General features: G+C 72.5%; 86 protein-coding genes, 5 tRNA genes and 2 pseudogenes. 16 read left to right on the top strand and 77 right to left on the bottom strand.

Going from position 1 to position 101,031, the window contains the following annotated elements:
* Positions 1-513: 513 nt before the first annotated feature.
* The 9 genes from PUR61_RS31565 to PUR61_RS31525 form a co-directional block, all read right to left on the bottom strand.
* Positions 514-2,037, bottom strand: coding sequence for a CoA-acylating methylmalonate-semialdehyde dehydrogenase (locus tag PUR61_RS31565; RefSeq protein WP_329882914.1), 1,524 nt, complete (start codon positions 2,035-2,037; stop codon positions 514-516).
* 275 nt (positions 2,038-2,312) lie between these two features.
* The gene (locus tag PUR61_RS31560; protein WP_329882913.1) at positions 2,313-3,074 is read right to left on the bottom strand and encodes a nucleotidyl transferase AbiEii/AbiGii toxin family protein; all 762 of its coding nucleotides are present in this window, start codon (positions 3,072-3,074) and stop codon (positions 2,313-2,315) included.
* 142 nt (positions 3,075-3,216) lie between these two features.
* Positions 3,217-3,648 carry a hypothetical protein gene (locus tag PUR61_RS31555; RefSeq protein ID WP_329882912.1) on the bottom strand — a complete coding sequence of 144 codons (432 nt, stop codon included), beginning with the start codon at positions 3,646-3,648 and terminating at the stop codon, positions 3,217-3,219.
* A 171-nt stretch (positions 3,649-3,819) separates the two neighbouring features.
* Positions 3,820-5,214, bottom strand: coding sequence for an NAD(P)/FAD-dependent oxidoreductase (locus PUR61_RS31550; RefSeq protein WP_329882911.1), 1,395 nt, complete (start codon positions 5,212-5,214; stop codon positions 3,820-3,822).
* Between the two features lie 45 nt (positions 5,215-5,259).
* Positions 5,260-6,063, bottom strand: coding sequence for an ABC transporter permease (locus PUR61_RS31545; protein ID WP_329882910.1), 804 nt, complete (start codon positions 6,061-6,063; stop codon positions 5,260-5,262).
* The gene (locus PUR61_RS31540; protein ID WP_329882909.1) at positions 6,063-7,007 is read right to left on the bottom strand and encodes an ABC transporter permease; all 945 of its coding nucleotides are present in this window, start codon (positions 7,005-7,007) and stop codon (positions 6,063-6,065) included. Before PUR61_RS31540 ends, PUR61_RS31545 begins: the two co-directional genes overlap by 1 nt.
* Complete coding sequence (locus PUR61_RS31535) at positions 7,004-8,143, bottom strand: ABC transporter ATP-binding protein (RefSeq protein ID WP_329882908.1); 1,140 nt, start codon at positions 8,141-8,143, stop codon at positions 7,004-7,006. The genes PUR61_RS31540 and PUR61_RS31535 overlap by 4 nt, the downstream gene beginning before the upstream one ends.
* A 30-nt stretch (positions 8,144-8,173) precedes the next feature.
* Complete coding sequence (locus tag PUR61_RS31530) at positions 8,174-9,427, bottom strand: polyamine ABC transporter substrate-binding protein (RefSeq protein ID WP_329882907.1); 1,254 nt, start codon at positions 9,425-9,427, stop codon at positions 8,174-8,176.
* Positions 9,428-9,470: 43 nt separating this feature from the next.
* A complete protein-coding gene (locus PUR61_RS31525) occupies positions 9,471-10,985 on the bottom strand; it encodes a gamma-aminobutyraldehyde dehydrogenase (protein WP_329882906.1) in 1,515 nt (504 codons plus the stop codon).
* Positions 10,986-11,409: 424 nt separating this feature from the next.
* Between PUR61_RS31525 and PUR61_RS31520 the strand changes: the two genes are divergently transcribed.
* Positions 11,410-13,059 carry a PucR family transcriptional regulator gene (locus PUR61_RS31520; protein WP_329882905.1) on the top strand — a complete coding sequence of 550 codons (1,650 nt, stop codon included), beginning with the start codon at positions 11,410-11,412 and terminating at the stop codon, positions 13,057-13,059.
* A 124-nt stretch (positions 13,060-13,183) separates the two neighbouring features.
* On the opposite strand, the gene PUR61_RS31515 is transcribed toward PUR61_RS31520, so the two are convergent.
* From PUR61_RS31515 to PUR61_RS31505, 3 genes are all read right to left on the bottom strand, one after another.
* Positions 13,184-14,368, bottom strand: a complete 1,185-nt coding sequence (locus PUR61_RS31515) for a polyamine ABC transporter substrate-binding protein (protein ID WP_329882904.1) — start codon at positions 14,366-14,368, stop codon at positions 13,184-13,186.
* A gap of 130 nt (positions 14,369-14,498) precedes the next feature.
* Positions 14,499-15,857: an aspartate aminotransferase family protein gene (locus PUR61_RS31510; protein ID WP_329882903.1), complete on the bottom strand. Its 1,359-nt coding sequence runs from the start codon at positions 15,855-15,857 to the stop codon at positions 14,499-14,501.
* Between the two features lie 249 nt (positions 15,858-16,106).
* The gene (locus PUR61_RS31505) at positions 16,107-17,552 is read right to left on the bottom strand and encodes a gamma-aminobutyraldehyde dehydrogenase (protein ID WP_329882902.1); all 1,446 of its coding nucleotides are present in this window, start codon (positions 17,550-17,552) and stop codon (positions 16,107-16,109) included.
* Positions 17,553-17,849: 297 nt separating this feature from the next.
* Here PUR61_RS31505 and PUR61_RS31500 point away from each other — a divergent pair, with 297 nt between their 5' ends.
* From PUR61_RS31500 to PUR61_RS31485, 4 genes are all read left to right on the top strand, one after another.
* Entirely contained in the window at positions 17,850-18,323 is a 474-nt protein-coding gene (locus tag PUR61_RS31500) for an Lrp/AsnC family transcriptional regulator (RefSeq protein ID WP_030243538.1), read from the top strand.
* Positions 18,320-19,714 carry an aspartate aminotransferase family protein gene (locus tag PUR61_RS31495; protein ID WP_329882901.1) on the top strand — a complete coding sequence of 465 codons (1,395 nt, stop codon included), beginning with the start codon at positions 18,320-18,322 and terminating at the stop codon, positions 19,712-19,714. Before PUR61_RS31500 ends, PUR61_RS31495 begins: the two co-directional genes overlap by 4 nt.
* Before the next feature lie 288 nt (positions 19,715-20,002).
* On the top strand, positions 20,003-20,770 hold the full coding sequence (locus PUR61_RS31490) for an ABC transporter ATP-binding protein (RefSeq protein WP_329882900.1): 768 nt from the start codon (positions 20,003-20,005) through the stop codon (positions 20,768-20,770).
* Between the two features lie 47 nt (positions 20,771-20,817).
* Positions 20,818-21,969: a hypothetical protein gene (locus tag PUR61_RS31485; RefSeq protein ID WP_329882899.1), complete on the top strand. Its 1,152-nt coding sequence runs from the start codon at positions 20,818-20,820 to the stop codon at positions 21,967-21,969.
* 24 nt (positions 21,970-21,993) lie between these two features.
* On the opposite strand, the gene rlmN is transcribed toward PUR61_RS31485, so the two are convergent.
* The 6 genes from rlmN to rpsB all read right to left on the bottom strand — a co-directional run bounded on the left by rlmN (position 21,994) and on the right by rpsB (position 28,451).
* A complete protein-coding gene (rlmN, locus tag PUR61_RS31480; protein ID WP_329882898.1) occupies positions 21,994-23,094 on the bottom strand; it encodes a 23S rRNA (adenine(2503)-C(2))-methyltransferase RlmN in 1,101 nt (366 codons plus the stop codon).
* Positions 23,095-23,247: 153 nt separating this feature from the next.
* Positions 23,248-24,414: a phosphatidate cytidylyltransferase gene (locus tag PUR61_RS31475; RefSeq protein WP_329882897.1), complete on the bottom strand. Its 1,167-nt coding sequence runs from the start codon at positions 24,412-24,414 to the stop codon at positions 23,248-23,250.
* 440 nt (positions 24,415-24,854) lie between these two features.
* Positions 24,855-25,412 (bottom strand): ribosome recycling factor, encoded by a 558-nt coding sequence (gene frr, locus PUR61_RS31470; RefSeq protein ID WP_329882896.1) that lies wholly within the window; start codon positions 25,410-25,412, stop codon positions 24,855-24,857.
* A 118-nt stretch (positions 25,413-25,530) separates the two neighbouring features.
* Positions 25,531-26,295: a UMP kinase gene (gene pyrH, locus PUR61_RS31465; protein ID WP_329882895.1), complete on the bottom strand. Its 765-nt coding sequence runs from the start codon at positions 26,293-26,295 to the stop codon at positions 25,531-25,533.
* Positions 26,296-26,555: 260 nt separating this feature from the next.
* Positions 26,556-27,395, bottom strand: a complete 840-nt coding sequence (gene tsf, locus PUR61_RS31460; protein WP_329882894.1) for a translation elongation factor Ts — start codon at positions 27,393-27,395, stop codon at positions 26,556-26,558.
* A 129-nt stretch (positions 27,396-27,524) separates the two neighbouring features.
* Complete coding sequence (gene rpsB / locus PUR61_RS31455) at positions 27,525-28,451, bottom strand: 30S ribosomal protein S2 (RefSeq protein ID WP_329882893.1); 927 nt, start codon at positions 28,449-28,451, stop codon at positions 27,525-27,527.
* Between the two features lie 541 nt (positions 28,452-28,992).
* Here rpsB and PUR61_RS31450 point away from each other — a divergent pair.
* Positions 28,993-29,721: pseudogene (locus PUR61_RS31450) on the top strand (peptidoglycan DD-metalloendopeptidase family protein); the annotation flags it as partial.
* A gap of 163 nt (positions 29,722-29,884) precedes the next feature.
* Here the strand turns inward: PUR61_RS31450 and PUR61_RS31445 are convergent.
* The 18 genes from PUR61_RS31445 to proS all read right to left on the bottom strand — a co-directional run bounded on the left by PUR61_RS31445 (position 29,885) and on the right by proS (position 46,387).
* A complete protein-coding gene (locus tag PUR61_RS31445; protein ID WP_329882919.1) occupies positions 29,885-30,457 on the bottom strand; it encodes a TetR/AcrR family transcriptional regulator in 573 nt (190 codons plus the stop codon).
* A 145-nt stretch (positions 30,458-30,602) separates the two neighbouring features.
* Positions 30,603-31,520 carry an RNA polymerase sigma factor WhiG gene (whiG, locus tag PUR61_RS31440; protein WP_380361208.1) on the bottom strand — a complete coding sequence of 306 codons (918 nt, stop codon included), beginning with the start codon at positions 31,518-31,520 and terminating at the stop codon, positions 30,603-30,605.
* Between the two features lie 308 nt (positions 31,521-31,828).
* A complete protein-coding gene (gene dprA, locus PUR61_RS31435) occupies positions 31,829-33,034 on the bottom strand; it encodes a DNA-processing protein DprA (protein ID WP_329882892.1) in 1,206 nt (401 codons plus the stop codon).
* Positions 33,031-34,773, bottom strand: coding sequence for a YifB family Mg chelatase-like AAA ATPase (locus PUR61_RS31430; RefSeq protein WP_329882891.1), 1,743 nt, complete (start codon positions 34,771-34,773; stop codon positions 33,031-33,033). Before PUR61_RS31430 ends, dprA begins: the two co-directional genes overlap by 4 nt.
* 1 nt (position 34,774) lies before the next feature.
* On the bottom strand, positions 34,775-35,341 hold the full coding sequence (locus PUR61_RS31425) for a YraN family protein (protein WP_329882890.1): 567 nt from the start codon (positions 35,339-35,341) through the stop codon (positions 34,775-34,777).
* A gap of 168 nt (positions 35,342-35,509) precedes the next feature.
* On the bottom strand, positions 35,510-35,836 hold the full coding sequence (locus PUR61_RS31420) for a DUF2469 domain-containing protein (RefSeq protein WP_030306725.1): 327 nt from the start codon (positions 35,834-35,836) through the stop codon (positions 35,510-35,512).
* Positions 35,837-35,891: 55 nt separating this feature from the next.
* Positions 35,892-36,365, bottom strand: coding sequence for an NUDIX domain-containing protein (locus tag PUR61_RS31415; RefSeq protein WP_329882889.1), 474 nt, complete (start codon positions 36,363-36,365; stop codon positions 35,892-35,894).
* A gap of 118 nt (positions 36,366-36,483) precedes the next feature.
* Entirely contained in the window at positions 36,484-37,239 is a 756-nt protein-coding gene (lepB, locus tag PUR61_RS31410; RefSeq protein ID WP_329882888.1) for a signal peptidase I, read from the bottom strand.
* Between the two features lie 145 nt (positions 37,240-37,384).
* Positions 37,385-38,389, bottom strand: a complete 1,005-nt coding sequence (lepB, locus tag PUR61_RS31405) for a signal peptidase I (RefSeq protein ID WP_329882887.1) — start codon at positions 38,387-38,389, stop codon at positions 37,385-37,387.
* Positions 38,390-38,636: 247 nt separating this feature from the next.
* Entirely contained in the window at positions 38,637-39,488 is an 852-nt protein-coding gene (gene lepB, locus PUR61_RS31400; protein ID WP_329882886.1) for a signal peptidase I, read from the bottom strand.
* Between the two features lie 187 nt (positions 39,489-39,675).
* Complete coding sequence (lepB, locus tag PUR61_RS31395) at positions 39,676-40,557, bottom strand: signal peptidase I (protein WP_329882885.1); 882 nt, start codon at positions 40,555-40,557, stop codon at positions 39,676-39,678.
* A gap of 77 nt (positions 40,558-40,634) precedes the next feature.
* Positions 40,635-40,985 carry a 50S ribosomal protein L19 gene (gene rplS / locus PUR61_RS31390; RefSeq protein WP_063347674.1) on the bottom strand — a complete coding sequence of 117 codons (351 nt, stop codon included), beginning with the start codon at positions 40,983-40,985 and terminating at the stop codon, positions 40,635-40,637.
* Between the two features lie 154 nt (positions 40,986-41,139).
* A complete protein-coding gene (trmD, locus tag PUR61_RS31385) occupies positions 41,140-41,958 on the bottom strand; it encodes a tRNA (guanosine(37)-N1)-methyltransferase TrmD (RefSeq protein ID WP_329882918.1) in 819 nt (272 codons plus the stop codon).
* Positions 41,959-42,113: 155 nt separating this feature from the next.
* Complete coding sequence (rimM, locus tag PUR61_RS31380) at positions 42,114-42,707, bottom strand: ribosome maturation factor RimM (RefSeq protein ID WP_329882884.1); 594 nt, start codon at positions 42,705-42,707, stop codon at positions 42,114-42,116.
* A gap of 137 nt (positions 42,708-42,844) precedes the next feature.
* Entirely contained in the window at positions 42,845-43,084 is a 240-nt protein-coding gene (locus PUR61_RS31375; protein WP_030306741.1) for an RNA-binding protein, read from the bottom strand.
* Between the two features lie 2 nt (positions 43,085-43,086).
* The gene (rpsP, locus tag PUR61_RS31370) at positions 43,087-43,515 is read right to left on the bottom strand and encodes a 30S ribosomal protein S16 (protein WP_329882883.1); all 429 of its coding nucleotides are present in this window, start codon (positions 43,513-43,515) and stop codon (positions 43,087-43,089) included.
* A gap of 372 nt (positions 43,516-43,887) precedes the next feature.
* Positions 43,888-44,466 (bottom strand): hypothetical protein, encoded by a 579-nt coding sequence (locus PUR61_RS31365; RefSeq protein WP_327681034.1) that lies wholly within the window; start codon positions 44,464-44,466, stop codon positions 43,888-43,890.
* 508 nt (positions 44,467-44,974) lie between these two features.
* Positions 44,975-46,387 (bottom strand): proline--tRNA ligase, encoded by a 1,413-nt coding sequence (gene proS / locus PUR61_RS31360; RefSeq protein WP_329882882.1) that lies wholly within the window; start codon positions 46,385-46,387, stop codon positions 44,975-44,977.
* A gap of 195 nt (positions 46,388-46,582) precedes the next feature.
* Between proS and PUR61_RS31355 the strand changes: the two genes are divergently transcribed.
* Positions 46,583-47,410 carry a class I SAM-dependent methyltransferase gene (locus tag PUR61_RS31355; RefSeq protein ID WP_329882880.1) on the top strand — a complete coding sequence of 276 codons (828 nt, stop codon included), beginning with the start codon at positions 46,583-46,585 and terminating at the stop codon, positions 47,408-47,410.
* A 135-nt stretch (positions 47,411-47,545) separates the two neighbouring features.
* On the opposite strand, the gene ftsH is transcribed toward PUR61_RS31355, so the two are convergent.
* The 7 genes from ftsH to nsdA form a co-directional block, all read right to left on the bottom strand.
* A complete protein-coding gene (gene ftsH / locus PUR61_RS31350; RefSeq protein WP_329882879.1) occupies positions 47,546-49,459 on the bottom strand; it encodes an ATP-dependent zinc metalloprotease FtsH in 1,914 nt (637 codons plus the stop codon).
* A gap of 162 nt (positions 49,460-49,621) precedes the next feature.
* Positions 49,622-50,152, bottom strand: coding sequence for a GNAT family N-acetyltransferase (locus tag PUR61_RS31345; protein ID WP_329882878.1), 531 nt, complete (start codon positions 50,150-50,152; stop codon positions 49,622-49,624).
* 78 nt (positions 50,153-50,230) lie between these two features.
* Positions 50,231-51,796, bottom strand: a complete 1,566-nt coding sequence (ffh, locus tag PUR61_RS31340; protein WP_329882917.1) for a signal recognition particle protein — start codon at positions 51,794-51,796, stop codon at positions 50,231-50,233.
* A 176-nt stretch (positions 51,797-51,972) separates the two neighbouring features.
* Positions 51,973-54,486 carry a [protein-PII] uridylyltransferase gene (locus tag PUR61_RS31335; protein ID WP_329882877.1) on the bottom strand — a complete coding sequence of 838 codons (2,514 nt, stop codon included), beginning with the start codon at positions 54,484-54,486 and terminating at the stop codon, positions 51,973-51,975.
* 120 nt (positions 54,487-54,606) lie between these two features.
* A complete protein-coding gene (locus PUR61_RS31330) occupies positions 54,607-54,945 on the bottom strand; it encodes a P-II family nitrogen regulator (RefSeq protein ID WP_327681022.1) in 339 nt (112 codons plus the stop codon).
* A complete protein-coding gene (locus PUR61_RS31325) occupies positions 54,945-56,327 on the bottom strand; it encodes an ammonium transporter (protein ID WP_329882876.1) in 1,383 nt (460 codons plus the stop codon). Before PUR61_RS31325 ends, PUR61_RS31330 begins: the two co-directional genes overlap by 1 nt.
* A 288-nt stretch (positions 56,328-56,615) precedes the next feature.
* Positions 56,616-58,070 carry a transcriptional repressor NsdA gene (gene nsdA / locus PUR61_RS31320; RefSeq protein ID WP_329882875.1) on the bottom strand — a complete coding sequence of 485 codons (1,455 nt, stop codon included), beginning with the start codon at positions 58,068-58,070 and terminating at the stop codon, positions 56,616-56,618.
* Between the two features lie 579 nt (positions 58,071-58,649).
* Here nsdA and PUR61_RS31315 point away from each other — a divergent pair.
* The gene (locus PUR61_RS31315; protein WP_329882874.1) at positions 58,650-59,324 is read left to right on the top strand and encodes a bifunctional DNA primase/polymerase; all 675 of its coding nucleotides are present in this window, start codon (positions 58,650-58,652) and stop codon (positions 59,322-59,324) included.
* Positions 59,325-59,459: 135 nt separating this feature from the next.
* On the opposite strand, the gene ftsY is transcribed toward PUR61_RS31315, so the two are convergent.
* The 6 genes from ftsY to PUR61_RS31285 all read right to left on the bottom strand — a co-directional run bounded on the left by ftsY (position 59,460) and on the right by PUR61_RS31285 (position 67,664).
* Complete coding sequence (gene ftsY / locus PUR61_RS31310; protein ID WP_329882873.1) at positions 59,460-60,665, bottom strand: signal recognition particle-docking protein FtsY; 1,206 nt, start codon at positions 60,663-60,665, stop codon at positions 59,460-59,462.
* 46 nt (positions 60,666-60,711) lie between these two features.
* Positions 60,712-64,326, bottom strand: coding sequence for a chromosome segregation protein SMC (gene smc / locus PUR61_RS31305; protein WP_329882872.1), 3,615 nt, complete (start codon positions 64,324-64,326; stop codon positions 60,712-60,714).
* Positions 64,327-64,624: 298 nt separating this feature from the next.
* On the bottom strand, positions 64,625-64,828 hold the full coding sequence (locus tag PUR61_RS31300) for a hypothetical protein (protein WP_327681011.1): 204 nt from the start codon (positions 64,826-64,828) through the stop codon (positions 64,625-64,627).
* Between the two features lie 422 nt (positions 64,829-65,250).
* Positions 65,251-65,550: an acylphosphatase gene (locus PUR61_RS31295; RefSeq protein WP_329882871.1), complete on the bottom strand. Its 300-nt coding sequence runs from the start codon at positions 65,548-65,550 to the stop codon at positions 65,251-65,253.
* A gap of 35 nt (positions 65,551-65,585) precedes the next feature.
* Positions 65,586-66,092 (bottom strand): winged helix-turn-helix transcriptional regulator, encoded by a 507-nt coding sequence (locus PUR61_RS31290; protein ID WP_329882870.1) that lies wholly within the window; start codon positions 66,090-66,092, stop codon positions 65,586-65,588.
* Positions 66,093-66,284: 192 nt separating this feature from the next.
* A complete protein-coding gene (locus PUR61_RS31285) occupies positions 66,285-67,664 on the bottom strand; it encodes a hypothetical protein (RefSeq protein ID WP_329882869.1) in 1,380 nt (459 codons plus the stop codon).
* A 348-nt stretch (positions 67,665-68,012) separates the two neighbouring features.
* Between PUR61_RS31285 and PUR61_RS31280 the strand changes: the two genes are divergently transcribed.
* Positions 68,013-68,933 (top strand): hypothetical protein, encoded by a 921-nt coding sequence (locus PUR61_RS31280; protein ID WP_329882868.1) that lies wholly within the window; start codon positions 68,013-68,015, stop codon positions 68,931-68,933.
* Between the two features lie 6 nt (positions 68,934-68,939).
* On the opposite strand, the gene mutM is transcribed toward PUR61_RS31280, so the two are convergent.
* The 10 genes from mutM to PUR61_RS31230 all read right to left on the bottom strand — a co-directional run bounded on the left by mutM (position 68,940) and on the right by PUR61_RS31230 (position 78,994).
* Complete coding sequence (gene mutM / locus PUR61_RS31275; RefSeq protein ID WP_329882867.1) at positions 68,940-69,818, bottom strand: bifunctional DNA-formamidopyrimidine glycosylase/DNA-(apurinic or apyrimidinic site) lyase; 879 nt, start codon at positions 69,816-69,818, stop codon at positions 68,940-68,942.
* Between the two features lie 57 nt (positions 69,819-69,875).
* Positions 69,876-70,664, bottom strand: a complete 789-nt coding sequence (rnc, locus tag PUR61_RS31270) for a ribonuclease III (protein WP_329882866.1) — start codon at positions 70,662-70,664, stop codon at positions 69,876-69,878.
* Between the two features lie 20 nt (positions 70,665-70,684).
* Complete coding sequence (gene rpmF / locus PUR61_RS31265; protein WP_030056747.1) at positions 70,685-70,858, bottom strand: 50S ribosomal protein L32; 174 nt, start codon at positions 70,856-70,858, stop codon at positions 70,685-70,687.
* Between the two features lie 2 nt (positions 70,859-70,860).
* Positions 70,861-71,505: a YceD family protein gene (locus tag PUR61_RS31260; RefSeq protein ID WP_329882865.1), complete on the bottom strand. Its 645-nt coding sequence runs from the start codon at positions 71,503-71,505 to the stop codon at positions 70,861-70,863.
* A gap of 141 nt (positions 71,506-71,646) precedes the next feature.
* Positions 71,647-72,885, bottom strand: a complete 1,239-nt coding sequence (locus PUR61_RS31255) for a cell division initiation protein (protein ID WP_329882864.1) — start codon at positions 72,883-72,885, stop codon at positions 71,647-71,649.
* 227 nt (positions 72,886-73,112) lie between these two features.
* Positions 73,113-73,604 carry a pantetheine-phosphate adenylyltransferase gene (coaD, locus tag PUR61_RS31250; protein ID WP_329882863.1) on the bottom strand — a complete coding sequence of 164 codons (492 nt, stop codon included), beginning with the start codon at positions 73,602-73,604 and terminating at the stop codon, positions 73,113-73,115.
* A gap of 51 nt (positions 73,605-73,655) precedes the next feature.
* Positions 73,656-74,240, bottom strand: a complete 585-nt coding sequence (rsmD, locus tag PUR61_RS31245) for a 16S rRNA (guanine(966)-N(2))-methyltransferase RsmD (protein WP_329882862.1) — start codon at positions 74,238-74,240, stop codon at positions 73,656-73,658.
* A gap of 144 nt (positions 74,241-74,384) precedes the next feature.
* Positions 74,385-74,909, bottom strand: coding sequence for a hypothetical protein (locus tag PUR61_RS31240; protein ID WP_329882861.1), 525 nt, complete (start codon positions 74,907-74,909; stop codon positions 74,385-74,387).
* Positions 74,910-75,013: 104 nt separating this feature from the next.
* Positions 75,014-77,254, bottom strand: a complete 2,241-nt coding sequence (gene recG / locus PUR61_RS31235) for an ATP-dependent DNA helicase RecG (RefSeq protein ID WP_329882860.1) — start codon at positions 77,252-77,254, stop codon at positions 75,014-75,016.
* A 108-nt stretch (positions 77,255-77,362) separates the two neighbouring features.
* Positions 77,363-78,994, bottom strand: coding sequence for a DAK2 domain-containing protein (locus PUR61_RS31230; RefSeq protein WP_329882859.1), 1,632 nt, complete (start codon positions 78,992-78,994; stop codon positions 77,363-77,365).
* Positions 78,995-79,277: 283 nt separating this feature from the next.
* Between PUR61_RS31230 and rpmB the strand changes: the two genes are divergently transcribed.
* Positions 79,278-79,463 carry a 50S ribosomal protein L28 gene (rpmB, locus tag PUR61_RS31225; protein ID WP_014138233.1) on the top strand — a complete coding sequence of 62 codons (186 nt, stop codon included), beginning with the start codon at positions 79,278-79,280 and terminating at the stop codon, positions 79,461-79,463.
* A gap of 139 nt (positions 79,464-79,602) precedes the next feature.
* Here rpmB and thiD read toward each other — a convergent pair whose 3' ends face one another.
* The 3 genes from thiD to PUR61_RS31210 form a co-directional block, all read right to left on the bottom strand.
* The gene (gene thiD, locus PUR61_RS31220) at positions 79,603-80,451 is read right to left on the bottom strand and encodes a bifunctional hydroxymethylpyrimidine kinase/phosphomethylpyrimidine kinase (RefSeq protein ID WP_329882858.1); all 849 of its coding nucleotides are present in this window, start codon (positions 80,449-80,451) and stop codon (positions 79,603-79,605) included.
* Between the two features lie 24 nt (positions 80,452-80,475).
* Positions 80,476-81,501: a 6-phosphofructokinase gene (locus PUR61_RS31215; RefSeq protein ID WP_329882857.1), complete on the bottom strand. Its 1,026-nt coding sequence runs from the start codon at positions 81,499-81,501 to the stop codon at positions 80,476-80,478.
* Between the two features lie 332 nt (positions 81,502-81,833).
* Positions 81,834-82,799: a thiamine-phosphate kinase gene (locus PUR61_RS31210; protein ID WP_329882856.1), complete on the bottom strand. Its 966-nt coding sequence runs from the start codon at positions 82,797-82,799 to the stop codon at positions 81,834-81,836.
* Between the two features lie 219 nt (positions 82,800-83,018).
* Between PUR61_RS31210 and PUR61_RS31205 the strand changes: the two genes are divergently transcribed.
* On the top strand, positions 83,019-83,252 hold the full coding sequence (locus PUR61_RS31205) for an Lrp/AsnC family transcriptional regulator (protein WP_329882855.1): 234 nt from the start codon (positions 83,019-83,021) through the stop codon (positions 83,250-83,252).
* Positions 83,253-83,272: 20 nt separating this feature from the next.
* A complete protein-coding gene (locus PUR61_RS31200; RefSeq protein ID WP_329882854.1) occupies positions 83,273-83,785 on the top strand; it encodes a DUF3515 family protein in 513 nt (170 codons plus the stop codon).
* Between the two features lie 74 nt (positions 83,786-83,859).
* Here PUR61_RS31200 and PUR61_RS31195 read toward each other — a convergent pair whose 3' ends face one another.
* From PUR61_RS31195 to PUR61_RS31185, 3 genes are all read right to left on the bottom strand, one after another.
* Positions 83,860-85,002, bottom strand: a complete 1,143-nt coding sequence (locus PUR61_RS31195; protein WP_329882853.1) for a D-alanine--D-alanine ligase family protein — start codon at positions 85,000-85,002, stop codon at positions 83,860-83,862.
* A 61-nt stretch (positions 85,003-85,063) separates the two neighbouring features.
* Positions 85,064-86,065: an NAD(P)H-dependent glycerol-3-phosphate dehydrogenase gene (locus tag PUR61_RS31190; protein WP_329882852.1), complete on the bottom strand. Its 1,002-nt coding sequence runs from the start codon at positions 86,063-86,065 to the stop codon at positions 85,064-85,066.
* On the bottom strand, positions 86,062-86,892 hold the full coding sequence (locus PUR61_RS31185) for a lysophospholipid acyltransferase family protein (RefSeq protein ID WP_329882851.1): 831 nt from the start codon (positions 86,890-86,892) through the stop codon (positions 86,062-86,064). The genes PUR61_RS31190 and PUR61_RS31185 overlap by 4 nt, the downstream gene beginning before the upstream one ends.
* 214 nt (positions 86,893-87,106) lie before the next feature.
* Here PUR61_RS31185 and cofC point away from each other — a divergent pair.
* Positions 87,107-87,778, top strand: a pseudogene (gene cofC, locus PUR61_RS31180) (2-phospho-L-lactate guanylyltransferase); the annotation flags it as partial.
* Positions 87,779-88,236: 458 nt separating this feature from the next.
* Here the strand turns inward: cofC and PUR61_RS31175 are convergent.
* The 4 genes from PUR61_RS31175 to leuC all read right to left on the bottom strand — a co-directional run bounded on the left by PUR61_RS31175 (position 88,237) and on the right by leuC (position 91,665).
* Positions 88,237-88,959, bottom strand: a complete 723-nt coding sequence (locus PUR61_RS31175) for an HU family DNA-binding protein (RefSeq protein ID WP_329882850.1) — start codon at positions 88,957-88,959, stop codon at positions 88,237-88,239.
* A gap of 133 nt (positions 88,960-89,092) precedes the next feature.
* The gene (locus PUR61_RS45575; RefSeq protein WP_380356926.1) at positions 89,093-89,440 is read right to left on the bottom strand and encodes a hypothetical protein; all 348 of its coding nucleotides are present in this window, start codon (positions 89,438-89,440) and stop codon (positions 89,093-89,095) included.
* Between the two features lie 183 nt (positions 89,441-89,623).
* On the bottom strand, positions 89,624-90,220 hold the full coding sequence (gene leuD / locus PUR61_RS31165; RefSeq protein ID WP_329882849.1) for a 3-isopropylmalate dehydratase small subunit: 597 nt from the start codon (positions 90,218-90,220) through the stop codon (positions 89,624-89,626).
* 5 nt (positions 90,221-90,225) lie between these two features.
* A complete protein-coding gene (leuC, locus tag PUR61_RS31160) occupies positions 90,226-91,665 on the bottom strand; it encodes a 3-isopropylmalate dehydratase large subunit (protein WP_329882848.1) in 1,440 nt (479 codons plus the stop codon).
* A gap of 231 nt (positions 91,666-91,896) precedes the next feature.
* Between leuC and PUR61_RS31155 the strand changes: the two genes are divergently transcribed.
* A complete protein-coding gene (locus PUR61_RS31155) occupies positions 91,897-92,610 on the top strand; it encodes an IclR family transcriptional regulator (RefSeq protein ID WP_329882847.1) in 714 nt (237 codons plus the stop codon).
* Positions 92,611-92,798: 188 nt separating this feature from the next.
* Here the strand turns inward: PUR61_RS31155 and PUR61_RS31150 are convergent.
* The 8 genes from PUR61_RS31150 to PUR61_RS31115 all read right to left on the bottom strand — a co-directional run bounded on the left by PUR61_RS31150 (position 92,799) and on the right by PUR61_RS31115 (position 96,334).
* Positions 92,799-92,873: transfer RNA gene (locus PUR61_RS31150), tRNA-Gln, on the bottom strand.
* A gap of 45 nt (positions 92,874-92,918) precedes the next feature.
* Positions 92,919-92,994, bottom strand: a tRNA-Glu gene (locus PUR61_RS31145).
* Positions 92,995-93,020: 26 nt separating this feature from the next.
* A tRNA-Glu gene (locus PUR61_RS31140) sits at positions 93,021-93,093 on the bottom strand.
* A 27-nt stretch (positions 93,094-93,120) separates the two neighbouring features.
* Positions 93,121-93,193: transfer RNA gene (locus PUR61_RS31135), tRNA-Glu, on the bottom strand.
* A 42-nt stretch (positions 93,194-93,235) separates the two neighbouring features.
* A tRNA-Gln gene (locus PUR61_RS31130) sits at positions 93,236-93,307 on the bottom strand.
* Between the two features lie 269 nt (positions 93,308-93,576).
* Positions 93,577-95,076: a glutamate--tRNA ligase gene (gene gltX, locus PUR61_RS31125; protein ID WP_329882846.1), complete on the bottom strand. Its 1,500-nt coding sequence runs from the start codon at positions 95,074-95,076 to the stop codon at positions 93,577-93,579.
* Positions 95,069-95,869, bottom strand: coding sequence for a fumarylacetoacetate hydrolase family protein (locus PUR61_RS31120; protein ID WP_329882845.1), 801 nt, complete (start codon positions 95,867-95,869; stop codon positions 95,069-95,071). Before PUR61_RS31120 ends, gltX begins: the two co-directional genes overlap by 8 nt.
* Positions 95,870-96,112: 243 nt before the next feature.
* Positions 96,113-96,334 (bottom strand): hypothetical protein, encoded by a 222-nt coding sequence (locus tag PUR61_RS31115; protein WP_329882844.1) that lies wholly within the window; start codon positions 96,332-96,334, stop codon positions 96,113-96,115.
* Between the two features lie 686 nt (positions 96,335-97,020).
* Here PUR61_RS31115 and PUR61_RS31110 point away from each other — a divergent pair.
* Both PUR61_RS31110 and PUR61_RS31105 read left to right on the top strand, forming a co-directional pair.
* Positions 97,021-100,884, top strand: a complete 3,864-nt coding sequence (locus PUR61_RS31110) for a nitrate- and nitrite sensing domain-containing protein (RefSeq protein ID WP_329882843.1) — start codon at positions 97,021-97,023, stop codon at positions 100,882-100,884.
* A 10-nt stretch (positions 100,885-100,894) separates the two neighbouring features.
* Positions 100,895-101,031, top strand: a 137-nt coding sequence (locus PUR61_RS31105; RefSeq protein WP_329882915.1) for a roadblock/LC7 domain-containing protein, incomplete at its 3' end; no start/stop codon positions are given.

The raw sequence follows: 101,031 nt of genomic DNA, 5'->3' as shown, positions 1-101,031 counted from the left end.
TTCGTTCTTTCGTGTTTCCAGCTTACCAGACGTTTTCCGCTCCGTTTTCCGGAGCTTCACTCACCTGACTCGCTTTCGTACTTTCAGCTTATCAGACGCTTTCCGCTCCGCTTCCGGCGCTTCCTTCGTCCAACTCGCTGGTGTCTTCTGCGGCTTGACGCCCCGTCCGACGTTTCAAACTCTAGCCGACCCCCGCTCCGAAAAGCGAATCCGGCCGCAATCCCCTGAAATGAGCACACCGAATAAGACCTGCGCCGTGAAAGCCGAAAGGCATGACGCGACACGATCCGCACGGGAAGTGGTGTTTCAGAGGATTGGCCGCCCCGGGACCGTCCGCGCTGATGCGTGTCCGGTGCTCCCTGCCGAGCGACTAGAGAACACTACGCCCGATGGGGTGGAGGTGCAAACCCTCCCGGGCGGCGCCGGCCGCGGAAAGCCCGCAGGCCGGTCCGCTGGGGAGCGGACCGGCCTGCGGGGCCCGGCGACGGACGGGGGAACCCGCCGTCGGGAGGCTCAGCTGTTGGTCGGGAAGCCGAGGTTGATGCCGCCGTGCGAGGGGTCGAGCCAGCGCTGGGTGACGGCCTTGCCGCGGGTGAAGAAGTGAACGCCGTCCGCGCCGTAGGCGTGGGCGTCACCGAACAGCGACGCCTTCCAGCCGCCGAAGGAGTAGTAGGCGACCGGGACCGGGATCGGCACATTGATACCGACCATGCCGACCTCCACCTCGTACTGGAAGCGCCGGGCGGCGCCACCGTCGTTGGTGAAGATGGCGGTGCCGTTGCCGTAGGGGTTGTCGTTGATGAGCGCCAGACCCTCCTCATAGGAGGCGACCCGCACCACCGAGAGCACCGGGCCGAAGATCTCGTCGGTGTAGACGGACATGCCGGGCTTCACGTGGTCGAACAGCGTCGGGCCCAGCCAGAAGCCGTCCGCCGTGGGCGTGCCGTGAAGGTCCTCGACCGTGACCGGGTGCTTGCGGCCGTCGACCGCGAGCTCGGCGCCGTCCGCGAGACCGGACTCGACGTAGGACGTGACCTTGTCCCGGTGCTGGCCGGTGACCAGCGGGCCCATCTCGGACTCGCCGTTGCAGCCCGGGCCGACCGTGAGGGTGGCGATCCGCTGCTTGATCTTCTCGACCAGCTCGTCGCCGACCGGGTCGACCGCGACCAGGACGGAGACCGCCATGCAGCGCTCGCCGGCCGCACCGAAGCCGGCGTTGACGGCGGCGTCGGCGCTCAGGTCGAGGTCGGCGTCGGGCAGGACCAGCATGTGGTTCTTGGCGCCGCCGAGCGCCTGGACGCGCTTGCCGTAGCGGGTGCCGGTCTCGTACACGTACCGGGCGATGGGGGTGGAGCCCACGAAGCTGACCGACTTGATGTCCGGGTGCTCCAGCAGGCGGTCGACGGCCACCTTGTCACCGTGCACGACGTTGAAGACGCCGTCCGGCAGGCCGGCCTCCTTCCACAGCCCGGCCAGGAAGTTGGCGGCGGACGGGTCCTTCTCGGAGGGCTTGAGGACGACGGTGTTACCCGCGGCCACCGCGATCGGGAAGAACCACATCGGCACCATGGCCGGGAAGTTGAACGGCGAGATGATCGCGACGGGGCCGAGGGGCTGGCGGATCGAGTAGACGTCGATACCGGTGGAGGCCTGCTCGGTGAAGCCGCCCTTGAGCAGCTGCGGGATGCCGCAGGCGTACTCGACGACGTCCAGACCGCGGGCGATCTCGCCGAGCGCGTCGGAGTGCACCTTGCCGTGCTCGGCGACGATGATCGACGCCAGCTCGTCCCGGCGGGCGTTGAGCAGCTCGCGGAAGGCGAAGAGCACGGAGGTGCGCTTGGCGATCGACGCGGTGCGCCACTCGGTGAACGCCGAGGCGGCGGCGGCCACCGCCTGGTCGACCTCGGCGGTCTCCGCGAAGTCGACGTGGCCCGTGACCTGGCCGGTGGCCGGGTCGAAGATGTCACCGCGACGGGGCGCGGCACCGGCGGTGGCGACCGGCCGGCCGCCGATCCAGTGGGTGATGTGCTTGCTCAAGGTCCGTCTGCCTCCGAAGTCCCGGGCGGCATCAAGCCACCGGTCCCTTGTGTGACGCCGCCCGCGCGGTGGCCGGGCGACGGGGTCACGGGGCTACCGCGCTCGGCACCCAGTCTGGTCGCCCTCGCCGACGGGCTCAACGAACAGGCTGACGGGTATCGGCGGTTCAGCCTTACAGGTCGTCGGGCGGGGGCCCGGAGAGGAGACGGAGCGGCTCCCGAGGGCCGAGTGGAGGGGGCTCGGGGCGGACGACGGAGGGCGCAGGGCGCGAGAGGTCACGCCTCCTCCTCGTCCTCCAGGTACGGGTCGTGCAGGCCGTCGGCCGCCTCCTGGGTCTCCAGCAGGTCGAGCCTCAGGTCCTGTGCCCACGCGAGCGCCCACCGCTTCAGCGCGTCGACCTCCTCCGCGGGACAGCCCCGGGCCCGGAACCGGCCGTCGGCGGCCTCGACCAGGGTCTCCAGCCGGTCGGCGAGCACCGCGGGCTGGAAGTCGGCATCGAGCGCGGTGGCCAGCGCGAGGAGCTCGCCCTCCCGGTACCAGGCGGTCAGCGCGTGCACGTCGATGAGGTCACGGGGCAGGGCCCGGTCGGCGAGCAGCGCCGTGGTGAGCGCCGCAGCGTCCTCCAGCGCGACGGCCGTCACCGCCAGCGGGGCCTCGGGCCCGCCCAGGCCGACCCGGACCGGCCGGTGGCCGAGCGGTTCCTTCCGCAGTTCGACGGCGTGCGACCTCCCACCGAGGGTGAGCCGGACGGAGAGCTGTTCCATGCGCGGCGTGCCCGGCCGCTCGGCGACCCCGCCGCCGGCCGCCCGGTAGGCGGCGGCCAGTTCGGCGGCGGCCTGCGGCAGGTCGGTGGTGCCGTCGGCCACCAGGGTGAGCCCGTCCTGGGGGCAGGCCGGGACGCCGTGGGCACGCAGGGCGTGCCCACCGGCGAGGGCGAGTCCGGTCCGGTCGCAGACGGGCCTGGCCAGTTCGGCGAGACGCAGCTGGGCCGGGTCCGGGCGGAGGGACGGGTCGACGGCGTCCGGGGCAGTGGTCACCCCTCCAGTCTGGCGCGCCGCGCCATCCCGTGCGCCGCTCCCCCGCACCGTTCCGGGCGGGTGGCTGCCGGGCCGCCGAGCCCGTCCGGCAGGGGGACGGCCCAGGGACGGCCCGGAGACGGCCCGGGGACGGCCCGGCGGTTCACCCGTCGCTGAGCCCCGCGGCGGCCTCGTGGAGGACGAGCTCCAGGACGACCGGGTCGTTGAGCCGTCCGGTGCCGTCGGGCGGGACCAGCCAGCGGACGCCCCGGCTGCGCCGGCCGGGGTGCGGCACGACGATCCAGGTCCCCTCGCCCGCGCAGCGCACGCCGGTGCCGACCCACCGGGCGGCTGTGCCGACGGGGACCAGGAACCCGATGTGCTCGTCCCCGAAGTCGGCCAGGACCGGTCCGCAGGACCGGGCGCCGAGCAGGTCCACGGCGGGCCGGCCGAGCCTGCCGGGCACCGAGAGAAGGTCCCAGCGACGCCCGGCGGGGAGCAGCATCAGGCCGAAGCCGGTGCGTTCCCACTGCTCCCGGAAGGCCTCCGGGTCCGGTGCCGCCTGGGCCAGCCAGTGCAGTCCGGTGTGTTCCATGTGTGGTCCCCGCTTCTTCGCGTCGGTGCTGTCCGAGACACGGCGGGGGACAGTGAGACCCGCCGTCACCAACGAGAGGCGGACGGCGGGTCTCTCTTACACAGGTCCAAGGGTCGCCCGGGTCACACCTGGGCGACCCGACGGCCGCGGCCGTCGGCTACCGACTACCGGTCAGCTGTCGAAGCCGAGCCCCATCCGGTCGAGGGCGCGCAGCCAGAGGTTGCGCCGGCCGCCGAGGCGGTCCGCGCGCTCCAGCGACCGCGTGGTGATCTCGATGCCCGCCCAGCGGACCGGCTCGGGCGGGAAGGGCAGCGGCTTGCGGCGGACCATCTCCAGGTCGGTGCGTTCGGTGCGCTCCCCCGACAGCAGGTCGAGCATCACCTCGGCGCCGAAGCGGGTGGCGCCGACGCCGAGGCCGGTGTACCCGGCGGCGTACGCGACCCGGCCGCGGTGGGCGGTGTCGTAGAACGCCGAGAACCGGCTGCAGGTGTCGATGGCACCGCCCCAGGCGTTGGTGAAGCGGACGCCGTCCAGCTGGGGGAAGCAGCGGGCGAAGTTCTGCGCCAGGGTGTCGAAGGTCTGCGGTCGCTGGTCGTACTCCCGGCGCAGGTGTCCGCCGAAGTGGTAGACGGCGTCGTAGCCGCCCCAGAGGATCCGGTTGTCGGCGCTGAGCCGGAAGTAGTGGAACTTGTTCGCGCTGTCGCTGAGGCCCTGCCGGCCGCGCCAGCCGATGGCGGCGAGCTGCTCGTCGGTGAGCGGCTCGGTCATCAGGGCGTAGTCGTACACGGGGACGATGTACGGACGGACGCGCCGGAGCAGGGACGGGAAGGCGTTGGTGCCGAGGGCGACCTTGCCCGCGAACACCCGGCCGTGCGGGGTCCGGACGCTCATACCGGCGCCGTCGTCGTTCAGGTCGAGCGCGGGAGTGTGCTCGAAGATCCGTACCCCCTGGGCGAGGCACGCGGCCCGGAGGCCCCAGGCCAGCTTGGAGGGATGGACCATGGCCACGCCGTCCCGGTCCCAGACGCCGCCGAGGAAGGTCGGCGAGTCGACCTCGGCCCGCAGCGCGTCGGCGTCGAGCACGGTGAGGTCGAGGCCGTACTCGGCGACGGCCTCGGCGAGCTCGTGGAGTTCGTCGAGCTGGTGGGGCTGGGTGGCGATGTCGATCTCGCCGGTCCGCTCCCACTCGGCGTCGATGCCGTACCGCTCCAGGGTCGCCTCGATGCCGTCCAGGTTGGCGGCGCCGAGGCGTTCCAGCCGCCCGAGTTCGGCGGGCCAGCGCTGCAGGCCGTTGCCGAAGCCGTGGGTGAGGCTGGCGGCGCAGAACCCGCCGTTGCGTCCGGACGCGGCCCACCCGATCTCCTGCCCCTCCACCAGGACGACGTCCAGCGAGGGGTCGCGTTCCTTGGCGATCAGGGCCGTCCACAGGCCGGAGTAGCCTCCGCCGACGACCAGGAGGTCGCAGGTGGTGGGACCGGCCAGGGCCGGCAGGGCCGGGGGGCGGCCGGGGTCCTCCAGCCAGAAGGGGGTGGGCCTGGCGTCAGCGAGCGCGCGGGCGGAGTCCATGCATTATCAGCCACTTTCTGCACGTAGAACGGTACGGAGGGTTGGTCAGGCGGCGGCCTTGCGACGGTTGCCGAGCCACTGGCCGGCCACCGTGAGCACGACCGCGGCGGCGAACATCGCGGTGCCGATGACGTTCACCTGGACCGGGATGCCGCGCTGCGAGGCGCCCCAGACGAACATCGGGAAGGTGACCGTGGTCGGTCCCGAGTTGAACTGGGTGATGATGAAGTCGTCGAAGGAGAGCGCGAAGCTGAGCAGCGCGCCCGCCGCGATGCCGGGGGCGGCGAGCGGCAGGGTGACCCTCAGGAAGGTCTGGGCGGGGGTCGCGTAGAGGTCCTGGGCGGCCTGTTCGAGCCGCGGGTCCATGCTCATCACACGGGCCTTGACCGCCGTCACCACGAAGCTGAGGCAGAACATGATGTGCGCGATGAGGATGGTGGTGAAGCCGAACGGGATGCGCATGTTGAGGAAGAGCGTGCCGAGCGAGGCGGCCATCACCACCTCCGGCATGGCCATCGGCAGGAAGATCATGGCGCTGGTGGCGCCCTTGCCGCGGAACCGGTAGCGGGCCAGCGCGAAGGCGACCATGGTGCCGAGCACGGTGGCGCCGACGGTGGCGGCCACCGCGACCTGGAGGCTGAGCGACAGCGAACTGCACATCTCGGCCACGCCGCAGGGGTCGGTCCAGGCGTCGGTGGAGAACTCGTTCCACTCGTAGTTGAACTTGCCGACCGGCTTGTTGAACGAGAAGGCGAGCACGACCAGGTTGGGGAGCACCAGGTAGGCGAGGGCCAGCAGGCCGGCGAGCACCACCAGGTTGCGGCGGATCCATGTGATCACTCTGGACATCAGACCAGTTCCTCCGTCCCGGCTTTGCGCATGTAGACCGTCACCACGCCCAGGATCAGGGCCATCAGGATGAAGCTCAACGCGGCTGCCGTGGGGTAGTCGAGCACGTTCAGGAACTGCTTCTGGATGCCGTTGCCGACCATCTGCTCGCTCGGCGAGCCCAGCAGCTGCGCGTTGATGTAGTCGCCGGACGCCGGGATGAAGGTGAGCAGGGTGCCCGCGACGACGCCGGGCAGCGAGATCGGGAAGGTCACCTTGCGGAAGGTCGTGAACGGGCGGGCGTAGAGGTCGCCGGCGGCCTCGTGCAGGCGCGGGTCGATCCGCTCCAGCGAGGTGTACAGCGGCAGGATCATGAACGGCAGGAAGTTGTAGGTGAGGCCGCAGACCACGGCGAGCGGGGTGGCGAGCACCCGGTCGCCGGAGGTGAGGCCGAGCGCGCCGGTGACGTCGAGGACGTGCAGCGCGTCGAGCGCGCCGACCACCGGGCCGCTGTCCGAGAGGATGGTCTTCCAGGCCAGCGTGCGGATCAGGAAGCTGGTGAAGAACGGCGCGATCACCAGGATCAGGATGACGTTGCGCCAGCGCCGGCCCGCCTTGAACGCGATGGTGTAGGCGAGCGGGTAGCCGATGGCCAGGCAGAGCACGGTCGCGGTGGCGGCGTAGCCGAACGACCGGACGAAGTGCCACCGGTACTCGACCAGGGCGTCCCAGTACGTCGCGACGTGCCAGGTGACCCGGAAGCCGTCCTCCAGCGAGCCGGTCTGGAGCGAGGTGGACGCCTGGTACACCATCGGCACCGCGAAGAAGACGACCAGCCAGGCGATGCCGGGCAGCAGCAGCCAGTACGGGGTGAGCCGTCGCCGGGGGCGCGGTCCGGGACCAGGGGGGCGGGCGCCGTCGGGGGGTATGGCCTCCGCGGGGGCCGCCGGGATGGTGGTGGTCATGCCGCCGCCTCCCCGGTGCCCGCGTCGATCGCCTGGGCGGCGTCCAGGGCGAAGGAGTGCGCCGGGTTCCAGTGCAGGACGACCGGGGCCCCGGGGACGATCCGGGTGTCGCGCTCCATGTTCTGCTCGAAGACGGTGACCTCCTGGCCGCCGTCCGTGCGCACCAGGTACTGGGTGGAGACGCCGATGAAGCTGGAGTCGACGACGGTGCCGACCAGGCGGTTGCGCCCTTCGGCGACCTCGGCGGAACCGTGCTCGATGGTGATCTTCTCCGGCCGTACCCCGAGGTGGACCCGCTTGGCCTCGGCGGCACAACGGGCCCGGGGCACGGTGAGCCGGGTACCGGCGGCGGTGAGCAGCAGGTCCTCGCCGGCGCTGCCGGTGACGTCGGCGGGCAGCAGGTTGGACTGGCCGAGGAAGTTGGCCACGAAGGTGGTGGCGGGGTTCTCGTAGAGCTCGGCGGGTGCGCCGAGCTGTTCGACCCGGCCGCCGTTCATCACCGCGATGGTGTCGGCCATGGTCATGGCCTCCTCCTGGTCGTGGGTGACGTGGACGAAGGTGATGCCGACCTCGGTCTGGATCCGCTTGAGCTCCAGCTGCATCTGGCGGCGGAGCTTGAGGTCGAGGGCGCCGAGCGGCTCGTCGAGGAGCAGCACCTGCGGGTGGTTGATCAGGGCGCGGGCGACGGCGACGCGCTGCTGCTGGCCGCCGGAGAGCTGGTGCGGCTTGCGCCGGGCGTACGCGCCGAGCTCGACCAGTTCGAGCATGTCCTCGACCTGCTTCCTGACGTCCTTCTTGCCGCGCCGGCGCAGGCCGAAGGCGACGTTCTCGAAGATGTCGAGGTGCGGGAAGAGCGCGTAGCTCTGGAAGACCGTGTTGACCGGGCGCTTGTACGGGGGCAGCGCGGTGACGTCCTGGCCGCCGATCAGGACGGTGCCGGAGGTGGGCTCCTCCAGACCGGCGATCATGCGCAGGGTGGTGGTCTTGCCGCAGCCGGAGGCGCCGAGCAGGGCGAAGAAGGAGCCCTGCGGGACGGTCAGGTCGAGCGGCTGGACGGCGGTGAAGGCGCCGTAGGTCTTGCCGATGCCGGTGAGGCGGACGTCGCCGCCGGCCGGGGTGCGCAGCTGGTCTGTCATGGGGGTCTCTCTGGTCGCGGCCGTCGGGGGTCAGGCGCCGATGAGCTTGGAGAACTTCTCCTCGAAGGAGCTCTCCTCGGCCTCGGTGAGGGTGCGGAAGACGTGCGCCCTGGCCGCCATCTCGGGGGTGGGGACGACCAGGGGGTTGGCCGCGGTGTCGGGGGAGAGTGCGGCGAGCTCGTCCTTCATGCCGGTGACGGCGGAGACGAAGCCGATGCCGGCGACCAGCTGCGCCGCGATCTTCGGCTGGTAGTAGAAGTCGATCAGCTTCTCGGCGTTGGTCTTGTGCTGGGCCTTGGCCGGGACCAGCAGGTTGTCGGTCGAGGAGACGAAGCCCTTCTCCGGTATGACGAACTCGATGTCCGGGTTGTCGGCGCGCAGCTGGATCAGGTCGCCGCCCCAGGCGACGCAGGCGGCGATGTCGCCGGAGGACAGCTCCTGGCCGTAGTCGTTGCCGGTGAAGCGGCGGATCTGCTTGCTGTCGACGGCCTTCTGCAGCCGGGCGATCGCGGCGTCGTAGTCGTCGGCGGTGAATTTCGTCGGGTCCTTGCCCAGGTCGAGCAGGGTCATGCCCACGCTGTCGCGCATCTCGGAGAGGAAGGTGACCCGGCCCTTGAGGTCGGGGTCGTCGAGCAGCTGGGAGATGCTGCCGACCTCCTTGCCCCTGGTGGCCTTCCGGTTGTAGGCGATGACCGTCTGGATGCCGGCCCAGGGGTACGAGTAGAACCGGCCCGGGTCCCAGTCGGGGGCGCGGAAGCGGGACTCGACGGTGGTGATGGCGGTGGTGACGTTGGCCGGGTTGAGCTTCTGCGCCCAGCCGAGGCGGATCAGCCGGGCGGCCATCCAGTCGGTGAGCACCACCAGGTCGCGGCCGGTGTCCTGACCGGCCGCGAGCTGCGGTTTGACCTTGCCGAAGAACTCGACGTTGTCGTTGACGTCCTCGGTGTACCTGACCTTGATGCCGGTGGCGGCGGTGAAGGCCTCCAGGGTGCCGTGCTTCTCCTTGTCGTTCTCGTCGGCGTCGACGTAGAGCGGCCAGTTGGAGAAGTTGACCTCCTTCTCGCCTTCCGAGAGGTCCTCGGCGGCGTTGGCGGTGGAGTCACCGGTGCCGGCGGTCCTGGCCGGCGGGATACCGCAGGCGGCCAGGGTCCCGGCGCCGGCGGCCAGGGCGGCGGCGCGCAGTACGGTGCGGCGGCCGACCGCGGCCCGGCCGCTGGTGAGGCTGCGTTCCCAGGCCTTGCGGACCGGATCGGGCAGACCGTCGGTGAGCTCGTTGAACGCCATGGAACGGGCCTCCTGGGGCAGGGGGGTGGGGGTCCCCCGGGGGTTATCTGTCTCCGAAGACGGTGCGGTGCCAGTCCTTGCGCGCCAGAGCGGTGGTGTCGAACATGACGTGCTTGACCTGGGTGTACTCGTCCATCGAGTACTGGGACATGTCCTTGCCGTAGCCGGAGGACTTGTAGCCCCCGTGCGGCATCTCGCTGATGATCGGGATGTGGTCGTTCACCCAGACGCAGCCGGCCGCGAGCTCGCGGGTGGCGCGCAGCGAGCGGTGGACGTTGCCGGTCCAGGCGGAGGCGGCCAGGCCGAAGGGGGTGTCGTTGGCCAGCCGCAGGCCCTCGTCGTCGGTGTCGAAGGGCAGCACCACCAGCACCGGGCCGAAGATCTCGCCCTGGACGACCTCGCTGTCCTGCGCGGCACCGGTGATCAGGGTCGGCAGGTAGTAGGCGCCGGGGGTGAGGTCGGTGCCGTCGTGGCCCTCGCTGCCGGTCGCGCCGCCGGTGACCACGGTGGCGCCGGCCGCACGGGCGCGCTCGACGAAGCCGGCCACCCGGTCCCGGTGGGTGTGGGAGACCAGCGGGCCGAGGTCGGTCCGCGGGTTCAGCGGGTCGCCCACCCGGACGGCCCGGTACAGCTCGGCGACGCCGGTCACGAAGGCGTCGTAGAGCGGCCGCTGGACGTAGGCGCGGGTGGCGGCGGTGCAGTCCTGGCCGCTGTTGATCAGCGAGGCGGCGACCGCGCCGTGCACGGCGGCGTCCAGGTCGGCGTCGTCGAAGACCACGAAGGGGGCCTTGCCGCCGAGCTCCAGGTGGGTCCGCTTGACGGTCGCGGCGGCCAGCTCGGCGACCCGGCGGCCCACCGGGGTGGAGCCCGTGAAGGAGACCATCGCGACGTCCGGGTGGGCGACCAGGTGCTCCCCGGCGGTCCGCCCGGCGCCGGTGACCACGTTGACCACGCCGTCCGGGATGCCGGCCAGGGTGCAGGCCCGGGCGAACATCAGCGAGGTCAGCGGGGTCAGCTCGGCCGGCTTCAGGACGACGGTGTTGCCCGCCGCGATCGCCGGGAGGACCTTCCAGGCGGCCATCTGCAGCGGGTAGTTCCACGGCGAGATCGAGCCGATCACGCCGATCGGCTCGCGCCGCACGTACGAGGTGTGGTCACCGGAGTACTCGCCGGCCGCCCGGCCCTCCAGGTTGCGGGCGGCGCCGGCGAAGAAGGCGGTGTTGTCGATCGTCCCGGGGACGTCGAACTCGGTGGAGAGCTTGATCGGCTTGCCGGTCTGCGCGGTCTCCACCCGGGCCAGGTCGCCGGCGGCGCCGGTGAGGACGGCGGCCAGCCGGGTGAGTGCCTCGGAGCGTGCGCCGGGGGTGGCACCCGCCCACTCCGGCAGCGCGGCCCGGGCGGCGGCGACGGCCTCGTCGACCTGCCCGGTGGAGGCGAGGGTGACCTGCTCGACCACGCTGCCGTCGGCGGGGTTGACGACCTGGAAGGGCTCGCCCCTCCCCCGGTCCGACCGGCCCGCGATGTACTGCGCGCCCGCGCCGAAATCGGTCAGGTCCATCTGGTTCCTCCAAGTTCCCGGTGGTTCGACCGCCCGTACGGCGTCCTTGATCATCCCTGCGGGGCCGCACGCGCCGGTGGACGAGGGGCCCGTTCGGCGTGGTCGGACTGGTCGAGTCGCCGCGCCCGCGGTCCAGGGGAATCCGTTCCGACAGGTCGCCGGGATCCGCGATCCTGGCAAGACCGATGGGGGTCCGGCAAGGGATTCCGCTGTTGCTTTCTGGTTACGCCACGGATTCCGGGGGTGATGCCCGTGTTTCGCCACAGCCGACCCGCTGACCATGCCCAATGCCGCAGGGGCGTGACAAGGGTCACTCCGCCAACCTCGAAGCTCAGGGCCTTACAGGGTGCAAAGGTTCGGCCGGGGCGACAGGTCGTCGCCGGGATGGATGATTTACCTGACACTCTGAACCCTGGAGGCAGCGATGCTCCCCACCGTCGCCCATGTCCTGGACCTGGAGGTGATGCGGCGCGGCCTGCCCCAGGTGGTCGCCGGCGCCGCCCATCTGGAACGCCCGGTCCGCTGGGTGCACGTCAGCGAGCTGCCCGACGTCGCCGGCGTGCTCCAGGGCGGCGAGCTGGTCCTCAGCACCGGCATCGCCCTCCCCGAGGACCGCGAGGGACTGGCCCGCTACGTCCGCGACCTCGCCGACGTCGGCGTCGCCGGGCTGGTCATCGAGTTCGGCCGGCGCTACTTCGACACGCTGCCGCGGGCCCTGGTGCACGCCGCCGAACAGCGGGGCCTGCCCCTGATCGCGCTCCGCCGCGAGCTGCGCTTCGTCGCCGTCACCGAAGCGGTGCACGCCCTGGTGGTCAACGCCCAGCTGGAGCAGCTGCGCACCTCGGAGGCGATCCACCAGGTCTTCAACGAGCTCGTCGTGGAGGGCGCCGAACCGGTCGAGGTGGTCCGCCAGGTCGCCCGGATAGCGGGTGCCCCGGTCGTCCTGGAGAACCTCGCCCACCAGGTGCTGACCCACGACCCCGCAGGCCGGCCCGAGGCCGACCTGCTGGAGGACTGGGAACGCCGCTCGCGCGGGGTCCGCCCGCCCGGCCGCACCGGCCACGACCCGCGCAGCGGCTGGCTGGTCACCACGGTCGGCGCCCGCGGCCAGGACTGGGGGCGGCTGGTCCTGGTCCAGGACCCCGGGCCGCTGCCCGACGACGGCCCGCACCCGAACACCATGCTGCTGGAACGCGGCGCCTCCGCCCTGGCCCTCAACCGGCTGGTGGTCCGCGACCGGGAGAGCCTGGAGCGGCAGACCCACCGCACCCTGCTCTCCGGCATCCTCACCCACGCCCTCACCGTCTCCGAGGTGGCCCTGCGCGCCCAGGCGCTCGGCGTCCCGCTGGAGAGCCGCCGACTGGTCGGCGTGGTGCTGCGGCAGCGCCGCGGCCCGATCCCCGCCGCGCTGGAGGCACAGGCCCGGCTGCGCGACTTCACCGAGCTGGCGGCGAGCGCGGTCCGCGCCTGCCGGCTCTCCGCCCTGGTCGGCGCGCTGGACGACGAGGGCGTCGGCGTCCTGATCGCCCTCGGCCCCCAGCAGGAGGAACACGCCTCGCTGGACGCCTTCGCGGCGGCGCTGCGAAGGCTGGCCGCCGAGGCCGCACGCGACGCGGCCGCGCCGTCCCCCGTCGTCGCGGTCGGCTCCTCGGTCGGCTCGGTCCGCGACGCCCGGCGAACCCTGCTGGAAGCCACCCAGGTCGCCGACGCCGCCCTGCACGACGCGCCCGGCGGCCGGGCGGCGGCGTACTACCGGCTGCCCGACGTCCGGCTGCGCGGCCTGCTGCACCTCCTGCGCGACGACGCCCGGCTGCAGACCTACGTGGAACGCGAGCTGGGCCCGCTGCTCGCCTACGACGCGGAGCACAACGGCCAGCTGGTCCGGATGCTGCGGATCTATCTGGAGCAGGGCCGGAACAAGTCGGCGGCGGCCGATGCCGCGCACCTGTCCCGGCCGTCCTTCTACGACCGGCTGCACAAGGTCGAACGGATCCTCGGGGTCGACCTCGACCAGGTGGAGTCCTGCCTGTCGCTGCACGTCGCCCTGCTCGCGCTGGACGCCGTCCGGCGCTGAGCGTGACCCGCCGCGAGGCGGGCCGCCCCGTACGGCCCGCCTCGGCGCCGGGTCGGCGGGCCGGGGGTCACCGGGTCGGCGGGTCGCTGGGTGTCAGGGTGTCAGGGCGCCGGGTGTCACAGTGTCAGACGCCGGTGATCCGGCCCCAGACCTTGTGAAGGACGGGCCGCTCCGCCGAGGTGACGTCGCGCATGGTGTGCAGCCGCGCGCGCATCTCCTCGGTCGGGAAGACCAGCGGGTGCTCGGCCAGCTCCGCCTTCTCCTTCTCCCCGCTGGCGGCGAGCACCTCGCGGGCGGCGGGCACCGGGCAGATGTACTGCACGGCGGCGGCCAGCTCGGCGGCCACCTCCGGCTGGTAGTAGTGGTCGATCAGCTGCTCCGCGTTGCGCTTGTGCCCGGCCCGGTTGGGGACCAGCAGGCTCTCCGCCCAGAGCTCGCCGCCCTCCTCCGGCACCACGAAGTCGAGGTCCGGGTTCTCCGCCATCAGCTGGACGGCGTCCCCCGAGTACGCCTGGCAGGCCAGCGCGGCGCCGGAGGCCAGGTCGCTGGTGTAGTCGTTGCCGGTGAAACGCCGGACGTGCCGGGTGTCGACCATCTTCTGCACCTGGTCCATGGCCCGGTGCGCGTCGTCCGCGGTGAACGCGGCGATGTCGGCGCCGTGGGCGAGCATCAGCAGTCCGAGCGCCTCGTCCAGTCCGGCGAACAGGGTGACCCGGCCCTTGAGGTCGGGCGCCCAGAGGTCGGCGGTGGAGCGCAACTCGCGGCCGAGTTCCTTGCGGTTGTAAGCGATGCCGGTGATCCCGGACTGCCACGGCACGCTCCGCCGCCGTCCGGGGTCGAAGGCCGGCGCCGCCAGCTGCGGATCCAGGTGGGCGGTGACGTGGGGCAGGTTGGCCCGGTCCAGGGTCTGCACCCAGCCGAGCGAGACGTACCGTCCGGCCATCCAGTCGCTGACCACCATGAGGTCCCGGCCGGGGTCGGTGCCCTGGGTGAGCACCGGGCCCATCTTGCCGAAGAACTCGTCGTTGTCGTTGATGTCCTCGGTGTAGGTGACGGCGATCCCGGTCCGCTCGGTGAAGGCGTCCAGAGTCGGGCGCCGTCCGTCGTCGTCGGCGTCGATGTACTGGGTCCAGTTGGAGAAGACCAGCCGCGGCTCGTCCCCGGAGCGGTCGGGGGCGGACCGGCGTTCCTCGGCGACGTACGCGGACGGGATTCCGCAGCCCGTGAGGGTGCCGGCGCCGAGCAGCCCGGCGGTGCCGAGCACGCTGCGGCGGGTCAGGGCACGGCGGGTCGGGGTGGTGGGGGACATGGGAGCCTCCGGGGCGTGGGGCGGCCCCGGGCGCGCGGGCACCCGGGGCCGCCCGGTCGGTTCTGGTGCTGCCGTGTGCCGTGGTGCCGCCCCGCCGAACGGGCTGCGGCTCGGCCGGCCGCCCTACGGGTCAGACGGTGTGCGCGTCGGTCAGCGAGAGCACCTCGTCGAGCACCGCGAGACCCGACTTGGCCTCCTCCTCGGTCACCGTGCACGGGGGGACGACGTGGAAGCGGTTCATGTTGACGAACGGCCAGAGCCCGCGCCGCTTGCACGCGGCGGCCAGCTCGGCCATCGGCGCGTTGGCCGCACCGGCCGCGTTGTACGGCACCAGCGGCTCGCGGGTGGCGCGGTCCTTCACCAGGTCGAGGGCCCAGAACACGCCGAGCCCGCGCACCTCGCCGATCGAGGGGTGGCGCTCGGCCAGCTCGCGCAGGCCGGGGCCGATCACCGTCTCGCCGATGTGCCGGGCGTTCTCGACGATGCCCTCCTCGGCCATCGCGTTGATCGTGGCGATCGCCGAGGCGCAGGCCAGCGGGTGACCGGAGTAGGTGAGCCCGCCGGGGAACGGCCGCTCGGCGAAGGTCGCGGCGATCTCCGCGCTGATCGCCACGCCGCCGAGCGGGACGTAGCCCGAGTTGACGCCCTTGGCGAAGGTGAGCAGGTCCGGGGTGACGTCCCAGTGGTCGGCGGCGAACCAGGCGCCGGTACGGCCGAAGCCGGCCATCACCTCGTCCAGGATGAAGACGATGCCGTAACGGTTGCAGATCTCCCGGACGCCGGCCAGGTAGCCGGGCGGCGGGACGAGGATGCCGGCGGTGCCGACCACCGTCTCCAGGATGATCGCCGCGACGGTGCCCGGGCCCTCGAACGCGATCACCTGCTCCAGGTGCGCCAGCGCGCGCTCGGACTCCTGCGCCTCGTTCTCGGCGTGGAAGTTGGAGCGGTAGGCGTACGGCCCCCAGAAGTGCACGATGCCGGAGACACCGGTCTCGTTGGCCCAGCGGCGCGGGTCGCCGGTGAGGGCGATCGCGTTGGCGGTGGCACCGTGGTACGAGCGGTAGGTGGCGAGCACCTTCTGACGGCCGGTGTGCAGCCGGGCCAGCCGGATGGCGTTCTCGTTGGCCTCGGCGCCGCCGTTGGTGAAGAAGATCCGGTCGAGGTCGCCCGGGGTCCGCTCGGCGATCAGCCGGGCGGCCTCGCTGCGGGACTCCACCGCGAAGCCGGGAGCGATGGTGCAGAGCTTCGCCGCCTGCTCCTGGATCGCCGCGACCACCTTCGGGTGCTGGTGACCGATGTTGGTGTTCACCAGCTGCGAGGAGAAGTCGAGGTAGCGGTTTCCGTCGTAGTCCCAGAAGTACGAGCCCTCGGCGCCGGCCACCGCGAGGGGGTCGATCAGGGCCTGGGCGGACCACGAGTGGAAGACGTGCGCGCGGTCGGCTGCCTTGACGGCCTGGCCGGCGGCTGGGTCGGCGGTGGGGATGCTCATGCGGCAAGGCTAGGGAGTCCGGCCGCCGAAGTGCAGGCGCATCCTGTCAGGCGGTCACCCGAACGGCCGACAGGGTGCAAAGACACAGGGCCCGGGTCGCAAGGACCCGGGCCCATCGTCGGATCACCCGAACATCAGATCGCAGGCATCCTGTGCCCGGCCGTCACGACCCGCTGGATCGGTCATGCAGCACCCGACCGTCAAGACCCGCTAGATCGCGGTCATACAGCACCCGACCGTCAAGACCCGCTAGATCGCGGTCATGACGTGCTTCACGCGGGTGTAGTCCTCGAAGCCGTAGGAGGAGAGGTCCTTGCCGTAGCCGGACTTCTTGAAACCACCGTGCGGCATCTCGGCGACCAGCGGGATGTGGGTGTTGATCCAGACGCAGCCGAAGTCCAGCCGGCGGGACATCCGCATCGCGCGGGCGTGGTCCTTGGTCCAGACCGAGGAGGCCAGCGCGTACTCGACGCCGTTGGCGTAGTCGACGGCCTGGTCCTCGTCGGAGAACCGCTGCACGGTGATGACCGGGCCGAAGACCTCGTTCTGGATGATCTCGTCGTCCTGGTTCAGCCCGGAGACGACGGTCGGGGCGTAGAAGTAGCCCTTGTCGCCGACCCGGTGGCCACCGGCCTCGACCTTGGCGTGCTTCGGCAGGCGCTCGATGAAGCCGGTGACCTGCGTCAGCTGGTTGGCGTTGTTCAGCGGGCCGTAGAGCACGTCCTCGTCGTCCACGCCGCCGGTCTTGGTCTCGGCCGCGGCCTTGGCCAGCGCCTCGACGAACGCGTCGTGGATCGACTCGTGCACCAGCACGCGGGTGGCGGCGGTGCAGTCCTGGCCGGCGTTGAAGAAGCCCGCCACGGAGATGCCCTCGACCGCCTCGGCGATGTCGGCGTCCTCGAAGACCACGACCGGGGCCTTGCCGCCCAGCTCCAGGTGGACGCGCTTGACGTCCTTGGAGGCGGACTCGGCGACCGAGATGCCGGCCCGCACCGAGCCGGTGATCGAGGCCATCGCCGGGGTGGGGTGCTCGACCATGGCCTTGCCGGTCTCCCGGTCGCCGCAGATCACGTTGAAGACGCCGGCCGGCAGCCCCAGGTCCCTCAGGACGCCGCCGATGATCTCGGCCAGCAGCACCGTGGAGGCGGGGGTGGTGTCGGAGGGCTTCAGCACCACGGTGTTGCCGGCGGCGATGGCCGGGGCGAACTTCCAGACGGCCATCATCATCGGGTAGTTCCACGGCGCCACCTGGGCGCAGACGCCGACCGGCTCGCGGCGGACGATCGAGGTCATGCCGTCCATGTACTCACCGGCGGCCTTGCCCTCCAGCAGACGGGCGGCACCGGCGAAGAACCGGAGCTGGTCGACCATCGGGCCGATCTCCTCGGAGAGCGTCAGCGACCGCGGCTTGCCCGTGTTGCGACACTCGACGTCGACGATCTCGTCGGCACGCGCCTCGACCGCGTCGGCGATCTTCAGCAGCAGCTTCTGCCGGGTGCTCGGAGTGGCGTCGCGCCAGAGCGGGAACGCGGCTGCGGCACTGGCCATGGCGGAGTCCACGTCGGAGGCACCGGACAGCGGGGACGTCGCGTAGACCTCGCCGGTGGTGGGGTCGACGATGTCGAGCGTGCGGCCGTCCGCCGCGTCGACGAACTCACCGTTGATGTAGTTGCGCAGCGTGCGAAGGTCGCTCACGGTCTCTCCTCGGTCTCGGCCTGCGGCGTTGCAGAATCCGGCGCCATGGTACGTCGACCGGTCCGGCCGACGAAGGGCGCCGAGTGGCCGGGCCAGCGGCGGCACGGTCCACTGGTGGGGTAGTTCGCGCGGCCCTGCGGAGCCACGCGGGTACCGGGTCAGGTTAACCGTTCGACTGCCGGTATCGACAGATCGGTCACGTGGGTGCGATGAAATCCGCATCCGATTTCCAAGATCACGACGAAATCAGCAGATCCCGAGCTTGCGAACACGATCCTGATCAGGCACAGTTGCGGCGTGGCCAACCGCGACCGGAACGCCAGCGTTCCCCTCGACGCCGCCTCCAAGGCGATCATCGAGCAGCTCCAGGAGGACGGGCGCCGCCCGTACGCCGCCATCGGCAAGGCCGTCGGCCTGTCCGAGGCGGCCGTACGACAGCGCGTCCAGAAGCTGCTCGACCAGGGCGTGATGCAGATCGTCGCCGTCACGGACCCGCTCACCGTCGGCTTCACCCGCCAGGCGATGGTCGGGATCCGGGTCGAAGGCGACATCGAACCCGTCGCCGACGCGTTGGCCGCCCTCGACGAGGTCGACTACGTCGTCTGCACCGCAGGCTCGTTCGATCTCCTGGCCGAACTGGTCTGCGAGGACGACGAGCACCTGCTCGAACTGATCAACAAGCGCATCCGCGCGCTTCCCGGCGTGCGGAGCACCGAGAGCTTCGTTTACCTGAAGCTCCGGAAACAGACCTACACCTGGGGCACCCGATGACAGCCGACCCGGCGCAGAAGGACCTTTCCAAGACCGCCTACGACCACCTGTGGATGCACTTCACCCGCATGTCGTCGTACGAGAACTCTCCCGTGCCGACGATCGTCAAGGGCGAGGGCACCTACGTCTGGGACGACAAGGGCCGCAAGTACCTCGACGGCCTCGCCGGCCTGTTCGTCGTCCAGGCCGGCCACGGCCGTGAGGAGCTCGCCGAGGCCGCCGCCAAGCAGGCCAAGGAGCTCGCCTTCTTCCCGGTGTGGAGCTACGCCCACCCGAAGGCCGTCGAGCTGGCCGAGCGCCTGGCCAACTACGCCCCGGGCGACCTCAACAAGGTCTTCTTCTCCACCGGTGGCGGCGAGGCCGTCGAGACCGCATGGAAGCTTGCCAAGCAGTACTTCAAGCTGACCGGCAAGCCGACCAAGTACAAGGTCATCTCGCGCGCCGTCGCCTACCACGGCACCCCGCAGGGCGCCCTCTCCATCACCGGCCTGCCGGGCCTGAAGGCCCCGTTCGAGCCGCTGGTGCCGGGCACCCACAAGGCCCCGAACACCAACATCTACCGCGCCCCGGCCTTCCTGGCCGGCCCCGACGGCACGGTCGACCCCGAGGCGTACGGCCGCTGGTGCGCCGACGAGATCGAGGTCGCGATCCTCAACGAGGGCGCCGACACCGTCGCCGCCGTCTTCGTCGAGCCGGTGCAGAACGCCGGCGGCTGCTTCCCGCCGCCGCCCGGGTACTTCCAGCGCCTGCGCGAGATCTGCGACCGCCACGACGTGCTGCTGGTCTCGGACGAGGTCATCTGCGCCTTCGGCCGCCTCGGCACCATGTTCGGCGCCGACAAGTTCGGCTACCAGCCCGACATGATCACCTGCGCCAAGGGCATGACCTCGGGGTACTCCCCGATCGGCGCCACGATCATCTCGGACCGCCTCGCCGAGCCGTTCTACAAGGGTGACAACACCTTCCTGCACGGCTACACCTTCGGTGGCCACCCGGTCTCCTCCGCGGTGGCGCTGGCCAACCTCGACATCTTCGAGCGCGAGGGCCTGAACCAGCACGTCCTCGACAACGAGGCGAACTTCCTCGGCACCCTGAACAAGCTGCGCGACCTGCCGATCGTCGGCGACGTCCGCGGCAACGGGTACTTCTACGGCATCGAGCTCGTGAAGGACAAGGCCACCAAGGAGTCGTTCAACGACGACGAGGTCGAGCGCGTCCTCTACGGCTTCCTGTCGAAGGCGCTCTTCGACAACGGCCTGTACTGCCGCGCCGACGACCGTGGCGACCCGGTCGTCCAGCTGGCCCCGCCGCTGATCTCCGACCAGTCGACCTTCGACGAGATCGAGCAGATCCTGCGGACCAGCCTCACCGACGCGTGGGCGAAGATCTGACGGTCCGAGCCTCCTTCCCCACCCTCCGCCGCAGGGCGGTCCCGCTTCCCGCGGGGCCGCCCTGCGGCGTTTCCCCCGGCACCCGGTCGCGGGCCACCGCCCGCCTGCTCCCCCGCCCGCCGTTCCTCCGGACCGTCCCCGACGGTTTTCACGACCGGTTCTTCGATCAAACACGCCTGATTCCGGGTGATTTGCCCCTGATGGGCCAGTGTGCCGCACCCGCGCCCAGGCCCGATCGTTCTAATCTGACGACTGTCATATCCCTGCGGCCACCCAGGATGGAACCTCATGTCAGCGTCCCCTCCTGACAACGACGTGCTGTGGGCCCGGGGGATCGTCAAGTCCCATCACGGCACTCCCGCGCTGCGCGGCGTCTCGATCGGTGTACGGGAGGGCGAGGTGCTCGCCGTCACCGGTCCGCGCGGCTCCGGCAAGAGCACTCTGCTCGGCTGTCTCTCCGCGCTCCTCCCGGTCGACGAGGGCGAGGTCTGGTTCAACAGCTCCCCCGTACACACCCTGAGCCGGGCCGGCCGGGAACGGCTCCGCCGCGACCGCTTCGGCTTCGTCGGCTCCGAACCGCACCTGGTGCCCGAACTGACCGCCCGCGAGAACGTCGCCCTGCCGCTGCTGCTCGCCGGGGCCGGCGGCAAGGCCGCCTACACCGCCGCCGACGAGTGGCTGGAGCGCCTCGACATCGGCGAGCTCGCCAAGGTCCGGCCGGATCGACTGGTGCAGGGCCAGCGGCAGCGGGTCGCCGTCGCCCGCGCGCTCGCCCCGCTGCCGCCGGTCGTCTTCGCCGACGACCCGACCGCCCCGCTGCACCGCGAGACCGCCGAACAGGTCATGCGGATACTGACCAGCGCGGCCCGCTCGCACCAGCTCACCCTCGTGCTGGCCACCCACGACCCCGAGCTCGTCCGGTACGCGGACCGTTCCGTCGCGCTCGTCGACGGCCGGCCGTCCGCCCCTGCCGCGCCCGTCACCCGCGGCGGCCCCGTCGCCGCCGGAGGCACCGGAGCCGCCGGGCCCTCCGCCGTCCCCGCCACCGGCCGCTGACGACGCCTATCGCCCGCCGCCCGCCGCCCGCCGCTGAAAGAGTCGACGTGTTCTATCTCCGTCTGGCCCGGGGCTACCGGGCCCTCGACCTCGGCCGCTGGCTGCTGACCGCCCTGGCCGGCGCGGTCGTCGCCGCCTTCCTCCTGCGCGCCCTCGGCCGCGCGATGAGCGAGCCGCTCGGTGGCACCGGCGCCCTCCCCCGGCTGCTCTGGTGCCTGCCGCCACTGGCCGCCGTCGGCTGGTTCGCCGCCGTCGCCGCCCGCGCCGTCCCGGCCCGGTGGCCCGAACGGATCACCGGCCTCACCGCCGCCGGCGCCGGATCCGCCCGGATCCGGGCCCTGATCGCCGGCGAGGTCGCGCTCGCCTGCGGCGCCGGCTCCGTCCTGACCCTGCTGGTCTTCCTGGTCCTGCGCAACGACATCGCCGGTCCGGCGCTCGCCGACGAACTCGGCATGGGCGTACCGCTCCCGGCCGCCGCGCCGGTGACCCTGCTCGCCCTCGTCCCGCTCACCGCCGGGATCGCGGCGGCCGGCGCGGTCTCGCACGCCGAGACCCTGCCCGGTCGCCCCGGGCCCGAGCCGACCGGGTTCGGCCCCTGGCGGCTCGCCCTGCCGGTCGGCCTCGCCGTGATCGGCCTCGCCCTGGAACTGATCGCCCTCCGGCCCGGCGCCGCCGCCGACGGCCGCCCGATCCACCTGCCGGCCGGGCTCGGCACCACCAGCACCGCGGCCCTCGGCGGCTGGATCGCCGGTGCCCTGGGCCTCGCCCTGCTCACGGGGCCGCTGCTCGGATGGGCCGGCCGGCTGCTCGCACTCGGCCGGCCCACCCCGCTGCGCCTGCTCGCCGGGCGCGGCCTGACCGCGCAGGCCCGCCGGCTCGGTCCGCCGCTCGCGGTACTCACCCTGGTGCTCGCGGTGGTGCTCACCACCGTCCGCTACTGGATCGGCGAGCCGGGCAGCGCGGACGTCCTGCCCGCGATCGAGGCGGCTCTCGTGCTGGGCTGCGCAGTCGCCGCGGTGGCGGCCCGGCTGGCCGAACTGCGCACCTCCCGCCGAGGGGTCGCCGAGACCTTGCTGCGGCTCGGCGTCGCACCCCGGATACTGTTCGGCGCGGTCGCACTGCGGACACTGATGGTCGGCACGGTCCTGCTGGTCACCGGCGGGGCCACCGCGGCGCTGGCCGCAGCCGGCCTGCGCTGACCCCGCCGCTCGGATCGCTCCGGCTCAGCCTGCTGCGGCGAGCTGGCCGCAGGCGCCGTCGATCTCCTGGCCACGGGTGTCCCGGACGGTGGTCGGCACTCCGTGGGACTGCAGCCTCCGGACGAACTCGCGCTCGTCCTCGGGCCGGGAGGCCGTCCACTTGGAGCCCGGGGTCGGGTTCAGCGGGATCAGGTTGACGTGCACCCGATGGTTCTTGATCAGCCGGCCGAGCAGGTCCGCCCGCCACGCCTGGTCGTTGATGTCCTTGATCAGCGCGTACTCGATGGAAATCCGGCGGCCGGACTTCTCCGCGTAGTTCCACGCCGCGTCCAACACCTCGGCGACCTTCCACCGGGTGTTGACCGGCACCAGCTCGTCGCGCAGCTCGTCGTCCGGGGCGTGCAGCGAGAGCGCCAGGCGGCAGCTGAGTCCTTCGTCCGCCAGCCGGTTCATCGCCGGGACCAGCCCGACGGTGGAGACCGTGATGCCCCGCTGGGAGAGACCGAAGCCGTCCGGCGCCGGGTCGGTCAGACGGCGGATCGAGGCCAGCACGCGGTTGTAGTTCGCGAGCGGCTCGCCCATGCCCATGAAGACCACGTTGGAGAGCCGCGCCTCACCGCCCGGGATCTCGCCGTCCTTGAGCGCGCGCATCCCGGCGGCGATCTGCTCGACGATCTCGGCGGTGGAGAGGTTCCGGGTCAGCCCGGCCTGTCCGGTCGCGCAGAACGGGCAGTTCATGCCGCATCCGGCCTGCGAGCTGATGCACATGGTGACCCGGTCCGGGTAGCGCATCAGCACCGACTCGACGAGGGTGCCGTCGAACAGCTTCCAGAGCGTCTTACGGGTGGTGTCGTCGTCGCAGGACACGTGGCGGACCACCGACATGAGCTCGGGCAGCAGGGCCTCGGTGAGCTTCTCCCGGCTGGCGGCGGGGATGTCCGTCCAGCTCGCCGGGTCGTTCGACATCCGGCCGAAGTAGTGGTTGGAGAGCTGCTTCGAGCGGAACGGCTGCTCGCCCAGCTCGGCGACGGCCTCCTTGCGCTCGGTGGGGCTCAGGTCGGCGAGGTGTCGCGGGGGCTTCGCGCCGCGCGGCGCGGCAAAGGTGAGTTCTCCGGGCTTAGGCATGGTTCATCCAGTGTCGCAGACGGCGCGGGCCCCGGACGCCTGGCGTCCGGGGCCCTGCTCACACCTCTGGTCGAAGCCCTGGTCGAAGCCCTGATCGCGGCCCTGGTCCGGCCTCCGGGGCCGGCCTGCGGGCACCGTCCTCCGGCCTGCGGCTCAGCTGCCGACGAAGGCCGCCAGCAGCAGCCAGACCACCGGGGCGGTCGGCAGCAGCGAGTCCAGCCGGTCCATGATGCCGCCGTGACCGGGCAGCAGCGTGCCCATGTCCTTGATGCCGAGGTCGCGCTTGATCATCGACTCGCCCAGGTCACCCAGGGTCGCGGTGACCGCCGCGCAACCGCCCAGGATCAGACCCTGCCACCAGCTGCCGTCGTCGATCACGAACTGCATCAGCAGCGCGCCCGCCAGCATCGACAGGCCGATACCGCCGGCCAGGCCCTCACGGGTCTTGCCCGGGCTGATCGTCGGCGCCAGCTTGGTCCTGCCGAACTTGTAGCCCACCGCGTAGGCCCCGGTGTCACTGCAGACCGTGACGATCAGGAAGAGCACGATCCGCTGCGGGCCGTCGTCGGCCGCCAGCATCATCGCCACGAAGGTGGCCAGGAAGGGGACGTAGAAGGCGGTGAAGATGCCGGCCGTTATGTCCCGCAGGTAGTTCTCCGGCGGCTCGGCCATCCGCCAGACCATCACCGCCAGTCCGGTCAGCGCGAGCGAAGCGGCCGCCCACTGGATCCCCGACCAGTAGCCGGTGGCGACCATCGCGATGCCACCCGCGACCAGCGGGACGAGCGGCGCCTTGATCTCCTTGCGCTCGGCCAGCCGGCTGGTCAGCTCCCAGATGCCGACCGACACCGCCGCGATCACCACGACGAGGAACAGGGCCTTGACGAAGAACAACGAGGCAACGATCACCGCGCCGAGGCCGACACCCACGCCTATCGCGGCCTGGAGATTGCGACCACCGCGCTGCTTGCGCTGTTGCGGCTGCGGGTCGGGCTGCGCCACGGATGTCTCCTGCCCTGGGTGGAACGACGGCACGGGGTGGGGCTGCCCCGCCGCAGGGTGAGGCGCCGCCGGGTGACCCGGGGGCACCGGGTACGCCGCGGCGCCCTGGTAGGGCCGGGCACCGGGGGCGGGGGCGGTGTCGTCGGTGATCGCGCGCAGCACGACCGTCTCCGACGAACCCGGCTCCGCCGGGCCGGGCTGCTCGTCCCGGAACAGCGGACCGCTCAGCCGGCCGGCTTCCCGGACCGGCCCCTCGGCGGGATCGGGCCCGGGCCGGGCTCCCGGCCGGGGTCCCGCGTCGGCCGCTACGGGAGGCATGACCTGAGTCTCCTCCGCGTCGGCGCCCCAGTACACCGGAGACTGCTGGGAGTGACCCGTTCGGTGGCCGGGGTCACCCGCGCCGTGCCGTCCCGGGCCGTCGTACGGCCCTCGGACGCCCTGCTGTTCCGGGGCCCCGTACTGCTCCGGGGTGCCGTACTGGTTGCCGTACTGGTCCGGGGCTCCGTACCGCTCGGAAGCCCCGAACCCGTCCGGGGCCGCGTGCTGCTCCGGTGCCCCGTGCCGTCCGTGCGGCTGCGCCGGGGCCGCGTGCTGTCCCGGGGCCTCCCGGTAGGGCGCGGGCGCCGGCGTGCCGGGCGCCGCCGCACCGGGGGCCTGCGCAGGCGCGTTCGGTGTCTGCGCAGGCCGGTGCGGCTGGTACGGCGGGTACTGCTGGTCGGATGGGCCCCAATAGCCAGGGGCGTCAGGGGCGTCGTTCATCAGACTTCGAGCAGCTCGGCTTCCTTGTGCTTCAGCAGCTCGTCGACGGCGGCCACGTACTTGGCCGTGGTGTCGTCGAGCTCCTTCTCCCCGCGGCGACCGTCGTCCTCGCCGACCTCGCCGTCCTTGACCAGCTTGTCGATGGCGTCCTTGGCCTTGCGGCGCACGGCGCGGATCGAGACCTTGGCGTCCTCGCCCTTGCCGCGGGCGACCTTGATGAACTCCCGGCGGCGCTCCTCGGTGAGCTCGGGCAGCACCACCCGGATGATGGAACCGTCGTTGGACGGGTTGACGCCCAGGTCGGAGTCGCGGATCGCCTGCTCGATGGCCTTCAGCGCGGTCTTGTCGAACGGCGAGACGACCGCCATCCGCGGCTCCGGCACGGAGAAGGAGGCCAGCTGGTTGATCGGCGTCACGGCACCGTAGTACTCGGCCACGATCTTGGCGAACATCGCCGGGTGGGCGCGGCCCGTACGGATGGCGGCGAAGTCGTCCTTGGCGACGACGACGGCCTTCTCCATCTTCTCCTCGGCCTCGAGGAGGGTCTCTTCGATCACTGTGTACTCCCTGTCCGGTTGATCTGCGGTTGTCCCGACCGGTATCGGCGTCACGGCCGGACGCGGTGATCACGCTGACCACGCCCGGTCGTCACCGACCCGTACGGCTGGTTGCTGCTCAGGCCCGGACAGAATCCTGGCTGATGAGTGTGCCGATCTTCTCACTCTTCACCGCACGCGCGATATTGCCCTCCGCCAGCAGCTCGAAGACCAGCATCGGGAGGTTGTTGTCCTTGCACAGCGTGATCGCGGTGAGGTCGGCGACCTTCAGGTCGCGGGTGATGACCTCGGAGTACTCCAGCGCGTCGAACTTGACCGCGTCCGGGTTGGTCCGCGGGTCGGAGTCGTAGACGCCGTCCACACCGTTCTTGCCCATCAGCAGCACGTCGGCGTGGATTTCCAGGGCCCGCTGGACGGCGGTGGTGTCGGTGGAGAAGTACGGCATGCCCATACCGGCGCCGAAGATCACCACACGGCCCTTCTCCAGGTGCCGGACGGCGCGCAGGGGCAGGTACGGTTCGGCGACCTGGCCCATGGTGATGGCGGTCTGGACCCGGGTCTCGATGCCCTCCTTGACCAGGAAGTCCTGGAGCGCGAGGCAGTTCATGACCGTGCCGAGCATGCCCATGTAGTCCGAGCGGGCCCGGTCCATACCGCGGACCTGCAGCTCCGCGCCGCGGAAGAAGTTACCGCCGCCGATGACCACCGCGACCTCGGTGCCGGCGCGGACGACCGTGGCGATCTCGCGGGCGATCGCGTGCACGACGTCGGGGTCGACGCCGAGTCCGCCACCACCGGCGAACGCCTCACCGGACAGCTTCAGCATCACCCGGCGACGCGAACCGGTCTGGGTGTCCTGCGCGGTCTCCTGCGTCTCCTGCATGGACTTCTCCTTCTACACCTACTGGTTCACAGGCGTGGATGTGCGGATCCCCGGCCTGCGCGTACACGCGAGGAGGCCACTGCCGCGGGAACCGGTTCGGTGTCCTGCACGGCAATGGCCTCCTCGTCGTTCATGCTGCCGACGCGGCCCGCCCACGGATGTGGCGCTGGGTGAGCCCGTTCGGCGCGTCCCGCCCGCCCTGATCAGCGGGCGGGGGCGGTTCCCAGCCTAAGCTCGCCGGGAGTCCGGTGGAACGTGGCTCAGGCGCCGACGCGGAAGCGGGCGAAGCGCTTGAGGGCGACGCCGTTCTCCTCGAGGACCTTGGCGACGGACTTCTTGTTGTCCTTCGCGAAGGCCTGCTCCAGGACGGAGTTCTCCTTCACGAAGCCCGTGACGCGACCCTCGACGATCTTCGGCAGGGCGGCCTCCGGCTTGCCCTCCTCGCGGGCGGTGGCCTCGGCGACGCGGCGCTCGTTCTCCAGGTCCTCGGCCGGGATGTCCTCGCGCGAGAGGTACTTCGGCGCGAACGCGGCGATGTGCTGCGCGACGTCCTTGGCGACCTCGGCGTTCTCCTTGTCCAGCTCGACCAGGACACCGACGGCCGGCGGGAGGTCGGGGCTGGTCTTGTGCAGGTAGACCGCGACGAAGCCGTCACCGTCGAACTGCGCGAAGCGGCGGAAGACGATCTTCTCACCCAGGGTCGCGTTGGCCTCGTCCACGAACTGCTGGACGGTCTTGCCGGCCTCGATCTCGGAGGCCAGAGCGGCGTCCAGGTCGGCCGGGGCGGTCTTGGCGACGTGGGTGGCGATCGCGTCGGCGACCTTCACGAAGTTGTCACCCTTGGCGACGAAGTCGGTCTCGCAGTTGAGCTCGACCAGAACGCCGGACTTCTTGTCGTCGGCGATCAGCGCGGCGACGGCGCCGTTGGAGGCGTCACGGCCCTCGCGCTTGGCAACGCCCTTCTGGCCCTTGATGCGCAGAAGCTCGACGGCCTTCTCGACGTTGCCCTCGGCCTCGTCCAGGGCCTTCTTGCAGTCCATCATGCCGGCGCCGGTGAGCTCACGGAGCTTCTTGACGTCCGCGGCGGTGAAGTTCGCCATGGTGTGAATCTCTTCTCGCGTCTCGCGTGTCTGCGTGGGGTTGTGCCTGGGCCGCTGGTTCGGCCCAGGCACGGGAGAGAGGGGCACCGACCGGTGTCGTACCGGTGGGTGCCCCTCACCCTTGGTACGTCAGGCCTGCTCGGCCGGAGCCTCGGTGACCTCGGCGGCCGGGGCCTCGGGGGCCTCGGTGACCTCGGCCTCGACGGCCGGAGCCTCGGTGGCCTCGACGGCGGGGGCCTCGGTGGCCTCGGCCTCGGCGGCCGGAGCCTCCTCAGCCTTCTTCTCGCCCTCCAGGATGTCCTTCTCCCAGTCGGCCAGCGGCTGGTCGGCGCCCGGCTCGGCCTTCACGTCGCCCTTGGCGACACCCGCGCGGGACTTGAGGCCCTCGGCGACGGCGTCGGCGATCACGCGGGTCAGCAGGGTGACGGAGCGGATCGCGTCGTCGTTGCCCGGGATCTTGTAGTCGACCTCGTCGGGGTCGCAGTTGGTGTCGAGGATGGCGACGACCGGGATGTTGAGCTTCCGGGCCTCGCCGACCGCGATGTGCTCCTTCTTGGTGTCCACGATCCAGACAGCGCTGGGAACGCGCTGCATGTCACGGATACCGCCGAGGGTCTTCTCCAGCTTGTCGTGCTCGCGCTGGAGGACCAGGAGCTCCTTCTTGGTGAGGCCGGAACCGGCCACGTCCGAGAAGTCCAGCTCGCCGAGCTCCTTGAGGCGCTGCAGGCGCTTGTAGACGGTCGAGAAGTTGGTCAGCATGCCGCCGAGCCAGCGCTGGTTCACGTAGGGCATGCCCACGCGGGTGGCCTGCTCGGCGATGGCCTCCTGGGCCTGCTTCTTCGTGCCGACGAAGAGGACGCTGCCGCCGTGGGCAACGGTCTCCTTGATGAACTCGAAGGCGCGGTCGATGTAGTTCAGCGACTGCAGGAGGTCGATGATGTAGATGCCGTTGCGCTCGGTGATGATGAAGCGCTTCATCTTCGGGTTCCAGCGGCGGGTCTGGTGACCGAAGTGGACGCCGCTCTCAAGCAGCTCCCGCATCGTGACGACGGCCATAGCCGTGCTCCTCAGGTGTTGCGCCCGGCTCTGGCACAGCTGCGTGGCGGTAGGCGCGGTGGCGCTCCCCGCTCGGCGTCTGCGAACGGCCGGGTCAGGCTCGGTTTTGTTCGTGGCAGCCAGGTGACAGCCACGCCTGACGCCCCGAACGTGCCGAGCCGCTTCCACCCGAGCGGTCCTGGGACCGTCCGGGCTCGGCGGACCGAGCGGCACTCGCACCTGGCGGAGGGTGGCGGCCGGGGCCGCTTCTGTCCACCGGTGGCGGGGCGTGCGAAGTCGACCCGGCGGACCGGGTCGCGTGTGAAGTGTACGGGAAGCGCCGAGCGCCGAGCGACTCCACGACAGGCGGGCGCCCCCCGGCAGGGCCGCCCGCGCCGGTACGGGCGGGAAGCGTACGAGGACACGGGGCGGGTCTCCCGGGCCCTCGTACGCCGACGGCTTGCACCCGTTGGGGGGACAGCCGCTGTCCACAGGGGCCGGTTGTCCACAGGAACCGGAACAGGGCTGGTGGGGCGGGGGCGGCACGGGGAGCCTCGACCGCATGACGGCTATGACGGGTGTTTCGGTCGGTGCACGCCGCGGTTCCGTAGGGCGCGGCTTCTCGGGGCGCGGTCCCTCAGGGCGCGGCTTCTCGGGTGCCGGCTCGGGTGCGGGCCCCCTGCTGGCGCTCCCGCCGCCCGGGCAGGGTCCCGGACACGGCCACAGGGTGCTGCTGCTCGCGCTGCTGACCTTGACGGCGCTGCTGCTGACCGTCCTGCCCGGACCGGCGGGGCATGCGGCCGAGGAGTCCGTCAGCGGGAACGGCGGTCAGGGTGACGGGGTCGGGGCCGGGGTCGGGGTCGACGGACAAGGGAGAGGGGGCGGGACCGAAAGCGGGAACCGGGGGCAGCAGCGGTCATGGCCGGTGGACGGTCCCCAGGGCTGGCCGGGCGAGATCGTCGACCGGTTCGATGCGCCGGCCGGCCCCTATGCCGCCGGCCACCGGGGCGTCGACCTGGCCGCCGCGCCCGGCGCGGACGTCCGGTCGGCGGCACCGGGCGTGGTGACGTTCGCGGGACCAGTGGCGGGCCGCCCCGTGGTCACGGTCACCCACCCGACGTCCGCCACGCCTCCGGCTCCACCACTGCGCACCACCTACCTGCCGGTGACCGGCAGCGTCCCGGTGGGCACCCCGGTGGCGGCGGGCCAGGTGATCGGGCGGCTCACCACCGGTGTCGGCCACTGCGCCGACGGGTCCTGCCTGCACTGGGGCCTGCTGCGCGGCAGGCGGTACCTCGACCCGCCGGCCCTGCTCGGCGCCGGCACTGCCCGCCTGCTACCGCTCGGCGACGATCCGGGGGGTCACCCGGGCGGCGGCGCGGACGGCGGAGCGGATGGCGCGGACGGCGGCCCGGGCTCGGCCACACCCTCACCACCCGGGGTGGGAGAAGGGGTCAGCTGGGCCCGAGCCCGTACAGGGCGAGGGCGACGGCGGCGTCCGCGATCACCTCGGGGCTCTCGGCCCGCCCGCCGGCCGCGCGCTGCTCGGACTGCCGGACGGCCGCCTCGACGATTCCCTGGAGCAGCGCTGCGGCGAGCCTCGGCCGCTCGTGTCCGAAGTCCTCCAGCGCCTGGACCACCAGTCCGGCCAGCTTCCCGTGCGCCGCCCGGATGCGTTCACGGGCCGCGTCGTCGAGTTCCAGCGCGGAGATCGCGGCGACCGCCCGGTGGCGCGGGTCCGCGGCCAGCAGCAACTGCCCGCGGACATAGGACTCGATCCGCTCGGCCGCAGTGTCGCAGCTCTCCATGCCGGCCTCGATCTCGGCCGCCCAGAGCGGGAAGTCGACCTCGCAGAGCGCTTCGACCACCGCCGCACGGGAACGGAAGTACTCGTACACCGAGGAACGCGCGAGCCCCGTACGCGCGGCGAGCGCGGGGAAGCTCAGCCCTTCCATGCCTCCTTCGGTGAGGAGACTGCGGGCAGCATCAAGAAGAGCTGCCCGCTGCAACTGACGGTGCTCGGCCACACTGGCCGCTCGGATCTTCGGCACCCTCCCACTGTACGGAGCCCTACAGCGCGCCGGTACGGTGCCGCGCGTCGCAGAGGTCGCGGAAGGGAAGCGCCAAGAGGCACAGGGGCGCGGGCCCGGCGTGCGCGACGGCCGAGCGTCCCTACCGAATGTCCGAAAGCTTGGCGCGCAACTGCAACACCGACTTCGTGTGGATCTGGCTGACCCTGCTCTCGGTCACCCCGAGGACCTGACCGATCTCCGCGAGGGTCAGCCCTTCGTAGTAGTAGAGCGTCACCACGGTCTTCTCCCGCTCGGGCAGGGTGTTCACGGCCTGCGCCAGCAGCCTGCGGAGCTCCCGGTCCTCCGCCACCTCGACCGGGTTGTCGGCGCCGTGGTCCTCCAGAGTTTCCATGAGGCTCAGCCGGTCGCCGCCCTCGCCGACGGGGTGGAGCAGTTCGTCCAGGGCGACCACGTTGGCGAGCGAGAGCTGACTGAAGATGGCGTGCAGGTCCTCGATGGCGATGCCCATCTCGGCCGCGACCTCGGGTTCGTGCGGCGTCCGCCGCAGCCGGGCCTCCAGGGTCGCGTACGTCCGCTCGACCGCCTTCGCCTTCTGTCGCACCGAGCGCGGGATCCAGTCCAGCGCCCGGAGCTCGTCGATGATCGCGCCGCGGATGCGGCTGATCGCGTAGGTCTCGAACTTGATGGCGCGGTCGATGTCGAACTTCTCGATCGCGTCGATCAGTCCGAAGACACCGGAGGAGACGAAGTCGGCCTGCTCCACGTTGGAGGGCAGGCCGACCCCCACCCGGCCCGCGACGTACTTGACGAGTGGTGAGTAGTGCAGGATCAGTTGTTCCCGCAGCCGCTGGTCACCCGTCTCCTTGTAGGAGCGCCAGAGCGCTTCGAGAGCCGTGCGGTCCTGGCCGCCCGTCGCCCGGCGGGGGGCCGGGGTCTCGACCGGTGCGGGGGCCGGCGCGATGGCCGACGCGTCGTCGGAGGCGCCGGACGCGTCCGGCCGGTCGTCGTGCGCCCCGGTGTGCGCCGGTCGGCCGCCTTGCCGCGCCAGGGACCCCATCCCGCCCGTGGCCTTGGACGGGAACTCGGTCACGGGGCGCCGCTCGGTCCGCGGCCCTCCCGAGGACCGGGCGCCACCGGTCACTCTGTGTCCCGGAATGTGTGTGGGCATGCGTTGGTCTGCGCCGTTCTGCCGAGTCATGTGCTGATAGGGAAGGCATGGCGAGCGTAGCGTGACCGACTCGCTGCAGAGTGCTACCGCCACTCGGGCGTCCCTCGATCCGGTGGCACTCGTGTCGCCGGAACCGGGTACCGGCGGCGACGAACCCCGGCCCGACCGGTCCGCCCGACGGCCTGCCCGCCTGCGCGTCACCTCCTCCTGACCAGGCGCCAGTGGGCTCCGTGGCGCTCGATGTAACCGAGCGAACCCAACTCGTAGAGCCGGTGCAGCACCTCGTCCGGCGGGAGTCCGGACTGCCGGGCCAGTCGCTCCACCGGCGCGCCCTCCGCCGTGGCCGGCACGGCCTCCAGAACCAGCGCCGCCTCCGGCTCCAACAGGTCCCTCTGCAGGACCGGCCCGCTCCGCTGCGGTGCCAGGTCGTCGCCGATCGCGCCGATCAGCTCGGCGACCTCGGCGGCGTCGGTGACCAGGGTGGCGCCGCCGCGGATCAGGGCGTGCACCCCGGCCGAGAGTTCCGAGGTCACCGGCCCGGCGACGCCCATGGTGTGCCGGTTGAGGTCGCGGGCACGTCGGGCCGTACTGAGTGCCCCGCTGCGCATCGCCGCCTCGACCACCACCGTGCCCCTGGTCAGGGCGGCGATCACCCGATTGCGCAGGACGAACCGGAACCGGGTGGGGTGCTCCCCCGGCGGGAGTTCGCTCAGCAGGAGCCCCTGGGCGGCGATCCTGCGAATCAGGTCGGTGTTGCCCCACGGGTAGGCCACGTCCACCCCGCAGGCGAGGACCCCGATGGTCATCCCGCCGACCGCCAGCACGCCGCGGTGGGCCGCCGCGTCGATCCCGTACGCCCCACCGGAAACCACCACCCATCCGCGTTCGGCGAGTTGTGCGGAGAGCTCTCCGGCGACGTGTGCGCCGTACGCCGTGCACGCCCGGGCGCCGACGACGGCGACCGAACGCAGGGCGAGCAGGCGCAGCGATCCGGGGCCTGCCGCCCACAACCCGATCGGCCGGCTCTCCCCGAGATCGTCCAGCTGGCTCGGCCATTCCGTGTCGCCCGGAATGATGAAGCGTCCACCGGCCTCTCGTACCCGTTCCAGGTCGGCGACGGGATCGAGGTCGGCCAGCCGGGCCCGGTATCCGGCCAACCGGCCGGCGTCCGGGCCCGGCTGGCCGGGCACGGTGCCGTCCCTGATCGTCCGCAGCACCTCGGGAGCCCCGAGGCGGGCCAGCCATCGGCCGATCACCGCGTCGCCCGGTTCGCTGAGGCGGCTGAGCACCACCCTGGCGAGACGCTCCGGCTCGATCCCGGGAACGCTCTCCGACCCGACCCCCGGGGCTCCCTTGGTCCCCGGCGACGAGCCGTGCCTGCGGTGGTCGGCGGTGCGGTTCATGCGACGGTCTCCTCGATCTCCGCGCGCCGGTCGGGCTTCGTGCGGGCCGTACGCGGGCGGGCCGGCCGCTTCTCCTTCTCCACCGGGTCACCGTCCCCCTCCGGGGCGGGGCCGGACGGGCCGGACCAGCCGTCGAAACGCTCCGTCAGCGGGAGCCCCTGTTCGACCCCGGTGCGCAGGACGAGCGCGGTCCTGACGTCGCGCCGGTCGGGGCGGTCCCGGCCCGCGAGGTCGGCGACCGTCCAGGCGACCCGGAGCACCCGGTCCAGGCCGCGGGCGGTCAGCAGACCGCGTTCCAGTTGGCGCGCGGCGTCGTTCAGCGCGCCCGACGCCAACTGCCAACGGGTGCGGAGCTCGTAACCGGGGACCTCGGCATTGGTGCGCCAGGGGGTCTCGGCCAGCCGGGCAGCCGCCCGCTCACGCGCGGCCATGACGCGCGCCGCGACGATCTCGGTGGTCTCCGCCGTGCTGTCCCGTTGCATCAGTTCGGCCCTGGTCACCGGGGCGACCTGGACCTGCAGGTCGACCCGGTCCAGCAACGGTCCGGAGAGCCGCCCCTGGTACCGGCTGACCATGGCCGGCGTGCATTCGCAGCCCTCTCCCCGCCGGGAGTGGCGCCCGCAGGGGCAGGGGTTCGCGGCCAGGCAGAGCAGGAAGCGCGACGGCAGCCGCATCGATCCGGCCGAACGGGCGATCACCACCTCGCCCGATTCCAGCGGCTGGCGCAGGGCGTCGAGCACCCGGACCGGGAACTCCGGTGCCTCGTCCAGGAAGAGGACGCCCCGGTGGGCCAACGAGACGGCGCCCGGTCTCGGCAGTCCGCTGCCCCCGCCGACGATCGCCGGCATGGTGGTGGAGTGGTGCGGGGCGCAGTAGGGCGCGCGGTCGATCAGCGGCCGACCGGCCGGGAGCAGCCCGGCCACGGAGTGGACCGCGGTGACCTCAAGCGCCTCCTTCTGGGTGAGCGGCGGGAGGAGCGACGGCAGCCGCTCGGCCAGCATGGTCTTGCCCGCACCCGGCGGGCCCTTCAGGTACAGGTGGTGGCCGCCGGCGGCGGCGATCTCCAGGGCCCTGCGGGCCTCGTACTGTCCGGCCACGTCGGCGAGGTCCATCCGGGCCGCCGCGTCGCCGGGCAGCCCGCGCACCCCCGCCCCGGGGAGCATCAGGCCGGCCATCAGGGGGTCCGGGCGCCCGCCCACCGGGTCGGGCGGCTCCTCCGGTTCGGGCGCTCCGGTCAGTACGGCCACCAGCTGGCGAAGGCTCCGCACGCCGATGACGGTGACACCGGGGACGAGCGAGGCCTCGGCGGCGGTCTGTTCGGCCACCACGACCCGCAGGTAGCCCGCGTCGGCGGCGGCCAGCACCGACGGAAGCACCCCGCGCACCGGGCGCACCCGCCCGTCGAGCCCGAGTTCGCCGATGACGAGCAGGTCCGCGATCGCGGAGGGGTCCAGCCGTTCGGCGGCGGCCAGCACGGCGCAGGCCACCGCGAGGTCGAAGCCGCTACCGCTCTTGGGCACCGACGCCGGGCTCAGTCCGACGGTCAGCTTCCGCTGCGGCCAGGTCTCACCGCTGTTCACGACGGCCGCGCGCACCCGGTCGCGGGCCTCGGTGAGTGCCTTGTCGGGCAGGCCGACCAGGGTGAACGCCGCCACCCCGGGCTCCAGGTCGGCCTGGACCTCGACGATCACGCCGTCGACGCCGACCAGCGCGACGGAACACGTCCGGGCGAAGGCCATCTCAGACCACCCCCCGCAGGTGGTCCACCGAAGCGGCGCCGCGGATCCGGTTGATGACGGCGACCAGGTCGATCCGGACTCCGCCCGGCGGGACGGGTACCCACGGCGGATCGGCGGGCCCCGGCCGGTAGTCGGGTCCGGCCAGTCGCTCGAAGTGGCCGGGCCAGCGCTCGGCCATCCAGCGCTCCGCCAGCCGCCTCAGCCGGGCGGCCTTCGTCCGGTCGATCGCCTCGCTGGGGTGCTGGAACCCCCGCTCGGAGCGGGTCTTCACCTCGCAGACCGCCACGGTGTCGCCGTCGAGGGCCACGATGTCGAGTTCGCCCTCGGTGCACCGCCAGTTGCGGTCCAGGATGCGCAGGCCGTCCTCGGCCAGCCGCCGGGCGGCGACCTGTTCGCCGTAGCGGCCGAGGCCGCCGTTGCCGGTCCGCGCCGGGCCGGCCGCACCGGGGGTGACCGGCGGGGACTGCCCGCCGGTCGCCCCGGGCCGCGCCGCCCTCCGGCGCGGCGGCCGACCGTCCTGCTGGGCCTTCGCCGTCTGCTTGCGCGTTGCGCGCTTGGTGTCCTGCACGGTGACCACCTCCGCCGAGGAGGTTGCCGTGCGGCCCCGGGGCGGACCAGAAGGTTGCTACTTCCTGTGGAAAACCCCGGCCTGTGGATAACTCCTGTCACCCGCAGGAGTGGTAATCCCGGAATGCGCGAAATTCCCCTGGACATCCGGGGCCGGGGCGGTCCAACGTCAGTTCCCGAAGCCGGGCTCGTCCGAGGGCAGCTCCAGATCGCTCTTCGCGAGCTCCTCGATGTTCACGTCCTTGAAGGTCAGCACCCGGACCTTGCGGACGAACCGGGCCGGCCGGTACATGTCCCAGACCCACGCATCCGCCATCGACACCTCGAAGAACACCTCGCCCTGGACCGAGTGCACCTGCAGCTCGTAGTCGTTGGTGAGGTAGAACCGTCGCTCGGTCTCGATCACGTACTTGAACAGGCCGACGACGTCCCGGTACTCCCGGTAGAGCTTGAGCTCCATCTCGGTCTCGTACTTCTCGAGATCTTCGGCACTCATCCAGGCGTCCCCTCAACTTGTCACGTCCACCCATTGTGGACCACTGCACCCACCCTCAGAGCCTTACCGGAGTGACCGGTGGCCCCTCGGTCAACAGCCGCTCCAGAAAGTCCACCAGCCCGACCGGGTAGACGGTCTCGGTGGTGGCCCTCAGTTCCCCGACCGTCCACCAGCGTGCCGCGAGGAGCTGGGCGTGTTCGTCCGCGCCCATGCCCGAGTGGTCGAGCACCATGTCCGTCGTCCGGGCGAGGTGGAACCACTGCTCCTGCTCGTAGCGCCGCCCCTGAAAGGAGAACGAAGCCGTGCCGTACGCCACCACCGGGCCCAGCTCCACGCCCCGCAGGCCGGTCTCCTCCGCGAGCTCCCGCTCGGCCGCCTCGCGTACGTCCTCGCCGGGCTCCAGGCCGCCGCCCGGCGTGAACCACCAGGTGACGCCGGGTGTCGCGGGGTCGGCGCCGTGGAAGAGGAGCAGGCGGTCCCGGCCGTCGAGCAGCAGGATCCGCGACGCCCTGCGCCGCTGTGCCGTCATGGCGGGTCTCCACGCTCCCTTCGTCCGACCCGGTCGTTCCCCCGATCCTGCCACCCGGCGCGGGCGTCCGGGGCGAGGTTCGACAGAGCGGCCCGGGCACGCGCGGTACCGGCCGGGGTCAGGACGGCCGGCGGCGCTTGCGGACCAGACCTGCCGCTCCGCCCACCGCCGAGGTCACCACGACCGTCGCCGCGCCTACAACGGTCGCGTAGAAGGCAGGCTCCAGTGGACCGGGTCCGGCCGGACCGGGTCCGCCGACCTCGTCGAAGGCGCTGGTACCGGCGAGCAGGCCGGCCCGACCGAACGGGAGCACGGTGCCCTCGACCCGGGCCTCCACGTCGGCGGCCGGGACGGTCCCGCCGTCGACCTCCAGGTGGACGCGGGAGTCGAGCGAGCCCAGCCGGTTGTCGCCGAGCAGGAACAGGCGGCCCGCCGGAACCGTCACGCTGTAGGAACCGCCCTGCGGGCCCTGCGCCGAGAGGTAGGACTCCTCCACCGGCTTGCCGTTGACGGTCAGCCGCTGCTGTCCCCCGTCGAAGGCGACCGTGTCACCGCCGACCGCCACGACGCGCTTGACCATGGGTTGTGCGCCCCAGGCCTGGTCACGGAAGATCACCACGTCACCGCGGCCGATGTCCGCGCCGTCGGTCTTCCTGGCCAGGACGGTGTCCCCGACCTGGAGCGTGGGGGCCATCGAGGCGGTCGGGATGTCGTAGGGGCGGTAGTTCACGGCGATCACCGCGAAGCCGCCGATCATCAGGACCAGCCCGAGCCCGAGCAGCACCCCTTGCAGTACGGCTGCGGGCTTGAAGCGGGACCGGGGCTGCGGGGTGGCCGGCTGACGGTCGGGCGCCCGTTCCGCGAGACTGCTCATCGATACCGTCCAACCCTGACAGACCCGGAAACGCTCACGGTGCGCCCGGTCCGCGGGCGGAAAACCCGGCGGGCCGTGGCACGTCCGAGCAGATTACTCGTCGGTACCACGGCCCGCGCAAGACCCGGGAACAAGAGGTTCGGTGTCAGGACCGCTTGTCGCGCTCCGCCCGGTTCCGCAGCCGGCGCACCAGCGGGAGCAGGGCGACGGCGCCCACGGCCCCGGCAGCGGCCGGCACCACCGGCGCAGCCGACGCAAGGCCCTTCTGGTCGAAGGTGGCCGGCACCGGAAGCGTCGACCAGTGGTCGATCGGCCACGCCACCACGAAGGCACGCCCGATCACCTCGTCGACGGGGACGGTGCCGCCGCCCGGCTGGTCCATGTGGAACCGCGAGTCGAGCGAGTCCGCGCGGTGGTCACCCATCACCCAGATGCTGTTCTCCGGGACCTTCACCGGGGCGAACGGCTTGGTGCCGCAGGGGGTGTTCCCGGGGAAGACGTACGGCTCGTCGAGCGCGATCCCGTTGACCTTCACCGGGCCTTCGCCCTCGCACTCGACGGTGTCGCCGCCGATCGCGATGACCCGCTTGATCAGGTCCTTCTCGTTGTCGGAGGGCATCAGGCCGACGAAGCTGAGCACTTCCTGGATGCCCCGGACGAAGGAGTTACTGCTCTCGTTGGTGGGCTCGTCGGCCAGCCAGCCGCCCGGGTCGTGGAACACCACGACCTCGCCGCGCTCCGGCTCGGCACCGAACCACGGGGTGAGCTTGTCCACCAGGACGCGGTCCCCGACCTGAAGCGTGTTCTGCATCGACTCCGACGGAATGGAGAACGCCTGAACGAAGAAGGTCTTGATCACGAGCGCCAGGACCAGGGCGATACCGATCAGGATCGGCAGTTCCTTCCAGAACGAGCGCTGCTTGCGCTCGGTCCGGCCCGACTGCTCCTCCGCCTCGTCGGCCGGCGTGGTCCCACCTCCGGTGTCCTCGGAGGCGTCACCCGCGCCGTCGCCGTGCTCGTCGGCGGACTGGGCCGTCGCATCCTCGGCCGAGGCCGAAGGCGCAGTCGACTCCGCGGACCGGGCCGCCCTGCCGCCGGAGCCCTCGGGCTCTCCGGCGCCTGAGCGGGCGCCGATCACCAAATCCCCCACAACGTCTCCTCCCTGCTGTGCGGACGCCCGTGCGTCCGCGCTCACAGTGCCGCACAGCGGGCACCACGCTCCACCACCGACCGTGAACGTCAGGACCACCCCGTCCGGGCGCACCTGACACCAGCACAGCCTTCGAATGCGACCAGTCAACACGGACAGGCCGCACCAGCACTCTTCTCTATCACTCCCAGGCATCCGGCTCGCGGTCCCACACGCGCGACCCGGCCGGTCATCGGCCTGCTCCGACCTACAGTCGGTCCCGCCCCACCCTGCGGCCGACGAGCGGAAGGATGCCCAACACACCCATAACGAGCGGAGGTTCCTCAGGACCCGGCCCAACATCCACGGAGTTCGGCACAGTTCCGCGGGCTCCCGGGCCCTGCGCCACCGAGGAGAGTGAAACCGGCACATCAAGTTGATGGACCCGACCCAGCGGCCAGGCGATCATGAACGCCCGCCCGACCACTCCGCTCACCGGGATGGTTCCCTGGCCCGGATTCCCCATGTGGAAACGGGAGTCGGCGGACACGTCCCGGTGGTCACCCATGACCCAGAGCCGCCCCTGCGGCACCTTCACCTTGAACGGCTGCCGGGAGGCAGGGTTGCCCGGCGCGAGGTAGGGCTCGTCCAACGCCTTGCTGTTGAGGCTGACCCTGCCCTGCTCGTCGCAGCACTCCACCGTGTCGCCACCGACTCCGATCACGCGCTTGATCAGGTCCTGTTCGCTGTCCGACGGCAGGAGTCCGACGAAGGTCAGCACCTGCTTGGCCCCGCGCAGGACGGGCCCGTCCGAGGACGGGCCGTGGTGGCCGTTCTCCAGCCAGCCGCCCGGATCCTTGAACACCACCACCTCGCCGCGCTCCGGCTCGGCGCCGAACCAGGGGGTCAGCTTGTCCACCAGCACCCGGTCGCCGATCTGGATGGTCTGCTCCATCGAACCGGAGGGGATCACGAAGACCTGGACCAGGAAGGTCTTCATCACCAGCGCCACCACCAGCGCCACCACGATGATCAGCGGGATCTCCCGCAGATGGGAACGTCTGCGGCGACGGGCCGCCCGTTGGGCGGTGCGCCGGCGCTCGGCCCGGCCCCGGACCACCGGCCCGACCTGCTCAGGACCGACCTGCTCAGGACCGGTCCGGCGAGGACCGACGGGTTCGGGCCCCGCCGACTCGGCGCCGACCGGCTCCGGCCAGGACGGCTCCGGTGTTTCCCCTGCCCCTGCCTCTTTCCCCGACCCTGGGGATCCGGTGGACCCGGGGGCCGGACGGTCGACCAGCCGGCCCCTACCTCTGGTCCCCATGACCACCCGTCCCCCCTGTCGCGGCGAACGCCGCCGGCCGGTCCAGGCTGCTCCAGTGCCCGACCGGGTAGACCACCCAGGCGGCCCGCCCGATCACCCTGCCCTCCGGAACGAACCCGCCGCCGGGCTCGCCGAGGTGGTCGCGCGAGTCCCGGGAAGCGGTTCGGTGGTCACCCATCACCCAGAGCTTGCCGGCGGGGACCACCACGTCGAAGGCCACCGCGGACGGCTCGTCCCCCGGCGCCAGGTAGGCGGACTCGTCGACCGGCACGCCGTTCACGGTGATCGGGTGCCCCGGGCCGGCACTCGTGACCCGGTCGCCGCCGACACCGATGACCCGCTTCACATAGACCGTGTCGCCGGCCGGCACCAGACCGACATCCCGGCCGAAGGAGCGAAGCCCGGTCCAGAACCCGTCCCGCTCGACCGGCTTGCGCAGAAAGGAACCCGTGCCGTCGAACACCACCACGTCGCCCCGTTCGGGGTGGCCGCCGAACGCGTAGGACAGCTTGTTCACGATCAGGCGGTCGCCGGGGCGCAGGCTGTTCTCCATCGACGCGGACGGCACCGAGAACGGACGCGCCACGAAGGCGTTGACCAGCAGCAGGACGACCAGGCAGACACCCGTGAGCAGCAGGAGGTCCCGGGACCGCGACCGGGCCGGTTCCTCCGCGTCCTCGGCGATCCCGGCGTCCCCGGCAGTGCCGGCAGCACGCTCCCCGGCGTCTGCCGCGTCCGCGGCGACCCGGTCCGCGGACCTGTCCGCAGAATCCCCCGCGGAAACGACCGCGGACCGCGTCGGCGAGTCCGCACCGGTGGGTGCGGGACAGCCGTCGCGGTCCGCGGGTGGTTCGTGCGTGCTCATCGGGGGCTGAGCCTACCGTGCGGCAGGCCGGCCCCCCAGAGCGATCCGATCCCCCGGCGGAGCCGGAGGACGGTGGATCAGCGGTCGCGCTTCTCCTTGATCTTCGCGGCCTTGCCGCGGAGGTCACGCAGGTAGTACAGCTTGGCGCGGCGAACCGCACCGCGGGTCACGACCTCGATCTTCTCGACGACCGGGGTGTGCACCGGGAAGGTGCGCTCGACACCGACGTTGAAGCTGACCTTGCGAACGGTGAAGGTCTCACCGACGCCGGCGCCGTGGCGGCGGATGACGACGCCCTGGAAGACCTGGACACGGGAGCGGTTGCCCTCGATGACCCGGACGTGCACCTTCAGGGTGTCACCGGCGCGGAAGGCCGGAATGTCGCTACGCAGCGAAGCCGCGTCGACAGCAGCGAGCTTGTTGCTCATGTTGCTCTCCATCGCAGGCGCCACGGGCCGCCCACGGAAGTTCGTCACAATGGGGTGTGCTGCGGGCCGCATCGGCGACCGGCGGTCCCCCCGTGGCGGGGGCGCCGAACCACGTGACCCCTACGGGAGGAGCCCAGCGACAGACAACAGCGGCCTATTCTTCCACATCACCGGCCGCTGACCGAAATCGGCCGAGCCCCTCGTCCCAGGCCAGGCCGAGGACGCTGAGCGCCTCCCGGTCCTTCTTGTCGAAGGCCCCGTACCGCCAGCGCTCCACGAGGTCCGACCGGTTGGCCAGGGTGCGGGCGAATGCCTGTTCGCGCCGCCAGCGGGCGATCCGGCCGTGGTTGCCGCTCAACAGCACGTCCGGCACCGCCCGTCCGCGCCACTCGGCGGGCTTGGTGTACACCGGGCCCTCCAGCAGGTCGGCCATCGCGCCGGGCGCGAAGGAGTCGTCCCGGTGGGACTCGGCGTTGCCAAGCACACCCGGCAGCAGCCGGGCGATCGCCTCGACCATGACCAGGACCGCGACCTCGCCCCCGGCGAGCACGTAGTCGCCGATCGACGCCTCGACGACCGGCATCCGGGTGGCGGCCTCGTCGATCACCCGACGGTCGATGCCCTCGTAGCGGGCGGGGGTGAACGCCAGCCACGGACGACCGGCGAGCTCCTGCGCGAGCTCCTGGGTGAACGGTCGACCGCTCGGAGTGGGCACCACCAGGGTCGGCACCTCCCCCGCCGGGCCCCGGCCGATCACCGCGTCGAGCGCCTCGCCCCACGGTTCGGGCTTCATCACCATGCCCGGGCCGCCGCCGTACGGACTGTCGTCGACGGTCCGGTGCACGTCGTGCGTCCAGTCGCGCAGGTCGTGGACGTGCACGTCGAGCTGGCCGCGAGCGCGGGCCTTGCCGACCAGCGAGATGTTCAGCGGCTCCAGGTACTCGGGGAAGATCGAGACGACGTCGATCCGCATCCCGCTCTGCACCGGCGCGACCCCGGCGACGACACCGGCGGCCTCGACCTCGACCTCGGCACCGAACCCGGCACCGGCACCGGCACCGGCACCGGAGTCGACCTCGACACCGGCATCGGCATCGGCGCCGACGGGAACGGTCGGCTCCTCGGTGGTCACTCCGACTCCTCCCGGGCCTCGGCCGACGCCTCCGGGCCGTCGGCGGGCTCCTCGGCCTCGCTCCCGGCGACCTCGGCCCCCGCCGGGTCGATGAGCCCGCCCGGAGGGTCGATCACGGCGCGCTGGTTCTCCAGGTCGATGACCGGCACGATCCGGGTGACGAAGGGCACCAGCACCTCCGTCCCGTCGGCCTTCCTGACCGTGAGCAGGTCCTGGTAGGGCAGGTGGACGACCTCGGTGAGCTCACCGACCGGGGTGCCGTCGAGCAGCACCACGTCCAGGCCGATCAGCTGGTGGTCGTAGTACTCCTCCGGGTCGTCCGGGGTCTCCTCCGGGTCGACCTCGGCGATGAGGACGGTGCCGCGCAGCGCCTCGGCGGCGTTGCGGTCCTTCACGCCGGCGAACCGCAGCAGGAGCCGGCCGCTGTGCACCTTGCCGGACTCGACGGTCAGCGGCCCGGTCGACGCGGGGTCGGTGAGCAGGACGGCACCGGGCCCGAGCCGGAGCTCCGGCTCGTCGGTGCGGACCTCGACACTGACGTCTCCCCTGATGCCGTGGGCGCGGCCGATCTTGCCGACGACGAGCTGCACGGTGATCGTTCTCCTGGGTGAGTGCTTGGGAAGGCTGCCGCGGTGGGCAGCACGAGAAAACGGCGAAGGCCGGCCGGGACGCCATGCGTCCCGGCCGGCCTCGAATCCGACGACTGTCCGAACAACGAACAGCTGCGTCAGCGAATGCTGTCCACGTCGACGAGGTCGACCCGGACGTTGCGACCGCCGAGGGCGCCGACCACGGTGCGCAGTGCGCGCGCCGTGCGGCCGCCCCGGCCGATCACCTTGCCGAGGTCATCGGGGTGCACACGCACCTCGATGGTGTTGCCCCGACGCAGGTTGCGCGAGCGCACCTGCACCTCGTCGGGGTGCTCGACGATGCCCTTCACCAAGTGGTCGAGGGCGTCCTCGATCACGCTCAGGCCTCGGCGGCGGCGTCGGCCTCAGCCTCGACCTTGTCCGACTTCTTGGCCTTCGGGGTGATGGCGACACCGGTGGTGGCGTCCTCGAAGCCGGCGACGGCCTTGGCGAACAGGTGCGAGAAGTCCTCGACCTTCGGCTCGGCGACGAGCAGCGGCGCCGGAGCCGGCAGGCCCTTGAACTTCTGCCAGTCGCCGGTCAGCTTGAGGATGGCGAGAACCGGCTCGGTCGGCTGGGCGCCGACGGACAGCCAGTACTGGGCGCGGTCGGTGTCGACCTCGATCTTCGAGGGGTTGTAGGTCGGCTGGTAGATGCCGATCTCCTCGATCGCGCGGCCGTCACGCTTGGTGCGGGCGTCCGCGACGACGATGCGGTAGTGCGGGGAGCGAATCTTGCCGAGACGCTTGAGCTTGATCTTGACTGCCACGGGAGTGGATTCTCCTGGTGTTGACGTGGGTGAGCGGCCCTGCCGTCGCGTGGGGTTGCGAAGTGGGCCGTTCAAGGGACACGCCAGCCGTAGGAGAGAGGGGTCCTGCTCGGCTGCCGAGTACTCAGCTGTCCATTGTGCCATACCGGCGCAGACCGGCTCGCACGAGCCGGGACCGGCCGCCCCTTCGGTGCCCGCCGTGAAGGGGCCCGGAAACAGGTCGACCGGGAGCCCCCGCTCCCGGTCAGCCCAACCACTTCCACATCACTGGCGAATCATTGTCGAACGCCGTCGATCGCTCCGGCCCGGCACGCTGCCCGCACAGCCACCGACCGGTTCCCCGGGTTCCCCGAGCTGTTCCAGCTCCCCGGACTACGCGATCTTGAACGGCTGCTGGCAGGCCCCGCAGACGATGGACGCCTGCGCGAGGACGGACGGAACGACCCGGACGTTGCGGCCGCAGCCGCAGACCGCCTTGACCCGGACGCCACCCCCGGAGGAGCCGTGCCGGGCGGCCGGCCCGCGGAAGGCGCGCGAGGCTCCCTCACCGGCCACCGCCTCCTGGTGCGCCCCCAGAGCGCGGTCCAGGCGTTCGATGGTCTCGGCGTACCGCTCCTGGGTCTCCTTGAGCATGGTCACCTGGGAGAAGCCGCTACTGGCGTGCGGTTCGACCGGGTGCGCCAGGCCCAGCTCGGAGGCCAGGAGGAGGAAGCGCCGATTGTGGTAGCGGCCGGCCCGCGAGGTGTCCCGGATGTCCCGGGCCGCGGCCAGACCATGGGCAGCCTCGTGGAGGAGCCGCTCGAAACCGAGCCGGGTACCACAGGCCGAGGAGGACTCGCCGATCAACGCCTCGGGAGAGGCGAGGTCGGGGAGGTCCTGATGGTAGGCCTGGATGTCACTCCAGGCGGCGGCCAGTTCGGCCGCGAGAACGAGGGGCTGTGTCGTGCTCACGCTAGACCAACGATGGAGTAGGAGCTGATGTTCCGCGTGTTCCCGTTCCCCGGGAATTCCCAGGAAACTCTCAGGAATGTGCGAGCCCGCGCGAAATGCGCGTTCCGGATCTGACGCAAGACCAACCCCCTGCTGGTTTGGGGCCGCCGAGCTCGGCGAGCCTCGTCAATTCCGTCCGGGGACGGGCTGTCGCCCCCAGGACGTACGGCCCGCGGACCTGTCGAGTTGACAGGGCCACGGGCCGTACACCGTACCGCTATTCCGTTAATACCGGCAGTTGACCGACCAGTAGCGATGCCGACATGTGAGACATGCGCGGAACAAGCCCGGTCAGCGGCCCCGCGAATTCACCGCAGCGCCGGTCAACAGCCGTCAGTCCGCGTCAGTGGATGTCGTATTACGACATCTCTCACGACACATCCCGTACGACACATCACCCACGCCGACAACGCCACCGAGGGACCGCGCCGGTTGCGCACAGTCGTCCGTGGTCGTCCGTAGTCGTCCGTCAGTAGGCGCGCGCGACAATCGCGATGTTGCCGTCCTGATCGTCCGTCTGCGGCACCGAACCGTCGGCGGCCACGATGCAGCGCACCGAGACGCCCTGCTCCGCCAGCTTGGCCTCGCCCGCCGGGCCGAGCTCGGCCCAGGAGATGCGGCCCCAGCCGGTGGCAGCGGCCTCGACGGCCTCGTCGAGGTTCTTCACGTCGACCGTGCGGGCCACGCGGCGCTCGCGCGACTCGCGAAGCAACTGCGCCTGGTCCTCGTCGAGGATGCCCGGGAGCAGCTCCACCAGGCCGTCGATCGCGACCGGCTCCTTGCCGCCCGGGATCCGGCGGGCCAGCATCGCGGTGCCGTTCTCCAGGTCGCGCGGACCGACCTCGATGCGCAGCGGCACGCCCTTGAGCTCCCAGTCCACGGCGCGGCGGCCGAACGGGGTGTCGGTGCGGTCGTCGACGACCACCCGGATGCCGGCGGCCTCCAGCCGGGCACCGATCTCGCGGACCTTGGCGAGCACCGCGTCGTCGCCCTTGATGGCGAGGACGACGGCCTGGACGGCGGCCAGCCGCGGCGGGACCCGCAGACCGTTGTCGTCACCGTGCGACATGATCAGGCCGCCGACCATGCGGGTCGAGACGCCCCAGGAGGTCTGCCAGACGTACTCGCGCTCGGCGCCCTGCAGCTGGTACGTGGTGTTGAACGCCTTGGCGAAGTTCTGGCCCAGCTCGTGGCTGGTGCCCATCTGCAGCGCCTTGCCGTCACCCATCATGCCTTCGAGGGTGAGGGTGTTGATGGCGCCGGCGAAGCGCTCCTTGGCGGTCTTGCGGCCGAGCACGACGTCGATGCCCAGCACGTTGGTCATGAAGTCGCCGTAGACCTGGGTGTGGATCATCGAGGCGTACTCGCGGGCGTCCTCGTACGTGGCGTGGGCCGTGTGGCCCTCCTGCCAGAGGAACTCGGTGGTGCGCAGGAACACGCGCGGGCGCAGCTCCCAGCGGACCACGTTGGCCCACTGGTTGATCAGCAGGGGCAGGTCGCGGTGGCTCTGCACCCACTTCGAGAAGTACTCGTTGATGATCGTCTCGGAGGTCGGACGGACGACGACCGGCTCCTCCAGCTGCTTGCCGCCGCCGTGGGTCACCACGGCGAGCTCGGGGGCGAAGCCCTCGACGTGCTCCGCCTCCTTGGTCAGGTAGGACTGCGGGATGAACATCGGGAAGTAGGCGTTCTGGGCGCCGGCCTTCTTGATCCGCGCGTCCATCTCCTGCTGCATCCGCTCCCACAGGCCGTAGCCGTACGGTCGGATGACCATGGTGCCGCGCACCGGACCGTTGTCGGCCAGCTCGGCCTTGCTGATGAGGTCCTGGTACCAGCGCGGGAAGTCTTCCGCCTGAGGGGTGAGAACGGGTGCCTTAGCCATGGGGCGAATGGTACGGCGATCCGGCCTTCGACTTCGAATCGATAGCGCGGCGTCTCACCCGGGGGCGCACCACCCCGACACGCGCGCACCACCCCGCACCCCTCTGGACGCCGCGCCCGAGCCGCTGTTCGCTGGAGTGGGGCGGGACTTTGGGGGGCCGGAGCAGCACACCGAAGGACCGGATAGGAGACCGCGATGGCTTCAGCGCGGGTGACCGGCACGACCGTACGACCCACGGGCGCACCACCGCACGACCCGCGCTCGGTGGCCGAACACGCCGCCGCCCGGGCGCGCGACTGGGCGGAGATCCAGGAACGGATGCTGGTGCCGCTCTACGAGGCCGTCCACGACCGTCTGGAGGTCGGTCCCGCCACCAGCGTGCTGGGGCTGGGCTGCCGGTCGGGACTGGCGCTGCTGCTCGCCGCGGGACGCGGTGCGCAGGTCGCCGGCCTGGAGCCGGAGAGCGAGCTGCGCGAGCTGGCCCGCGGCCGTCGGCTGCGGGTGGGGAGCGGGCCCCGGACGGCGGTGGCCGTCGCCCGCTCGGCCTATTCGCTGGTCACTGTTTTCGAGGGGCTCCCCGGATCCGCCGATCCCTACCGGACGGTGGCCGAGGCGGCCCGGCTGACACTCCCCGGCGGACACGTGGTGCTGGCCTCCTGGGGACCGCGGGAGCGTTGCGGGAGCGCGGCGGTGCTGGACGTGGCGCGCCGGATGGCCCGGCGCAGCACGGCGCGGGACCCGTTCGAGCTGAGTCCGCCCGGAGCGCTGGAGGACCTGCTGGCCGGGACCGGTCTGCGGCCGGCCGGCGGCGGCCGGGTCGGCTGCCCGTTCGCCTACCCGGACCTGGACAGCGCGGTCCGCGGGCTGCTCTCCACCGGTCTGTACGACGCGGCTGCGGAGTTCTCCGGGCTGCCGCTGGTGGCGAAGGAGCTGGAGGAGGCGCTGCACCCGTACCTGCGGCCGGACGGCACGGTGCGGATGGAGAACGTGTTCCGCTACCTCGTCGCCGAGCGGCCGCGCTGACGGGTCACCGGCGGCGGAACGGCGGCGGAACCGCGGCGGAACCGACGGAGCGGGGCGCGCACGACCCGGGGCGCGCCCCGGTCCGCGCACACCTCGCCGGCGCACACCCGCGCCGCAGCCCCCGCCCCCCACCCCTCAGTCCAGCGACTTCCGCGGCACCCCCGCCGCCCGGTACGCCTCCTCCTCGTTCAACGTCTCCGCCGCCAGCAGGGCCTCCGCCAGCGCGTCCAGCCGGGACCGCTGCTCGGTCAGCAGCAGCACCGCCTCGTCGTAGCACTCGGAGACGATCCGCCGGGCCTCCTCGTCCACCGCGTCCAGGGTGGTCGGCGCGGCGGAGAGCCCGTACGCGCCCTGCGGGTCGGACGGGACGGCGGTGAGCCGGCCGACCCGTTCGCTCATGCCCCAGCGGCCGGCCATGCCGCGGGCGATGTTGGTGACCTGCTCCAGGTCGTTCTCCGCCCCGGTGGTGATGACCCCGTAGACGACCTGCTCGGCGGCCATCCCGCCGAGCGCGCCGATGATCCGGCCGCGCAGGTAGGGCTCGGTGTAGGAGTACCGGTCCGTCTCCGGGGTCGAGAGGGTGACCCCGAGGGCCCGGCCGCGCGGCACGATGGTGATCTTGCGGACCGGGTCCGCGCCCGGCTGGAGCATGCCGAGCAGGGCGTGGCCGCTCTCGTGGTACGCCGTCCGCTCGCGCTCCGCCTGCGGCATGACCAGCGGTCGGACGGCGCCCAGCTGGACCTTCTCCAGCGCGTCCGAGAGGTCGCGCTCCCCGACCGCGTCCTGCCTGCGCTTGACTGCCAGCAGGGCGGCCTCGTTGACCAGGTTGGCCAGTTCGGCGCCGGTCATGCCCGGGGTGACCTTGGCGAGCCGGTTGAGGTCGGCGCCCTCGGCCAGCGGGACGGCCCTGGTGTGGATGCGCAGGATCGCGGCGCGGCCGTCGCGGTCCGGCGGGCTGACGGTGATCCGCCGGTCGAACCGGCCGGGGCGCAGCAGGGCCGGGTCGAGCACGTCGGCCCGGTTGGTGGCGGCGATGACGATGACGCCCTCGGAGCCGGTGAAGCCGTCCATCTCGGTGAGGATCTGGTTGAGCGTCTGCTCGCGCTCGTCGTGGCCGCCCATGCCGCCACCGCCGCCGCGCTGGCGGCCGATGGTGTCGATCTCGTCGATGAAGACGATCGCCGGGGCGACCTTGCGGGCCTCGGCGAACAGCTCGCGGACCCGGCTGGCGCCGACGCCGACGATCATCTCGATGAACTCCGAGGCGGACGCGGAGAAGAACGGCACGTCGGCCTCGCCCGCGACGGCCCGGGCGAGCAGGGTCTTGCCCGTGCCGGGCGCGCCGCTGAGCAGCACGCCGCGCGGCATCTTGGCGCCGAGCCTGCGGTACTGCTGCGGGTTCTTCAGGAAGTCGACCACCTCGGTGAGCTCGGCCTCGACCTCGTCGATACCGGCCACGTCGGCGAAGGTGGTGCGCTTGCCTGACTCCGCGGTGACCGGCTTCGGCGGGGTCTTGCGGCCGAGCGGGCCGGCGCCCAGGCCGCCGGCCATCCGCCGGGCGAGCAGCACCCAGACCAGGATGAGCAGCAGCATCGGGGCGAGCGAGAACAGCAGGTTGACGAGGAAGCTGCGCTGCTGGACGACCGGTTCGGCGGTGACCTCGACGCCCTGCTGCTGGAGGGTGGCCCAGAGGTCGTCACCGGCGAAGACCGGGCGCTGGGTGTCGAAGTCGGTGTACGTCCCCTTCTCACCGTCCGGCTTGGGCTCGGCGTTCTTGAGGGTTCCCTCGATCGAGTCGCCCTTGGAGTAGATCTTGGTGATGTTGCCCTTGTTCAACTGGTTGTTGAACTCGGTGTAGGAGATCGTGGTGGCGCCGCCGGGACCGAAGAAGGACAGCAGCAGATCGCTGATCAGGAACACCACGAGGGCGGTGAGGACGAGGCCGAACCAGCCGCCCGGCATCTTGCGGCGCGGGGGTGGCGGCGGAGGGGCGCCCTCGGAGCGCCACGGCTGGTCGGGGGTCTGGCGCGGCGGCACGGGATCGGTCACCCATCGGACAATACGGACATCTGCTCGGGTCCTTCAACCGCAACGCCGCGCCGCACACGCCGCACGGACGGCCGCCCCGACCGCCCCGGACCGGCCACCCCTCCGGACCCGGACCGGCCACCCCTCCGGACCCGACCGGCGACCCCGACCGCCCCGGACCGGCTACCCCTCCGAGCCCGGACCGGGCCACTCCTCCGCCGTCAGCGCGAACCGCTCGTGGTCCCGCCACTCGCCCTGGAGGAACAGCATCCGGGGGGTGAACCCCTCGTGCCGGAAGCCCAGCCGCTTGGCCAGCCCGATCGAGCGCCCGTTGTCCGGCTGCACGTTGATCTCCAGCCGGTGCAGGCCGAGACCGTCCTCCGTCTGCGGGGCGAAGCAGCGGTCCAGCACCAGCCGCATGCCCTCCGTCATCCTCCCGGTGCCGGCGAACGGCAGGTAGGAGTCGTAGCCGAGCGAGCCGTTGCAGAACCGGCCCATCACGATGTTGGCCACGTTGACCTTGCCGACCAGCCCACCGGTCTCCCGGTCGACCACCAGGAAGGTCCGCAGACCCGGCCCCTGGCGTTCCAGCAGGTCCGGCAGCCCGTCCGGCTCGACCGGGTTCCACCGCCCGATGTGGTCGGCGGACCGCCGGACCGCCTGGGCGTACGCCACCTCGTCACCGGACCGCGGGGCCCTGATCGTCACTCGCATCCGACCATCATCGGGCATGCGAACGGCCCGCCGCCCGGAGGTTCCGGGCGGCGGGCCGTCGAAGCGGACGACAAGGGCCTACAGCAGGTCCTTGAACTCCTTGGGCAGCTCGAAGTCGGACGGGCCCTTGCCCGCGCCGAGGCCGAACGCACCGCCCTCGGCGGGCGCCTGGCCCGCGCCGGGGCCGAGCGTGCGCCGCTCGGCGGCCGCGGCCTCCTCCTGCGCGCGCTTCAGCGGGTTGCCGCTCTTGCGCTTGCCCTTGGCGGCCGGGGCCTTCTTCGCGGACTTCTTCGCGCCGCCGCCCATCCCCGGGATGCCCGGCATCCCGGGGATGCCCTTGCCGGAGGCCATCGCGGACATCATCTTGCGGGCCTCGAAGAACCGCTCGACCAGGTTGTTGACCTCGCCGACCTGCACACCCGAACCCTTGGCGATACGGGCGCGCCGCGAACCGTTGATGATCTTCGGGTCGGTCCGCTCGGCCGGGGTCATCGACTTGATGATCGCGCCGACCCGGTCGACGTCCTTGTCGTCGATGTTGTTGATCTGCTCGCGGATCTGGCCCATGCCCGGCAGCATGCCGAGCAGCTTGGAGATCGAGCCCATCTTGCGGACCTGCTCCAGCTGGGACAGGAAGTCGTCGAGCGTGAAGTCCTTGCCGCCGCCCTGCAGCTTGGAGGCGATCTTCTCGGCCTCGGCCTGCGAGAAGGTCTGCTCGGCCTTCTCGATCAGCGAGAGGACGTCACCCATGCCCAGGATGCGCGAGGCCATCCGGTCCGGGTGGAAGGCGTCGAAGTCGTCGACCTTCTCGCCGTTGGAGGCGAACATGATCTGCCGGCCGGTGACGTGCGCGACCGAGAGCGCGGCACCGCCCCGGGCGTCGCCGTCGAGCTTGGAGAGCACGACACCGGTGAAGTCGACGCCGTCGAGGAAGGCCTGCGCAGTCGTGACCGCGTCCTGGCCGATCATCGCGTCGACGACGAACAGGACCTCGTCCGGGTCGACCGCGGCACGGATGTCGGCGGCCTGCTGCATCAGCTCGGCGTCGATGCCGAGGCGGCCGGCGGTGTCGACGACGACCACGTCGAACTGCTTCTGCTTGGCGTACTCGATCGAGTCCCGCGCCACCTGGACCGGGTCGCCGACGCCGTTGCCCGGCTGCGGGCCGTAGAACGCGACACCGGCGCGCTCGGCGACGACCTGCAGCTGGTTGACCGCGTTGGGGCGCTGGAGGTCGCAGGCGACCAGCAGAGGGGTGTGCTTCTGCTGCTTCAGCCAGTGGCCGAGCTTGCCCGCGAGCGTGGTCTTGCCGGCGCCCTGGAGACCCGCCAGCATGATCACCGTCGGGCCGTTCTTGGCGAACCGCACCCGTCGGGTCTCGCCACCGAGGATGGCGATGAGCTCCTCGTTGACGATCTTGATGATCTGCTGGGCCGGGTTCAGCGCACCGGAGACCTCGGAGCCGAGCGCGCGCTCCTTGATCTGCTTGATGAAGGCCCGGACGACCGGCAGCGCGACGTCCGCCTCCAGCAGCGCGATGCGGATCTCGCGGGTGGTGGCGTCGATGTCCGCCTCGCTGAGGCGGCCCTTGCCCCGGAGGTTCTTGAACGTCGCTGCGAGGCGATCGGAAAGGGTGTCGAACACGTCGTCGCGGGTCCTCTGCGGCATCGGTATCAGTACGGTCGTCGCCCCCAAGGGTATCCGGCCGCCCCGGGAGCGGTCTCCACCCGGGCTCGCCGAGCCCCGCCCGAGCCCCGGACCAGCGCCGGACCGGGCCCGCCCGTGCCCCTCCCGGGCCCCGGACCGGCCCCCTCCGAGCCTCAGCCCAGCGCCGCCCGGACGGCCGCCGCCACCTCGCCGGCCCGCTGCGCGGCGAGCGGACGGCCCGCCTCGTCGGTCAGGTAGAAGGCGTCGACGGCGTCCGCCCCGAGCGTGGACACGTACGCCGTCCGGACCCGCACCCCGGCACCGTCCAGTGCCCGGCCGATCCGGTGCAGCAGCCCCGGCGCGTCGTGCGCACGCACCTCCAGCACCGTCGCCGTCGACGAGGCCACCGGCGGCGCCACCGCGACCAGCGGCGGAGGGGTGGGGATGCCCCGCCGGCGCGGCGCCGCGGCGTCCCGCTCGGCGAGCCGGCGCGAGACGTCCAGCGAACCGTCCAGCGCCCGGCGCAGGTCGGCCCGGAGCCGGGCGGCCTCCGGCAGCTCGCCGAACTCGGCCGCCACCGTCCAGGAGAGCAGCAGCACCGGCCCGGCGCCGATCGGGTCCAGCTCCCGCAGTCCGGCCGAGCGGACGGCCAGCCGGTGCAGCGCGAGCACCCCGGCCACGGTGCCGAGCAGACCGGGCCGGTCCGGAACGGCCAGCAGCAGCCGCACGCCCATCGGCTCGGCCCCCGTCTCGTCCACCTCGGCCTGGGCGAGCAGCGAGAGCGCCGGGCCGCCGGTCAGGGCCGCCTCCACGGCGAGCCGCTCCTGTTCGGCGGTCGGCTCGGCCTCGACGGGGTGGGTGTACCCGCGGCCGAAGGCCGCGGGAGGACGGGCCCCGGCGAGCCGGGCGGCGGCCCGCTCGGCCAGGCCGTCCACCAGCGAGGCCCGCCAGCGGCTCCACGCGGCCGGGCCGGTGGCCAGTGCGTCGGCCTCGGTCAGCGCGTGCAGGAGTTCCAGCTGCGGCAGGGTGGTGACCACCTTGGTGATCGCGTCGACGGTCGCCGGGTCGTCCGGGTCCCGCCTGGTCGCGGTGTCCACCAGGGTCAGGTGGTGGCGGACCAGCACCGCGAGGGTCTCCACCGACTCCGGGTCGAAGCCCATCCGGGCCGCCACGTCGCGGACGATCACCTCGCCGGCCTCGCTGTGGTCACCGGGCCAGCCCTTGCCGATGTCGTGCAGCAGCGCGGCGACGAGCAGCAGGTCGGGCCGGGCCACCCGGCGGGTCATCGCGGCGGCCCGCACCGCCGTCTCCACCAGGTGCCGGTCCACCGTCCAGCGGTGCACCGCGTTGCGTTGCGGACGGCACCGGACCCGCTCCCAGTCCGGCAGCAGCCGGGTGATCAGCCCCTCGGCCTCCAGCGCCTCCCAGACCGGCAGGCAGGCCTCGCCCGCACCGAGCAGGGTGACGAGCTGCTCGCGCGCCTCGTCCGGCCAGGGCACCGGCAGCGGGCGGCATTCGGCGGCCAGCCTGCGCACGGTCGCGTAGGAGACGGTCAGGCCGTTCTGGGCGGCGGCCGCCGCGGCGCGCAGCGGCAGCACCGGGTCGGCGGCGGGGCGCGCGCCCTGGGCGAGCACCGCCTCGCCGTCCTGCTCGACCACGCCCTCGGCGAGCGGGCGGCGGTCGACCGTGCCCCGGGCCACCGCGCCCGCACCGCGCCCGGACCCGCCGAACGGGCCGCCGAACGGGCCGGCGAACGGGAAGGAGAGCCGGTGCGGGCGCCGGCCCCGGGCCGAGCGGTCGGCCAGCACCCGGTCCACCGCCCGCCAGGTGACGTCGCCCGCGTAGGCGATGGTCCGGGCCGCCTCGTAGACCTGGCGCAGCAGGGTGTCCGCGTCCAGGACGCCGAGCCGCTCGGCGACCTGGTCCTGGTCCTGCAGGCTGAGCCGTTCGGTGGCCCGGCCGGTGACCAGGTGCAGGGCGTCGCGGACGTCGGCCAGCCGGAGCGCGGCGGCGTCCAGACCGTCCCGGGGCGCGTCGGCCAGCCAGGTCGCGGCGACGGCGTTGAGCGCGACCACGTCCCGCAGGCCGCCGCGGGCCTCCTTGAGGTCGGGCTCCAGCAGGAAGGACAGCTCACCGTGCCGTTCGGCCCGCTCGCGGCCGAGTTCGCGCAGTTCGGGCAGGCGTTTCGGGGCGCTCGCCCGCCAGTCGGCGAGGACGGCGGAGCGCAGTGCGGCGGTGAGTGCCGGGTCGCCGGCCACGTGCCGCGCGTCCAGCAGGCCGATCTGCGCCTTGAGGTCGGCGGCGGCGACCGACCGGGCCTCGGCCGGGGTGCGGACGGAGTGGTCGAGCGCGGCGCCGGCGTCCCAGACCGGGTACCAGAGGCGCTCGGGCAGCGCCGGGTCGAGCGGGCCCTCGTGCAGCAACAGGACGTCGAGGTCGCTGCGCGGGGAGAGTTCGCCGCGCCCGTAGCCGCCGACCGCGACCAGGGCGACGCCGCCGGGGGCTCCGGCCGCCTCCAACAGGCCGGCCAGCCAGTCGTCGGTGAGCGCGGACAGCGCGGCGCGCCGGTCCCGGCCGCCGGGACCGGGACCGGCCAGCAGCCGGGCCCGGGCGGCGACGTGGTCGAGGGTGCCACCGCCGGAGTCGTCGTGGGAGTCGTCGCGGAGGTCGTCGGTTCCGGTAGCCATGCGAAGTCCCCGTCCGTGGTCGTGCGGGTGGAGCGAGCGGCGCCGATACGCCGTCAGCGGACCTGCGACCGGGGGTGGTCGCAGGCCCGCCTACGTGATCATCCGAATGCTAGGGCGTTCCTAGAGGGCGTCGGGGCCGCGTTCACCGGTCCGGACCCGGACGGCGGTGTCGACGGGGACCGCCCAGACCTTGCCGTCGCCGATCTTGCCGGTCCGGGCGGCCTTCACCAGGACGTCGATCAGCTGGTCGGCGTCGTCGTCCTCCACCAGGACCTCGATTCTGACCTTGGGCACCAGGTCCACGGTGTACTCCGCACCACGGTAGACCTCGGTGTGGCCGCGCTGGCGGCCGTAGCCGCTGGCCTCGGTGACGGTCAGGCCGTGCACGCCGAAGGCCTGCAGTGCGGCCTTCACCTCGTCCAGGCGGTAGGGCTTGATGACGGCGGTGATGAGCTTCATCAGGCGTCGACCTCGGTCTTCTCGGTGCTCTTCGGAGCGACGGCGGGGGCGGCACCGGCAGGAGCACCGGCGGCGGGGGCGGCGGCGACGACCGAGGCGGCCGGGGCGTGCGAGGTCCGGGCGAGGCCGGCGCCCAGGGCGCTGAAGTCGTACGCGGACTCGGCGTGCTCGGCCTGGTCGATGCCGGCGACCTCGACCTCCTCGGCGACCCGGAAGCCGATGGTGCGGTCGATCGCCTTGGCGAGCAGCCAGGAGAGCACGAAGGAGTACGCGCCGACCACGGCCACGCCCATCGCCTGCTTGCCGAGCTGCTCCAGCCCGCCGCCGTAGAACAGGCCCTTGGCGGTCTGGCCGACGGTGCCGGTGGCGAAGAGGCCGACCAGCAGCGAGCCGATCGCCCCGCCGACGGCGTGCACACCGACCACGTCGAGCGAGTCGTCGAAGCCGAAGCGGTACTTGAGGCTGATCGCGGCGGCGCAGGCCGCACCGGCGATCAGGCCGATCGCCACCGCGCCGAGCGGGGAGACCGAACCGCAGGCGGGGGTGATGGCGACCAGACCGGCCACCGCGCCGGAGGCGGCGCCCAGCGTGGTGAACGCGCCGTGCCGCAGCTTCTCGTAGATCAGCCAGCCGACCAGCGCGGCCGCCGTGGCGACCTGGGTGTTGATCAGGGCCATCGCCGCGACGCCGTTGGCGGCCAGGGCCGAGCCCGCGTTGAAGCCGAACCAGCCGAACCAGAGCAGCCCGGAGCCGAGCATCACCAGCGGCAGGCTGTGCGGGCGCATCGGGTCCTTACGGAAGCCGACCCGCTTGCCGAGCACCAGGCAGAGCGCCAGGCCCGCGACGCCGGCGTTGATGTGGACGGCGGTGCCGCCGGCGAAGTCGATCACGCCGTTGCGGTCGCCGAGCCAGCCGCCGTTGCCGCCGTCGAAGAAGAACACCCAGTGCGCGACCGGGAAGTAGACGACGGTCACCCAGAGTCCGACGAACAGGCCCCAGGCCGCGAACCGGGCGCGGTCCGCGATCGCCCCGCTGATCAGGGCCGGGGTGATGATGGCGAACATCAGCTGGAAGGACGAGAACGCGGTGACCGGGATCGTTCCGGCGAGATCGGTGACGCCGATGCCGCGCATCCCGAGGAAGTCCAGGTTGCCGATCAGTCCGGCGCCCGCGTCGGGGCCGAAACTGAGCGAGTACCCGTAGAGGACCCAGAGCACGCTGACGATGCCGAGCGAGAGGAAGCTCATCGCCAGCATGTTGAGGGTGCTCTTGGCCCGGACCATCCCTCCGTAGAAGAAGGCCAGCCCCGGGGTCATCACCATGACCAGGGCCGCACTGATGAGCACGAAGGCGGTGTCGCCCGCGCTGAAGCCGTCCGGCATCGGCGTCTCCTCTGAGTGGAAGCCGCTCCGCACCCGGGTTTCCTGTCCCGTGTACCCGGGGCGTCGGCGATGAGAAGGAGAGTGCCGAAGGCTGGTTTCGGCCGATGCGGCCGGTTGTTTCGCGGCGGTGACGAGGGCGACACCGGGGTTACGCCCGCGTGAACCCCGGCCACGCCGGACCGCCGGACGGGTTACCGTACGGCCGCTCCGCACGGGGCGTGCCGGATACGCCACCGACCGTACCGGCGGCGGCCGGTACGGTCGGCGGAGCGTGACGGGAGCGGCGGGTCAGACCACCGAGACGTACTCGGGAATGTCCTGAACCACCCGCTCCTGGAGCCGGCTGACCGCGTCGACGCCCTGGAACCGGACGGCGGCGGCCTCGGTGGTCTTGCGGACCCGGGAGTTCAGCCGCTCGGAGCGGACCTTGGTGGCGATGTCGACCGCCTGCTCGGCGAAGACGGCGGCCTGCTCCGGCTCCTTCTGCAGCAGGTGCACGCTGGCCATGCCGATCAGGTTGAAGGCGTACGAGCGGACGTGGTCGCCGTCCTGCCGGAACAGGTCGACCGCCCGTTCCATCACGGGCGCGGACATCGAGGCGTACAGCTCGGACTGGTCGGAGTGGTAGGCGAGGTCGCGGAAGGAGTGCGCGTTCTCCGCGTTCAGCTCGGCCGGCGAGAAGAACTTCAGCCAGTCCGGGTCGCCGTCGCCCTCGCGGATGTCGGTGAAGGTGTCCTCGGCCAGCCGGACCGCCCGGGCGCAGCGGTTCACCTCGCCGATGGTCGCGTAGGCGCGCGCCTCCATCGCGTACAGCAGCGACTGCTGGCGCGGGGTGGCGGTGTCACGGCTGCCGTACTGGGCGAGGTGGATCAGCTCCAGCGCGTCCTCGCCCCGGTTGAGGTGGATCATCTGGCGGCTCATGTCGGTGAGGATCAGCGCGCCGAACGGGCGGTCGCCGGCCTCCTTCGCGGCGTGCAGCGCCAGCACGTAGTACTTCTGCGCGCTGGGGTGCATGCCGACGTCGTAGGACATCCAGCCGGCCAGGTGGGCCAGCTCGGCGGTGAGCCGGAACAGCCGCCGGGTGGTCTGTTCGGGGTAGGTCTCCTGGAGCAGGTCGGTGACCTCGTGGAGCTGGCCGACCACGGCCTTGCGGCGCAGCCCGCCGCCGTTCTGCGCGTCCCACTGCCGGAACATGACCGTGGTCTGCTCCAGCAGTTCCAGCTCGGGCTCGGAGAGTCGGCCGGTGAAGGGCTCGCCGCCGTTGGCGGCGGTGAGGATCGGGGTGGGCGTGCCGTTCGGGCCGGGGGCGAGCCAGCGCTGCATCGGCTCGATCAGCGCGGCACCGGCGGTCAGGGCGAGCGAGGTGCCCAGGAAGCCCCGCCGGTTGAGCATGAGGTCGCTGCGCGAGTAGTCGCTGATCAGCTGGACGGTCTGGGGGGCGCTCCAGGGCAGGTCGACGCCGCCGCCGACGGTGGAGACCGGGATGGCCGCGCGCAGGCCGAGATCCTCGATGGAGACCACGGAGCCGAAGCGCTCGGAGAACAGTTCCGACATGATCTTCGGGATCGGCTCGCGGGGCTGCTCGCCGTCGAGCCAGCGGCGCACCCGCGAGGTGTCGGTGGAGACGTGGTGGGCGCCGATCTGGCGAGCCCGTCGGTTGACCTGACGCGCCAACTCGCCCTTGGACCAACCGCTCCGGGCGAACCACGTGGTCAGCTTCTCGTTGGGTTGCTTCTCTGCCATGGGAACGTCCCCATCCCGCCCGGCCCCTGCTGCGGGGCCCCCGATCGTGACCGCCCGACGGTTGCGGGCTCTTACCGGTGCCGAACCTGCGGCGCCACCGCCGCCGGACCCACCGTCAGCTCCCCAACTCCCGGCTCCCCAGCGCCCGGAGCGGACTCCCCGACGAGGTCCGTGTGCTGAACGTAATGCCCCGCGTACCGTCCGGGGGAGCGGCCCTGGCGAAACGCCACCTTTCGCCACCCCCAGGAGTGAACCGAACCGAGTCGGCACGCGCTTGACTAGGTAGTCCCGACGGTCCGGCATATGCGGGCCGCCAAGTCCCCACCGGCACCCGGCCCTTCACGACAATGCGCCCCAGCCACAGGCGAGTTTGCCGTGCGCGCCGATCGACGCCCACCCCGCCCGCACGACGATCCGGCATCGGTACCGCCCGCCACAAGGCGGCGCCCGAGGCACACCACCGCAACAGGCGCACTCCGCGCGCTGCGCGCCGCCACCGCACAACGCACCACGCACCAGACAATCAACACAAAGTCACCGTCCCGTAACCATCGGCGACGAGAACCTGTTGGGGGAGGCATGGACAACCTGTTCGGCGAACTTCGACTGGGGCACCTTCGGCTGGCACCGCTGGGCGTGCGCCGCCGCACCCGCGTCACCGCGGGCCAGGCGGCCGCGGAGTACACCGGCCGGTGGGGCTGGGCCGTCGTCGTCGGCGAGCCGGCCCGCGCAGCCACCACCCCGGCCGACTGCCACTGCGGCACCCCGCGTTGCGCCGCTCCCGGTCTGCACCCCGTACCCGGCGGCGGACCCTCCGCCCGCCCCGGCCCGGACGTCTCCGTCCTGTTCCCCACCGGCCGCGCCTTCGACGTGCTGGACGTCCCCGAGCAGGCCGGGCTGCAGGCGCTGGTCCGGCTGGAACGGATGGGCACCCAGGTCGGCCCGGTCCTCGCCGCACCCACCGGTCGGCTGCAGTTCCTGGTCGCGGCCGGCACCGCCCGCCGGCTGCCGGACCTGCTGTACCGGATGGGCTGGGACGACGCCGCGCTCGACCTCACCTGCCACGGAGAGGGCAGCTTCGTCGCCGCCCCGCCCACCGTGCTGGGCGCCCTCGGCCCGGTCCGCTGGCTGCGCCGCCCCACCCGGGACAACGCCGGCTGCCCGCCCGAGGCCCGACTGCTGCTCGGCACCCTCGCCTACGCCTGCCACCGCGGCCGGGAGCGCACCGCCGAACCCGCCTGGATGGCCGGCTGATCGTCCGCCGGCCCGGCACGGACCACGGTCGGCAGGCCGGAGCGGCGAGCGGGGTCACCGGACACGCCCCGGACACGCCGAAGGGCCCGCCCCTCACGGAGCGGACCCTTCTCGGAAGGACCGGGCGGGCCGGGGTCAGTCCCCGATCAGCGCGTCCACGAACGCACCCGGCTCGAACGGCGCCAGGTCGTCCGCACCCTCGCCGAGCCCGATCAGCTTCACCGGGACGCCCAGCTCGCGCTGGACCGCGACCACGATGCCGCCCTTGGCGGTGCCGTCCAGCTTGGTCAGCACGATGCCGGTGATGTCGACCACCTCGGCGAAGACACGGGCCTGGACGAGCCCGTTCTGACCGGTGGTGGCGTCCAGGACGAGCAGCACCTCGTCCACCGGACCGTGCTTCTCGATCACCCGCTTGACCTTGCCCAGCTCGTCCATCAGGCCGGTCTTGGTGTGCAGCCGGCCCGCGGTGTCCACGAGCACGGTGTCGACGCCCTCGGCGATGCCCTCCTTGACCGCGTCGAACGCGATCGAGGCCGGGTCGCCGCCCTCGGGCCCGCGCACGGTGCGCGCGCCGACCCGCTCGCCCCAGGTCTGCAGCTGGTCTGCGGCGGCGGCGCGGAAGGTGTCGGCCGCGCCGAGCACCACCGTGCGGCCGTCGGCGACCAGCACCCGGGCCAGCTTGCCGGTGGTGGTGGTCTTGCCGACACCGTTGACGCCGACCACCAGGACGACGGCCGGACCCTCCTCGTGCCTGGTGGAGTGGACCGTGCGGTCGGCGTCCTTGCCGATCAGCTCGACCAGCTCCTCGCGGAGCAGCCCGCGCAGCTCGTCCGGGGTGCGGGTGCCGAGCACCTTCACCCGGGTGCGCAGCCGCTCGACCAGCTCCTGGGTGGGGGCGACGCCGACGTCGGCGATCAGCAGGGTCTCCTCGATCTCCTCCCAGGTGTCCTCGTCGAGGTGCTCGCGCGAGAGCAGCGAGAGCAGGCCCTTGCCGAGCGAGTTCTGCGAACGGGAGAGCCGGGAGCGCAGCCGGACCAGCCGGCCGGCGGTGGGCTCGGGGACGTCGAGGGCCGGAACCTCCTCGGCCACGGACGGTCCGGGGACGGCCTCGTCCTCGGCCTCGGGGAGCTCCACCTCCTCGACGGTGCGACGGGGCTCCTCGGTCGGCGGCGCGGCCTCCTCGCCGACGGCGGGCTCGCGCGGGGTCGGGGGCGCCGTGATGACCGGCGCCTGCGACTTCGGGGGCAGCTGCTGGCGTCGTCTGCCGGAAACGACGAGTCCGGCGATCGCTCCGACGGCGACCACCGCGATGACTACGGCAAGAATCACGTATTCCATAACCCGTCCAGTATCCGTGACGGGGGCCCGGACGGACCGCAGGCGGCTAGACCGTTGTGCTACCGATGGCGTCCGGCCGTTCCCGGACCCCTTCGCCGGCCCGGCGTCCGGGGGTCGTCCCCCCGCGCAGGCGCTGGCTGATCACCTGGGAGATGCCGTCCCCCTTCATGGTCACCCCGTACAGGGCGTCGGCGGACTCCATGGTCAGCTTCTGGTGGGTGATCACGATCAGCTGGGAGCTCTCCCGGAGCTCCTCCATGATCCCGATCAGCCGCCGCAGGTTGCTCTCGTCCAGCGCGGCCTCCACCTCGTCCATCACGTAGAACGGGCTGGGCCGGGCCTTGAAGATCGAGACCAGCAGCGCCACCGCGGTCAGCGAGCGCTCGCCCCCGGAGAGCAGCGAGAGCCGCTTGACCCTCTTGCCGGGCGGACGGGCCTCCACCTCGACGCCGGTGGTCAGCATGGAGTCGGGGTCGGTGAGCACGAGCCGGCCCTCCCCGCCGGGGAAGAGCCGGGAGAAGACGCCTTCGAACTGCGCCGCGGTGTCGTGGTAGGCGGAGGTGAACAGCTGCTCCACCCGTTGGTCGACGTCCTTGACGATGTCGAGCAGGTCGCGCCGGCTCCGCTTGAGGTCGTCGAGCTGCTCGCCGAGGAAGGTGTGGCGCTCCTCCAGGGCGGCGAACTCCTCCAGCGCCAGCGGGTTGACCTTGCCGAGCTGCTGGTACGCCTTTTCCGCCGCCCGCAGCCGCTTCTCCTGCTCGGACCGGACGTACGGACGCGCCTCCCCCGGCTCCTGCCCCTCCTCGGGCGTGGACGGCGGGACGAGCCGGTCCGGCCCGTAGGAGGCCAGCAGTTCGCCCCCGTCGATGCCGAACTCCTCCAGCGCGCGGGACTCCAGCTGCTCGATCCGCAGCCGCTTCTCGGCCCGCAGCACCTCGTCCCGGTGGCCCGCGTCGACCAACTTGTCCAGCTCGTCCTTGAGTTCGCGCCCGAGTTCGCGGTGCTCCCTCAGCTCCGCCTCACGCGAGGCGCGTGCCTGCTCGACTGCGGCCCGGCCGGCGTCCGCGCGGGCCAGCGACACCTCCAGGCAGGCCGCCAGCTGCCGGGCGCCCGCCGCGACGGCGTTCGCGACGCCCTCGTCGTGCGCGGCCCGTCGGCGGCGCTCGGCCGCCCGGGCGCGCGCCTCGCGCTCGGCGCGGGCGGCCCGTTCCAGCTGATCGGCCCGGCCCGCCAGGGCGCGGACCCGCTCCTCGTGGGTGCGGACCGCGAGCCGGGCCTCCAGTTCGGCCTGCCGGGCGGCGGTCGCGCCGGCTGCCAGCCGCTGCTGCTCGGCGGGATCGGGCTCGTCCTCCCCCGCGGCGGCCGACTCCTCGGCCGCGGCGAGACGTTCGGCCAGTTCCTCGGCGGTGGCGAGCAGCCGGTCGAGCCCGTCCTCGGCGCGGACGGCGGCGGCCGTGAGCCGCTCGGCCTCGCCGACGGCCGCCCGGGCCTGGCCGCCGAGCCGGCCGAGTGTGCCCGCGACCTCGGCCCGGTCCCGCTCCCGTTGCCGCTGCCGGAGGGCAAGTCGGTCGAGTTCGGCCGCCGACTCGCTCCGCTGATCGGTCAGTTCGGCCAGACGCTCGGCCGACTCGGCGCAGCGGACGGCGAGTTCGCCGAGCGCGCGGGCCGTCTCGTCCACCGCCGCCTGGGTCTCCAGCAGGCTGGGCGCGCCGCCGGAGCCGCCGTGCGCGAAGCCCGCGCCGAGCCGGTCGCCCTGTGCGGTGACGGCGGCCACCCCGGGGTGCGCGGCGACCAGGCGGACGGCGTCGTCCAGCGAGTCGACCACCGCGACGCCGGAGAGCAGTTCGCCCACGGCGGGCAGCAACCCGGCCGGTGCGTCGACGAGTTCGGCGGCCCAGCGGGCACCGGGCGGCAACTCCCCGACCGGGCGGGCGGGTTCGGGCGCGCCGGCGATCAGCAGGGCGGCCCGGCCGGCGTCCTCCGTGCGCAGCAGCCGGAGCGCGCCGGCCGCCGCGGCGGGCGAGTCGACGGCCACCGCGTCCGCCGCCGCGCCGAACGCGGCGGCGAGGGCGGTCTCGTGGCCGGGGGCGATCCGCAGCAGCGCGGCCGCCGGGCCGAGCAGCCCGGCCAGCCGGTCGCCCGCGGCCAGCAGCGCGCCGCTGCCGTCCTTGCGGCGCAGGCCGAGCGCCAGCGCCTCGTGTCGGGCGGTCAGTCCGGCCCGCTCGCGTTCGGCGGCGCCGGCCGCCTCGCGCGCGGCCACGAGGTCCCGCTCGACGGCGGCGAGCCGCTCCCGGGCGGTCTCGTGCGCGGTGTCGGCCCGTTCGTCCTCGGCCGAGGTGTCGACCCGGGACGCCAGCTCCTCGTGCTCGCACCGGGCGGCCTCGGCACGCTGCAGCGCCTCGTCCCGGGCCTCGGCGAGCCGGCCGGTCTCGGCCTCGGCGGCGGCGGCCCTGGAACGCGCGGCGGCGGCCTGCCCCTGCAGCCGGGCCAGCCCCTCCCGGCGGTCGGCGATCGCCCGGGCGGCGTCCTTGAGCCGCCGTTCCTCGGCGGCGAGGTCGCGCTCCAGCTCGCCCTTGGTCTCGACCGCCTCGGCCAGCGCGTACCGGGCCTCCTCCAGCGCCCCGGCCAGCGCGGCCTCCTCCTCGCGGACCCGTTCGGCCTCCTGCTCCGACTCCTCCGGGTCCCGTCCGCGCCGTTCCTCGGTCTGCCCGCCGGCCACCGCGTGCCGGGCCCGGGCCTCGGCCAGCCCGATGGTGCCGCGGGTCCGCTCGGCCAGCGCGGAGAGCAGGTACCAGGTCTGCCGGGCCGCCTCCAGACCCGGTCCGAGCTGCTGGACCTGGGCCTCCAGCACCGCCTCGCGGCCGATCGCCCGGCCCAGTTCCTGTTCGACGGTGGAGCGGCGCAGCCGCAGCGCGAGCTCGTCGGCGATCTCGGCCTCGACCGCCCGGCGCAGGGCGAGCAGGTCGTCGGCGAGCAGCCGGAGCCGGGCGTCGCGCAGGTCGGCCTGGATGCCGGCGGCGCGCCGGGCGATCCGGGCCTGCCGGCCGAGCGGGCCGAGCTGGCGGCGGAGTTCGGCCACCAGGTCCTGGACGCGGTTGAGGTTGACCTGCATCGCGTCCAGTTTCCGGAGCGCCTTCTCCTTGCGCTTGCGGTGCTTGAGGACGCCGGCCGCCTCCTCGATGAAGGCGCGGCGGCCCATCGGGTCGGCGTGCAGGACGGAGTCGAGCTGACCCTGGCCGACGATGACGTGCATCTCGCGGCCGATGCCGGAGTCGGAGAGGAGTTCCTGGATGTCGAGCAGCCGGCAGGTGTCGCCGTTGAGCGCGTACTCGCTGCCGCCGTTGCGGAACATCGTCCGGGTGATGGTCACCTCGGCGTACTCGATCGGCAGGGCGCCGTCGGAGTTGTCGATGGTGAGGCTGACCTCGGCGCGGCCGAGCGGGGCGCGCCCGCTGGTCCCGGCGAAGATGACGTCCTCCATCTTGCCGCCGCGCAGCGACTTGGCACCCTGCTCGCCCATCACCCAGGAGAGCGCGTCGACGACGTTGGACTTGCCGGAGCCGTTGGGCCCGACCACGCAGGTGATGCCGGGTTCGAACCGCAGGGTGGTGGCGGAGGCGAAGGACTTGAACCCGCGCAGCGTCAGGCTCTTCAGGTGCACGCGCCGGTCTCCTCACATCGCTCACCGGGCTCTGCGGCGACTGTATCCGTCCGCACCTGCGGCGATCGTGCCCGGACACACCGGTCGGACCGGCCGGTCCGGCCCCGGGCCACCGGACCGCCACCACACCGCGCCGGGCGCGGCGCCGGTCCCCGGCCACCGGGCGCCGGGCGCCGGGCGCCGTCCCGAAACGCTCCGGACACGACGAAGGGACGCCACGCGGGGCGTCCCTTGCAAGCTGCGTCCCTTTCGGGGCGGCTCAGTGCACAACGACGTCGATCGAGGGATCGGGCGGGACTCAGGTGAGAGCCGGCTCCCGCTGGTCCAGATCGATGCTGCTGAGCAGCGAGTGCTCGTCAGCGACAGCGGTGAGAGCGTCGTTCTCGGCCTGCATCCGAATGAGCTCGGATTCAAGATCCTGAACGCGCTGCTGCAGCCGTCGCATCTCGGAGAGCATTCGCGGGTCGGGGCCGCCGACGTACCCGAGAAGCGCCTTTGCCATGATGAATGGTCCTCCACGCTGAGTGACCGAACCGGAACGGAACAGGTCTAGGGGGAAGGGGGACGCACGCGCGTCGCGCACCGGCAGTGCTGGCTGGGCACTACGGCACAACCGCCGTGAGCTGGGCTCACGAGGGCATGCGCCTGCCGGGATAACGCGGTCGTGTGCGCGGGTTTCCAGCGTCTCACCAAAGACGGTACGGGTCAACACGATCACCGCACGCTACCGCGCCCCTGTCACCTGCCTGGCGGTGTGGTCACGCCGGGCGGTCGCGGGGAGGTCCACCACGAGCTCGTGGATCATCGTCCGATGCGGAGTCAACCACGAGTCTGCCCGGATGGCAACCGTACGACACCGCCAGTTGCCGATCCTTTCGCACGGGTTCCGGACCCGGTCAGGGCCGGAACCGGACCGGGTCCGGCTCAGCGGATCTCGAAGCCCTCGTAACCCGTGCCGACGGCGGTCCAGATCTCGGTCACCCCGGCGACCCGGCCCGGTGTGCCGGCGCCCCTGAGCAGGGCGAGCAGGTGTTCGCAGTCGACGGCGACGCCCTCGGCCACCACCTGCACCCGGCCGTCGCCGAGGTTGCTCGCGTAGCCGGTGAGGCCGATCTCCAGCGCCCGCGCCCTGGTCCACCAGCGGAAGCCGACCTGCTGGACCTTGCCCCGTACCCAGGCGGTGACCCGGACCGGCTCCTCACTGTGGGCGTCGCGACCGTGCATGCCCCCGACCCTATCCGGCCGGGCGACGGCCCGCGTCACGGCGCCGTCGGGCCCTCCGTCGTCCAGCCCGGGCTGTGGACCTCGATCCGCAGGTCCGCGCGGCGCCCCTCCCCGCCGCAGGTGCGGCAGACCCAGGCCGGGTCGTACGGGTGCGGTTCGTGCCCCTGCGGGTCGTGCTCCAGGCCGACCGGAGGCTCCGGCATCAGCCACCGGTCGCCCCAGCCGAGCAGGGCCTGGCTGAGGGGCGCGAGGTCGCGGCCCGCCTCCGTCAGGTGGTACTCGTACCGGGGCGGGCGTTCGCTGTACGCGCGCCGTTCGACCACGCCGGCCTCTTCCAGCGCGCGCAGCCGGGCGGTGAGCCGGTCGCGGGGCGCCCCGGTGTTCCGGGCGATCCGGTCGAACCGGTGGTTGCCGTAGAACAGCTCCCGCACGGCGAGCAGCGCCCACTTCTCCCCCACCACGTGCAGCGCGGCGGCGATCGAGCAGGGCCGCCCCGGCAGGGCGGGCGCGGCGGGAACGGCTGAAGGGGTGCGGGGCGTCACGTCCTCCACCTTCCCACACCGGGTTGCCTTCTCAAACCCGTACGGCCGGGGCCCCGGAACCATGCCGGACATGGATCAGCGGGTCGGATCCGGCGCCGTCCGGGCCACTCCCCGGACGGACGCCGCGGCCCCGCCGGTCGTCCGGCGGGGCCGCCGGCCGGTCCTCGCACCGGCCGGAGCCGAACGACGGAGTCAGAACCCTCCGCCGAAGTCGCCGCCGCCACCGAAGTCGCCTCCGCCGCCGCCCCCGTAGTCGCCGCCGCCGAACCCGCCGTCGAAGTCGGAGGAGTTGTAGTCGGCCCCGGAGACGTCGCCGCCCTCGTAGCCGGAACCGGCGTCGCCCGCGCCGGCCGCGTAGGCCGGGGTGGCCATCATCGAACCGAGCATCGTGCCGACCAGCAGGCCCGGCAGCAGCCCGCCGCCGCCGAAGCCGCCGAAGTAGCCGCCCGCCCAGGGCCCGTACGCCGGTCCGGCGTTCCAGTACGGCTGCGGCCCGTGCTCGGTCGGGACGGTCCGGATGTCCGGGGTCTGCCCGGCCGCCAGCCGCTCCGCGTCGGCGCGGCAGACCGGGACGGTGCGCGCCGCGCCGTCCGCCGGGGCCCAGTCGGCGTCCTGCACCGACGGGCCGTGCCGCGGGTCGAAGAAGCACGGCGGACGCCGCTCCGGCAGCGGCCCGCTCTCCCGCCGGGCCTCCAGGGTGGCCAGCGCGAACCGGCCGTCCTCCAGCGCCTCGGTGACCGGCTTCACGTCGTGCGGTCCCCTGGCCTCGTCCATCAGACGCTTGGCCCGGTCATAGGAGTCCAGGGCGTGGGTGTAGTCGCCGCGCTGCACGTCGTCCGCGTCCGCGGCACCCGGGTCGAAGTCGAGCCGGTCGAGCTCCTCGCCGTAGGCCGTGATGTCCTCGTCGACGACCCGTCGCAGCTGTGCGAGTTCGGCCCGGCGCTGCTCCTCCTTGCGCCGCTTCGCGCGGCGGAAGAGCAGGAAGACGCCGGTACCGGCCAGTGCGAGCAGGGCCAGCGGGACCACGATCGCGGCGGTCGAGGCGCCGCCCGCACCGCTGTTCACACCGTTCCCCTTGACCTGCGGGGCTGCGGTGTCGACGAAGTCGTCGAGGGTGGCGCCGATGTCGCCGGGGTGCGAGCGGAAGGAGGCGCCCGCGATCCGTTCGGCGCTCTCGCCGGCCAGCGCGGCCCGGTCCGAGCGGGCCTGGAACTGGTCGCCGCGCCAGACGGCGTAGGTACCGGTGATGCCGACCTTGGTCCGCAGGTCGTCGAAGACCGTCTGGGCGCCGTACGGAGCCGCGGCCGGGACCACCGCGACGAAGATCGGCTTGTCGGTCTTGCGGATCTTCTCGGTCAGCGCGTCGGCCTGCCCCTGGTCGAACCGGCCGGCCATGGCCGGGTCGACGTACACCCGGCCCTGCTTGAGCGTGGCGGCCGCGTCGTCCAGCCCGCCCGCCGCCGAGGCCGCCGGCGTCACCAGGAGCAGCAACCCGAGCAGCAGCCCGAGCAGCGCCGCCACCAGGGCCGGCGGCCCGGCGGCCCGGGAACGTCGTCGAGCAAGGGTTCTCATGCCATCGACGCTACCTCTCCGGGCCCTCCGGTACGGCATACCCGTCGGGTACGGCCTGCCGGGTGACCCCCACCGTCCGCCGGGGTGCGTCCCCTCCCCGGGGATGATCTCTACCCGGGCGGGTCCCTGAGCCGGGCGGGCAGCGGGAACCCGGCCACCTGCCCGGACGTACGTTCCGGCGGGTCACCGCAGCTCGCGACGACCACCGGGGGGCGGTCCGACCGTACTCCGCGACCGGGCATAGTGGTGGCCGTACGGCCCGTTCATGACCTTCTCTTGACCATCCCTCCCGCACTCCTCTCCTCCCGCACTCCTCTCCTCCCGCATTCCTCTCGATCGGAGCACAGCGTGTTGATCGGCCTCGTCACCGCCGTGGCGGCCTCCGCCTGCTACGGCATCGGCTCGGTCCTGCAGGCCGTCGGATCACGCCGCTCCGCCCGGGAGGAGGCCGCCAAGGGCGCCTCCGCCGCCGGGACCACCGCGCACGGCGGGCCGAGCCTCTCCTCCACCGCCAAGGCGGCCGTGACCTGGGAGTTCATCCTCGGCACGGTGCTGGACTTCATCGGCTTCGGCCTCGGCGCGCTGGCCGCCCGGCTGCTGCCGCTGTTCCTCTCCCAGACCATCATCAGTGCCAACCTGGTGATCACCGCGGTGCTGTCGATCAAGCTGCTCGGGATCCGGCTCAAGCAGCTGGAGTGGGTGTCGATCGGCGTGCTCTGCTCGGCGCTGGTGCTGCTGGCGGTCTCGGCCGGACCGGAGGGCGGCCACCACGCCGCGATGGCCTTCCACTGGGGGCTGCTGGCGATCACCACCGTGCTGCTGGTCGGCGGTGGCCTGTTGGTCCGCCGGATGGGGGCCAACGGCGCGATCGTCGCCGGCCTGCTCTCCGGTCTGGGCTTCGGCGCGCTCGGCGTCGGCGTGCGCATCCTCAACGGGATCGAGCCGTTCGAGCTCGGCGCGCTGCTCTCCGACCCGGCCCTGTACGCGATCCTCGTCGGCGGCATCGGCGGCATGTACGTGCACACCGTGGCGCTGCAGATCGGCTCGGTGAACGGGGCCACCGCGGCCCTGGTCGTCGGTGAGACGGTGCTGCCCGGCGCGGTCGGCGTGCTCTGGCTCGGCGACTCCTCGAAGGCCGGGCTCGGCTGGCTCGGCGTGGCCGGCTTCCTGCTCTCGGTGGTCGCCGCGGTCGGCGTCGCCTACTTCGGCCAGGACACCCACGGCGCGCCCGAAGCCGAACGGCCGCAGCCCGAACTCGCCAAGCACTGAGGCCGCTCAGCCCCCGCTGCGGACCCGCGGCACCCGCTGGCAGCGGGGGCAGAAGTAGCTGGACCGGTTCATCCAGGCGGCCCGCCGGATCGGTGTCCCGCAGCGCCGGCACGGCTCCTGCTCGCGGCCGTAGGCGTCCAGGTCCCGGGAGAAGTAGCCGCTCTCGCCGTTCACGTTGACGTACAGGCTGTCGAAACTGGTGCCGCCGACGGCCAGCGCCGCGGACATCACGTCCCGGGCGTTGGCCAGCAGCAGCAGCGCCTGCGGGCGGGTGAGGGACCCGGTCGGGCGGTCGTAGTGCAGCCGGGTGCGCCAGAGCGCCTCGTCCGCGTAGATGTTGCCGACCCCGCTGATCAGCGTCTGGTCCAGCAGCGCGCGCTTGACGGTGGTGCGCCTGAGGCGCAGCGCGGTCACGAAGGCGGCGTCGTCGAAGCGCGGGTCGAGCGGGTCGCGGGCGATGTGCGCGATGGAGACCGGGGTGCCCTCCGGGTCGCCGTCCTCGGCCTCCTCGACCGCCAGCCCGCCGAAGGTCCGCTGGTCGACGAAGCGCAGCTCGCGCCCGCCGTCGCCGAACCGCAGCCGGACCCGCAGGTGCTTCTCGTCCGGCGCGGACGGGTCCTGGACGAGCAGCTGGCCGCTCATCCCGAGGTGGCCGATCAGCGCGAACCCGGCCCCGGTGCCGGCGAGCGGCACCCACAGGTACTTGCCCCGCCGCTGCGCGGTGCCGAGGGTGGTGCCGGTGAGCCGGGCGGCGAAGTCGGCCGCGCCGGCCTGCTGGCGCCGCACCGCACGCGGGTGCAGCACCTCGACCCCGGCCACGGTCCGTCCGGCGACCCAGTTCGCCAGACCGCGGCGGACGACCTCGACCTCGGGAAGTTCGGGCACGGGAACAAGCCTCCTGCGACGGGGAACTGCGTCTGCTGGAGGAAGGCTACTGCGTGCTCAGGCGCCGCCGGGCAGGCGGTCGGCGTACTTCTCCTTGATCGCCCGCCAGGCGCTCTCCGCGGCCTTCTGCTCGGCTTCCTTCTTCGAGCGGCCGACGCCGCTGCCGAAGTCCTCGCCGGCCACCCGGGCCGCCGCGGTGAAGGTCTTCTCGTGGTCCGGACCGGACTCCTCGACCACGTACTCCGGCACTCCGATGCCCACCGAGGCGGTGAGCTCCTGGAGGCTGGTCTTCCAGTCCAGGCCCGCGCCCAGCTGAGAGGATTCCTCGATCAGCGGGTCGAACAGCCGGTGGACGAACTCGGTGGCCGCGTCCAGACCCTGGTCCAGGTAGACGGCGCCGATCACGGCCTCGACGGTGTCGGCGAGGATCGACGACTTGTCGCGGCCGCCGGTGCCCTCCTCGCCCTTGCCGAGCCGGATGAACGTGCCGAGCTCCAGGCCGCGTCCGACGTCGGCGAGCGCGCGCGAGTTGACCACCGCGGCGCGCAGCTTGGCGAGCGTGCCCTCCGGGACGTCCGGGTGGACGCGGTAGAGGGTGTCGGTCACCACCAGGCCCAGCACCGAGTCGCCGAGGAACTCCAGGCGCTCGTTGGTGGGCAGCCCGCCGTTCTCGTACGCGTACGAGCGGTGGGTCAGGGCACGCACCAGAAGGGCGCGCTCGAGCGTGTACCCGAGGCGCCCTTCCAGGACGTCGTATTCGGTCGAAGCCGGCCCGCCGGCCTTTCCGCCACCCGAAGGAGCCTTCGTTGCGGTGGTCGCCTTGCGGGAAGAGTTACCGTCCGACATCGATCCGTGCACCCCGCCGATCAGACCGAGAGGACCTGGCGACGGTTGTACGTGCCGCAGCTCGGGCACGCGATGTGACCCAGCTTCGGCTCGTGGCAGCGGTCGCACGCCACGAGGGCCGGAACAACGGCCTTCCAGTTGGACCGACGGTGGCGCGTGTTGCTGCGCGACATCTTCCGCTTCGGAACAGCCACGGCTACTTCTCCTGGTTCTCGGCGAGACCCTCACGGGTGTCGCTGTACTTGATTCCGTCACCCTCGTCGCCAGGGGCGGCGGAGAGTCCCTGCAGAGCCGCCCACCGGGGGTCGGCGGCGTCGTGGTGGTGCGCCGGGTCGTCGCTCAGGCGCGCTCCGCACTCGGAGCACAGGCCCAGGCAGTCTTCCTGGCACACCGGCTGCAGCGGCAGTGCGAGCACCACCGCGTCACGCAGCACCGGCCGGAGGTCGAAGTAGTCGCCCTCCAGACGGTAAGTCTCTTCTTCCGAGTCCTCTTCGAGGTCCTCGGTCCCGGCGGTCCGGGCGCGATGGCGCTCGTCGGACTCCGGGTAGTAGTACAGCTCCTGGAAGTCCACGTCGAGGTCGAACTCGACCGGCTCCAGGCACCGTACACACTCGCCCTCGACCACGGTCTCGGCGGTGCCGGTCACCAGCACGCCCTCGACCACGGACTCCAGGCGGAGCTCCAGAACCATCTCACTCTTCTCGGGAACACCGATCACGTCGATGATCCCCAGGCCCTCGGGGGCCTCCAGGGTCCGGCTCACCTTGCGCAGCGCACCCGGACGACGGCCCAGCTCGTGCGTGTCGAACACGAGGGGGTCGCGGTGGTCGAGGCGGTTCAAGGTGTCCTGACTTCCTGAGAAAACTGATGTGCGGCGCCACTCATCGAATGGATGCGCGGGCAGACCGACGGCCCGACACGGAGAGGCCGGAGTGGTCAGACTACCGGAGTCTCCGGCCAGGCCCAACTTCGCTCCCGGCCACTACCTCCCGCCGAGCTCCCGGAGCCGGGTCATGTCGATCATGCTGGTGTCGAAGAAGCTGGTCTCGTCCAGGCCGGGCTGCGCCTGCTGCGGAAGGGCCGGCGGGTTGGCCGGCGGCTGCGGGTAGCCGGCCCCGGCCTCGGGCTGGGGGTTGCCCCAGGCGTCGTACTGCTGGGCGGCGTACCCCTGGTGCTGGGGCGGGTAGTCGTACCCGCCCTGCTGGCCCTGCCGGCCCTCCGGGTAGCCGGGTTGCTGCACGTGCTGGACCTGCTGCGCGTGCTGGATCTGCGGGACCTGCTGGCCGTAGCCGTACTGGCCGGCGTACGGGTCGCCCCCCTGGCCGATCGCCGGGTCGAAGCCGCCGCCGTACACCTCCGCGTACTGGCCGCCGCCCTGCTGCGCAGCCGCGTACTGGTCGGCCCCGGGGGACTGCCAGCCCGCCGCCGCCGGGGCCTGCTCCGGCCAGCTCTGCTGCTGCGGAACCTCCTCGCGGTACCACGCGATGTCGGCGCCGTCGGCGTCCCCGGCGAAGCCCGCGGCGACCGCCTCGGCCCGCTCCTTGGCCTGCTGCGCCTGGTCGGCGGCGGCCAGGTAGGCGCCCAGCTCGTCGATCGGCCGCTTGCCGAGCAGCTTGTCGCGGCCCTTGCCGACCGCCTCCAGGGTCGCGCTGAGCACGTTCTCCAGGGTGGCGAGCTTCACATCGACGTACTCGTCGACCTCGGGGCTCGGGCTGGTCCGCTGCGGCTGGAACTCCTCGCCGTCGCTCTCACTGTCGAAGTCGTTCTCGAAGACGCTCGCGTCGCCGCGCAGCTTGGTCCGGCCGCGGCCGACGGCGCCGAGCGTCTTGGTGAGCACGACCTCGAAGTTGGCCAGCTTGCTGTCCACGTAGTCGTCGGCCTCGGCGCGCTTGGTGTCGACCTCGGCGCGGGCCTCGACGAGGATCCGGTCGGCCTCGGCCTGGGCGCGGCGGACCACCTCGGTGTCGGAGATCAGCGAGCCCCGTTCGGCGTGCGCCCCCTGGATGATCCGGTCGGCCTCGGACTGGGCGTCCGCGACCACGGACTCGTGGTCGGCCATCACCGACTGGGCCTGGGCCAACTCGGCGGGCAGTGCCGACCGCAGGTCCTGGAGCAGGCCGACCAGCTCGGCCCGGTTCACCACGCAGGAGGCCGACATGGGCATCGAGCGGGCGTTCTCGACGGCGGCCACGATCTCGTCGACCTTGTTCTGCACGTCCACGGGGCTTCGTCTTTCCGTGTGCCGCCGACGGTCCGGCGGAGGCAGCGCCCGGCGCGGTGCACCTCACCGCAGGGCAGGAATACAGACTGTACGGCCACGGCGGGGCGAGGTCACAACGTCCGGACGGGGCCGACCACCCACCTGACCGACATATCGTGACGAACCGGCAGAAACGGACCGGAGGTCACCACCGGGCCCACCCCGCGGGCCGGCCGCCCCGTCGCGCGCTACCGCCCGGCGCGCCGCTCGGCGATCCGCTCGACCAAGCGGCCGTGCACCGTCTCCGGCAGCAGGTGCGAGACGTCGCCGCCGTACGAGGCCACCTCCTTGACCAGCGTCGAGGAGAGGAAGCTGTACGTCGGCGACGTCGGCACGAAGAGCGTCTCGACGCCGGTCAGCCCGTGGTTCATCTGGGCCATCTGCAGCTCGTAGTCGAAGTCGCTGACGGCGCGCAGGCCCTTGATGATCGCCGGGATGTCCCGCTCCCGGCAGAAGTCCACCAGCAGGCCGAGGTGCGACTCGACCACGACGTTCCCGTACTGCGCGGTGGTCTCCTCGATCAGCGCGATCCGCTCCTCGACGCTGAACATGCCCTCCTTGTTGCGGTTGATCAACACCGCGACGTGCACCACGTCGTACAGCTTCGAGGCCCGCTCGATGATGTCGAGGTGACCGTTGGTGATCGGGTCGAACGATCCGGGGCAGACGGCACGGCGCATGGCGTTGGTGCTCCCTCATGGGGTGACGAGACTGCTGCGGGCCTCGGCCCGCTACGGGTGGCGACGGGTCTCGGCGGCGGCGCGACCGTACCAGAGGGTGCCCTCGCCGTACCGGCGCGAGCGCAGTACCTCGAAGCCCTCCGGCCAGCCGAACTCGCCGCCCCGGGTGCTGCGCTCCACGGTGACGAGTGCGTCGGCCGCGAGCCAGCCCCCGGCCGACAGTGTGATCAGCATCTCGCGCACCTCGTCGTCGGTGACGACGTACGGCGGGTCGAGGAAGACGAGGTCGTACGGAGCCTCCGGAGCCGGCCCGGCGATCACCTTCTCCGCCCTGGCGGCCTTCACCAGCGCGCCCGGCAGTCCGATCGTCCGGACGTTCTCCCGGATCACCCGGGCCGCCTGGGCGTCGGCCTCGACCAGCAGCACGTGCTCGGCGCCGCGCGACAGCGCCTCCAGGCCGACCGCGCCGGACCCGCCGAACAGGTCCAGCATCCGGATGCCGTGCAGGGTGCCGCGCAGCGCCTCCAAGGTGGAGAACATCGCCTCGCGGGCCTTGTCGGAGGTCGGGCGGGTGCCCCGACCGGGCGGTACGGCCAGTCGGCGGCCGCCGGCCGCCCCGGCGATCACGCGGGTCATGGTGGTGGGAGGTCCTTTCGTCGCTGCCCGACCACGCTATACGGGCCGGGCCCCGCCGGTCCGACCGGCGGGGCCCTCCCCCCCTCGCTTCAGCTCGTCACCGCGGACGCCGCGCCCCCGTCGCGCCCACGGACCGGATGCCGGCTACTCCCCCGCCGCCTGGGCCGGAACGGCCGCGCCGAGCAGCGTCGGCGAGGCGTAGCGGGACCAGGAGAGGCAGCCGTCGGGCGGGCAGTACTCGGGGCGGCGCGGGTCGTGGCCGAGCTCCCGCAGCTTGGTGCGGACGGAGTCGGGCGTACGGCCGAAGCGGGCGGCGATCCGGGCGACGGTCTCGTTCTCGTGGAACCGCCGGACCAGTTCCTCCTCGTGCTGCGGCACCCAGGGGGCGCCGTGTCCGGGGTAGAGCTCGCGCAGCACGTCACGGTCGGGGATGGGCTCGGAGACGTCGGCGACGATCGCCAGGGCCCGGAGCGCCCGGTTGAGCGCGATCCGGAGCGAGGCGACGTCCTCGACCGGCAGCCGCAGCCGTCCGGAGGCGAGCGGCGCGGCCGCTTCCCCCTCGCGCCAGCCGGTGAGGGTGAGGGTGACCTCGCGGTCGTCGTCGCTGGCGAGTTCGATCCGGAAGACCTTGTCGCCCAGCGGGAGCTCGTTGAGATGACGGAATGCCATGGCAAAACCCCCAAGTGTCGTGCCAGGAACGCACCTTGGGGGTGCGTCCTGAACACCTTCATTCTCTCCCGAGGGTCTGACAGTCGGGCTCGGCCGAGCGGGCCTCAGCCCTTCTCCAGATACTCCGCACGGTCCTCGTCGAGCAGGCTCGCCAGCGCGGTGCGCAGCTCCGGGTGGGCGGTCAGCCCGGGGTCCTCGGCGACCAGCCGGGTGGCCTCGGTGCGGGCGGTCACGATGACCTCCTCGTCCTCCAGCACCGAGAGCACCTTGAGCGAGGACTTCACACCCGACTGCGCCTGGCCCAGGACGTCGCCCTCGCGGCGCTGTTCGAGGTCGATCCGGGACAGCTGGAAGCCGTCCAGCGTGCCGGCCACCGCGTCCAGCCGGGCCCGGGCGGCGCTGCCCGCGGGCATGTCGCTGACCAGCAGGCAGAGCCCGGCGGCGGAGCCGCGCCCGACCCGGCCGCGGAGCTGGTGGAGCTGGGAGACGCCGAACCGGTCCGCGTCCATGATCACCATCACGGTGGAGTTCGGGACGTTGACGCCGACCTCGATCACCGTGGTCGCGACCAGCACGTCCACCGCGCCGGCCGTGAACCGGCGCATCACGTCGTCCTTGGCCTCGGGCGTCAGCCGGCCGTGCAGGATCTCCACCCGCAGCCCGGCCAGCGGGCCCCCGACCAGCTTCGCGGCGGTCTCCACGACGGAGAGCGGGGGCCGCCGCTCGTCGCTCGCGGCGCCCTCGTCCGGTGCGTCGTCGGTGAGGTCCTCCAGCTCGTCCTCGGCCCGGCGCCGCTTCTTCGCGCCCTTCGCGGCCTTCGGGTCGGCGGGCTCCTCGTCCCCGATCCGGGGGCAGACCACGTACGCCTGGTGGCCCCGGGTCACCTCCTCGCGGACCCGCTCCCAGGCCCGCGCCAGGAAGTTGGGCTTCTCGACGGCCGGGACGACGTGGGTGGAGATGGGCGAGCGGCCGGCCGGAAGCTGGTCCAGCACGGAGGTCTCCAAGTCCCCGAAGACGGTCATCGCGACGGTGCGCGGGATCGGGGTGGCGGTCATCACCAGCAGGTGCGGCGGCTGGTCGCCCTTGGCGCGCAGCGCGTCGCGCTGCTCGACGCCGAAGCGGTGCTGCTCGTCGACCACGACCAGGCCGAGGTCCTGGAACTGCACCTTGTCCTCGATCAGCGCGTGGGTGCCGATCGCGATGCCGGCGTCCCCGCAGGCCATGTCGAGCAGCACCTGGCGGCGGGCCGGGACGCCCATCGAGCCGGTGAGCAGCGCCACCCGGGTGCCCAGGTCGGAGCCGCCGAGCAGACCGCCCTCGGCCAGGTCGCCCATCATCTCGACGATCGAGCGGTGGTGCTGCTGGGCCAGGACCTCGGTGGGCGCGAGCAGCACCGCCTGTCCGCCGGCGTCCACCACGGCGAGCATGGCGCGCAGCGCGACCAGGGTCTTGCCGGAGCCGACCTCGCCCTGGAGCAGGCGGTGCATCGGGTGTTCGCCCGCCAGGTCGGCGGCGATCTCGGCGGAGACCTTCTGCTGGCCCTCCGTGAGGGTGAACGGCAGCCGGGCGTCGAAGGCGTCGAGCAGGCCGCCCTCCCGGGCCCTGCGCGGCTTGGCGGGCAGGGCGGAGTCGGCGGCCCGGCGCTGCGCGAGGGCGACCTGGAGGACGAACGCCTCGTCCCAGCGGAGCCGCTCCTGGGCGCGTTCGCGGTCGGCCTGGTTGCGCGGGCGGTGGATCAGTTCGAGCGCCTCGGGCAGCGGGATCAGGTCGTGCCGCTCGCGCAGTTCGGCGGGGAGCGGCTCGCCGACGTCGGACAGGTGCTTGGTGAGCGCCGTCTCGACGCAGAGCGAGAGCTTCCAGCTGGGCATCTGGGCGCTGGCGCCGTACACGGGGATGAGCCGGCCGGCGAACTGCTGGGCGGCGCCGGCGTCCGCGTCCGCGTCGAGCAGCTGGTAGTCCGGCGAGACCAGCTGGCGGGTGCGGTTGAAGACGCCCACCTTGCCCGCGAACAGGCCCTGGGAGCCGCCCTTCAGCTCCTTCTGCCGCCAGCCCTGGTTGAAGAAGACCAGCGAGAGCCGGCTGCGGCCGTCGGTGACGACGACCTCCAGCCGGTCGCCCTTGCGCCCGCGGAACGGGATCAGGGTGACCTTCTCGACCCTGGCCAGCACGGTGACGTGCTCGTCGATCTCCAGCTCGTCCAGGCTGGTGAGCTGGCCGCGTTCGACGTAGCGGCGCGGGTAGTGGTGCAGCAGGTCCCCGACCGTGCGCAGCTTGAGGCTGTCGGCGAGCACCTTGGCGGTCCGGTCGCCGACGAGCTTGGTCAGTGGTTCATCGAGAGCGCCCATCAGGGCCTTGTTTACACCACGGGACCGACAGACCGGCCCTCACTCCACCGACGCGCCCTCCGGCCGCCCCGGTCCGGCGCGGCCCGCGGAGCCGCCCGCGGAGCCGCCTCACTCCACGCCGATGAGCAGCGGCGCCGACTCCTGGCCGCCGTGGAAGACCACCGCGTCCACCTCGGGCCGCCGGTGCCGGGCGTGCGCGACCATCCGCTCGGCCAGCCCCTCGGGCGCGCCCTCGCCGAGGATCAGGGTGACCAGTTCGCCGCCGGCGCCGAGCATCCGGTCCAGCACGCTCGTGCCGACCTCGGCCAGCCCGGTGCCGATCACCGCGACGTCCCCGTCGATCAGCCCGAGCACGTCGCCGGCCTGGCAGACCCCGGCCATGGTCCAGGACTCCCCCTCGGCGACCGCCAGTTCGGCGTACCGGGTGGCGCCGGCCGCGGAGGTCATGGCGACCACGTCCTCGTCGAAGCGCCGGGCGGACTCGTGCACGGCGAGCGCGGCCAGGCCCTGGACCGGCGACCGGGTGGGCAGGACGGCGATCCGGACGCCCTCCTCGCGCAGCTGGTCGGCGGCGGCGCCCGCGGCGGCCCGCAGCTCCGGGTCGTTGAGCAGCAGCACGACCTCGCGGGCGGCGGACCGGCGGACGGCGGCGGTGAGTTCGGCGCTGGCCGGCGGGCGGCCGGGCTCGGCGTGCAGCACGACCGCGCCGGCCTGCTCGCAGAGTTCGGCCAGGCCCGCGCCCGAGACCACCGAGAGCACCGCGCGGGTGCGCCGCTCGGCCTCGCCGCGGTCGGCGGTGGTGCCGGCCCGGGCGGCGGCCTCGGCGAAGTGGGTGATCCGGATCTGGTGCGGACGCCCGGCCCCGACCCCGGCCTCGACGGCGGCGCCCGCGTCGTCCACGTGGACGTGCACGTTCCAGAGTCCGTCGCCGCCGCCGACCACCAGCGAGTCACCGAGAGCCGCCAGCCGTTCGCGCAGCGCCGGCAGGGCCTCGTCGGGGGCGTCCAGCAGGTAGATGACCTCGAACGCGGGGTGGCCCGGCCCGGGCGGGCGGACGTGTCCGGAGCAGCTCTCCACCACGTGGAGGTCCCCGCGCAGGGCGACCGGGCCCATCGGCTGGTGCCCGGCCACCGCGTCGGCGAGCGCGCCGAGGACGGCGACCAGGCCGCGGCCCCCGGCGTCCACCACCCCGTTCTCGGCGAGCACGGCGAGCTGTTCGGGGGTGCGCCGCAGCGCGTCCCGGGCGGCCCGGTACGCGGTGTCGGCGACCTGGCCGAGCCCCGCACCGGCCCGGCCCGCCTCCCGGGCGGCGACCCGGGCGACGGTGAGCAGGGTGCCCTCGACCGGCTCGGCGACGGCCTGGTAGGCGGAGTCGGCCGCCCGTTGGAGGGCGGCCCGCAGCTGGTCGGCGCCGCCGCCCTCGGCGAGCGTCTCGGCGGTGCCGCGCAGCCACTGGGCGAGGATCACCCCGGAGTTGCCGCGGGCGCCGACCAGCGCGCCGCGGGCCATCGCCCGGGCGGTCTCGGCGAGCCCCGGCACCCCGCCCGGTCCCGGGTCGGCGAACCGGCTCTCCACCGCCGCGGCGGCCGACTCGACGGTCAGGTACAGGTTGGTGCCGGTGTCGCCGTCCGGGACGGGATAGACGTTGAGCGCGTCGATCTCCTCACGGGCCTGGCCGAGCGCGCGCAGGGCCAGCTGGCACCAGCTGCGCACGGCCGGGGCGTCGAGCGTGTGCAGCACCAGGTCTCCTCCGGATGGGACGCCGTGATGGCCTGAGGGTGAACGGCGAGGGGTGATACCGGCAGGTTATCGGGGGCCGCGGGACGGTGCCCGGAGCGGCGGGCAGAGCGATCACTCGGCCGGTCGTGGTAGTTTCGTTGAACGGAAGCAAGCGTTGTATGCTCTTCCGGTTGCCTGGAACAGGTTCAGGCTCACCCTTCGGCCCGGTCCGGTTCACGCGAGTGCTCCGCTGGTCCAGCGGGGTTTTCGAACGTAAATGATCTGAAGTCTTGGAGTGACTCCTGTGGCTGCCAACTGCGACGTCTGCGGCAAGGGGCCGGGCTTCGGCAACAGCATCTCCCACTCTCACCGCCGTACCCCCCGTCGTTGGAACCCCAACATTCAGACGGTGCGCGCTGTGATTGGGCGGACGCCGAAGCGGCTCAACGTCTGCACCTCGTGCATCAAGGCCGGTAAGGTCTCGCGCTGACGCGCAGACCGGTACGCCGGTCCTCCAGCAAGCCGGTTCATCCTCGGATGAGCCGGCTTCCTGTTTGCCCGGCGAACCCCGCCGACCCTTCCGCCGATGGGCGGGCCCCCGGGCCCGCCCATCGGTCTTTCCGGTCGGTTCAGCGCCAACGCCAGGCGTGGTCGACCGGCCCGATCCCGCCTCCCAGCGCGAACCCGCCGGTGATCGCGCCGGTGATGTACTCCTTCGCGGAGGCCACGGCCTCCGGCAGCGGCTCGCCCTTGGCCAGTCCGGAGGCGATCGCGCTGGCCAGCGTGCAGCCCGTGCCGTGGGTGTGCCGGTTGTCGTGGCGCGGTGCCCGGAACCAGTACTCCTCCCCCGCGCCGCCGTAGAGCAGGTCGGCCGCGTCGCCCTCCAGGTGGCCGCCCTTGACCAGCACCCAGCGCGGCCCGAGGTCGAGCAGCGCCTTGGCCGCGTCGGCCATCTGCGCCTCGCTCTCCACGGTGCGCCCGGTGAGCTGCGTCACCTCGTGCAGGTTGGGCGTGGCGAGGGTGGCGACCGGCAGCAGCTTCTCCCGGACGGTCGCGACGGCCTCGGCGGCGAGCAGCGCGTCGCCGTGCTTGGAGACGCCGACCGGGTCGACCACGACGGGCACGTCGACGTCGACCAGCAGTCCGGCGACGGTCTCCACCAGCTCGACGGAGGCGAGCATGCCGGTCTTCACGGCCTGGACGCCGATGTCGTCCACCACGCTGCGGAACTGGGCGCGGACGGCCTCGGCGGGGAGTTCCCAGTAGCCCTGGACGCCGAGCGAGTTCTGCGCGGTGACGGCCGTGATCACGCTCATGCCGTGGACGCCGAGGGCGAGCATCGCCTTGAGGTCGGCCTGGATACCGGCGCCGCCGCCGGAGTCGGAGCCGGCCACCGTGAGGACGCGGGGAGGTGCGGCGGAGGGGCCGCCCGGCGACGGGCGGCCGCCGGGGGCGGGGGTGGAGGACGGGAGCGACATGCCCTCCAACCTACCGGCGCCGGTTCAGAGCACCGCCTCCGACTCCGCCCAGCGGTCCTCCGGCACGGTCTTGAGCCGGGTGACGGCCTCGGCGACCGGCACCAGGCGGATCTCGCCCCGGCGCAGCGCGGTGAAGTGGCCGAACGCGCCCTGGTGGACGGCCTCGACCGCGTGCCAGCCGAACCGGGTGGCGAGCACCCGGTCCCGGGCGGTCGGGGTGCCGCCGCGCTGGGTGTGACCGAGGATCACCGGGCGGGCCTCCTTGCCGAGCAGGTTCTCCAGCTCGTGGGCGAGCCGGTTGCCGATCCCGCCGAAGGTGCGGTGCCCGAACCGGTCGACCTCGCCGTGGTCGAAGCGCATGGTGCCGGGCATCGGTGCGGCGCCCTCGGCGACGGCGATGATGGCGAACTTCTTGCCGCGGGCGAAACGGTCCTCGACCATCCGGGCCACCCCCTCGATGTCGAACGGCTTCTCCGGGATGAGGATGCCGTGCGCGCCGCCCGCCATGCCGGCGGTGAGGGTGATCCAGCCGGTGTGCCGGCCCATCAACTCGACCACCATGACGCGCTGGTGGGATTCGGCGGTGGTCTTCAGCCGGTCGATCGCCTCGGTCGCGACGTGCACCGCGGTGTCGAAGCCGAAGGTGACGTCGGTGGCGTCGATGTCGTTGTCGATGGTCTTGGGCACCCCGACCACGGGGAGTCCGGCGTCGCTGAACATCTTGGCGGCGGTGAGCGTGCCCTCGCCGCCGATCGCGATCAGCGCGTCGATGCCGATGTCGCGGGCGAGGGTCTTGGCGTTCTCCACCGCCCAGGCGATCCGGTCGCGCTGCACCCGGGCCGAGCCGAGGATGGTGCCGCCGAGGGTCAGCAGGCCGGTGACGTCGTCGTGGGAGACCGGGCGGGTGCGGCCCTCGATCAGGCCGAGGAAGCCGTCCTCGATGCCGACGATCTCGTCGCCGTGCACATCGGTTCCCCGGTGCACCACGGAACGGATCACCGCGTTCAGGCCGGGGCAGTCGCCGCCGCTGGTCAGGACACCGATACGCATGGTGGTGTGCTCTCCCGCTCCGAAGTGGTTCAGACCACAGTGGTTCAGACCACTCACGCCGAAGACGGGCGGTCCGGATGCGGCAAGCCTACGCGCTCGGCCCGTCCGGAGCCGGATCGCGGGACGTACCCGGAGCGTCGCGCGCCCTCGGCCGCGCCCCGTTCCTGCCCCCGTTCCCGCCCCCGGCGGGGCGTCAACCCACCGGCCCCGCGCGTCCGTCGGCCGCCGGGCCGGCCGACCCACGGAACGGCCGACCCTTGAACGGCCGGTCCCGCAACGACCGACCGCAGGTGGCCGGCCGCAGGTGGCCGGCCGCAGGTGGCCGACCGTCCTCACTCCGAGAAGTGGTCCCAGCCGCCGACCCGGTCCCAGGCCTCGCCGTCCACTGTCACCCGGCCGCCGCGCGCCGCCCGGGCCCGCCCCACGACCTCACCGACCACCCGCCAGCGGGCGGGCAGTTGGACCCCGCGCGGGAAGGTCGCCACGATCGCGTGGTCCTCGCCGCCGGAGAGCACCCAGACCAGCGGGTCCACCCCGACCGCCTGCCCGATGTCCGCCATCTGGACCGGGACGTCGAAGTCGGCGGCCCGCAGGTCGATGTCCACCGCGCTGGCCTTGGCGACGTGGCCCAGGTCGGCGACCAGCCCGTCACTCACGTCGATCATCGAGGTGGCGCCCAACTCGGAGCCGGCCGGACCGGCGTGGTAGGGCGGCTCGGGGCGGCGGTGCGCCTCGACGAAGGCCCTCGGGGAGCGGAAGCCGCGCTGCAGCACGGTCAGTCCGGCCGCCGACCAGCCCAGCCAGCCGGTGACCGCCACCACGTCACCCACCTGAGCACCGGCGCGCGTCACGGGCGCACGCCCCTGCAGATCTCCGAGCGCCGTGATGGCCAGCGTGATGGTGTCCCCGCGCACCACGTCGCCGCCGACCACGGTCGCACCGGCCACCTGGCACTCGTCGCGCAGGCCGTCCATCAGCTCGGTCGCCCAGGTGGTGGGCAGATCGGCGGGCGCGACCAGACCCAGCAGGATCGCGGTCGGCACCGCGCCCATCGCGGCCACGTCGGCGAGGTTCTGCGCGGCGGCCTTGCGGCCCACGTCGTAGGCGGTGGACCAGTCCCGGCGGAAGTGCCGGTTCTCGATCAGCACGTCCGTGGTGGCCACCACCCGGCCGTCCGGCGCCTTCACCACCGCGGCGTCGTCACCCGGGCCGAGGTCGACCGCGTCGGTGAGCGGTACCCGGGCGGTCAGCTCCCTGATGAGTCCGAACTCGCCCAGCTCGCCCACGGTCCCCTGCATCTGCCGTCCTCTCGGTCTCCATCACGTGCGCACCTGCGTCGTACGTCCAAGTCGCTTCCGCGCGCAGCGTACGCCCTCCGACGGCGCACAGGTCTCCCCTCCCTGCCCCGCTGCGCGGTAGCGTGGTGATCAGACTGCCGGTGAGCCCGTGCCCCACCCCCGACGCCTGACCGGGCGATCACGGCGGCGATCCCCGTACCCAGCCGCCGGGAGGTCCCCGTGGTACAGGCCTACATCCTGATTCAGACCGAGGTCGGCAAGGCCAGCTCCGTGGCCGAGTCGATCTCCAAGATCCCCGGTGTCCTCCAGGCCGAGGACGTGACCGGGCCCTACGACGTGATCGTCCGCGCGGAGGCCGACACGGTCGACGACCTCGGCCGCCTCGTCGTCGCGAAGGTTCAGCAGGTCGAGGGAATCACCCGGACCCTGACCTGTCCGGTGGTCCACCTGTAAGCCGCGCATACCATCGGCGGGTGACCCGAGAATTCCGTGCCCCCCGCCTCCTCGCGGCACTGCCGGCCCCGGTCCGTTGGCTGGCGGTGCCGCTCGCGCTGACCTGCACCATCGTGGTGCTGGTCGGCAACTGGGGCGCTCCCGAGAAGGTCGACGCCCCCACGCCCGCCCCCAGGGCCGCCGCGTACTGCCGGGCCCTGGACGCCGCGCTGCCGCAGGACCTGATCGGGCACCCGCGCAAGGACCCCGGGCCCGCCTCCCCGTACACCGCCGCCTGGGCCTCGTCGCCGCGCGTCGTACTGCGCTGCGGCGTGCCGCACCCGGAGGGGCTGGTCGACGAGAGGCAGAAGGAGATCTCGCCGACGATCAACGACGTCACCTGGTGGCCGGAGCCGCTGAAGGACGGCGGCTACCGGCTCACCGTCACCCAGCGGGCCGTGTTCGTCGAGTTGACCGTCCCCGGCGGGGCCCTCGCCAACCCGCTCGACGCCGCCGCCGCGCTCTCCGACGCGGTGAGGGCCACCATCCCGTAGTGCCGCACGCGCGAGGGCGGGCCCGGGTTCCCCCGGGCCCGCCCTCGCCGTCGTCCGCGGTGCGGTCCGCGCGGCTACCGCAGTCCGGTGGAGCGGCGCAGCGCCGCCTGCAGCAGCCGGTCGATCAGCTCCGGGTAGGACAGCCCGCTCGCCTCCCACATCTTCGGGTAGGCCGAGATCGGGGTGAAGCCGGGCATGGTGTTGATCTCGTTGACCATCCAGCTGCCGTCCTCCAGCAGGAAGAAGTCCACCCGGGCCAGGCCCTCGCAGCCGAGCGCCTCGAACGCGGCCACCGCCTGGCGGCGGATCTCGGCGGTCTCCTCGCCGGACAGCTCGGCCGGGATCCGCACCTCCGAGGAGTCGATGTACTTGGCCTCGAAGTCGTAGAACTCGTAGTCGCCGCCGACCAGCACCTCGGCCGGGACGCTGGCCCGCGGGCCGTCCTCGAACTCCAGCACGGCGCACTCGATCTCGCGGCCGGAGACGCCTGCCTCGATGATCAGCTTGGGGTCGTGCCGGCGGGCCTCGTCGATCGCGCGGTCGAGGTCGGAGAGGTCCTTGACCTTGGTGATGCCCATGCTGGAGCCGGCCCGGCAGGGCTTCACGAACAGCGGCAGACCGAGCTCGGCGGCCCGCTCGCGGACGGCCGCGCGGCCCTCCTCGGTCTCCCACTCGCGCGGGCGGACCACGGTGTAGCGGCCGACGCCCAGGCCGTGCGAGGCCAGCAGGCGCTTGGTGAACTCCTTGTCCATGCCGACCGCGCTGGAGAGCACGCCGTTGCCGACGTACGGCACGCCGGAGAGCTCCAGCAGGCCCTGCAGCGTGCCGTCCTCGCCCCAGGGGCCGTGCAGCAGCGGGAAGACCACGTCGACCTCGCCGAGCGCCTTGGGGGCCGCGCCGGGCTCGCTCCAGACCACCTCGCGGCTGCCCGGGCCGAGCGGCAGCGCGACCTGGCCCTCGACGGACTCGGCGACCTGGTCGACGTCCGGCAGCCGGCCGTCGGTGATGGTCATCCGGGCCGGTTCGTCGCTGACCAGCGCCCAGCGGCCCTCGTGGGTGATGCCGATCGGCAGCACCTCGTACTTGTCGCGGTCGATCGCCCTCAGCACGCTGCCCGCGGTGGAGACCGAGATGGCGTGCTCGGAGCTGCGGCCGCCGAAGACGATGGCGACACGAGGCTTCACGGACGGGTTCTGGGAGGTCTGTTCGATGCTCATATCGCGACCGAGAGTACCGTGCGGCCTGTTTCGGACAGGTGAGCCACCCTGGGGCGGACGTTCACCGCCGTTCGGGCTTGGCCGAGCGGGACATCAGCGTCTGAAGGACCTCCTGGGTGGGCCGGCCGTTGTGCACCACGTCCACCACGGCCTCGACGATCGGCATGTCGACGCCGCAGCGCCGGGCCAGGTCGAGCACCGACTCGCAGGACTTCACGCCCTCCGCGGTCTGCCGGGTGGCCGCGATGGTCTCCGCCAGCGACATGCCCCGGCCCAGGTTGGTGCCGAAGGTGTTGTTGCGGGAGAGCGGCGAGGAGCAGGTCGCCACCAGGTCGCCCATCCCGGCGAGTCCGGCGAAGGTGTGCGCGTCCGCGCCGAGTGCCAGTCCCAGCCGGGTGGTCTCGGCCAGCCCGCGGGTGATCAGCGTCGCCTTGGTGTTGTCGCCGAGCCCCATGCCGTTGGCCATGCCGACCGCGAGGCCGATCACGTTCTTCACCGCACCGCCCAGCTCGCAGCCGATCACGTCGGTGTTGGTGTACGGCCGGAAGTACGGCGTGTGGCAGGCCGCCTGGAGCCGCTTGGCGACCGACTCGTCGGTGCACGCGACGACGCTCGCGGCGGGCTGCCGGTTGGCGATCTCGCGGGCCAGGTTGGGGCCGCTGACCACGGCGATCCGCTCCGGACCGACACCGGCGACCTCGCCGATGACCTCGCTCATCCGCTTGGCGGTGCCGAGCTCGATGCCCTTCATCAGGCTGACCAGGACGGTCTGCGGCTCCAGCAGCGGCGCCCAGGCCGCCAGGTTCTCGCGGAGCGTCTGGGAGGGCACCACCAGCACCGCGAAGTCGGCGCCGGCCAGCGCCTCGGCGGGGTCGGTGGTGGCCCGGACCGAGGAGGGCAGCCGGACCCCGGGGAGGTAGTCCGGGTTGACGTGGGTGGCGTTGACGGCGTCCGCCAGCTCCTGCCGGCGGCCCCAGAGGGTCACCTCGCAGCCGGCGTCCGCGAGGATCATCGCGAACGCGGTGCCCCAGGAGCCCGTTCCGAACACGGCACATCGGGTCACTTGCCGGCCTCCTCGTCCTCGTCGGCGGCCCGGCCGGCCGCCTTCTGCCGGCGGGCCGCCGCGGCGGCGCCCCGGTTCCGGGCCGCCTCCCGCATGTCGTACCGCTCGGCGGGCGGCTCGGTCTCGCGGATCTCGGCCAGCACGGCGGTGATCGCCGTCATGATGTCCTCGGTGGCGTCCCTGAGCACCTGGGCGGTCAGCTCCTGGCCGCGGTACTTGCTCAGGTCGACGGCCGGCCCGGCCGCCACCGTCACCCGGTGGCGCGGGAAGAGGTTGAACTTGCTCTTCCCGGCGCCGCCCCTGCCGTACGGCGGGATGATCTCGTGCGCGCCCCAGTGCGCCACGGGGATGACCGGGGCGCCGGTCATCAGGGCGACCCGGGCCACTCCGCTCTTGCCGGTCATCGGCCAGAGGTCCGGGTCCCGGGTGAGGGTGCCCTCCGGGTAGAACTGCACGCACTGGCCGCCGTTGACCGCGTCGATGGCGGCCCGGAACGCCTGCGCCGCGTCGGTCGACTCGCGGAACACCGGGATCTGGCCCGTCTTGCGGAGCATGAAGCCGATGAACGGCACGGAGAACAGCGAGGACTTGCCGAGGATCCGCGGCGGCCGTCCGCTGTTGTACTGCCAGTGCGCGTAGATCACCGGGTCGATGACCGAGTTGTGGTTGACCGCGGTGATGAAGCCGCCCTTCTTCGGAAGGTGCTCCCAGCCCCGCCAGTCGGGCTTGACCAGGGCGGTCGTCACCGGCTTCACCAGCACGGCCGCGAAGCGGTACCAGATGCCGTAGTCGGCGTTGCCGAAGCTGGCGTACGAGCGGCGGGCCACCCCAGATCCTCCTCATCCGTGCGGCACGTCGGGTGCCGCGTCAGTCACGTCGCCGCGACCCCGCTTCGGGGCCCGGGCGCGGAACAGTCTCACCCGACCGCTCACCGGCTGTCGAGCAACCGCGCCAGCACGTCGGGCGGGCGTGATCAAACGCACGTCCGCACAGTTCGGACGGCCTGGCGAGGGTTCCGGGACCGGCGTCACAATGACGCCGATGACCCAGGACACCGTACGCCCCAGCGGGCCCGTCGCGCCCGCCGCACCCACTGCCGGCTGGTCGCTGGTACTGCCGCTCAAGCAGCTCGCCCGGGCCAAGTCACGGCTGGCGCCGTTCGCCGGCCCGCACCGCCCGGACCTGGCGCTCTCCTTCGCCCTGGACACCGTCACCGCCGCGCTGGCCGCCTCCGAGGTCAGTCGCGTCCTGGTGGTGACCCGGGACGCGGAGGCCGGCGAGCTGCTCGCCGCGCTCGGCGCCCTGGTCGTCGACGACGAACCGGGGGGCGGACTCAACGACGCACTGGCGCACGGCGCGGCGGTCGCGCTGGCACTCGCCCCGCGCGCCCCGTTGGCCGCTCTCTCGGCGGACCTGCCTGCCCTGCGCCCGGCCGAACTGGGCCGGGTGCTGACCGCCGTCCCGGTCACCGGCCGGGCCTTCCTGCCCGACGCACCCGGCCTGGGCACCACCCTGCTCGCCTGCGCCCCGGGCAGCCCGCTCTCCCCCGCCTTCGGGGACGGTTCACGGGCCCGGCACGCGGCCGGCGGCGCCCGCGAACTGCGGCTGACCGGCGTGGAGTCGGTCCGCCGGGACGTCGACACCGGCGAGGACCTGGCGGCGGCGCTGGCCCTCGGCGTGGGCCCGCACACCCGGGCCCTGGCGGTCCGGCTCGGGTACCTGCCGGACCGGTCCTCCGGACCGCGCCGGGCCCCGGCCCGCACGTCACCCGGGACTGTCGGTGGTGCTCGCTATGCTGCTGACATGCAGGCCACCGCGTTCACTTTCGACCCCGCCACCCGGGCCGGCTCCGTGCTGCTCGACGACGGGACCCCGGTGCCGTTCGACGCCACCGCCTTCGACGCCGGCGGCCTGCGGCTGCTCCGTCCCGGCCAGCGGGTCCGGATCCGCACCGAGGGCGCCGCGGAGGCCCGCCGAGTGGTCTTCCTGACGCTGCAGACCTTCCCGGACCCGGCCGCGGACCCGGCCACGGACCCGGCCGCGGACCCGGCCGCGGGCTGACCGCGTCCGTACGGCGCCGGAGGCCCGGAAAACCGGAGAGCCGTGGCGCCGGCCCCGCCCGGAAAACCGGGTGGAGTGCTGCGCCACGGCTCTCGAAGGCCGTCCGTCGACTACTTCGCGGAGGTCTTGCGCGCGGTGGTCTTACGGGTGGCGGTCTTCTTCGCCGGAGCCGTCTTCTTGGCCGTCGCGGTCGCCTTCTTGGCGGCGGTCGCGGTGGTCTTCTTGGCGGCGGCGGTGGTGGCCGTCTTCTTCGCGGCGGCCGCCGTCTTCTTGGTCGCGGTCGCGGTGGTCTTCTTCGCGGCGGCGGTGGTGGTGGCCTTCTTGGCGGCGGGCGCCTTCTTGGCAGCGGTCGCGGTGGTCTTCTTCGCGGCGGCGGCGGTGGTGGTGGCGGTCTTCTTCGCCGCGGCCTTCTTCGCCGGGGCGGCGGCAGCGGCAGCCGTGGCGGCACGCTTGGTGGCGGCGCGCTTGGCGGCCGGAGTCGCGGCGACACCGCTCTTGCCCGGGGTGAGGGAGCCCTTGGGCGCCTTCTTCACCGAGGGGCCTTCCTTCGGCAGCTTCTTGCTGCCGCTGACCAGGTCCTTGAAGCCCTGGCCGGGACGGAAGCGGGGCACCGAGGTCTTCTTGACCTTGACCTTCTCGCCGGTCTGCGGGTTGCGGGCGAAGCGCGCGGAGCGCTCCACCTTCTCAAAGGTGCCAAAACCGGTGACCGACACCCGGTCACCGGCCACAACGGCGCGGACCATGGTGTCGAGCACTGCGTCGACGGCCTCTGCGGCAGCCTTGCGACCGCCCAGCTGCTCGGCCACCGCTTCGACAAGCTGAGCCTTGTTCACGTCTTCCCCTTCGGAAACGGGCGCCGGATGATTCCATCCGTTCATTTCGCACGTTAGGTATGTATCTGCGGACTTTCAATTACCAAACGCGCGAATCACCCTAGTGTCGCAATGGATTTGCGCGTCGGCGACCTCAGTCGACGGGCGGGCGCCCCTCGTCGAGGTCCTGCACAAAGCGACTCAACCGCCGCGCCGCCCCGGGAAGATCGCGCTTGGCGGTCTCCGTGACGATCAGCAGTTGACGGGCGAGAGCGGTCTTTGCATCGGCAGACACGTTCAGCGCATGCACGCGGTCGTGAGCTTGCTTCAACCGCTCGGCCACAAGCGCGAAGAGCGCTGCGACTTCCGGGTCGTCCGGCCCCTCAGCAGGTGAGGTGGCGGCGTCCGGCCGATCGTCAATTCGGCGTTCGGATCCCCGGCCCGTGGACTCCGGTGACGCGGGTTCGCCGCCCGCGTACGGAGGTTCATGGTGCCGGTGCATGCACTGATTGTGCCATCTACCCGGAGTTGTGCATGCGCGGGGCCCTCCGCCGCATTACCGAAAGGGCAATCGGGGGGCGGCCGGGCCGCACAACTCCCGCTCCGGAACGGCGGACGGCCCGCCCCCCCGAGGGGGGAGCGGGCCATCCGGCGGATCGTCAGAATGCTTGTTCAGAACGGGATCTCAGGCGACCGGCAGAGTGCGCGGCTTGAACGAGGGACGGGTCTCCTCGAACGCCGAGATGTCGGCCTCGTTCTGCAGGGTGATGCTGATGTCGTCCAGCCCGTTCAGCAGCCGCCACCGAACGTTGTCGTCCAGTTCGAAGGACGCGGTGATGCCCTCGGCGCGCACCTCGCGGGCCTCCAGGTCGACGGTGATCTCCGCGGTCGGGTCGGCCTCGGTGAGCTCCCAGAGCCGCTCCACGGTCTCCTGCGGCAGCACCACGGTGAGCAGGCCGTTCTTCAGCGAGTTACCGCGGAAGATGTCGGCGAAGCGCGAGGAGACGACCGCGTGGAAACCGTAGTTCTGGAGCGCCCAGACGGCGTGCTCACGGGAGGAGCCGGTGCCGAACTCGGGGCCGGCCACCAGGACGGTGGCCCCTTCCCGCTCGGGCCGGTTGAGGATGAACGACTCGTCCTTGCGCCAGGCCTCGAACAGACCGCCCTCGAAACCGGAACGGGTGACCTTCTTGAGCCAGTGGGCCGGGATGATCTGGTCGGTGTCGACGTTGCTGCGGCGCAGCGGGACGGCCCGGCCGGTGTGGGTGGTGAACTTGTCCATGCTGCTCAGACCTCCACAGCGGCGTTGGGGTCCGCCAGGTCGGCGGCGCTCAGATCGGCGGGGGCCGCCAGCCGGCCCAGGACGGCGGTCGCGGCGGCGACCTGCGGGGAGACCAGGTGGGTGCGTCCGCCCTTGCCCTGGCGGCCCTCGAAGTTGCGGTTCGAGGTCGAGGCGCAGCGCTCGCCGGGGGCCAGCTGGTCGGGGTTCATGCCCAGGCACATCGAGCAGCCGGCGTGGCGCCACTCGGCACCCGCCGCGGTGAACACCTTGTCCAGGCCCTCCTCGACGGCCTGCAGGGCCACCCGGACGGAACCGGGGACGACCAGCATCCGCACGCCGTCGGCGACCCGGCGGCCCTCCAGGATGGCCGCGGCGGCGCGCAGGTCCTCGATCCGGCCGTTGGTGCAGGAGCCGACGAAGACCGCGTCGACCGCGACCTCGCGCAGCGGCGTACCGGCCACCAGGCCCATGTACGCGAGGGCGTTCTCGGCGGCGGTCCGCTCCTGCGGGTCGGCGAACGACTCGGGGTGCGGGACGTTCGCACCGAGCGGGGCGCCCTGACCGGGGTTGGTGCCCCAGGTGACGAAGGGGGTCAGCTCGGCGGCGTCGATGAAGATCTCGTGGTCGAAGACCGCGTCCTCGTCGGTGCCCAGGGTCTTCCAGTAGGCGACGGCGGCGTCCCAGTCCTCGCCCTTCGGGGCGTGCGGGCGGCCTTCGAGGTAGTCGAAGGTGATCTGGTCAGGCGCGATCATGCCGGCCCGGGCGCCCGCCTCGATGGACATGTTGCAGATGGTCATCCGGGCCTCCATGGAGAGGCTGCGGATCGCCGAACCGCGGTACTCCAGGACGTAGCCCTGACCGCCGCCGGTGCCGATCTTCGTGATGATCGCCAGGATCAGGTCCTTGGCGGTCACTCCGTCGGGGAGTTCGCCCTCCACGGTGATGGCCATGGTCCGGAACGGGGCCAGCGGCAGCGTCTGGGTGGCCAGCACGTGCTCGACCTGGCTGGTGCCGATACCGAACGCCAGTGCGCCGAAGGCGCCGTGGGTGGAGGTGTGGGAATCGCCACAGACCACGGTCGTACCGGGCTGGGTCAGGCCCAGCTGCGGGCCGACGACGTGCACGACGCCCTGCTCGACGTCGCCGAGCGAGTGGATCCGGACGCCGAACTCGGCGGCGTTGCGCCGCAGCGTCTCCAGCTGGATCCGGGAGACCGGGTCGGCGATCGGCTTGTCGATGTCGAGGGTCGGGGTGTTGTGGTCCTCGGTCGCGATCGTGAGGTCGGTGCGGCGGACCGTGCGTCCGGCCAGCCGGAGGCCGTCGAAGGCCTGCGGGCTGGTCACCTCGTGCAGCAGGTGAAGGTCGATGTAGAGCAGGTCGGGTTCGCCCTCCGCGCGCCGCACGACGTGGTCGTCCCAGACCTTCTCTGCGAGTGTCCGTCCCATCGGGTTCCCTCCAGCCGGCCGCGTTGCCGGCCTTCTCGTGTCGTCGAGGTCGAAGCTTTCGCCGCCCTGTGAGGCTCGCGTCGCGCGACCTGCACACCGGATCGTTGTCCACCATGCGGACACCTGGTCGGGGCCGCATCCTGGATGTCTCCCGGGCTGCTGCATCCAGAGTGGCGCTTTTCCCGGAAGATTGAACTTGCGTCTCGCGGACTGAGACTGCAGTCTTAGGGCATGGACAACTCTAGCGGCGTCGGCGTTCTCGACAAGGCCGCTCTGGTGCTGAGCGCACTGGAGTCGGGCCCCGCCACGTTGGCGGGGCTGGTCGCCGCCACCGGTCTGGCGCGCCCCACGGCCCACCGACTCGCCGTCGCACTCGAACACCACCGCCTGGTCACCAGGGACATGCAGGGCCGCTTCATCCTCGGCCCCCGACTCTCCGAACTCTCCGCCGCGGCGGGCGAGGACCGGCTGCTCGCCACCGCGGGCCCGGTCCTGACCCACCTGCGCGACGTCACCGGCGAGAGCGCACAGCTCTACCGCCGGCAGGGCGAGATGCGGATCTGCGTCGCCGCCGCCGAGCGGCTCTCCGGTCTGCGGGACACCGTCCCGGTCGGCAGCACCCTGCCGATGAAGGCCGGCTCGGCCGCCCAGGTCCTGCTCGCCTGGGAGGAGCCCGAGCGGCTCCACCGCGGCCTCCAGGGCGCCCGCTTCACCGCCACCGCGCTCAGCGGCGTGCGGCGGCGCGGTTGGGCCCAGTCGATCGGCGAGCGGGAGCCCGGCGTGGCCTCGGTCTCCGCCCCGGTCCGCGGCCCCTCCAACCGCGTGGTGGCCTCCGTCTCGGTCTCCGGCCCCATCGAGCGCCTGACCCGCCACCCGGGCCGACTGCACGCCCAGGCCATCATCGAAGCCGCCAACCGCCTCACCGAGGCGCTGCGCCGCAGCTGAAACTCCCCCGCAGGCCCTCCCCCACCCCCACGCGCCCGTCCCCGTATCCGCCCCCCGCAGAAAATCCCCCACGAATCCGAAAGGGCCCGCTCACCTGGTGGGCGGGCCCTTCGAAATGGCCGGCGTCGCAATTCCGCACGACCGCCGGAAATGCGAAAAGCCCCGGCGTGAACCGGGGCCGTACTTTCTGGCTGGGGTACCAGGACTCGAACCTAGACTAAATGAACCAGAATCACTCGTGCTGCCAATTACACCATACCCCAACAAAGCAATTCAGCCGATGGGTGAGCCCATCGGCCTTCCTGCTCTGGTACCCCCGACCGGATTCGAACCGGCGCTACTGCCGTGAGAGGGCAGCGTGCTAGGCCGCTACACAACGGGGGCTTCCTGGCGGTCCCTTGCGGAACCAGTACCCCCGACCGGATTCGAACCGGCGCTACTGCCGTGAGAGGGCAGCGTGCTAGGCCGCTACACAACGGGGGCTTTCCAGGTGGTCCCTTGCGGAACCAGTACCCCCGACCGGATTCGAACCGGCGCTACTGCCGTGAGAGGGCAGCGTGCTAGGCCGCTACACAACGGGGGCTTGATCTCTTGTTGTACGGTACTGCGGTGGAGCTGTACTGCGCTGGGGTACCAGGACTCGAACCTAGACTAAATGAACCAGAATCACTCGTGCTGCCAATTACACCATACCCCACCAGAGTTGGACCCTTGCGGGGCCTTCTCGGGCGTTGCGCCCCTCGTTCGGTTCCCGACGGGGTTTCACTCCCCCGTCCGTTCCCTCCCGGGCGGCGCAGAAAGAACATTACCCGACGTCTGGCCTGGCTCCAAAATCGATAACCCCAGGCGGCGGCCGGGAGGCCGCCCGGTGACGTCCGGGGGCGCCGAGGGCCCGGCACCGGGCCTGGCCCGCGAGCCGAGCAGGACCCGGGCGGGCCCTGCTCGGCGTCCTGGTCGGAGCCCCGGTCAGGCCGCCGGGGCGGCGGCCAGAGCGGCGTTCAGGCGGCGCAGCGTCTCGGGCCGGCCGAGCAGCTCCATCGACTCGAAGAGCGGCGGCGAGACCCGCCGGCCGGTGACCGCGACCCGCAGCGGGGTGAAGGCGAACTTGGGCTTGATGCCCAGGCCCTCCACCAGCGCCTCGCGCAGCGCGGCCTGGATCGGCTCCGGCGTGAAGTCCTCCAGCGCCTCCAGCGCCTTGACGCTGGCCTCCAGCACCGGGCGGGCGTCCGCGGTCAGCACCTTGGCCGCGTCGTCCGGGTCGACCGCGAAGTCGTCCGGGGCGACGAACAGGAAGCCGGCCATCGTGACGATCTCGCCGAGGACGACCATCCGTTCCTGGGTGAGCGGTGCCACCTTGGCCAGCAGCTCCAGCTGCTCGGCGGTCGGCTCGGCCGGCAGCAGGCCCGGGGCCTGCAGGTACGGCACGAGGCGGCGGACGAAGTCCTCCGGCGCGAGCCTGCGCAGGTGCTCGGCGTTGATGTGCTCGCACTTCTTGAGGTCGAAGCGGGCCGGGTTGGCGTTGACGTCGGCGACGTCGAACGCCTCGACCAGCTGCTCGACCGAGAAGATGTCGTCGTCCGCGGAGAGCGACCAGCCCAGCAGCGACAGGTAGTTGAGCAGGCCCTCGGGGATGAAGCCGCGCTCGCGGTAGAGGTTGAGCGAGGCCTGCGGGTCACGCTTGGAGAGCTTCTTGTTGCCCTCGCCCATCACGTACGGCAGGTGGCCGAAGCGCGGGGTGGTGCCGTTGCCGACGCCGATGTCCGCGAGCGCCGCGTAGAGCGCGACCTGGCGCGGGGTGGAGGAGAGCAGGTCCTCGCCGCGGAGCACGTGGGTGATCTCCATCAGCGCGTCGTCCACCGGGTTGACCAGGGTGTAGAGCGGTGCGCCGTTGGCCCGGACGATGCCGTAGTCGGGCACGTTCTCCGGCTCGAAGCTCAGCGTGCCGCGGACCAGGTCGTCGAACACGATGGTGGTGTCCGGCATCCGGAACCGCAGGATCGGCTCGCGCTTCTCCAGCTTGTAGACGGCGACCTGGTCGTCCGTCAGGTCACGGCAGTGGCCGTCGTAGCCCGACGGCCTGCCGGCCGCGCGGGCGGCCTCGCGGCGGGCGTCCAGCTCCTCGGTCGAGCAGTAGCAGGAGTAGGCGTGACCGGCCTCGTGGAGGCGGCGGGCGACATCGGCGTAGACGTCCATCCGCTGCGACTGGCGGTACGGCGCGTGCGGGCCGCCGATCTCGGGGCCCTCGTCCCAGTCGAAACCGAGCCACTTCATGGCGTCGAGGAGCTGCTCGTACGACTCCTCGGAGTCGCGGGCCGCGTCGGTGTCCTCGATCCGGAAGACCATCGTGCCGCCGTTGTGGCGGGCGAAGGCCCAGTTGAAGAGGGCGGTGCGGACCAGGCCCACGTGGGGGTTGCCGGTCGGGGACGGACAGAAGCGGACCCGGACGGTGGGGTCGGTGTTAGCCACGCTTGATCACCTTGTTGGTGAGAGTGCCGATGCCTTCGATGGAGACGGCGACCTCGTCGCCGACGTTGAGCGGGCCCACCCCAGCGGGTGTGCCGGTGAGGATGACGTCGCCGGGAAGCAGCGTCATGGCCTCGGAGATGTGGACGATCAGCTCGGCGACCGAGCGGACCATCCGGGAGGTGCGGCCGGTCTGCCGCAGCTCGCCGTTGACGGTGCAGGTGACGGCGAGGTCGGCCGGGTCGAGGTCGGTCTCGATCCACGGGCCGAGCGGGCACGAGGTGTCGAAGCCCTTGGCCCGGGCCCACTGGCCCTCGCGCTGCTGGACGTCGCGCGCGGTGACGTCGTTGGCACAGGTGTAGCCGAGGATCACCTCGGGCACCCGGTCCAGCGGCACCTCACGGCACATCCGGCCGATCACCACGGCGAGTTCGGCCTCGTGCTGGACGTCCGAGGAGAACGGCGGGTAGGCGATCGCCTCGGTCGGGCCGATCACCGCGGTGGACGGCTTGAAGAAGGTCAGCGGGACGTCCGGGACGTCGTTGCCCAGTTCGGCGGCGTGCGCGGCGTAGTTGCGGCCGACCGCGACGATCTTGTTGGGCAGCATCGGGCTGAGCAGCCGGACGTCCTGGAAGCGGTAGCTCTCACCCGTCGGCTGGGGCTGCCCGAACGGGTGGCCGGCCAGGGCGTGGACGACCAGCGACTCGGGCCGGGCCGGGTCCCCCTCGACCACGCCGAAGGAGACGCTGCCGGCGGCAGGGCTCCCTTCCCGGACGGAAAACCTGGCAATGCGCACGGCTGGGCTACCCCTCGCTTCGACGGCCGCCCGGGCGCGCCCGGGCGCTGGTGGGCGCCGAACCCGTCTGGGCCCGGACCCGCTCGATCGCTGCCCAGGCTATCGCGTGGGCCCCCCGCTGCCCGCTTTGCCCCTGTTCGGGGACGTTGCGCCCCGGCACGGCGAAGGGCGCCGCGACCGCCCGGAGGGGTCGGTCGCGGCGCCCTTCGCCACCCGCGGGACGGCGCGGTCCCGAGGAACGGCTCAGCTCTGCGGGACGTTCACCAGCGGCGCGACCATCAGCACGGTGCGACGCGGGTTGGCGGTGGAGGACGGCAGCTCGGTGGCGTAGGTCGCGACGTCCTCGGCCCTGCGGGCGCCCGGGACCTTGCCGAAGTCCTCGACCGAGGCCAGCGTCGTCCGGCGCGGGTTCGCCGTGGAACCGCTGGAGAGCGTGGACTGGGTGGCGTTCTTCGCCTGGGACATCGCGTCAGCACCTCAAGGTCGTGGCCGGGCGATCCGCGGGGATCGGCACCGGCCTGAGTGGTTCGGGGAGATTCCGGGCAGGCTGATTCGGGGCCGCGCTCCGGAGACAGCCAGGTTACGGATCTCTTTCCACAGCGACCGTGACCAAAGCTACACATACACCTGTGATTTTGCTCACAAATCGAGAAGCAATTCTCTTATATCCGACATATCGCCGCATCAGCTTTTACCGGCATACCGGATATATCGGGCATATCCGAAGCTCTACGACTCTTGTTGATCTCGGACCCGCTTGGCATGCATCTGACGAGTGTCCGAAAAAGGCGGTATTCCGGTCCGGTTGGCGCACAGTCAGTGAGAACCCGCGCGCAGTGGGTAGCACCGCCCGGTGTGCCCTGGCGGCCCTTGTTGGGATTCCCCGGCTGTGCTGGAATGCCACGGACCGTGGGTAGGGAGTAGTCCACCCCGGTGACCCGCTCTCCCGGACCGGCCGGGGTGCGGATGGAAACTCCACACCGTCCAGGCTGCGGCGACGCGGCGGGACGCCCGGTCCAGAGGTTGCGACGCCAGTGCAGGGACGTTTCAAAAGGGGTAGCGGCGCCGCGGGTGACCCGGAGTCGCGTGAGCCCACGACAGCCCCCCAGCAGGCGGCAACGCCCGGCGGCCCGGCCGAACCGGCGCCCGAGGTGATCGGCCGGCCGGAGGAGGACGGGGCGGACCGGAAGTCGACCCGGGACAAGCTCCGCACCACGCTGACCCGCCGACGGGCCAAGGGCGTGAGCCGGCTCGCCATGCGCAACTGGCGAATCCGGAGCAAGCTGATCGCCCTGCTCGCGCTGCCGGTCATGGTCGCGCTGGTCCTCGGTGGCCTGCGCATCCAGACCTCGCTCGAAACCTCGCAGCAGCTGGCCCAGATGGCCAACCTCTCCGATCTGGCCAAGAAGGCGACCGACCTCGCCAACGCGCTGCAGAACGAGCGGGACATCAGCGCCGGCCCGATCACCGCCAAGCCGAACGCACCGCTGGACGACGACATCGTCGCCGCCCGCAAGGTCACCGACGACCTCAGCCGCACCTTCACCGCGTCCTCGGACAAGTTCGAGAACCTCGAACTCTCCGGCGGGAAGGCGCTGCTCTTCCAGATCCGCAAGGACCTGAACTCGGTCTCCGACGCCCGTGGCACGCCCTACCAGAACAACCAGAACATCCAGGCCACGATCACCGCCTACGACGTGATCATCCGCGACCTGCTGTCGATCACCCAGGACATCGCGCTCGCCTCCAACAACCGCGAGCTGGTCCGCTCGACCCGCGCCCTGCAGCAGTTCTCGCTGGCCAAGAACTCCACGTCGCAGCAGCGTGCGCTGATCAGCGCCGCGCTCGCCAACCCCGACGGCCCCAACCTCAGCCTGAGCGACGAGTCCTTCGGTATCCGGCTGCGCTCGTCCTACGACAACGCGCTCACCGGCTTCAACAACATCTACACCTCGCACGACCTGGACAACCTGCGCGGCCAGCTGAGCTACAACTCGGTGGTCGCCGCGGCCGACCGCTACGCGCGCTCGATCCTCCAGCAGAGCGGTATCCACCAGAGCGAGACCGTCAGCTTCAAGGACTGGTACGAGCAGTCCACCGCCAAGATCTCCGCCGAGCGCCGCATCGAGTCCAAGCTCATCGAGGACCTCGACGGCAAGGCCCAGGAGCTGCAGTCCCAGGCCGACACCGAGGCCCTGATCATCGGTGCCGCCGTCGCGCTCGTGCTGCTCGTCGCCCTCGGTGGCGCCGGTCTGATCGCCCGCTCGATGGTGCGCTCGCTGACCCGTCTGCAGGCCGCGGCCGAGGACGTCGCCGAGCGGCGGCTCCCGGAGCTGGTCAAGACGCTCTCCGAGAGCGACCCGCACGACGTCGACGTCACCGTCGAACCGGTCGCCGTCGACTCCGCGGACGAGATCGGCCACGTGGCCCACGCCTTCGACATGGTGCACAGCGAGGCCGTCCGCCTCGCCGCCGAGCAGGCCCTCCTCCGCGGCAACATCAACGCGATGTTCACCAACCTGTCGCGCCGCAGCCAGGGCCTCATCCAGCGCCAGCTGTCGCTCATCTCCGAGCTGGAGAGCCGCGAGGCCGACCCGGACCAGCTGGCCAACCTCTTCAAGCTGGACCACCTCGCGACCCGTATGCGCCGCAACGGCGAAAACCTCCTCGTCCTCGCCGGTGAGGACCCGGGCCGCCGCTGGACCCGCCCCGTCCCGCTGGTCGACGTGCTCCGCGCCGCCGCCTCCGAGGTGGAGCAGTACGAGCGCATCGAACTGGCCTCCGTGCCGTCCGCCGAGGTCGCCGGCCGCGTCGTCAACGACCTCGTCCACCTGCTCGCCGAGCTGCTGGAGAACGCCACCTCGTTCTCCAGCCCGCAGACCCGCGTCCGGGTCACCGGCCACGCGCTGCCGGACGGCCGGGTGCTGGTCGAGATCCACGACACCGGTATCGGCCTCAGCCCGGACGACCTCGCCGAGATCAACGAGCGCCTTGCCAACCCGCCGACGGTGGACGTCTCCGTCTCCCGCCGCATGGGCCTCTTCGTGGTCGGTCGTCTGTCCCTGCGGCACGGCATCCGGATCCAGCTCCGCCCCAGCGACTCCGGCGGCACCACCGCGCTGGTCATGCTCCCGGTGGACGTCACCAACTCCGCCGACCGCCGCGGCGCCGGCCGGCCCGGCCCGGCGCAGGCCAAGCAGCAGCGCGGGGTCGCCCCGACGCCGCGCCAGCAGCGTCAGATGCCCGGCGGCCCGGGCGGTGCCCCGGCCGCACTCGGCCAGGGCGCGCCGGGCGGCACCCCGCAGAACCGGCCGCAGCTCGGCCAGGGCGGTCCCGGCGGACCGAACACCCCCGCCGGTCAGGGCGGTCCCGGCGGTCAGGGCGGCCTGCCGACCCGGCAGGTCGGCCAGGCACTGCGCGAGACCCCGGCGGCCCCGGCCGGCCGGGCCGGCGCCCAGAGCCAGCAGAACCCGCAGAACCCGCAGGGTGGTCGGCCCGCCGCCGGCCAGCAGGGCGGCCTGCCGCAGCGCACCCCGGGCCGGCAGGGCCCGGCCCAGGGCGGCCCCGGCGGTGCGCCGCAGGGCGGCCCCGGTGGTCTGCCCCGCCGCGGCCAGCAGACCGGTGCTCCGCAGACCGGTGCTCCGCAGGCCGGCCCCGGTGCCGGTCCGCGCCCCGGTCAGGAGCGGCCGCGGGCCGAGGGCGGCCCGGCCGCCCGGACCGCCGAACAGCCGCAGCACGGCTGGGCCGACCAGCCCGGCCGACCCGGCGGTGCGCCGCAGGGCACCCGCCCGGGCAACCGTCCGCAGGACGGGCTCCCGCAGCGCCAGCGGCCGGGCCAGGGACAGGGGCAGGGCCCGCAGGGCCAGAACCAGCCGGGCCAGGGCCGACAGGCCCCCGGCCGGCCGGGTCCGCAGGGTCCCCAGGGGCCGCAGGGCCCGGGTCAGGGTCGTCCGCAGCGACCCGGAGCGGGTGCGCCGCCGCAGGGCCGCCAGCCGCAGCTCCCGCCGCAGCAGGGCCAGCCCCGCCAGCAGATCCAGCAGCCGCAGGCCGCCCAGCCGCTCCCGTCGGCCGAGTCCGCGTCGCTGGAGAGCACCCAGCAGTTCGCCCGCCCCCGGTTCGAGGCCAGTGACATCGACCCGCGCGACCCGCTGGGCCTCGGCCTGGTCGAGCCGGTCCTTCCGAGCGTGCCCAACCCGGCACTCCCGGAGCCGGTCCGTCCGGAGCAGGCCGCCCAGCAGCAGCCCCAGCAGCAGCCGGCCCGTCCGGAGCCGATGGCCCTGCCCACCGGTCCGTCCGACGGCGGCGCCCCGGCCGAGCAGGCCCGGTACGGCGAGGAGGCCCGCCCGGGCCAGCCGGGGTCCCGGCCCCGGGGGTACCAGCCGCGCCGTCCCGGGACCACCGCGCCGGGCTTCGACGAGGCACCGGGTCGCCCGGCTCCGCAGGCCCGTCGGGCCGCCCAGGCCCAGCAGCAGCAGCCGCAGCCGCGCGCCGAGGCCCCGCAGGGCCAGGCTCCCCAGGGCCCTGCCCCGCAGGCCCAGGCCCAGCACGCCCAGGCCCAGGCTCCGCAGGCTCCGCAGGGTCCGCAAGGTCCGCAAGGTCCGCAGGACGGTCTCGACGACGCCCCGTGGCGTCCGTCCGCCAACGACGAGCGCTGGCGGCGGGCCGAGCAGGTCCGCGAGCCCTCGACCAGCGGCGTCACCATGTCGGGCCTCCCCCGGCGGACCCCGCAGGCCAACCTGGTCTCCGGGACCGCCGAGTCGTCCCCGCTGACCGGTCCTCAGGTGTCCCGCGCTCCCGAGGAGGTGCGGGGCCGTCTGACCAACCTTCGCCGCGGTATCCAGCAGGGCCGCCGGGTCGGCGCCGAGCAGGCCGCCGGCCAGGGCCCGGGCCAGCCTCAGGGCCAGGCCCAGGGCCAGGGCAATCAGGCCGGATTCCGCCATGGTGCCCAGCAGCCCGGGTTCGATAGTTTCGGGGGCCGGACCGACGGCAACGCCGCAGATCATCAGGAGCGTTGAGTTGAATCAGATGAGCCAGGCCGCACAGAACCTGAACTGGCTGATCACCAATTTCGTGGACAACACCCCCGGGGTGTCGCACACGGTGGTGGTCTCCGCGGACGGCCTCCTGCTGTGCATGTCCGAAGGGTTCCCCCGCGACCGCGC

The sequence above is a fragment of the Streptomyces sp. BE20 genome (assembly GCF_036322525.1).
Lineage (GTDB): Bacteria > Actinomycetota > Actinomycetes > Streptomycetales > Streptomycetaceae > Kitasatospora.
This window is presented reverse-complemented; position numbering and strand designations above follow the sequence as displayed.

What these genes read in the sequence shown, in the direction of transcription:
- PUR61_RS31545 (WP_329882910.1), bottom strand. Translation starts at nt 6,063, where the DNA reads ATGTCCAGAGTGATCACATGGATCCGCCGCAACCTGGTGGTGCTCGCC.
- PUR61_RS31430 (WP_329882891.1), bottom strand. Translation starts at nt 34,773, where the DNA reads ATGGCCTTCGCCCGGACGTGTTCCGTCGCGCTGGTCGGCGTCGACGGC.
- coaD (WP_329882863.1), bottom strand. Translation starts at nt 73,604, where the DNA reads ATGCGCCGTGCCGTCTGCCCCGGATCGTTCGACCCGATCACCAACGGT.
- tsf (WP_329882894.1), bottom strand. Translation starts at nt 27,395, where the DNA reads ATGGCGAACTTCACCGCCGCGGACGTCAAGAAGCTCCGTGAGCTCACC.
- dprA (WP_329882892.1), bottom strand. Translation starts at nt 33,034, where the DNA reads ATGAACCGCACCGCCGACCACCGCAGGCACGGCTCGTCGCCGGGGACC.
- PUR61_RS31195 (WP_329882853.1), bottom strand. Translation starts at nt 85,002, where the DNA reads ATGAGCATCGAACAGACCTCCCAGAACCCGTCCGTGAAGCCTCGTGTC.
- PUR61_RS31300 (WP_327681011.1), bottom strand. Translation starts at nt 64,828, where the DNA reads ATGGCAAAGGCGCTTCTCGGGTACGTCGGCGGCCCCGACCCGCGAATG.
- PUR61_RS31330 (WP_327681022.1), bottom strand. Translation starts at nt 54,945, where the DNA reads ATGAAGCTCATCACCGCCGTCATCAAGCCCTACCGCCTGGACGAGGTG.
- lepB (WP_329882888.1), bottom strand. Translation starts at nt 37,239, where the DNA reads ATGAGCAGTCTCGCGGAACGGGCGCCCGACCGTCAGCCGGCCACCCCG.
- lepB (WP_329882885.1), bottom strand. Translation starts at nt 40,557, where the DNA reads ATGAGCACGCACGAACCACCCGCGGACCGCGACGGCTGTCCCGCACCC.
- PUR61_RS31210 (WP_329882856.1), bottom strand. Translation starts at nt 82,799, where the DNA reads ATGCAGGGGACCGTGGGCGAGCTGGGCGAGTTCGGACTCATCAGGGAG.
- PUR61_RS31515 (WP_329882904.1), bottom strand. Translation starts at nt 14,368, where the DNA reads ATGTCCCCCACCACCCCGACCCGCCGTGCCCTGACCCGCCGCAGCGTG.
- PUR61_RS31555 (WP_329882912.1), bottom strand. Translation starts at nt 3,648, where the DNA reads ATGGAACACACCGGACTGCACTGGCTGGCCCAGGCGGCACCGGACCCG.
- rplS (WP_063347674.1), bottom strand. Translation starts at nt 40,985, where the DNA reads ATGAGCAACAAGCTCGCTGCTGTCGACGCGGCTTCGCTGCGTAGCGAC.
- pyrH (WP_329882895.1), bottom strand. Translation starts at nt 26,295, where the DNA reads ATGCAGGAGACGCAGGAGACCGCGCAGGACACCCAGACCGGTTCGCGT.
- PUR61_RS31115 (WP_329882844.1), bottom strand. Translation starts at nt 96,334, where the DNA reads ATGTCCCAGGCGAAGAACGCCACCCAGTCCACGCTCTCCAGCGGTTCC.
- PUR61_RS31335 (WP_329882877.1), bottom strand. Translation starts at nt 54,486, where the DNA reads ATGGCTACCGGAACCGACGACCTCCGCGACGACTCCCACGACGACTCC.
- PUR61_RS45575 (WP_380356926.1), bottom strand. Translation starts at nt 89,440, where the DNA reads ATGCACCGGCACCATGAACCTCCGTACGCGGGCGGCGAACCCGCGTCA.
- PUR61_RS31535 (WP_329882908.1), bottom strand. Translation starts at nt 8,143, where the DNA reads ATGACAGACCAGCTGCGCACCCCGGCCGGCGGCGACGTCCGCCTCACC.
- PUR61_RS31520 (WP_329882905.1), top strand. Translation starts at nt 11,410, where the DNA reads ATGCTCCCCACCGTCGCCCATGTCCTGGACCTGGAGGTGATGCGGCGC.
- recG (WP_329882860.1), bottom strand. Translation starts at nt 77,254, where the DNA reads ATGGGCGCTCTCGATGAACCACTGACCAAGCTCGTCGGCGACCGGACC.
- PUR61_RS31215 (WP_329882857.1), bottom strand. Translation starts at nt 81,501, where the DNA reads ATGCGTATCGGTGTCCTGACCAGCGGCGGCGACTGCCCCGGCCTGAAC.
- trmD (WP_329882918.1), bottom strand. Translation starts at nt 41,958, where the DNA reads ATGCGGATCGACGTCGTCTCGATCTTCCCCGAGTACCTGGAGCCGCTG.
- PUR61_RS31315 (WP_329882874.1), top strand. Translation starts at nt 58,650, where the DNA reads ATGGACAACCTGTTCGGCGAACTTCGACTGGGGCACCTTCGGCTGGCA.
- PUR61_RS31155 (WP_329882847.1), top strand. Translation starts at nt 91,897, where the DNA reads ATGGACAACTCTAGCGGCGTCGGCGTTCTCGACAAGGCCGCTCTGGTG.
- PUR61_RS31490 (WP_329882900.1), top strand. Translation starts at nt 20,003, where the DNA reads ATGTCAGCGTCCCCTCCTGACAACGACGTGCTGTGGGCCCGGGGGATC.
- PUR61_RS31345 (WP_329882878.1), bottom strand. Translation starts at nt 50,152, where the DNA reads ATGCGAGTGACGATCAGGGCCCCGCGGTCCGGTGACGAGGTGGCGTAC.
- PUR61_RS31530 (WP_329882907.1), bottom strand. Translation starts at nt 9,427, where the DNA reads ATGGCGTTCAACGAGCTCACCGACGGTCTGCCCGATCCGGTCCGCAAG.
- PUR61_RS31355 (WP_329882880.1), top strand. Translation starts at nt 46,583, where the DNA reads ATGGCTTCAGCGCGGGTGACCGGCACGACCGTACGACCCACGGGCGCA.
- PUR61_RS31550 (WP_329882911.1), bottom strand. Translation starts at nt 5,214, where the DNA reads ATGGACTCCGCCCGCGCGCTCGCTGACGCCAGGCCCACCCCCTTCTGG.
- PUR61_RS31475 (WP_329882897.1), bottom strand. Translation starts at nt 24,414, where the DNA reads ATGCCTCCCGTAGCGGCCGACGCGGGACCCCGGCCGGGAGCCCGGCCC.
- ftsY (WP_329882873.1), bottom strand. Translation starts at nt 60,665, where the DNA reads ATGGAATACGTGATTCTTGCCGTAGTCATCGCGGTGGTCGCCGTCGGA.
- thiD (WP_329882858.1), bottom strand. Translation starts at nt 80,451, where the DNA reads ATGTCGCTCCCGTCCTCCACCCCCGCCCCCGGCGGCCGCCCGTCGCCG.
- PUR61_RS31325 (WP_329882876.1), bottom strand. Translation starts at nt 56,327, where the DNA reads ATGCCGGACGGCTTCAGCGCGGGCGACACCGCCTTCGTGCTCATCAGT.
- PUR61_RS31295 (WP_329882871.1), bottom strand. Translation starts at nt 65,550, where the DNA reads ATGCACGGTCGCGACGCCCACAGTGAGGAGCCGGTCCGGGTCACCGCC.
- rsmD (WP_329882862.1), bottom strand. Translation starts at nt 74,240, where the DNA reads ATGACCCGCGTGATCGCCGGGGCGGCCGGCGGCCGCCGACTGGCCGTA.
- nsdA (WP_329882875.1), bottom strand. Translation starts at nt 58,070, where the DNA reads ATGGCAGAGAAGCAACCCAACGAGAAGCTGACCACGTGGTTCGCCCGG.
- PUR61_RS31240 (WP_329882861.1), bottom strand. Translation starts at nt 74,909, where the DNA reads ATGGCATTCCGTCATCTCAACGAGCTCCCGCTGGGCGACAAGGTCTTC.
- whiG (WP_380361208.1), bottom strand. Translation starts at nt 31,520, where the DNA reads ATGGGGTCCCTGGCGCGGCAAGGCGGCCGACCGGCGCACACCGGGGCG.
- rpsB (WP_329882893.1), bottom strand. Translation starts at nt 28,451, where the DNA reads ATGGCCGTCGTCACGATGCGGGAGCTGCTTGAGAGCGGCGTCCACTTC.
- PUR61_RS31540 (WP_329882909.1), bottom strand. Translation starts at nt 7,007, where the DNA reads ATGACCACCACCATCCCGGCGGCCCCCGCGGAGGCCATACCCCCCGAC.
- PUR61_RS31510 (WP_329882903.1), bottom strand. Translation starts at nt 15,857, where the DNA reads ATGAGCATCCCCACCGCCGACCCAGCCGCCGGCCAGGCCGTCAAGGCA.
- PUR61_RS31415 (WP_329882889.1), bottom strand. Translation starts at nt 36,365, where the DNA reads ATGACGGCACAGCGGCGCAGGGCGTCGCGGATCCTGCTGCTCGACGGC.
- rnc (WP_329882866.1), bottom strand. Translation starts at nt 70,664, where the DNA reads ATGTCGGACGGTAACTCTTCCCGCAAGGCGACCACCGCAACGAAGGCT.
- PUR61_RS31420 (WP_030306725.1), bottom strand. Translation starts at nt 35,836, where the DNA reads ATGAGTGCCGAAGATCTCGAGAAGTACGAGACCGAGATGGAGCTCAAG.
- PUR61_RS31495 (WP_329882901.1), top strand. Translation starts at nt 18,320, where the DNA reads ATGACAGCCGACCCGGCGCAGAAGGACCTTTCCAAGACCGCCTACGAC.
- PUR61_RS31285 (WP_329882869.1), bottom strand. Translation starts at nt 67,664, where the DNA reads ATGAGAACCCTTGCTCGACGACGTTCCCGGGCCGCCGGGCCGCCGGCC.
- rlmN (WP_329882898.1), bottom strand. Translation starts at nt 23,094, where the DNA reads ATGCCTAAGCCCGGAGAACTCACCTTTGCCGCGCCGCGCGGCGCGAAG.
- leuD (WP_329882849.1), bottom strand. Translation starts at nt 90,220, where the DNA reads ATGGACAAGTTCACCACCCACACCGGCCGGGCCGTCCCGCTGCGCCGC.
- proS (WP_329882882.1), bottom strand. Translation starts at nt 46,387, where the DNA reads ATGGCTAAGGCACCCGTTCTCACCCCTCAGGCGGAAGACTTCCCGCGC.
- leuC (WP_329882848.1), bottom strand. Translation starts at nt 91,665, where the DNA reads ATGGGACGGACACTCGCAGAGAAGGTCTGGGACGACCACGTCGTGCGG.
- PUR61_RS31525 (WP_329882906.1), bottom strand. Translation starts at nt 10,985, where the DNA reads ATGGACCTGACCGATTTCGGCGCGGGCGCGCAGTACATCGCGGGCCGG.